This window comes from Neobacillus drentensis, assembly GCF_036962125.1.
In the GTDB taxonomy this organism is placed as follows: Bacteria; Bacillota; Bacilli; order Bacillales; family Cytobacillaceae; genus Neobacillus; species Neobacillus drentensis_B.
The window spans coordinates 419,101-534,443 of sequence record NZ_JBALOA010000005.1 but is presented as its reverse complement, the minus strand read 5'-3'; the positions used below and the strand labels follow the sequence as shown (position 1 = coordinate 534,443).

Genomic DNA, 115,343 nt, shown 5'->3' with positions numbered 1-115,343 from the left:
CAAGCGTACTTTGCACCTTGGTTTTACCATGATGTTTCTCAATAATCCACTTAGCAATCGACAATCCGAGCCCAGTACCTTCGGCGGCAGTCCTTGCTTTGTCACTTTGATAGAAACGATCAAAGATTTTTGGAATATCCATCTCTGGGATGCCAATTCCGGTGTCATCCACTTTAAGGAAAATAGAATTATGTGTTTGCCCGCAGGAAAGCAGAATCTCCCCGCCCTCATTCGTATATTTCAAGGCATTGTCTAAAAGAATGACAATTAATTGATGAATTCTAGCTTTATCGGCTAACATTTTAACAGGTTCGGATTCTTGTAATCGGAGCGTTTTTTCTTGATACATCGCAATTTCTTCGTATTGTTGAAGAATCTCTAGTAAAAGGTGATCTAGCTGGAAGACCTCTTTTTTCACTTCAATTTGATTGGAATCCGACCTTGCTAGTGTTAATAAGTTGGTCACTAATTTCGAAAGCCTTCTTGATTCATTTGATATGGTTGATATATCAAGAATTTTATCCTGAATCGTTGCTTTAGGTGCTCGAAAAAGCACCTCCGTCTTTGCTTGGATCACCGCTAATGGGGTCCTTAACTCATGGGAAGCATCGGATACAAACTCCGACTGTTTTTGCCAGGCGTTTTTAATCGGGACAAGTGCCTTTCCCGCTAAAAAGTAACCAGAGGCTACCGCGCAAAGGATACCGATTCCCATCCCCACCAGCATAATCAATAATAATCTTTCAAGTAATTCTTGCTCAGAGTTTACATTCCGAATGAATTGTACCGTTATTTTTCCTAATTCAGGATGATTGGCCTCGACGGCAATGTATCGAAAAGAAAAATCTTCTACATCGACATCTGTTAGAGTATTCATGGCTGTAGGGCGAATTCTCTTTTCATTATCCTGAAAGAGTTCAGCATCTCGGTTTTGTTCTGACAATAGCTGATCATTTTCATCCCAGATTAAGGTTAATATCCTCGGGTCTCTCCTTACAAATTTCGGAATCGGTCCCCCATTTCCCTCTCGCATATCACCTCGTCCATCCGGCTGCTGATCAAAATGATCCATCGATTCATACAATGATTGGTTAACATCTTTATAGAGTTGATGATTTGTGTAAAAATATATTACGCCACCAAGTATGCTTATCAGAACAATAACTACTAATGAATTAAGAAATGTCAATTTAATAAGGGTTTGTCGAAACATATGAGCTCCTATTCTTCGTTTAACATATAGCCGACGCCACGAATCGTTTTAATATCAGACTGGTAACCTGATGGTTCTAATTTTTTGCGGAGATGATGCATGAATACCTCCACAATCGCGATCGTTGTATCGGAATCAAAGCCCCAGACACGGTCATATATTTGTTCTTTTGTGAGGATTGCCCCTTTATTCTGAATGAGGTACTCTAATAGCTCATATTGCTTCGCTGTCAGTTTAATCTGGCTGCCATCGACTACAATGTCTCGTTCCTTCCCTAACAATTCAATCCCACGATACTGGATTGTTTGATTGGTTGTTAGGCTTCCGCTTCTCCTTAATAAGGCACGAATCCTTGCCTTTAACTCCGCTCCTTGAAATGGTTTGACTAAGTAATCATCCCCACCACTATCCAGGCCTTTGACACGGTCCTCGAGTGAATCTCTCGCAGTCAGAAAAAGAACAGGTATTTTTAAGCCTTCCTTACGAATCGTCTGCAGGACTTCAAATCCATCAATTTCAGGAATCATGACATCTAATACAATGACATCATGAATATTTTGCATCGCTAAAAATAAAGCATCCTCTCCGTTTGATGCTTGGTCCACTTCAAACTCATCTGATAACAGCTGAACAATCGATTCCAGTAGAGGAAGATTATCTTCGACAACTAATAAACGCATATCTATCTCTCCTAGGATGAAGGAATTAGTAATACCTGTAATTATATAAAGGAATCATAACATAAAGGTTATGATTCCTTTATATTGAATGTGCAAGAAGAGGTCAAGTTACCTCCATTAATTAACGCCTCTACCACTAAAGTTCCGGTTTATTCGGCCCGCATTACCCATTCCGCCAAAAATACTAACTTGATTATTTCCACTTGAGTTCGTTGATACACTTGCTTTTGCTAATTGAGGTAATTTAACTGTTTCTCCTGCTGTCACACCTTTAGTTATTTCTACGTAATCCTCATTCGCCAGGCCGGTTTGGACTGTTTTTTTCTCATTTCCGGACACCGTACCTCCAGCGATTTTTGAATTAATAACAACATACTTCTCCTGCTTTGAAGTGTATACCGCATCAAGTGGAACATAAAGTGCATCTTTCTTACTTTCCGTTAAAATTCGTGCTTCCGCACTCATCCCGACTTTCAGTTGATCAGGTTTATCAATATGAATGGTCACAGCGAACGTGGATACTCCGTTTGAAGAGGTCCCTTCATCAGAAATAGCGGCCACTTTGCCGGTAAATACTTGATCAGGAAACGCATTAATGGATAATTCTACCGGCTGCTTCTTTTTTATTTTTGCGATATCAAGTTCATCAATTTGCACCACAGTTTGTAATTTATTGTAATTTGTGACATGGGCAACAACCTGCCCATTCGTGACCCGCTCACCTGCTGAAACTGCTAAACTCGTAATAACCCCTGTAGCAGGTGATGTTACAGGATCACTTCCATCCGAAAAGGTAATTAATTCATCACCCTCCTTTACGCTTTCGCCAACCGCTGCGAGAACTTCGTCTATTTCGTTATTAGCAAACTTTGATTTAATATCATAGCTCGTTACCGCTTGAACGGTCCCTGAACCACTGATATTGATGTTTAATGTCCCCTTCTGAACAACCGCCGATCTTACCTGTGCGGATACAGTTTGTGTGCTTAATGGGGAAGGTATCCATTGATATCCGACAAAACCAACCACTAAGACGCTACCCGCAATTACAATCCATTTTTTCATCTTACTTACTCCTTTTTGCTTTCCTGAATTCCCCGCAGGATGCCAAAATTTCTAATCTAAATCTAGTATTATGTTTATTCCTTAACTTTTCCTTAAAAGTTCTTAAGTTTTGATGGGAATCCCCTATTTGAGCTAAATTTATTTCAATTGACACCAAATATTGTTTTATTATATAGTTTAACAGGTGAATAGTTAAACAGTTTAACTATATGAATAAAATGGAGTGATGAAACGATGGATAAAGACATCGTCCAGGAATTAATTGATCGTTATGTGTCCGTTTCTTTTCAAGTCCATAAAAAAGCAGAGTATTTAATTAAGGGCCAAATTGGTGATGACCTCACGAATGATCAGCATTACATATTACGATATATCCACGACAAGAAGGAGTGTACCTCAACCGAATTGGCCGATGCCTTTGAGGTTAATAAAAGTGCCATTACTGCGATTATTAATCGGATGGCAGAACGAGGACTCATTCAAAGAACTCGTGACGATAACGATCGCAGAGTGGTTTATCTAACTTTAACTGCAGAAGGTAACACTCTTTATGAAACTTGCCAAGAAAAAGTACAATTGTTAGTGGAGTCGATTATTACCCAATTTGACGAGGCAGAAATTACTGCTTTTATTACTACCTATGAAAAACTGGCCCAAATATTAGTCAATAAGAAAGCGGAAGAACTGGGGGAATAAACAGTGAGGGCAATTATTAAAGCAAAATGGGTTATTTTAGTTGCGTGGTTCCTCGTGATCAGCGCACTATTTATGGTAGCTCCTAATATGGAAGCATTGGTCCGAGAGAAAGGCCAAATTACTGTTCCAGAGGGATACTCTTCAACCATTGCTGAAAAAATACTTAAGGATGTACAATCAAATGAGAACAGCGGCAGTAATTTACAAACCGCGCTTGTTTTTCATAGCGAAAAAAAGTTAACAAAGACAGATTTAACAAGTGCCGAAAAGGCTGTTAATCAGCTTGAACAAAACAAGGAAAAACTCGGAATTTCCGAAATATTAACCCATTTTAATAACGCAGAGCTAAAAGATCAGCTCGTATCAAAGGATGGTAAAACCATACTTGTATCCGTTAAAGTCGATGTAAAAAAACGGGAAGCGAAAGAAATTTCAGATGCTTTGTATAAAGAAATTAATGATGTAAAACTAGACCATTACTATACAGGAAATTGGGTCATCAGTGATGACCTCGTCACCAATTCACAAGAAGGCTTGAAAAAAACGGAGGGGATTACGGTTGGGTTCATTCTCATTGTTCTCCTCCTCGTATTTCGTTCAGCCATCGCACCAATTATTCCATTGGTCACGGTGGGATTCAGTTATCTTACAGCTCAATCAATTGTATCGTTATTAGTCGATAAGGTAAATTTTCCACTCTCGACCTTTACGCAAATCTTCCTAGTCGCGGTCCTATTTGGGATTGGAACAGATTATTGTATTTTACTGCTTAGTCGTTTTAAAGAAGAAATGGCAAAAAATGAGAGTGTCACCGAAGCGATTGTCGAAACCTATCGCACCGCCGGAAAAACTGTTTTCTTTAGCGGCGTTGCTGTTATGATTGGGTTTGCTTCGATTGGTTTTTCAACCTTTAAGCTCTATCAATCAGCCGCGGCAGTTGCTGTTGGTGTCGCAATCCTTTTGATTGCCCTTGTCACAGTCGTTCCCTTCTTTATGGCTGTTCTTGGCAAAAAACTATTTTGGCCATCCAAGGGGAAACTTGAACACAGTGAAAGTAAATTTTGGGGATATGTTGGTAAATTCGCATTAGTCCGTCCACTAATTGCTTTTATTATTGTCGGAATTATTTCGGTTCCCTTCTTATTTACCTTTAAGGATCAATTATCGTTTAATTCACTGGAAGAAATCAGCGATGACTTCGCTTCAATTAAAGGTTTTAATATCATTTCTGAGTCATTTGGTCCCGGTGAATCGATGCCAACCCAAATTGTCATTAAAAACGATGATCAAATGAATACTTCCGAATATATTGCGATTACTGAAAAAGTAAGTCAAGAACTCGCCCGCGTCAACGATGTTGATACGGTTCGTTCGGTTACCAGACCAACTGGGAAAACACTTGACGATTTGTACCTGTCTAAACAGGTGGCAAGTCTTGGTGACGGACTGGGGAAAGGCAATGATGGTATTAAAAAAATTAGCAATGGCCTCGAAGAAGCAGGCTCCCAAATGGCTGCTAATCAGCCGAAAATGCAAGAAGCCACCGACGGAATTAGCCAGTTAATTACTGGAACTAATAAACTAAAAACAGGGATGGGAGACATTCAAGGCGGACTCTCACAAATTGAGAAGGGTCTTAAATCAGGTTCTGCTGGTTCTAGACAAATAAAAGAGGGCTTGACCCTAGTTAAGACAAAATCTGAAGAGGTACTCGCCGGAAGCAAACAATTGCTTGCAGGCTATCAAAAGGCTAATTCCGGTTTAGCTACACTTAATAAGCAATATGAAAAAATTGCAACTGGCTTGACCACATTAAACGGGACCCTAACCGCCACGAATCAGTATTTTGCTAATCTTGAAAAACAATACAGTGATATCGGTCAAAATCAAAACTTTCAAGCTATTAAAATGACGGTTCAAGGCTCGCAAACGGCAACAAAAGAGTTGGCCGGAGGAATGCAGCAATTAAATTCCGGTCTTAAGAGTGCCCAAGAAGGAATAAAGTTTGCCAATAGTAAATATGTAGAAATTATAGATGGCCAAAAAGCCCTGATTACCGGAATAGAAGGTCTTATCAAAGGGATTTCCGACCTTGAAACGGGGTTAGATAAGCTAGCTACAGGCCAAGGAAAAGTCATTGCCGGACTTCCCCAATTTACCGGTGGACTATCAGGAATAAATGACGGTCAAAAACAGCTTCTAACTGGCTTTCAAGATATGGGTAGTCAAATTACGCAGCTTTCAGATGGTTTAACCAAAAGTGCTGATGGGTTAAATCAAGTTTCAGATGGCCTGAATACTGCCCAAGATTACTTATCGGAAGTATCCAAGCAGAAGCAAAATGGATTTTATATTCCACAGGACGTCCTTGATAGTAAAGATTTTGAGCAAGCACTCGATGCGTATCTGTCAAAAGATAGAAAAGTTATGACACTAGATGTCATCTTTAGTAAAAATCCATATTCCAATGAGGCGATTGACCGTGTTCCTGAAATTAAGCAGGCCGTTAAACGCGTCATTAAGGACACCAAACTCGAGAATGCTCAGGTGGCAGTTGGCGGTGTGTCCAGTATGCATAACGACCTTGATTCAATTTCAAAAGCGGATTATTCAAGAACCGTTGTCTTAATGCTTATCGGAATTAGTATTATCTTGGTTATCCTTTTACGTTCGCTTATTATGCCACTTTATCTGATTGGCTCTTTAGTCTTAACTTATTATACTTCGATGGCCATTTCAGAAAAAATCTTTGTTAATATATTAGGATATTCCGGAATAAGTTGGGCGGTTCCCTTCTTCGCCTTTGTTATATTAGTAGCTTTAGGGATTGACTACAGTATTTTCTTAATGGACCGCTTCAACGAATATCGAAACATGCCCGTTGAAAAAGCAATTCTTTTATCCATGAAAAAAATGGGTACGGTTATCATTTCAGCAGCCATCATCTTAGGAGGTACCTTTGCGGCAATGATGCCTTCTGGAGTATTGTCCTTGCTTGAAATCGCTACGATTCTATTAATCGGATTGGCCTTGTACTCCCTGGTTGTCCTTCCATTGTTTGTACCTGTAATGGTCAAAACCTTCGGAGAAGCCAACTGGTGGCCTTTTATAAAAAATAAAGATACGATAAGTCATATCGACTAGTACAGTTACGCTGATCTTTTGGGTCAGCGTGTTTTTTTATGCAGATTGGTTTACTTCAAATGATTTTGAAACTTTTTCCCTTTCGATTCGTACATATATAGTTGTATAAGCCTAGAGGAATCTAGGTCTGTTTTGAAAATTTTCCCTTTCTTTAAAATATATTATAATGTACATAAGCAAAGAATCGATGAGGAGTGAAAAAATTGGGTGTTACACTTAGTAAAGGACAAAAAGTAGATTTAACCAAATCTCACCCCGGACTGCAAAACGTGGTTGTAGGGTTAGGCTGGAATATCAATCAGCAAGGCGCTAATTTTGATTTAGATGCTTCTGCTTTTTTATTAGGGGAAGCCGGAATAGTAAACAGTGATCAGGATTTTGTGTTTTACAATAATCCTTCAGGCGGAAATGGATCGATTATCTATAGCGGTGATAATCGTACTGGTGCAGGAGCACAAGATGATGAACAAATCAGAATTGATTTAACCCGGGTACCTTCTCACATTCACCGTGTGGCCTTTACCATCACCATCCATGACGCACAGGCAAAACGTCAAAATTTCGGACAAATTTCCGATTCTTACGTGCGGATTTTTAACGAAGAAACAAATGAGGAATTGTTGAAATTTAATCTTGGAAGAGATTTTACCGTAGAAACTGCAATTGTTGCGGCTGAATTGTATCGCCACAACGGTGAGTGGAAATTTAATGCGATTGCTAGTGGCTTCCAAGGAGGCTTGGCCGCACTTTGCAGGAACTTCGGGATAGCGGTTGATGACCCTCCGGCGGGAATGACAACACCACCACCGTCTCAGCCGTCAATTTATCAACAAAGTCAAAGTTTTAATCAGGGCTATCAGCAGAGTAATCCATACCAACAAAATCAGTCAAACCCTTTTAATAATCAGCATTCCAATCATCTTCAGCCTGAATCATCTTATCAACAGCCGCCTGCCTATGGATATCCAACACAATCTTATCCAGCAACAGCTAATTCGCACCAAGCCTATGGCGGAGATGATATCATTTGCCCGCGCTGCCATTCGTCGAATGTCAGGACAGGTAAAAAAGGATTCGGTCTTGGTAAAGCAGCAATCGGCGGATTAATCCTGGGTCCAGTTGGCTTACTTGGCGGTTTTATTGGGAAAAATCAGCTGAAATTTTCCTGCAATAGTTGTGGAAACAACTGGTCTCCTTCGCAAACCGATTATGCAGAGTGGGCAAACAATCAAAAAAGAAAAGCACAGGAACTGTTTAATCGTTATAAAAGTCAGGATGTACTTGAAGCCGTGGTTGCCGCCTGTGCTTTAGTGGCGATGGCAGACGGATACCTCGATGCATCTGAACGTCAGAAAATGATGGAGTTCGTCCATCAAAGTGAAGAATTACGAGTGTTTGATACAAATAAGGTAATTCAAAAGTTTAATCTGTTTGTTTCTAGAATAGAAAATGACCGGATGATGGGTCGTGCAGAAGCCTTCCGTGCCCTTGGAAAAATAAGAACCAAGCCCGAAATTGCTCGTCTTGTCGCACGTTATTGCATCGCAATCGGCTATGCAGATGGAAATTTCGATAACAATGAAAAACAAATGGTTAGTGATATTTGCCGCGAGCTTGGTCTTAATCCTGCAGAGTTTTTATCATAAGAACAAAAAGCCTCTTTTCCTTTATGGGAAAAGAGGCTTCCTTCATTTACTTCTTCCAAACTCGCTTATTTTCTACACGCTTTGTCAGGCCGATGGTATCCAATTTTTCTAAAAACGGAATCATATATTTTCGTGACAGTCCAAGGATATCCTTCGCATCTCCAACGTCAAATTCTGATCCAGTTTGGGTACGGAGTTTGTCGACAGCTTGCTTAAACACTTCCCCATGATAGGCAAATTGGTCATCTAACTGAACAAGAAGTTCCTCCTCTTCTAGAAAGCGTCGTAAGTCAGGAACCAGATTTTCAGGTATGCCGGCATCGGAAAAATAATCTTTTAAGTACCGAACCTTTAGTCCATCTTTTTTCAATTCATTAATTAGATTTTCTGACCGCTTTTCCCAGTTTTTAGGTACATGAGGGACAAAACTTGCCAATGAAACAAACTGCCCTCTTCTCTTAAAGATCTGATTGGCAATTCCATTCTCAACAACAAAATCCAATAATTGTTTAGGTACTCTTTTTTGCATGGTTTGCAAAAGTTCCGCTTTATTGATGCCTATTTTCATCGATTGAAGCAAATGAAAATCCTGTAATCGGTCAAAGATATCTTCCTCGATCGAATCAATTAACAATTGTAGTGTGTATTCTTTTCCATCAAATAAGACAAATTCTTCCTCCGCTAATTGCTCAGTCAAGGTCGCTTCATCTAATGAAGTCCGTTTGATTAATTCATTCAGCGGCAAGCACTTTGCTTCCATTAATGCAGCGGTAATCCGCTCCTTAGGTGACCCGACTTTTTTCTTTTCAAGGTCTTCAATCGTCTGATTGCCAAAGCGATATTTGTTACCGCGCGGGTCAATCACCCAGCCTCCGCCAATCGTTTCTTGTGGACTCGGACGACGGAGAATAAAACGGTCACCCCGTTTGGTCAGAATTTCTTCCTCAAGCCGGAGTTGACAAAGAATTTCCCCATTTTCCTCTTGGATTTCATTGCGATCAAAAAAGACAATTCGACCCATAACCTCTGCCGTTCCAATATGGAGCTTAATCGGCATCCGCTGTTTGACCATATGTTCAAGGTCTTCAACAACCCGAATAGCGACATCGAGCGTCTTTGTAACGAGGAAATGTTCAGATGAGACAAGCACATCTCCCCTTTCTACCTCTTCCTTCGAAACACCTGAAAGATTAATCGCCGTGCGTTGTCCTGCATAGGCCTTCACAGCAGGGGTATGATGGACCTGAATCTGCCGCGCTCGAACCTCCACCCCTTTAGGCATGATTTTTAGCGTTTGGCCCTCTTCAACCGTTCCTTCATAGACCGTTCCACGAACAACCGTACCTTGTCCCTTAACAGTGAAAACCTGGTCAATCGGGAGTCGAAAAGCACCTTTGGCATCACGCATTTCTTGTTCCTTTAACATCCTAATAATTAATTCTTTCATCTCATCGATGCCTTTTTTAGAAAGACTGTCTATTAAAACAAATGGTGCTTCCTCGAATACCGTACCAGAAAGTTCCTCTAAGATATCATCTTTAACCAATTCGATAAATTCTTCATCCACTCGATCAATTTTAGATATAGCTACTAAACCATTTTTCACTCCTAAAAACTTCAAGATATCTAAGTGCTCCCTCGTTTGCGGCATCACCCCTTCGTCTGCTGCAACAACGAGTACAACTAAATCAATTCCTGCGACACCTGCGATCATTTGCCTGATAAACCGTTCATGTCCTGGAACATCTATGACCGAAATTTGTATTTCATTATCTTCATATAATGGAGCGAACCCGAGCTCAATAGAAATTTGACGCTCCTTCTCTTCTTTTAAACGGTCCGTATCTACATTGGTTAAAGCTTTAGTTAGTGAAGTTTTCCCGTGATCGATGTGCCCTGCCATCCCAATTGTAAAATATCTTTTTTCCAAGGTTGCCACCTACTTTATCATTCTTCCCTTCTACTGTATCGATTCTGGCTCTATTGTTCAAGAGAAGATTTTACGACATCTTTTCAAGATATCTCCACATTCATGTCGCCCATTGGTTTCTTAAATATGCTATGTTACTAGGTAGAATATATAAACAACAAAGGAAGATTGCAAATGAAGAAATTGGTGTTGCCAATCATCGCAGGAATACTCTTGTTATCCGCCTGTCAAAACAGTGAACCAAAAAAAGTCCATGAAAGTAAAACTACAGCTGAAAAGCCCCAACAGACAGTTGAATCGAAGAAAGACAGCAATTTTCCATATCAGAATTTATTAGCTGAGAACAATAAATCCTACTCTGTACTCGTCATTGGGGAAAATGAAGACCAATCTCCGATTGAAGAGGACCAAACCATTATTAAAGATGTTACGAATATTTTAAGTTTGCCAAACATCGCTACGGTCGAAAAAGTTTATCCAAAACTGCCAATCGAAAATAAATCTGCTTATCTTCTTTTTGATAATAATGGAATGGTACATCAATCAACCAGTTTGAAGGAACTTAAACGGTATCTTGTGAAAAACCCTATTAACTAACAAAAACCAGAATTCATCTGGTTTTTTTCATTTCATCCGCATTATTTACAAGTAAGAAACGATACAACACCACTAATAAAGATTGAATAAAAAGATAGGCACAAACCGAATAGATGATGCTGTTACCATTTTTATAATGAAAAACCCCCATTTTATGGTTGACCCACTCGACGCCTATGGCTAAGGCAGTGAAACTTATAATAAAAAACACTAAGTAGCTGTCTTGGATTTGAAACTTTTTATAAAGAAAGAGAAAAAGGTAGGAAAATGGTGGATAAAGAAAATAAACGACAACATCCATTACTGTATAAGCAGGACCATCCATAATATCGTAATAGTCGAACGGCGGAGCTCCAACTGAGTTATCAAAGAGACCTGCTGTTGTCAGGCTGTATAAAAAAATGAGAATCGTCATTTGTTTTGAAAATACTTTTGGCAAAAGTAAATAAATACCCCATGAGAGAATCACCGCAAAAATCACAAAATAATCATTTAGTCCAAAATTATTTTCTACCAACTTCATTCGCGTTTTTCACCTCCGGAATTTTCAATCCCTGAAACCACTTAAAGGCAATCACTACCAAAGCCAAATAAAGAAGATAATAAATAATCGTAGACATGTGATTCCAATGCTTAAAAGTATATAAATCACTATAAACATTAATTTTATCAGTTCCAATAATAACTAGAAGATAGAGTAAAAAGAGTAATATTTGCTTTTTCCACGTGTTGTTAACAATGTGCAAGGTAAGATAGGATACAAAAACTGGTATAAAGGCACTTCGAAACAAGAGAAATGCTAAATATAATTTTGGAGTTGTTGCTGTTTTTATCCACTTAAATGTTTCAAATAATCCTAGATATGTGTGTGTGTTAATAAGGCAGGTCAGTAGGACAAGAAATAGAATTTCCTCCCTTGATCCCCTGGATTCTTTTCGATTAAAGGTAAGAAACCCTGTCATCATCCAGCTTAACGTGAAATAAAAGGTAACTATCATAAAATCTCCTCTTCTATTCTTAACCATTCTTACCAATTATCTTTACCCACATATTCATAAAATAGAAATAATTCGTTCATTAATTTATTATTTTAGATTTTTTTTGGAATCATGAGATATAAGAAGAAAATATTATGAGAGGACCGATGAAAGTAAAAGGTCAATTCATTTGGAGGTTTGATTTCTTAATCTAATAAACATTTAGTATGAACAGGCTCTATGGATGCGTATGGTTACCGTTTTTACTCAAAAACAACTGCTGCGGTAACCATTGAGTTCGTATGGTTACCGTTCTTCCAAAATACTCAATGCTGAGGTAACCATAGGAGTCTATGGTTACCTTATATGATAAAAAACTACTTTGTCGGTCACCATTACCTTTCTAAAATAACTTCCCGCTACGCTTGTGTAAAGGTCGTTGTCGCTGTTGTCATTATTTTTCCAACTTTCTTTTTTCAAAATTACTAATAAACAATCCAGGGGCAACCTCCATGTCGCCCATTAATTCATAGCCATTCTTCAAATATAAATTTTTAGCAGGGAGATTTTCTTTTCCAGTTGTCACTCTAAAAACAGTTACTCCCCGATGACTCTCCTCCACTTCAGTTAGTAACCTTTGCGCGATCCCTTTTCGGAAATGGTTCGGATGGACAACCATGCGGCAAATCGTTAACCCGCCCTCATCAATGGTAAAGGAAAGAGCGCCAGCTAGTTCACTGTCTCCAAAATAACCGATAAATGACTCCTCACATTCTCTTAATTCATTGATTGTTTCTACTAAAGGCGGGATTTCAAAAAAATTAATTAAATTTGCTTCAACGAGGTAAGAGGCCTTTTGGAGTGCAAACAGCTCCGCTACTATATTTTTATTTTGTAAATCAATCATTTTAATCAATGGATTACCTTCCTCTCTATATTTAATAATATGATATAACAACCCAATAATTTAAAATAGTCATAATGATAGAAAAATAAAAAACCCAAACCGTGATAAAACATTTTACAAATTATTTTCCATTTATAATATGATATACTTATACTTACTTTTCAGACAATTCAAGATATTTCTATTCTAGTGAGGTCTTAATTATAGAGGAGGATTAAATTGAACTATGAAGTGATTGTGGTTGGTGCTGGCCTAGCAGGTTTAGTAGCTACAGCAGAGCTTGCCGATGCGGGTAAGAAAGTACTCCTTTTAGACCAAGAACCTGAAGCCTCGCTAGGTGGCCAAGCATGGTGGTCGTTTGGCGGATTATTTCTTATCGATTCACCTGAACAAAGACGAATGGGGATAAAGGATTCGCGTGAGCTTGCCTGGCAGGACTGGCTCGGGTCAGCAGGGTTTGATCGTGAAGAAGATGAAGATTATTGGGGGAAAAAATGGGCTGAGGCTTATGTGGACTTTGCCGCAGGAGAAAAACGTCAGTGGCTAGCTGGGATGGGGGTTCGTTTTTTTCCAGTTGTCGGCTGGGCAGAGCGTGGCGGCTATACGGCTGAAGGCCATGGCAATTCAGTCCCCCGTTTCCACATTGTTTGGGGGACAGGTCCCGGTCTCGTTAAGCCATTTGAGGATCGAGTTCGAAAAGCGATGAAGATTGGACTGGTCGATTATCGTCCCCGCCATCGCGTAAATGAATTAATGAAGGAAAATGGTGCGATCGTTGGTGTTCGAGGGGATATCCTCGTTCCAAGTTCTGCTGCCCGCGGGGAAGCAAGCTCCCGAGAGGTCATTGGCGTGTTTGAGTTTCATTCATCAGCAGTTGCGGTAACTAGCGGGGGGATCGGCGGAAACCATGAGCTAATTAGAAAGAATTGGCCTGAACGGCTTGGAAAAGCCCCTCAATATATGATCTCTGGGGTACCAGAGCATGTGGACGGAAGAATGCTTGGGATTACGGAGAAAGTTGGCGGACGAATCGTCAATCGCGACCGAATGTGGCATTATACCGAAGGAATTAAAAACTGGGATCCCGTCTGGCCAAAGCATGGGATTCGAATCCTGCCTGGTCCCTCTTCCCTTTGGCTTGATGCCCAAGGACAGCGCTTTCCTGCGCCAAACTTTCCAGGGTTTGACACGTTAGGAACCCTTGAGGCTATTATGAAGTCAGGTTATGACTATTCATGGTTCATATTAACTCAAAAAATAATTGAAAAAGAATTTGCCTTATCCGGTTCCGAGCAAAATCCAGATTTAACAGAAAAGAGTATCAAAAAAGTGTTGGCTCGTGTCTTACCGGGCCCTACTGCACCGGTTAAAGCATTTATGGATAAAGGCGAGGATTTTGTGATTGCAAATACACTGCCAGAGTTGGTAGAAGGAATGAACAAACTATCCGGTAATAACCTGTTATCATTCAATAACATTGAACGGCTGATACTTGCAAGAGATCGGGAAATCGAAAATAAATTCACAAAGGATCTCCAAATTACAGCGATGCGTGGAGCCAGAAATTATCTGGGGGACAAACTAATTAGAGTGGCATCGCCCCATCGAATTCTTGATCCAAAAATGGGACCATTAGTCGCAGTTCGCTTAAACATTGTCAGCCGGAAAACACTGGGCGGACTACAGACTGATTTATCCGGAAGAGTCCTTGATATTTCAGGGAATCCCGTTCCAGGGCTATACGCAGCTGGAGAAGTATCAGGGTTTGGCGGCGGTGGAATCCATGGTTACCGCTCGTTGGAAGGAACCTTTGTCGGCGGCTGTTTGTTTACAGGAAGGCAAGCTGGACGCGCCATTGCTAAAGAATTATCATGAGTATGATGATGTTATTAAAGGAGGTGAGAATATGTCATCATTAGTGTTCATGGCGCTCTATCGCCCAAAACCAGGAAAAGAAGAGGAATTAAAAGAACTCCTTAAAATACATATCCCAACACTTCGCGAGCAAGAGTTAATTACTAGTCGAGAATTATTAACACTTCAAGCAGAGGATGGAACAATCATCGAGATCGCTGAGTGGAAGTCAACGGAGGCAATTGAAAAGGCACATCAATCTGATGCTGTCATGGCCGTTTGGGATAAGATTGGTTCGTTAGCCGAGTTAACAAGCCTTTCAACACTGGCCGAAGCTGGGCACCCTTTTCCCAATTTTAAACCTTTATAGAGTAAAATTTGAAAAAAACACAAACAGCAGTGTGATTTCAGGTTAATGAAATCCACTGCTGTTCGTCTTTCCGGATGATAAGCGGTCTTTTTTACCGTTCAAGGCTTTTTTCATCCCCCGGGGTCAAAAAGAGGCGCTCTTTCTTACCGTTCAACGCTTTTTTCATCCTTCAGGGTCAAAAAGAGGCCCTCTTTTTGACCGCCCAACGCTTTTTTCATCCTCCAGGGTCAAAAAGAGGCGCTCTTTCTTACCGTTCAACACTTTTTTCATCCTCCAGGGCAAAATAACCACACCCTATACCCCGCTTCTTTGCTATTTTAATGACTGCCAACCAATACCTTAATTCGTAAACACAAATTCCGTTCTGCTTCCCGTCTGGTCCGCCATGACTTCTAGTCTGACATCGATTCGTTCCTTCAGTTCCGGAACGTGAGAAATGATGCCAACTAAGCGGCCGCTGCTTTGGATATCCATTAAGGCTTCAATTGCTTGTTCAAGTGACTCAGGGTCTAGTGTACCAAAGCCTTCGTCGATAAACATCGTTTCCAGCGATACCCCACCGGCATAATTTTGAACGACATCCGCCAAACCCAGTGCAAGTGAGAGTGAGGCTTTAAAGCTTTCCCCGCCCGATAGTGTTTTTACATGCCGTTCCTGGCCCGTATATTGATCAAACACGAGTAATTCTAGGCCACTTTGAGCATTTCCTTTCGAGCGGTCTGTTTTTCGCAGCAATTGAAAACGACCCGAAGTCATTTTACGTAAGCGGCCATTTGCTTCTCGCAAAATATCATCGAGGAATGCCGCTAGTACATACCGTTCAAAGGTAATTCGGAAATTATTTTGTCCTTTAGCGATTTCATAAAGATGACCAATTAACTTATAGCGTTCTTCAAGTACCTTCATTTGTTCATTCAAGCTTTCCACGCGGCTGTAAATCTCTTCGTTGTCACGCTTTTTAACAAATAAATTCGTGTGTTGATGATTAAGCGATTCAATTTCGTTTGTTAATTTCTCTAACTCGAGCTTCATTCCCTCAACATCAGGTGTTTTCACGTCAATTAGAAGATCCGTTAGTTCTTTCAACCGATCCGAAACGGAGCGTAATTCTTCACGGTAACTGCGGATCTCTGTTTCTAGACTGCGGATTTCCGCTTCAGACCGTTTAGATTCGGCATAGGCTCCGTATTTTTCAAAGCCCTGCTCAGTTAATTTATTTACAAAGATTTCTTTTTCCAAGGCAAGTTCATGTTTTTTACTTTCATAATGCTTCTCGGCATCTACTAATCTTGCGGTTTCATTTGAATGTTTTTCTCTTACTTTCTGTAAGCGCTTCTGAGCATCTTCGAGTTGTTTAACTAATAATTCCTGCCGGTTTTTCGCAGCCAACAGCGCTTTTTCGTACTCTACTTCTGAACGTAGATTTTCAGGGATGTTGTTCATCATCCGCGATAGATTGGTCTTCTTTTCAGTGAATTGGACTGTTAATTCATTGATCAGCATGGAAACCTGCTGAATAGACTTTTGTAGGTTTACTTTTTCAATTTCTCTTCTCTCAATTTCACTTTTTACTTTATCCAGTATCTTAATCTGTTCTGTAAGCTTTTCTTGAGCATGAACAAGCTGGTTTTTAGCGGTAATGGCCTCACTTTTTGCAATAATTAATTGATCTGCAGTAAAATCACTACGGTACAAACGTATTTCTCTAATCATTTCTTCAACGGCTTCTTTTTGAGCTGCCACAAAGGACTGGCTTTGGTAAAAGGCTGCTTCATCTGTTGACTTTTCTTTTTCCCATTTAGACGCTTGAGCCTTGGCTGCCTTCATTTCATCTTCTGTCGGCAGACTAGCATCTTGCCCAACCGCTGGTGAGGGATGATGCTCTGAACCGCAAACAGGACAGGCTTCACCTGATTGTAGTTGTGCCGCTAATATCGCAGCCTGCCCATGCATCCATTTTTTCTCTAGTTGTTCCACTAAGACCCTCGCATCAGTAAATCGGGCAACCGTATTTTCATAACGGGCGGTGATCAATTTTAGATTTCCCTCTGCCTTTTGATGACGACCAAACAGCATTTCTAATCTTTCAAAGCGATCCAGCTCCGTTTTTAGTTTTTCAATTTTCCCTTCATTCTCGAGGTAGATAATCTTACCTTTTTCAATCCCGTCTTTTTTCGTTTTCCATTCACCTAACTGTGTTTCAAGTTGGCCAAGGAGTTGTTCAGACTGAACCTGCTTTTGCTTTGCTGCTTTTAATTCAGTATCCTTGCTTCTCGTTTCTTTTAATAAAGCAGAAAATGAATAAACATCGTCTCTCATATGAACTAATCGATTTAGTTCTTCGAGAGCTGCTTGACGTTCTCCCTCACGTTCCAGTTCCTGCTGAAGCCGTTGTTCATTTTCTTTTAAGAGTCCATCCAATTTGGCAATTTCCATTTGAATGGACTTCAAATTTCCTTCAAGCTGATCTAATTCTCGCTTTAACCGGTGACATAGTTCTTCCTGCTTTGCTAACAGAGCTGCTTTTTGGGCCCGATGTACCTGCTTTTCTTTCTCGATAAACACTTCTTCTTGCGAAACAAGTCTTGTTTTTTGTTGCTTCAATTCTTCTTTCGTTTGCAGTTGTTTTAAAATCGCCTCTGCTTCAAAAAGCTGCCCCTTCAGTTTGTCTTGTTCTCGATTCTTTTCTTTTAAATGGAGGGTAAGTTGGTTTAACACCTCACCCATACCTGAAATTTCTGCCTGTAAAAGCGGCATAATGATTGTGTCATTTACACTATCAGCTTCGATATATTCGCGGAGTTCTTCATTCGTTAGTGCCTGAATACGGCGAATCTGCTCATTTCGAGCTTGGACCTGGTCCTCAACAGATTTTTTCAGGTCTGTTGCTTCAACTTTCAGTCTATCTTCGACCATTTTGTATAATTGTGTATGGAACAACCGCTGTAATATCACTTCTTTATCCTTACTATCTGAAGTAAGCAGCTTGCGGAATTCCCCTTGCGGAATCATTAATATTTGCCGGAACTGATTCGCATCAATCAGCATAATTTCTTTAATCTTTTCTTCAACATCATTGATTTTAGAAGCGAGCAGCTTCTTTTCGCCATCTGACCATATATATAACTCTGCTTTTGCACCTATTTGTGTATAACCGTCACCTTTATCTTTCTTCTTTAGCTGCTGCGGTGAGCGAGTAATGGAATATGCTTTTTCACGAAGGGCAAAATCAAGTGATACCTCGGTTAATAACTCATCCTTGGCGAACTGGCTGCGAAGATCGGGACCATTACGATCCTCACCGCTCGCTTTTCCATAGATGGCATAGCTAATTGCATCAAAAATGGTCGTTTTTCCTGCCCCTGTTTTCCCCGAAATAACAAACATCGTGCGATTTCCTAGGGAGGTAAAGTCGATTTCTTCATATCCTGCATAAGGACCGAAAGCTTGCATCGTCAGTTTTAACGGTTTCATTTCAGTCTCTCCTCCCTTAGCACTTTTTCGATTACCTCTGTCATAGCCGCTTTTTTATCCAGAGAAAATTCTGAGGTCGTCATTTCTGTGTAAAATTGTTCAAACAACTCAATCTCTGACTTTTTCTCACTTCGAATCGACGTAAACGATTGTTTTTTCTTCAAATCAGTCAGATCTAATTTCCGTTCAAGATGAAGGACATTTGGGTACACCTGACGCAATTTATTGATTGGATCAATTAACGCTCCTTCATCAAGCAGAGTGATTTTTAAATAATCATGGACTGTCTCTTTTTCATAAAAATAAGGGTCAAGTAGTTCTTCTAAGTGCCCTTCCAGTTCACGCATATCATGTTTTGGTGCAAGCGAGCGATATCGATGCGTAAAATTCCCTTTATCGTCCATTTCTATGATGGAAATCGACTTTTTTTGCTTTGCTTCCGAGAAAGAATATTTTAACAGGGATCCTGAATATTTCACATTGTGGTGGTTAATGGCTTCCGGACTATGCAAATGACCAAGAGCGGTATATGAAAAGGGTTCGAACAATTCCGCCCCAACACACCCTGAGCCCCCTACAGATAAAATTCGTTCTGAATCAGACGTTTGCCCTCCTAGTACAAAGGCATGTCCCACCAAAACATTTGGCTCGTTAGGATTAAGCGTTTCTTCCATTTTACCAATCAATGCTTTCATTGCCTCTTGATGGGAATGGATGGAATCATCCCCGAGCAGCTGCCGGACGACGCCTGGCTCTGCATAAGGAACAAGATAAAAATTAACACCATTTATTCTGACGGGAGTAAAGCTTTGGGTTAATTTTCCTGATAGATAAAATTGACTGTGTTTATACCACGAACTCCCGAATGAAAGTCTTTCTGCACTATCATGGTTTCCTGCAATCGCTACAACGGGTGTTTTCAATTCAACATTGATTCTAAAAAGAATCTCATCGAGTAATTCCACGGCATCTGTCGGTGGTACCGAACGATCATATAAGTCGCCTGCAATGACAACAGCATCCGGCTTTTCCTCGGCTACTACGGTCACAAATTGCTCAAGTACTTCGCGCTGATTCTCTGTCATATAAATCCCATGGACAAGCTTGCCTAAATGCCAATCAGCTGTATGGATAAATTTCATTTGCTCACCCCAAATTATTATTCTGCGTTTTCCAATACTACTATTATAGCAAAATACTGTCAGAAATGAGCTTGGAAATGCTAGCTGTTTACTGGAACATCGGGTATTTTATCCCTTAGTCTATGAGTAACTATTAAAATACAAAAAACAGCCCGGAACAAAAGTCCGGGCTGTTATAATAGATTACAATATTATTTTTTAGTTACGTTAGCAGCTTGTGGTCCTCGAGCTCCCTCAACAACTTCGAAAGATACTTCTTGACCTTCTTCTAAAGTTTTGAAACCTTCTGTTTGGATAGCAGAGTAATGAACGAATACGTCGTTTCCATCTTCAGCTTCGATGAATCCAAAACCTTTTTCTGAGTTAAACCATTTTACTTTACCGTTTTTCATGAAAAAAAATCCTCCTATTGGCTTATACACGTAAGCCATGTGTAAATTCACCAAATTACAACGTGATAGCTTTACCTTCATTTCCTCATCCAAACATCGGTTAAAACTTTGAACAAGCTTGTAACATAAATCTAATCTCGTGCAACGGCTGACTAAATTTTAGCATTCTTTTTGCTTGACTGTCAATAAAGTCAGGGCAAGATAAACCTACAGAATTCTACATTTCCAGCTCATTTTCAAGTTATATTCGACTCATTTCGACATCAACTTCCGAGAGACAAACTCATGAGGATGAAAGCGTTTTTAATGACGCTATTTCGATGAACAAAGCTATTTTTTTAGGTTACTATTTTGCGAACTTGGAATAACCCTGATATTTCGGTCAATTTTTCCAACTCTGCACTTGATTCCTTTAATAATATCCTTAACTAGTAATTCCAAACCGATATAAGTTAACGATGGGAAATCTGCAAACAGCTTTTTAACCTCCCATTTCAATTCATTTTTCCCGCAAATACTATGTCGATTAATATTGTCGACTTCCTCCTTAATTTTTGCCATTTCAAGCTTTTGTTTTTCATTTGGGAGGAGCGCAATTTCATCTAGTCGCCTAAGGAATTCAACAGATTTTCCGATTTTGATTGCCACTTCATCATGAACATCCTTTGCGATGATCTCATTTCTATATTTAAATTCATTCAATTTTAGTGCAGAGTCATAGGTGGCCCTAACGATATCCTCCCTTGTCATGTGACTTGTTTCGTAACTAAGCATGTTTTTCCATGAAGGCTGTTTCATTGCCTCACGAAAATCCTCAAGACGATGGCAGAATTTTTTATATCCATATTTTTCGGGATGTTCAAACGCAGGACTGCCTGGATCAAGAAATGGGGACAGCGGCGCAACAAAATAGGAAATTTGTTGACTTTCCCCACATTCTTTGTGAATAATTTCACAAAAATCCACATTACGCATCGCACTGTCGTAGTCTTGATGAGGAATTCCTGTCATGAAGAATAAATCAATTTTTGCACAGCCGTGTTTTAAAGCATATTTGAGCATCTCGATGACCTTTGCATTCGTGCATGGGAGCTTACCATTATATCTTCGAATATCCTCATCAGCAGATTCAAGGGTTAGTTCGATACTATATTTAGGCATTGCTTTATTTAATCGTTTGAAAAAATCCTCATCTGCATAATTAAATAATTCAAAGACTATTTCGTTTTTTAAATTCATTTTTTCTAAACCGCTTAAGAATTCATCGACATATTCCTTACCGCCCTGTCTAATATCGTTTAATAAAAAAATCGGAGCACGTGTAAATCGTTGGATCAACCTAATATCTTCAAGCATTTTTTTTGGTGAACGCATCACCAGTTTTTTTCGATTACAATTTAATTCATAGGCATCCTTCGAACCGCCACAAATTAAACAATTGTACGTACACCCTTTAGAAGTTAAGATAGCTGTATTTGGGTACTGCAGCCACCCTTTGTAGGGCAATGGATCTAGGAGGTTAAAATACTTAAAGACGGAACGGATAATGTAACGATAGCCTGGCAGATTGAATTCATCCAGACTATCAGGAACATAGGTCATCTTGTTAAAATAATAGGAATTTCCTTTTTTCCAGGTAAGATTGGGAATATCATCAAAGACATCATTGTCTTTGTATTCTAATTTATTGAGGAGCATCAGGATTAACTTCTCGGTTGTGTCACCACGGACGACAAAATCAATACAAGGATATTCAATCAGTTCTTTATGAAAATAGGTACTCGACAGCCCCCCAAACAATACAGGCGTGTTTGGATGATGTTTTTTGATAATTTTAGCCAGTTCGACACTGCCGTGGGCATGGGGAAGCCAGTGAAGATCAATCCCGAAGGCTTTTGTCTTTATTTTTCTAATTTTCTTTTCAACGTCAAAATTTGGATTTAAGAGCATTCGATTGGCAATATTGATGATTTTTACTTTTAAGCCAAATCGCTCTAAATAATCACCAATGCTTGTTAAACCAATCGGGTACATTTCAAATACCGGAGAGGACGGAACAACATCACTGATTGGACCAGTAAACAGCATCTCTTTTCGAAAATCATAGACCGTCGGGGGATGCAGCAAGACCAAATCATACATATTTATTCACCTTCCTATTTTTTCTATTTAATAGATTCATATTAATATTAATCTATATTTCCAATTGTAAGCGGTTATAATTATTACAAATTACCGATAATTACCAAAAAATAACAATAACCCGTTTATTACTATCTTTATATAAAAAATAAAAAAACCGAAGAATTTAATTCTTCGGCATCGCTGGTTCTTCTTCATCTTCTTTAAATTTGTCTAAGATCGTGATTGTATCCACGAGATGATTGTTAAAAATTTGTCTTGCAACAGCCAACAATTCGATAATCATCGGGTCCTTTAATGTATAGATAACTTTATTACCCTCTTTTGTTCCAGAGACAATGTTCTTCGCTCTTAGGATCGTTAGCTGCTGTGAAACAGCCGAGCCTTCACTTCCAACAAGGGTTTGAAGTTCATTAACGTTCTTATCCCCTTCTGCTAAGAGTTCTAAAATGCGGATTCTCAATGGATGTGCTAGTGCTTTGAAAAATTCCGCCTTAAATTGTTGCATTTCAAGATTCAAATTGTCCACTCCCATGCTTTTTTAAACCGTAGCCGTAAGTTTTGCTCTGCTTCCTTCTACAGCCTCTGCAGTTGATAATTTTTTGCATTCCCTAAAGGCGTAATGCTTACAACCCAGGCACTTATTTTTGTTAATATGCTCAAGGGCATATTGGATGGCTTCACCTGTATGCTCAAAAAAATGTTGCTCGCCAATGATTTGGTATAGTCCAGTCTTTTTCAAGACATTTTCTGGCTGCGAATTTAAACCTGATATCATGATTATACCACTTTTCGAAAAATGTCGAACGATACTTGATAGAGTTGCTTCCCCTGTTGTATCCATTAATGGAACCTTACTCATTCTCAGCAATAATATTTTCGGCCGATAGTTGATCGTGCTCATAATCGTTTTCTCGAACATTTCGGCTGCTCCGAAAAATAACGGGCCTTCCACATTGAAAATACTAATTTGCGGGCAATCATTGGTATCAGAGACGATTCCTGACTCTACTTTCTCATGTTTATGTTTGCGGTTCGGCAATGCTTTTGCTGTTACCATCACGTCGCTCATCCTTTTTGCAAATAGTATGGCTGACATGACCAAGCCCACCTCAACAGCCATTGTCAAATTGACAAAAACCGTTAGTAAAAACGTGACCATTAACACCAGTGAATCGGTCGACTTTGTTTTTAAGATGTGAGAAAAAATTTTTCTTTCGCTCATATTCCATGCCACAACCATCAGGATTGGTGCCATACTTGCTAATGGGATATACGATGCATAAGGAGCAAAAAACAGCAGCACCAACAAAACTACAATTCCATGGATAATTCCAGAAAACGGTGAAATCGCACCATTTTTAATATTTGTGGCTGTACGTGCGATCGCACCTGTTGCAGGTATTCCTCCGAACAAGGGGGTAATCATATTGGCAATACCTTGCCCAATTAACTCTTTATTGCTATTATGCCTGCTATTGGTCATGCCATCTGCAACAACAGCTGATAACAATGATTCAATCCCGCCAAGCATCGCAATAATGAATGCCGGCTTAATCATCTTGACAATGATGTCTACATTCAAGTTAGGTATATGAAGTTCTGGAAGTGTACTCGGTATTTGTCCATAGGCTGTTCCAATCGTCGCAATATGGGTTGGGTAAAATAAGGTTGCGATGACAGAGGAAACAATTAAACCAATCAATGGACCCGGTACCTTAGGTGCAATTTTTGGTGTTAAGATGACGGTTCCTAAACAAATTCCCGCTGTTAACACACTAAAAATATTAAGGGTATCTAAATGTACAAATATTTCTTGGACGTTTCTAATAAACTCTTCATGTTTCTCTATTCCCACTAAACCTAGGAAACTAGCAACTTGCCCAGTAAAGATCGTTACTGCAATCCCCGTAGTGAATCCAATCGTCACGGGTCTAGGGATATATTTTATTAATGAACCAAGTTTTAATAAGCCCATCAATAGAAGAATAACCCCAGCGAGAAACCCAGCTATGAGGAGATTGCCATACCCATAGGACATGACAATCCCAAATAAAATTGGAATAAACGCTCCGGTTGGACCGCCGATTTGATACTTAGACCCGCCGCATAAGGAGATAAGAATCCCTGCAACCACAGTGGTATAGATTCCATACTCCGGCTTCACCCCTGAAGCAATAGCAAAGGCCATTCCGAGCGGAATCGCGATTACCCCGACAATCAATCCTGAGAGGAGATCCTTAGGAACACTCCTTAAGGAATAATTATGGAATCTTTTATCAATTAACATATAAACCCTTCTTATCTTCTTATTTTTGTATATCTGATTATTTGAATATATGGTAATTCATCTTACTTGGCAAGCATTTTGTTTTAAAAAAATTTATTCTTAGCTACTTGTTTGTTTTACGAGACCGTGTTACAATAGCTAAGCGATGAGCTGAGTTGTGTAAGTCGAGAAACATTCCTTATGGAACACACTATGTGGAGTGTGGTTTTTCGCCTCAATACGCGAAAGACGTCTGTGCAAACAGACGTCTTTTTTTATTGTATAAGAAATTATAAAATATTTAATTGTGAATATATTGTTATACTCTCTCTGAATCCAGCCCCCGCGCCTAACACTTTTTGTTCTTTTATTTTGTTAAAATTAGCACTTTTTTCCTAAGTTTTTTATAATAGATATAGAATTGCCATTATATAAGGGTGGAGGGAAAATATATGAATAACCATGAAATCGAATATAAAATTTATGGAGATGACATGCAATTTGTTGAGGTCGAACTTGACCCACAGGAAACGGTTGTTGCTGAAGCCGGAAGTTTCATGATGATGGAAGATGACATACATATGGAGACAATTTTTGGTGATGGAAGCGGTGCAAGTGCTGGAAGCGGCCTGATGGGAAAATTATTTAGTGCAGGGAAACGTGTTCTGACTGGTGAAAGCTTGTTTATGACAGCCTTCACAAATAACGGCATGGGCAAGAAGCATGTTTCATTTGCTTCTCCTTATCCAGGGAAAATCATTCCCATGGACTTAAGCCAACTTGGTGGAAAAATCATCTGCCAAAAAGATGCCTTCCTTGCCGCAGCAAAAGGAGTTCAGGTAGGGATTGAATTTCAACGAAAAATTGGTGCCGGCTTCTTCGGCGGAGAAGGATTTATCATGCAAAAGTTAGAAGGCGATGGTCTTGCTTTTGTCCATGCGGGCGGAACAATTACTAAAAAAGACCTCTTACCCGGCCAGACATTACGTGTCGATACTGGTTGTTTAGTGGCCATGACAAGTGGCGTAAATTACGATATTGAATTTGTTAAAGGGGTTAAAACAGCGTTGTTCGGTGGAGAAGGCTTGTTTTTTGCTACACTAAGAGGACCTGGTTCAGTATGGATTCAATCATTGCCATTTAGCCGTTTAGCGAGCCGTGTTTTTGCGGCAGCTCCTTCTCGCGGCGGAGCTAAGGATGAAGGAAGTATCGCTAGAGGAATTTTTGATATGTTTAATGGGGACTGATTGGAGGGCAGGATCATTTTGATCCTGCTTTATTCATCGCAAAAACCGAGCAACTGCTCGGTTTTCTTATGTCCGCCTATTAACTCACACCATTTTCCTTATTCCATATGCCTTGGTTTTTTCGAATCGTGACGATTTGTCCAACATGATAGGCATTATGAAGTGCCAGAGAAGATAATGTCGTAATCCATGAACTTTTAGATTCTGGATGATAGAGCTGGTCTAATTTTTCGTCTCCACATGCCTGAATTATTTCATACCACTCAACCATCACTGCATTAAAACGATCAACTGTCTCCAGCCATTCTGAATGGCCTGAACTCTTAAATGTAGTATCATTACCCCCTTCTAGTTTTGTGTTGGGAATTCCTTTAAAAAGGTTTAAGCAGTATTGATTCCAAAATACGAGGTGGTTTACAAGCTCCCAAATAGAATTTTCTAATTGTGACTTCTTCCACAATGCTTGTTCTGGCGTCACCCCTGCAACAGCACTTTCAAATGAAACAAACCAGCCATTTTTGTTATGGGTCAATAAAAATTGTTCTAAGATTACCTCTTTTCGACTCATCATCAACAACTCCTCCTTGCTTTAATACTAAGATATATTTAATAACTAAAGCATAATACCAGTTATTTCTGTATAAGCTTAAATTGATCTGAGGAATATGGAACACTATTTGAATCTATTTCTTTCTTCATTTTCTTTTTGATGGGCTGCATCCCATATAAATTCTCTTCTAATTCCTTCTTAATTACATTCACAATGACAATGACCACAAAGAAACCAAATACAGGAGTTAAGATCGACCACGGGGCGCGTAGAAATTCGCTAAAGTTTTGGCCAATCAAACCAGCCCATTCATTTGATAGAGAAGCAGGCTTTGGTGGTGGGTCATCATACCCCATTATCCCCGCCCTATTTCTTCCACCAAGAAACATCCCAAACAAACCAAGCTGCATGGTAATATGAAGTGTACTTATGAACTGCTGAACCGTAAATAATATCCCATAGGAACGAATATATGGCATCAATTGTTTTCTGACAATATGTAGTTTTCCTGCCCCCATTAATCTAGAACTTTGCACAAAAGAGGTTTTTAATAGTTCATCGATTACATCTGAAGTGAATATCGTTACCGAAGGGAATCCAATAAAAATAAGTATAAAAATTTGATAGGTTACTATAGAGGATATAGCCACATCATTAAAGTCACCCACAATTGGAATCATTAAAATAATCGCAATCAGAATTGATGGGATGTAACGAAAAGTAAGGAAAAAGTCTTTCACATAACTTTTTAAAAAGGGTGCCCATAACGAGAGAACTATCCCAAAAATCCCTCCAAGAACAACTCTTAACAGTGCTACTCCAAATGCAGAAATTAGAGTGAATTTCGCCCCATAAAGAAGGAGCCAGTGCATATCCTCACCATTTCGATTAGTCCCAAGTAAATGCTTTTCTGATGGTGGGAACGGTGCTCTTCCAATGATATCACCCTGATCATTTTTTATCAGCACCTGATGATTAAAGTCGCTTGGTCCATAATAGGGATACAATATACTTATAATTAAGAGAATTAAAAGTAAGGAGGATCCGACTATTGTTTTTTTGTAGTTTCTCATATACTAATAGCCTCCTTCCCTTTAACAAGCTTAGAAATAAGCCAACCTGCTGCCTCGATAATCACCAACGGAACGGATAGCATTAATAAACAAACAACTAGGGAAGCAAAATCCCCCCCCATAAAAATAATCTTTAAGAATTGCTGATTAAACCCATTAATATTAAACAAGACTTCGACGAGATAGATGTTTGACAACAATACCCATACAATCGTTCGAAGCTGCATGATTATAAGTGGAACAATATTTCTAATTACGTGGACTAGTAATGTTCTAATACGCCCCATTCCCTTAGCCCTCGCATAGAGAACATATTGCTGAACTTGTTCCTCATCAATCACTTTAATCAGAAACTGCAGCAATAAGAAAAGTGGCAGAAAAGATACAGTCACAATTGGGATAAAGTATGGTTTATGACCAAATAATCCATATATTTGTAAAAATTTTAAACCAGTAGATTTATAGAGGGATATCACAAAAAACTGAATTAAAAAGATGACAAGTAAATCAGGAACTGCTTCAAAAAAATTAATTCCGCTTTTGAAACGATTTCTTACTTTATTTGGTGAGAGAATAATTAATACAGCCATAACAATCGCAAGGAAAAGAATGAAGACAAGGCTGGCCACGAGAATCGTCATTGTATATTGATAACTCTCTGCAATCTCTAATTTCTTGAAAAATTCCAAGTAATGAATTTCCTTAAAGTCCATTAATGCTTGCAAATCCGCCTTCACATTGGTCCATAGTGTATTAACATTTAACACCAGATGATTTTTCCCAATCCCTAATAAGGAAGGGAGATTAAAAATAAATAGAAAGCCTGAGATTATTAATACGATTCTAATTAGAAAATTAAAAAAACCTTTCATCCTATCCCACCTGCTCATTTTGTACAAAAATTCAGTCCATTTCTTTTGTACCATTTAATTGGTATTTTGGCAATATTCTTAATAAGTATAAAAAACGATTCGGAGTACCGAATCGTCATTTTATTAATGAATGTCCAACTTCTTAAGTTCAGAGTAGGCTTGCTCTCGTTTAAGATTATATGCTTGCCATGGTTGTTCATCTGCAAGTGCTTCTTTTTTTCGATCCATTAGAATGATTTTTAAATCCGGTATATTCTGATCCCTTTCATAGAGGTCGATTAATCCCAACACCCCAGTAAAGGACAAGTTGTTGAGGTAATGAACATCAATTTTTCCGCTCAGTTCGTAACGGTGCAAATTTTCATTCACGACGATTTTATCGATATCTATCACCGTAATCGAAGTATAGTAGATTAACGAGGTAATAAAATAAAAATGAAACAATGACAGCTTCTCGATCCAAATTTTCACCAAAGTATACGTAAAAATGACGACCAGAAAAATCATGAACGAATGGACAAGTACTCTTGTAAAAGTAAATCCATAAGCATCTTCATACATGCTTAACCTCAGGAATGCAGAAGTCAGCATAACAAAGCTTACAAGAACAAGAATAGTAAGCAGCAATTGTGTTGTTCTTTGCATCAATTTTGTTGCTCGTTTTACAAAGGTTAAGACGATGACTGTAACCGATAAATTGATTAATGTGACAAAAAGGAGCTCAAAAAAACCTTTTCGCGCGTATTCAGCATAAGTGAAATCTGCTTGAAGGGTTCCACTAAAGAAATAGCGAAATTGGACCAGCGTAAACAATAGATACACGACATTAATCAGAACAAGCACGGTAATCATGATAATTCCGTCAATTGTAAACCTTTGCTCGTTCGTTTGTTGTTTGATGATAGTAGGATTTCTGCTAGAAAGGACTTGCATAAACCCAAAGAAAACAGCAGTCAGAATGAAAATAATAATACATCTTATGATTCGCTCACCAGTAATGACTTGAAACCATTGTGGAATGCCGCCAATTAATTGCTCAAACTGAGCGTCTGCTGATACCAGTAAGTTCAAGACAACGAACAGAATCGGCAAGGAAATCACAACTCCGAGGATAATCTTTTTCCATATTAAAAGTTTGTCTTCATTGACGCCTTGTTTTGCACTCTTTCCGATCAGGCCAACAAAACCAATCGTAAATTTTAGCGAGTGGATTAAGCGTGTGAAAATTAACGTAATAAACGCTGGCTTATTCCATTGAGAATTTTTTGGGCTTGTTATTAACACTAGATGAAAAACAACCAGCCCAGGGATTACCAAAATATTTAAGCCGTAAAAAAGAAAGTTATTATTTAGGAAATAGCATGCTGATAAGAGCCAAATACAACAAAGAATTAAGTACCCTAACCGTTGATGGGAAAATTGGTAGCGGCGGTACCGCCAAAAAAACACTGAGTAAAATGCAGCAATAAATAAGAAGTAGGATATCCCAATCTCACTGTGAAAGAATGCTTCTTCAGCTAAAATTCCTAGCAACAAACATAACGATAAAAGGATCCAGGCAGTACTACCTATTTTTGTTTCTATTTTTGTTTCCATCTTTATCCCTCTTTCATTGTAGATTTTCTATATATATAGTTTCACTAGGTATATATCCAAAAAAAATGCTTATACCGAAGCCTTTCTTCCCCATCGATAGCCAATCCAACTGACTGGATATAGGATGATAGTAAAAATGATACAAGCAATAATAAACGTTTTTGTTAATAATGGAGCAAACCAAGCATGCGGAATTATCTCAAAAACCGTTAGGACCATTAATGCTAAATTGGGAATAAGCGATAGTAAAAACGTTTTATTAAGAAGCCCTCTTCCATTATGGCCAAAGCCCTTTCCAATTTCATAGCCTAGCAAGGCCCAAAAAAACAGATACAAAAAAGCAATTAAGGTCGGAATTGCCGTTAAGTGATTCCATATCACTGCAAGCCATTCCCACTGATAAAGATTATGTGCCAGAGTTAGTAAACTGCCCCCTCCAAAAAATAAGATATTTAAAAGGATAAATAGCCATTTCATATTACTGGGTGTGACAGAAAACTCTTCTTTCCATAGCTGAACAATTTCCTCTGGACTACCAAGGCGGGATACAATTAGTTCAAAAACCGTATCCTCATCCTGACATTCCAACTCCATCAAAATTTCATCAATATGTGACCCATATTCACGGAGGATTTCCTCATCGTCTAACTGGTTTCCTAATCCTTTTGCCAACTCTGCAAGAAACCTATTCTTCGGCCGTTCCATGCTTCGATCTCCCTATCACTTTGTTCATCACTTTAACAAAGTCCTGCCATTCACGTGTTTTTTCACCTAATAATTCTTTTCCAGCCTTGGTAATTTTGTAATACTTGCGGGCGGGGCCCTTTTCCTGTTCCTGCCAATAACATTCAATGTATTCTTGCTTTTCAAGCTTGTGAAGCGCGGGATACAAGGTTCCTTCTTTCACACTCAAGCCATTATCACTGCGTTGTTCCAATTCTTTTACTAATTCATATCCATACATATCACGCTCGGTTAATAACTGAAGAAGGATTAAAGAGGTACTGCCTTTTACTAATTCACGGTTAAACATATTTTCACCTACCTAGATATTTTAGGCACATAGAAATTCTATACCATCCACATTAGATTGTAAATAGCTAAAAAAAATAGTGGCAATTTTTCATCGCCACTACCCTATCTTACCCTATTTTACCTGCCCGTTATTTCTCAATATCTTAATGTTTTGGTCACGCTCGCCACCATCAGATAATTCCTCTGAAAATTCATGTTTTGCTACTTTTCCAACTAATTCCCCATGTTTGATTGTCCTTCGGGGTACATTATTATTTGGAGCCGCTTGTTCATTCCATTTTCCCATTCAAATCACCTCGGTAGTAGTATTTGAATTATGGTGGAACTTATCCATACACAAAGACGCATGGAAAAAACCTTGCGTCTTCACAAAAATTAGATAACCATTTTTTTATTTTCATGCAGTTGTAATTCTTGTTCACTAGTACCGTCTGCTTCACGATTCTTTTTAATTCTAAAATGATAAATCAGGTAACAAATGGCCACGAACGGAGCTCCCAGATACAACGCTAAACGTTGTTCTGAATCAAATGCTAAACTGACTAAAACGATTACATTTAAGGTTAAAGCGATAATTGGCAGTACGGGGTAAAGCGGTGTTTTGAATTTGAGATCCTCCACTTTACCGCCTTCACGGATAAATTTTCTGCGGAAAGCAATTTGTGAAGCTGTAATCGAAATCCAACCAACCTGTGCACCTAATCCTGCAACGGAAAGCAGCCAAACAAAGACTGTTTCTTCGGCAAAGAATCCTGACAGTAAGGATAATAAAGCAATTCCGATTGTTAAAATAAGGGCGTTGATTGGAACGCCTTGTTTATTTACTTTTGCAAGTGCAGGTCGAGTCATCTTCTCTTTAGACATAGCATATATCATCCGTGTAGCAGCATAAAGTCCTGAGTTTGCAACGGATAGTAACGCGGTTAGAATAACAAAGTTCATAATGTCTGCAGCATATGGAATTCCTATGCTATCAAACACCACCACAAATGGGCTTTCCACTACTCCAGCTTGTTTCATTGGAATTAAACTGGCTAAAACGAAGATGGCTAAAACAAAGAAAAACAATGTACGCCAAACGGTTTGTTTGATTGATTTTGGAATTGTCTTTTCTGGTTCTTCACTTTCACCTGCAGCAATCCCAATTAATTCTGTCCCTTGAAACGAAAAATTAACCGCAATCATGGTAATGATTAAGGCTGTGAATCCATGAGGCAGTAATCCATGTGCTGTAAAATTCGAGAAAAATGGTGCAGGTTGTCCACCTTTTAAGTGAATCAGCCCAAACATTGCTGCACCGCCAAGGACGATAAAGGCAATAATTGCAAAGATTTTTATACTAGAAAACCAAAATTCTGTTTCGCCAAATGCTCTTGCTGAAAGTGCATTGAGTGAAAATAATACGACTGCAAAAATCGCACACCAAACCCAAATCGGCGAATCTGGAAACCATCTTTGCATGAGCTGTCCTGCTGATAATAACTCCAACGCCACAGTTACTGACCAGCCTAACCAATAGAGCCAGCCCAGCGCAAACCCTGTACCCGGTCCAATGAATTTTGTTGTATACGTTTGAAACGAGCCAGACACAGGCATGGCCACAGATAACTCACCAAGACACAGCATTGTTAAAAACATGATCAAACCGCCGACAATATAAGAAAGAATTGCACCAGTCGGCCCTGCTTGGCTTATCGTATAGCCTGAACCTAAGAAAAGACCTGATCCGATTACCCCACCTAACGAGATCATAAATAAATGTCTTGTCTTCATTGTTCTTTTTAATTCATGATTTGAACTGTTTTCCTGCAAATTCACTAAATTTCCCCCTTCTCCCATTAAAAAGAATACGCTTTCAAACTTTTACTCCCCAAAATAATAGGATAACTTTTCTACTACCGTCTGTTTAGTATAATCTTTTAAAAATTATATAAAAATAGGAAATTTTTACAACAGACAATAATTTCTAAATTATCTATATATTTTAAAATTATTAAATGCAAGTTTCATGCCAAGGTTAAAACGCATGATTGTGAATACTTTCCGAACAATTTCGCAAAATATCATTGCAGGTATTTTAATAATTTTGCACCTATCCTGCAAAAATATTTTTCCCACAAAAAGGGAGAGTATTTATCTACAAAATTAGTAAAATATAGGAAAAATTTAATATAAGCAAAGTATTTTTGCAATTTTAAACACTATATCCTCAAAACCTGCAAAACTATTTTGCATTATTACGTTTTTTTTGATTAAATAAGTGCATAAAGGATTAAACAAAGGGAATGAACCAGGATGGAGAAACTGAATACTTCAGTAAGTTATTTGCAATATGTAAATCGAATGTATAAACGCATCTTAGACGAAGTCGATGTAGGTGTCCATGCCGTCGATGAAACAGGGAAAACCATTATTTATAATAAAAAAATGATGCAAATGGAGTCAATGGATCTCCAAGATGTCATTGATAAAAACCTACTAGATGTATTTATGTTTAAGGATGACCAATCTAGTACACTTGTAAAAGCTTTGCAAGAAGGCAAAGTAACAAGAAATGTAAAACAAACGTATTTTAATAATAAGGGCCGTGAAATTACGACCATTAACAATACCATTCCAATTTTTCAAAACGAAACACTCCAAGGTGCGGTCGAGATTGCAAGTGATGTAACGAAGCTGGAGCGGCTGATAAAAGGCAATATGAACAAAGAATCTACTCGCTACACGTTTGATAAAATCATTGGGAGCAGTCCAGCTATTAAAGAAGTAATCGAAGCTGCTAAGCGAGCGACTCGGACCTCATCCTATGTTCTAATTGTTGGGGATACCGGTACAGGAAAAGAACTGTTTGCTCAAAGTATTCACAATGGGAGTGGTCGGCTATCTGGACCATTTATTTCCCAAAACTGTGCTGCATTACCTGATAATCTAATCGAAAGTCTCCTGTTCGGAACTAAGCGGGGGGCCTTTACAGGTGCGGTCGATACCCCTGGATTATTTGAACAAGCCAATGGCGGAACCCTGCTCCTTGATGAGATTAACTCATTAAATTTAAACCTACAGGCGAAATTACTGCGAGTGCTTCAAGAAAGAACGATTAGAAGAATCGGTGATACGAAGGATACCCCTGTTGATGTCCGTGTCATTGCCAATATGAATGAAGATCCCATCGATGCGATTGCCAATAATCGGATGCGTAAAGACTTATATTATCGACTTGGGGTTGTCACACTTTTTGTCCCTTCTCTTAAAGATCGCAAAGAAGATATTCCAATATTAGTCGAGCACTTTATACAAAAATACAATGATCTGTTTCAGATGAATGTAAAAGGGTTATCCGATGAGGTTAAACAATCCTTTTTTGAATATGACTGGTTAGGGAATGTTCGGGAACTTGAGCATATTATTGAGGCAGCTATGAACATTATGATGGATGAAGAATGGATCTCCTACGCTCATTTACCCTATCAATATCGAAGCAAAATGCAGATGAAAGAGAGAATGATCCCCCTTTCTACCGTTGACAGCTTTATTAAGGAAAATTCGGATGTAGCTATACCACTAAAATATCAAATGGAGTTATTTGAAAAATCCTATATTGACCATGTCTTAACCAAAAATGATTATAATATTTCCCGGACTGCGAATCTTCTTGGATTAAGCCGGCAAAGCTTGCAGTATCGGATGAAAAAATTGAACATTAATGGAAAATAAATTGACATAAAAAATAACGAAGGAGGAAAACTTTAAGCGGTTTCCTCATTCGTTATTTTTTATGTACTCAATCACCAAAATGAATGATTTTACATAAAATTATTATAGAAAAGTAAATTAGTTTGATAAATGGAATCTTTTTTTCAACAAATTCCCTTTAGGTAATAAAATAATACAAGCATAATAATTCCATTTTTTCTCCATACTAAGAAGAAAAAAAGATGAGGTGAAAAATATGGGACTACTCAATACTTTTAACCAATGGAAAGAAACAAAGTATCAGAATCATGTCTCTACGATGAAAGACCAGGGCAAATGTCCAGACTGTCATGGTCGTGGCTATACGGTTTACCCATACAATGAATTCGCTTACTTCAATTCGTTTGAATGTCCGGGATGTCAAGGAACAGGTCAATATACAGATTGGGAACAAATGCAATAAAGTGTGGAAACGTCCATTTAAGCGTTCTATTCCATATATAAAGATAAAAATCCCTTCATGATTAACGTTTATTTGGTCATGAAGGGATTCTTTTTGTGATACATTGTATCTTTTGTAGGGAAAATCAAGATTTTTTGTTAAATTCGTTTCTTAAGTTGACTTTGATAAGTTTTTGACGTCCTTACTTCAACCGTTAGCGACCCTCGATTAACAATCGCTTTTACTAGTAATGGTACACCTGTAGTATTTTTAAATCTAAAATCCTTACCTCCATAAGAAACAGTCGCATCTCTTCCTTTTGGCACATACCCCACCGTTAGAGAGTGGTGATTTTTTTCGATATATTGTACGGCTAGCTTATCAATGGCATTATACAAAGTAGAAGAAGTTTGGCAAATGCCCCCGCCATAACCCTCGACTAATTTCCCATAATTTATCTCTGGTGCTTTTTGATATCCGTGCGCAGCATCACTCGGTCCAACAGTTGTATTAAACGAGAAAGAATCATTTGTACCTAGGATAACATTATTAATTGCTTGAGCGGATAATTCGATATTTTTTGTTCTGCCCACAGCACCACTATTAAAATGAGTGGTATAGGAGGCGACGACGACATCATCTAACTGAGACACCTCTTCAGCCTGATATCCGCTTGCATTCACATATAAAGGTAATTCCACATCTCCGCCTTTTTCTGATACCAACATAATCTTTTCAGCTAGCTCTTCTTCTTCAAGAATTTGCTGCGGTGTCCCCTTGATAACATTACCATTATCATCCAGTTTATCAGGAATCATTCGCTTATCATACCCAGGTGCAGACTCGGTCCCGCGCGCCAATTCTCTAGTTATCTTTGCTATTTCGACTTTATAATTTTCAGGATTAGTTATGTATCCTAAATCTTTGGTATTAAAGGTTTTTATTGTTTCTTTCGTATTCGGATCAATTATATTTACGTATACAGGCCTTGCTTCTTCCCGTTTTCGTTCTTCCTCACGTTTCTTTGCTTCCGCCAGTTTCTTTTCTTCTTGTAATTTTTTCTCTTTTTCAAGTCTCTGCTGCTGCTCTGCTGCCTTTGCTTCTTTTTCTTTTGCGGATTGTTCCGTACATCCCGTTCCGATTAAACAAACTGCCACTAAAAGTGAAATTACCCAATTATGCTTAGCCATTTTCTCCTACTTTACTCCTTTTTAATAACCATATTCGCCCTTATATATTGTTAGACGTTTTCCAATGAATTTTGTTTCATACGACTCTCATATTCTATTCCATTTTTCATGTCAATCTCTTGCAAAAATATGGAAATTGTCTTTTAAACTAGGGAATAAGTTCAATGCCTAGATCATCTTATGCTTTTTTTTAAAGTGCGTAGCAACTAAGCCCATATCCTCATATGGTATAATTAAAGCAGAAATCAATGATATTTCAATACCACTTTAGTCCCCTCTTTGACTTCAACAACAAATAAACCTAAGTAAAATGAATGGTTCCTGCTCCCTGGCACATACGCAAATAAAGGGGGAAAATGCCATGACAGAAATTTTAATTCTTCTTTGTATTCTTTTATTTTCAGTATTTTTTGTTTTAGGAGTAATATCTCAGGTTCATCGGAAAAGTGGAAAGGGAATTTTTTATTCATTGACAGTCATCAGTTTGGTTGGCGTTGTTTTCTTTTTGTTTTTTCACGGCTGGAACCTAGGTGCTATTAGGAGTGGCGGAATAGTCGATTCTCCTAAAACAGAAACGCCGGCAAGTTCTGGACACAATCATGAAGTGGATCCAGGAAAAGAAAAACCAGCAGACGATGAACCCCCTCCTGCCGAAGGACCTGCTGAAGAAAAACCTGATGACCCAAAACCAACTTTACCTGAACCAATTAGCGTAGCTGATGATGCCATTGTTGAATATAAAGTTGTTAAAGGCGATACCCTATATTCCATTGCCATCCGAGCAGACCTGACTGTCGAAAAAATTAAGCGATGGAACCGTCTCACATCCGATGTCATTTATGTGGATCAAATATTAACACTTTATGGGAAAAATGTTGAGCCGCCGCCACCTGCAGACCCACCCAAGCAGGACCCGCCACCAGCAACAGCATCCTCTGTCATTATTTCAAATGGCAGTCTCCAGCAAAAAAAGATTGCACTGACCTTTGATGCCGGCAGCGACGCTGTGGGGATTGCGATTCTTGATGTGTTGAAAAAACATAATGTGAAAGCAACTTTCTTTCTAACCGGTAAATGGGTTGAGAAATATCCTAACCTTGCCAAAAGAATTGCCGAGGAAGGACATGAAATCGGTAACCACTCTTATTCTCATCCTGATGCTGTAAAAATTACAACTAATGCGTTTAAACAGGATATCATCAAAGCAGAGGAAGCAATCAAGGCTGTAACTGGGAAATCTCCACAGCCCTTTTTTCGCTTTCCATTCGGAGCGTACAATTCTACCACACTCAAAACAGTAGGCTCAGCCGGTTACCCTTATAGCATTCAGTGGTCACTTGATACGATTGACTGGAAGCAGCCTGCTACTGACGTCATCATCTCCCGAATTAAAAACGGAGCGAGCAATGGTGATATCATCCTCATGCATATCGGTGGAATAAATACACCTGAAGCTGTCGACAAAGTTATCCCATGGCTAAAGGACCAAGGCTACCAACTAGTTCCCTTAAGCATATTACTAAAATAAAAAAACATGGTGCCTGACACCCCAATACTGAAAAGTATTGGGTGTCAGGCACCACTTTATTTAATCTCTATCTAGAAGTGCGGCTCCAGATATTCCTGGTTTAGTCATTTCATAGATATTTAGAATAAGGTCTAATTCTTCTTCAGTTAGAACATCATACTTTAAGCATAGTTCACGAACCGATTTCCCTGTAACCGTTGCTTCTCTGGCGATTCTCGCTGCCACTTCATAGCCGAGGTGTGGGTTAACCGCTGTAATAATACCGACGCTTTTTTCAACATTCTCTTTTAAGCGCGCCTCATTTGCTTCAATACCTACTAAACAATGATCCGTAAACGATCGGAAGCCGTTATTCATAATACTAATGGATTGAAGTAGGTTAAATACCAAAACAGGTTCCATGACGTTCAATTCAAGTTGGCCTGCTTCTGAAGCAAGGCAAATGGTATGGTCATTACCAATCACTTGAAAAGCAATTTGATTAATTAACTCTGGCATTACAGGGTTAACTTTTCCCGGCATAATCGAAGAGCCTGGCTGACGGGCTGGCAGAGAAATCTCCCCAAGTCCTGCACGCGGACCTGATGCCATTAACCGAAGATCATTAGCGATTTTCGACATATTCATCATACATACTTTAAGGGCAGAAGATACCTCTGTATAGGCATCCGTATTTTGGGTAGCATCCACTAAGTGTTCAGCATTGACCAGTGGCAGTCCGGTAATGGCAGCGAGTTGGGTGACAACATCTTTAATATATTGAGGATCCGCATTTAAACCTGTTCCTACCGCCGTTGCTCCCATGTTTACTTCATATAAATGTTCACGAGAAAGGTTGATGCGTTTCATATCTCGTTCAAGCACACGGGAATATGCTTCAAATTCTTGTCCAAGTCGAATGGGAACGGCATCCTGTAGATGGGTACGCCCCATTTTGATCACTTTTTCAAATTGCTGTGCTTTGTCCAAAAATACCTTATGCATGTCCTTCATAGTGATAAGCAATTTTTCAAGCAACCTTAGGGTTGCGATATGGATCGCGGTTGGAAAGACATCATTTGTCGATTGCGACATATTCACATGTGTATTGGGACTTAAATGCATATATGCCCCCTTTTCATGTCCAAGCAATTCAAGGGCCCGGTTGGCAATCACTTCATTTGCATTCATATTCATGGATGTGCCCGCTCCACCTTGAATCGGGTCAACAATAAACTGATCGTTCCATTTCCCTGCAATAATTTCATCAGCCGCTTGGCTAATCACGTCTCCAAGTCCGCTATACAGCCGTTTCGTTTTCATGTTGGCAATCGCAGCTGCTTTTTTTACCATTGCAAGGGCGATAATTAATTCCTCATGAATTCGATAACCTGTAATTGGGAAATTTTCAACTGCCCTTAGAGTTTGAATACCATAATAAGCATCTGATGGTATCTCTTTTTTACCTAAGAAGTCTTGCTCGATTCTTTTTGTATCCATAATTAGCTGTTGCACCCCTTATTTAAACAGTCGATATAAAATTGTTGATTACAAAAAAATAATACCAGTTTAAATTCCCAATGTCTCTCTTTTTAAAGATAATACTCTGTTAAAATAATAATCCAACAAAATTTATCTGAAAATTTTCTATTTTAGACCTTATATAAACCACTCTTACATGTTATAATCTAACTAATTATTATTTCAATATTGTAAATTTTAAAATTGTTGATGAAAGGAAGGATGAATTGTAGCATGGTAACTACAGAAATCACATCCATACCACAACCCAAAACTTATGGACCGCTTGGTAATCTTCCACAACTAGACTTAAATCAACCCACACAATCCATCATGAAACTAGCCGATGAATATGGACCCATATTCAAACTGAAATTCCCATCTGGGACTGGGACCTTTATTTCCTCTGCTGAATTAGTAAAGGATGCCTCAGATGTAACCCGATTTGATAAACTTGTCAATGCCCCGTTACAGAAGGTACGTGCCTTTTCCGGAGATGGTCTTTTTACCAGTTGGACAAAAGAAGAGAATTGGCAAAAAGCTCATAACATTCTTCTCCCTAGCTTTAGCCAAAGTGCGATGAAGGGTTATCATTCGATGATGGTCGATATTGCTGTCCAACTTATCCAAAAATGGTCCCGCTTAAATTCAGATGAGTCAATTGATGTACCTGAAGATATGACTCGACTTACTTTAGATACGATTGGCTTATGTGGTTTCAATTATAGATTTAATAGTTTTTATCGAGAAAAATCCCATCCATTTATTACAAGTATGGCGTCTGCGCTTGACGAAGCAATGAATCAAAGCAACCGTCTTGGGATTCAAGATAAACTAATGGTTAAAACCAAACGTCAATTTAATCAAGACATACATACCATGGTATCCCTTGTCGATAGGATCATTGAAGAGCGAAAATTAAGTGATGAACATGAGGCAGAGGACTTGCTCTCCCGAATGCTTAATAGTGCTGATCCTGTAACTGGGGAAAGGCTCAGTGATGAAAATATCCGCTATCAAATCATTACCTTTTTAATTGCTGGGCACGAAACTACCAGCGGCTTACTATCATTTGCTTTATATTTTCTGATGAAACATCCAGAAAAGCTTGAAAAAGCTTATGCAGAAGTAGACCAAGTTCTTACGGAATCTATTCCAAGCTACCAACAAGTTCGGAATTTAAAATACATCCGGATGATATTAAATGAGTCGCTGCGACTATGGCCAACTGCACCGCTCTTTTCGCTTTTCGCAAAGGAAGATACTCTGCTTGCTGGAAAATATCCGCTCAAAAAAAGAGATGTTGTCAATGTCCTCCTTCCTAAATTGCACCGTGATAAAAATGCTTGGGGGGATGACGTGGAAGTATTTAGACCAGAGCGTTTTGAGGATCCTAAGAAAATCCCGCACGATGCATTCAAACCGTTTGGTAACGGGCAGCGTGCGTGTATTGGGCAGCAATTCGCTATGCACGAAGCAACCTTATTACTTGGGATGATCCTAAGACACTTCCACTTGATTGATCATACCAATTATCAATTGAAGGTAAAGGAAACATTGACCCTTAAACCAGATGGATTAACAATGCAGGTTCGTCCTCGCGAGACTTTTAATAGGGCATCTCTAGCGGGAAATGAGGTAAACACAGCGTTGGAAAAGGCGGCGGAAGTCACATTACAGCCGAGTCCATCGCTTATTGGTGCACATAATACACCATTCCTAGTATTATATGGCTCCAACATGGGAACCTCAGAGCGCATCGCTCGCGATTTGGCAGTAACAGCGCGTTTTAAGGGGTTCCGCAGCGAAGTTGCACCGTTAGATGAATTTGCAGGCGGACTGCCAACTGATGGTGCAGTCTTTATCATTACCTCCTCCTACAATGGGAATCCGCCAAAAAATGCCCGCAAATTCGTTAAATGGCTAAAAGAAAATGATGGTGAAACATTGAACGGGATTCGATTTGCTGTGTTTGGCTGTGGCGATACCAATTGGGCAAGCACCTACCAAGAGATTCTGTCGTTTATCGATGCGAGGCTTAGTGAACTTGGCGCAACACGGCTCTTTCAAAAAGGGCAAGGAGACGCGAGCAGCGAGTTTGAAAAACAGTACGAAGAATGGCATGACCAGATTTGGCCAATGCTAAATGAGGCTTTTGGGATAGAGAGAACCACTCCTAGCCATACAGAAAACAACACTTTGTCCGTTTATTTTGTTAATGAATTAAGCACGGGGCCTTTACCAGGAGACGTAATTACTCCTCAGGAGGTTAACAATATTAGTATCATCCCAAAAAACTCAGCAGAACTGGTAAAAAGGGTCATTAACCGATATGGTCTTGATAAAAATACTCAAGTTATCTTAAGTGGGAACCGGAAAGAAAATAAACATCTCCCGTTAGATTTCCCTGTTCGTGTTTGGGATTTATTGTGCTATAGTGTCGACTTGGGGGCAACCGCTAGCGATGAACAAATCCGCGAACTTGCCGAATATACCATCTGTCCTCCACACAAGCGGGAATTAGAGTCATTGCTTACTGAAGGAACGAATACGCTGCAGCGAGTTGAACAAGGAATTTCAATGCTGTATCTCATAGAGAAATACCCTGCCTGTGAACTTCCTTTTGAGAGATTTATAGAATTACTATCACCTTTGAAATCATGAAAAAAAGAGGTAATCCAGTAAATCGTTATGACAACTTTACGAATTACCTCTTTTTTCATTTACATTCTTATTTGAAAGACTGGTTAAATTTCTTTAATAGTTTCCCAAATATTTTGCATTCCTCTTCAGACCAATCCTCTACGAGTTCGGTGATTCTCTCTAGACGTGCTTGTTTATAATCAAACAATTCCTTTTTACCCAACTCCGTTATCTGGAGATAGTATGCCCTTCCATCCAAGGCATCAGGAATTCTGTACAAATAACCTTTATGTTCTAAAGCAGCTCCTTGTCTGCTAATTGTTGATATATCTAATTGAAATTCTTCGGCTAACACTTTGACCCCTACCGCCCCTTTCTCAACAATTCGCCGCAGGATGAGATATGCCGAACGGTCAAGGTTACCGATTCTTTTATTAATCGAATTGGAAGTGGTTCGGCGTATCAGAATAGCCAGCTCCAATTCGATCATCTCTAAGGATTGTTTATCCATTTCTTTCCTTCCTCACTGTCAAGCTAATTTTTCATAATATAATGATAACATACTCGATTCATCAATCGTAATCACTTTTAGAACATCATTGCAAAAGCACTATTGACGTAGTGAAAAACGGTTGTATAATACAATTATATACTTTCGCAATACAACTAATCCAAAATGTTGGAAGAAAACCTAGGGGGAAATTGAATGTCACCATCGCCAAAATCAACTATTGAAACTGCACTGCAGATTTCTGATGCAGTTCAAAAACAGTCTGGGTTACTAACTCAGCCAAAAGCCGTCTGGGCCGTTTTCTTTGCAAGTATTATTGCGTTCATGGGGTTAGGTTTAGTAGATCCTATTTTACCTGCGATTGCCGAACAGTTACACGCTTCACATAGTGAGGTCACCTTGCTATTCACTAGTTATAATGCCGTTATGGCAGTTGCAATGCTCATTACTGGGGTTATATCATCACGGCTCGGGATCAAATGGACATTACTAACTGGAATCGTGATCATTGCTATCTTTTCAGCACTTGGCGGATTTTCAAATGGTATTTGGACACTCGTTGGATTACGGGGTGGCTGGGGTCTTGGGAATGCGTTGTTTGTAGCAACAGCTCTTTCAGCCATCGTATCCCTCTCCAATAGTGGTACGGCCAAAGCTATTATCTTGTATGAAGCCGCCATCGGTCTAGGCATTTCCGTTGGTCCACTACTTGGAGGCTGGCTCGGTGCGATGTCATGGCGTGGTCCCTTTCTTGGCGTTGCGACATTAATGATTATTGCATTCATCGGTCTTCTCCTTTTAATGCCAAAATCAACAACTCCAAATGGGGTAAAAACAAGGACTTCATTATTGGATCCATTCCGCGCTTTAAAACACCGTTCACTTCTAGTCTTTGGTATAACTGCTACACTCTATAATTTTGGCTTCTTTACCCTGCTTGCCTATGCACCGTTTGTGATGGGATTGGATGAACACGGACTAGGCTTTGTATTTCTAGGGTGGGGAATTTTACTAGCAATTACCTCTGTTTTTATGGCACCAAAATTGACGGAAGCATTTGGTACTATAAAATCCATGTGTATGATGTTAATTTTATTTGCGGCACTTCTAGTCGTAATGGGGATATGGACATCGACCCAATGGGTAATCATTGCTGCCGTTATTTTAGCCGGTGCGTTATTAGGAAATAACAATACTCTCATTACCACTGCTGTTATGAATGCAGCCCCCGTTGAACGATCCACGGCCTCTGCCGCTTACAGTTTCCTCCGGTTTATTGGCGGGGCGATTGCCCCATTTACCGCAGGGAAGCTAGCAGAAATTTATAATCCAAGTGTACCATTTTTGGTCGGAGCTGGCTTTGTGGTTATCTCGGTCTTATTTATTTGGGTTAATAATAAACATGTGAAGCATGTAGATGGTATCAGCAGTAGTCACTAAATTTGCATCAGGATCTGTGTATTGCAGATCCTTTTTCATGCAAATTATTTTTTTATTTATTAGTGGATATCTTTTTTCTTAAAACGTCCCCCGCGGACTTCTGAAATGTCACCAATCGCTAAAAATGCTGACGGGTCAATATCCTGAACAATTGTGTTTAGCTTAGACTCTTCCAGCCTCGTAATAATACTAAAGATGACCTTCTTATCATCACCAGTGAAGGCACCTTGACCCTTTATGTAGGTTACACCCCTTCCCAGTCGAGCATTGATTGCATTTCCAATCTCCTCTGCTTCATCACTGATAATCCAAACAGATTTTGATTCTTCAAGGCCCGCTACAACAGTATCAATTGCCTTGGATGCAATCACATAGGCTAACAAGGAGTACATGGCACGGTCCCAACTAAACACAAAACCTGCGGCCCCTAATATGAAGATATTAATGAACATAATAATTTGTCCAACAGAAAATGGAACCTTTTTTGTGATTACTAGTGCCAATATTTCTGTTCCGTCCAACGCACCGCCATTTCGGATGACGACACCTACACCTATGCCGAGGATCATCCCTCCAAAAACGGTGGCGAGGAGGATATCATCTGTAAAAGCGGGAATGGGATGAAAAAATGAAGTAAAAATTGATAAAACGAGGATTCCATAAACGGTAGAAATCGCAAAGGTTTTTCCCATCTGCTTATAACCCAGATATACAAATGGCAGGTTTAAAATGAGGAGGAAAATTCCCAATTTCCACCCTGTGAGGTGCGCAAGCATGATTGAAATCCCTGTAATTCCTCCATCAATAACATGGTTTGGAACTAGAAATATTTCTAATCCTGTTGCCATCAGAATTGCTCCGATGGTAATGGCAATTGCTCGGAGAATTACATTTCTTAGTGGTAACTTTCGGTGTTGAACTTTTCCTTGAATGTGTTCTGTCACATCATCACATCTTTTCGTTAAAATTAAGTATTTATTATTTCAGATGAACATGAAATAAACTATATCTATAGTGTAATTATATCATTTTTGTTCAAAAAGATGAACTATAGTTCATCTTTTTTATTATTTCCTTTGATTAATCTTCCCATTTTTTCCAAAAAAATTGCTAAAATCCTATCGATTTTAGCAATTACATCATTCACCTTTCTATGGCCCGCTCTATGATGAGATCTTCAATGACACGATGCTTACTCAACTGACCCGTATGAATAATTTGCAGCCCTAACGCTTGTCTCTGATTGACCAATTGATCTACTTCCTTTAAAAGAAGACCGGAAAATAATAAATAAGGAATCACAATTATCTTTCCAGCTGTTTGTTTAGATATCGCCTCAAGGCCTTCCTGAAGCCTTGGTTCAGTTGCAGCTAAAAAACAAACAGCAACATGTTCGATTCCAAGTCGTTCGCTAATCCCCTTAGAAATCTCCGCAAAAGCAGCATGAATACTCTCGTCACTACTACCCCTGCCAACTACTAAAATCGAATCCTGTGGTGATAGATCAGCGACCGTTCCTCTTACCATTCCAGCTATCCCATCGAGTATCGATCCTTGAACACCAAAAGGATCCCTGATATTTACAGTAATATTCGGAAACCTCTTGCAAAGCGAAGACAGAGCATCAGGAATATCTTCTTTAATATGACCAGCAGCTAATAAAAATAAAGGAACGACGGTAATTTCCGTCGCTCCTCTTTCCACACAGCGCAGAAAGCCCTCTTCAATACTTGGACTGGTCAGCTCGAGAAAACTGATTTCCTGAATCTCCACATTGATTCGTTCCATCACTCTATGTATAAAGGATTGGGCTTCTTCAGCCCCCTCTTTCGATCGTGTACCATGACCAATGTAAAGAATTGATTTCATTTTCGCTGCTCCTTTTTGCTTATCTATGAAGGGTAACATTACCTATATTCTTTGTCATCTACGAACTTACCATGCTTAGAGGAACTTGTCCAACAAACATTGCATTTTAGTATGTCAGGCTTTTCACTTTGTCCAAATTAGATAATCTTCTTCTCTTTTAGGTAAGCAAAGACTTCTTGGACTGCTTCTTCTACTGTGAGTTGATCTGAGTGAAGTGTGATTTCAGGTTTTTCTGGTGCTTCATAAGGCGAGTCAATTCCAGTAAAATCCTTTATCTCGCCTCGGCGTGCTTTCGCATAAAGCTGCTTAGGGTCACGACGTTCACATTCCTCAATCGGACATTGCACAAATACCTCAATAAATTCACCGTCCTCAAATAATTCACGTACTTGTTCACGATCAGAGCGAAATGGTGAAATGAAAGCAGTAGTTACAACTTTACCACTGTCGACAAACAGTTTGGCAACTTCACCAATTCTTCTGATATTCTCAGTACGGTCATAATCAGAAAAACCAAGATCTTTATTTAACCCGTGACGAATATTGTCTCCATCGAGTACATATTCACTGATCCCTTGGCGGAATAATTCATAAGATACTGCATTGGCAATCGTCGATTTACCAGACCCTGAGAGTCCAGTAAACCAAAGAGCACAGCTTCCATGCCCATTTTTTTCGCGACGATTTTCTTTTAAAATAGTTGTTTCATGCCATGTAATATTCGTTGGTTTTGTCATGGATTTTTATTCCTCCTTACACGGATGCCGTTTCTTTCATTCCTTCAATCAGTACTTCTACAACCTCTTTACGGCTAAAGGTGGATGGCGGCAACACACCTGCGCGAAGCATTTCTCTTACTTTTGTTCCGGAGAGGATGACTCTGTCTTCCTTGCTATGCGGGCAAGTTTTATCTGAAGCCATCCCTTCACATTTCGTGCAATAGAAGCTATGCTCAAAGAATAAAGGCTTAATTCCAAGCTCTTCTTCAGAAAAATTACTAAAAATATGTTGTGCATCGTAGGTTCCATAATAGTTTCCAACACCAGCATGGTCACGGCCGACAATAAAATGAGTACAGCCAAAGTTCTTACGTGCTAGTGCATGGAATATGGCTTCTCTTGGCCCTGCATAACGCATAGCCGCTGGGTATACACCTAACTGGACACGTTCGCTAGGATAATAATTTTCTAATAAAACACGGTAGCTTTTTAGACGTACCTCTGCAGGAACATCATCTGATTTAGTTTCCCCAACTAGAGGGTTCACGAACAAGCCATCAACAGTTTCAAGGGCAGCTTTCTGAATATATTCATGTGCGCGGTGAATAGGATTCCTGGTTTGAAAGCCGACAACTGTCTTCCAGCCCTTTTCTTCAAAAATGGCACGCGTTTCCTTGGGCTCAAACCACACGTCGCCGAATACACCTTTTTCTGATTTCTTAACTAAGACGATTTCACCTGCCACATATACAGGTCCTCTTTCATAAAGGCGCTTCACACCTGGGTGAGCAAGTTCTTCGGTTTTATAAACTTCAAGAGCTTCTCTGTCTAAATCGGGTTCATACCATTCTGAAACCTTTATGACACCATAAACCTCATTGTTATAGGAGAGCTTGAATTCATCGCCAACAACAAGTGTTTCGGCCACTTGATACGAAACAGGGAGGGTTACTGGGATCGACCAAATCGTATTGTCTGCTAAACGCATATTGTTTACAACAGATTCATAATCCGCTTTGCCAAGGAAGCCTTTTAATGGACTAAATAGGCCAATTCCGATTAATTCAAGGTCACTTAAGGCAATCGCATCGATTTCCAGTACTTTTTCAACAGAAGTTAGATCGTAATTAGGGTTAAACGCTTGAATAAGTTCTCCCCCATGAGGTTTTGGTAAGTATGACATTTTTTATCAACCTTTCTTTACAAGTTTTAATTCACAACAAAAATGAAACAGTAATGATGATAAGCGTGGAATGACTACTTAATTAGAATGCAGCCCGCACTCCGTTTTTCCACTGCCACTCCACCGTCCTTCACGGGAATCACCATTAGTTCCGACCGCTTGGGTACAAGGGAAACAGCCAATACTCGGATAGTTCTGGTCATGCAATTGATTGTAAGGGAGGTCTCTTTCCCTGATGTAGTCCCAAACTTCTTCCCAAGTCCAGTGAATCAAAGGGCAAATTTTAATATTTTGAAATTTATTATCCTTATTCAAGAACTGAGTATCTTTTCTTGTCGGAGACTGCTCCCTGCGAAGACCCGATATCCAAGCATCCTTTGGGGTCAATGCCTCTCTTAAAGGAATAACCTTTCTAATTTGACAACATTGGTTTGGATCTCGTTTCCATAATGCTGAACCATATTCCGCCGCTTGTTGGTCTAAACTTAATTCAGGTGTTTTTCGTTCAATTTTCAATTCGGGAAAACGTGCTTCAATTTGGTCGATTACTTCATACGTTTCAGGAAAGTGAAGACCTGTATCTAAAAAAACAATGTGAGCATCTTTTTTTACTTGATAAATTAAATCAATTAATACAATTGCTTCTGCACCAAAACTAGAAGCATAGACAATTTTCTCTTCAGGATACTGATTATATGCCCATTCTAAAACGGAACGTGCACCTTTTGTCTTGTCTTGTATTGAAAAGGTATCCGATATTTGATTCCAATTTTCATATGTCACTGCTGCTTGCATTCCTATGGACCCCCTTTTATTTAAACGGCAGACTCACCCGATAAGGTAAAGTCAGCCTCTAGTTGTCTGTCAGCGAATTTTATTTGTTTGGAGACGAACCTTTTCGTTTTTCTCAATTTGCACTATTTTCCCATCTTGGATTACTAGAGTAATAGAACCATATTTTAAAGAATCCAGCATCCGTTCAATATGCCCCTGTAATTCTTTCCATTCCAAGGCTTCCAGTTGATTCGCCCCCTTTTAAAACCGCCAATCCATTTAGAAAAGGCAGTAAAATCTTATTTCCATTGATAATTACCATTAATCCTACCATACTCATAGGAATTGTCAAGATGATTAATTATAATATTTTAAAAACTTTATAAACAGAAAAAAAGGCTTAGAAATGGACAAGGCAGACAATGTGAATTTCTGCCTTGTTCATATTTCTAGCCTCTCAGTTGTTGGCCCTACGGAATAATCCTAGTTGTCCTGGCCTTTTCTGCTGTTTGTTCAATCCGTTTACTTAATGGTTTCTTTAAAGCTAAAGCAAGAAGTAAGCTCAAAACAATAATAACAATCAATGCGAGAATATCTTTAAATACCACCTCCACGATCATTCCACCCACTGTTTCACGGAGCATACTCACCGCATAGGTAAAAGGCATATAAGGGTTAATTTTTTGAAAAAAAGAAGATGTTAAACTTACTGGAAATGTAGCACCAGAACTTGAGATTTGCAGCACCAAGAAAATAATTGCTAATCCTTTTCCAATATTTCCAAAGACTGAACATAAACAATAAGTGATTGTGACAAACACGATACTAATAAAAATACTGAAAATGACAAACCATAATTTGTTTACAGCATATGAATGAATGATAAAAATATCACCAAGGGACACAATGGCCGCCTGAAAGATTCCTATGGTTAGAAACGTACTAAGCCTTCCTAAAAATAGCTGGTACCCCTTAAACCCAGGCTCGTGATTTTCAACATTCACTTTAAGTGAGGCAATTAATAGTGTAGCTCCAACCCAAAGTGCAAGCATGGTATAGAACGGTGTCATCGCAGAACCGTAGTTCGGAATAGGAAATAGCCTTTTTGTTTTTAATAAAATTGGATTGGAGAGAAAACTGCTTTCTTTTTGCGGATCATGCTTTAGAAATTGAATTAAATCGTACATATCTACACTGCTTTCAAACCTTCTAATAAGATTAGCTGCTCTTTTGACCTTCGCCTCAAAGGAAGGTAACTCATATCGAGCCATGTCCGCTGCCTTGTGAATCGCATTTACCACCACAGGCAGTCTTGTTCTAATCAATTCTGATCCGTTACGAATATCGTTCTCCAAAGATGGTAAGTCCGTTCGTACGAAGTCGGCCACACGATGTAGCTTTTGTTCATTGTTTGCAAAATCACCCTTAAAAAAATCAGCCGCTGAATTAATGCCCCTAGTAATCTTATCGACTTTGTCTTGAAGACCTATTTGTGCCTCATCAATATCATGATGAATGTTAACAAGCTGGTCGTAAAGTCGACTTAATTGCTCCTGATTTGCCGTGAGGCCACTTTGGTTCGTAGAAGCTTCCTTCATTTGGTCAATGGAAGTTTGAAGCTCGCTTTCAATTTCTGTTAACTTAGTTCCCATATCGATTAATAATTGCTTTGCTTGATTCAAACTTGTAATTTTCTCCTGCATGGCAATCACATGATCACCAGCATTTTTTATAGGTGGCAAGAGATCTTCAACTTTTAAAATACTGTTAGCTGCTTGTTGAATCTCTGGAATTCTCTGCTCCATTTCAATTATCTTTTGGCCCTTTGCTTGGATATCTGGCAACTTATTCTCTAGTTCAATCGCCATTTTTCCCATTTTCTCTATCTCAGGTAAAGCTCTTTCTAATTCAAAAATCTTCTTTTCCACATTATGTATTGATGGCAATGCTTGCTCCAACTCAATACCCGCTTTATAAAACCCTTTAAAAATGGCTTCGCTTACTGTTTTTATAAATACTTGGCTTATTTGGGCGGTGACACTAGAGGCTCCTGAACTTGCTATTTTAGGGGCTACCGCATTGATTTTTTCATTTACTGCGAACTCAATCGCTGGTTTTTCAGGATTTACCTCTAGGATACTTGCCAGTTTTTTTGAAAAATCCTTAGGAAAAATCAGATAGGCATAATACTTTCCCTCCTCCACACCATTAATCGCTTCGTTTCGATTTACAAAAACCCAACCAAGCTGATGATTCTTTTTAAGATTTTTTACCGTATCTTTCCCCACATTTATTTGTTTCCCACGAATTTGCGTTCCTTCATCCTCGTTACTCACAGCCACCCGTATCCCTGATGTATTGCCATATGGGTCCCACATTGACTTAATGTTCACCCAGGCATATGCCGAGGGCAGGACCATAAGTGCCAGAATTAACAACATAACAGTAGGTACATGAATGATATTTTTCCAATCAGTTTTATAAACGTACCAAACCTTACCTATCATAATCACCCCTATACAAACTTTCAGCATTCCTTATCTTTACACTTTTCGTCCATATTGATTCTGTTTAGCCAAGGAAAGGAAAATTTGAAAATAAAAAAACTGCCTGAGAAAATTTTCTCAAGCAGTTTTTTTATTTAGAGACTACATTCTTTTCATTATTATAGTTGTATTGTGAACGGTCCACCGCGGTGAAGTTTTCTGGTTTGTAGAACCGTAATAAATCGCCATTTACCACTTTATCTGAAAGCTTTAATTTATACTCCACGATTTTCTGATCCTTCTTCGCTTCAACATTTTTCTCTTCGTTTAATTTCATTCCCGTCTTGGAATCATAAAACTTACCATCAATCGATGTAATGGTTGAACTTAAAAAGTCTCCATTTCTGAAGGGCACTAAATCATCATGCTCTTTAGATAATAAGTCAGTTCCAAATTGGACATATTCTTTCGTGTCTGTGCCAAGCAAGTGCAGAAGTGTTGGAAGAAGATCGATCTGGCCGCCATATTCATGGTTCACTCCACCTTGCATCCCTGGTACACGAATAAATAATGGCACTCGCTGTAAACCAGTACTCTCAAAAGGTGTAATTTCTTTACCCATGACTTGCGCCATTGCTTTATTATGATTTTCGGAAATTCCATAATGGTCACCATACAAGACTATAACGGAACGATCATATAAACCTGATTTTTTCAGGTAGTCAAAGAATTGCTTTAAAGCTTCGTCCGCATATCGTGCGGTTTGAAAATAACCATCAACAGATTTATCACCCGTAGTTCCGGGTGCAATCGTTGCGTCTTCCTCATTAATTGGATATGGATAATGATTAGATACAGTAATAAACTTTGTATAGAATGGCTCTGGTAAAGACTCCAATAGTGGAATGGATTGTTCATAGAACGGCTTATCCATTAACCCATATTCGGCTAAATCTTTCGTATTGATATTATAGTAATTTGAATCAAAGAACTTGTTAAAGCCAAATGATTTATAAATTTCATTACGATTCCAAAAGCTCCCTGAATTACCGTGGAACACGGCTGATGTGTAGCCCTGCTGACCTAAAATGGCGGGAGCAGCTTCATAGGTGTTTAAACCTTTTGTTGTGTAAGCAGAACCTTGTGATAATCCATATAATGAATTTTCTAACATAAATTCAGCATCTGACGTTTTACCTTGTCCAGTTTGATGGAAGAAATTATCAAAGTAAAGCGTATTTTGATCTTTCGTTAATGAATTTAAAAATGGTGTAACCTCTTCCCCGTTCAATTTGTAATTAATAAGGAAGTTTTGCGTCGATTCTAGGTGTAAATAAATGACATTCATTCCTTTTCCAGCTCCAAAGTAAGCTGGATTTGGCTTTGCATAATTAGATTTTGTATAGTTAACGACCTCGGTAATATCATCACTGCTGGCCATAACTCTTTGTGCTGATGCTTTCGTACTCTGAACAGCATCATAAATCGTGTAATTGTACATGCCCAAATATTTAACAATATAGTTGCGGTCAAATCCTCTTGTTAATAATTGCGGACGGTCCGTTTCAGCTAAAGCTAAATTCGCACTTGAAATCGCAAGGGCCATAGAAAATAAAGCTGCTACTTTCCCACGACTCATATCATTAGCATCTATTTTCACAAAACGAAAAGCAAGTAAACCAATTAACACTATGACATCAATGAAGAATAAGAAATCGTATGGCTTCAATAACGAAGTTACACTGCCACTAACATCGCCAAAGTTTTGTGTCTGCGTTAAGGTTGGTAAGGTAATAAAATCACTAAAGAATCGGTAAAATAAGACATTTGCATATAAAAGAAATGATAAAAGAAAGTCTAATACAATTAGACCAATATACTTTTTTCTACCTTTTAAAAAGAAAGCAATTCCCAAGAAAAGTAAAGCAGATCCAAGCGGATTAATAAATAATAGAAACTTTTGAAGAGAATTTTCGATTCCTAAGTCAAATTGAGTTAATTGCACGATATATGTTTTTATCCATAAGAAAAAAACTGCTAAAAAGAAAAAGCCAACATATTTATTAAAAATACTTTGACCTATTTGTAATAAGTTATTCATAAAGCACCTACCTTGTAATCTATGATTATATAATTATTATTATTTAATGATAATGTTTAATACTGCTCCCAATAGTCTAACATCTATCTTAACAGTTAAATATGAACAATCCATGAATATTTAATGGTAAATCAATTTGGCTAACACAAGAACAATACTATACTCCGATTTTTAAAAATGTCAAGGATACAAAAAAAGAAGCTGATTCTCCTGTTAATATGATTTAACAAAGAATCAGCTTCTAGGGTTATTTTTCAATTAAAGTGTTTTGTCGACTAACTTTCCGCTTCATTTTCATGAGTGTTTCATACACAATCGGTACAATGACAAGGGTAAGCAGTGTTGAACTTGTTAGTCCACCGATGACAGTAACACCCAATCCCTTTGAAATAAGTCCACTTCCCTCCATACCGATGGCTAACGGGATAAGTGCCCCGATGGTCGCGATCGCTGTCATGAGAATTGGACGAAGGCGTGTCGCTGCTGCCTCGAGTAAAGCCTCACGTGTAGATAATCCATCATTTTCTTTATGAATTACTCGATCAATCAATACAATGGCATTTGTTACAACAATTCCGATTAACATCAAAGCACCGATCATTGCAGATACACTTAAGGTTTCACCAGAAATTAACAAACCTAAAAGTCCACCGATAATCGTAAATGGTAATGAAAATAAAATTGCTAGCGGGGCTAAGCCTCCACCGAAGGTAATGACAAGAACTAAATAAACGATGGCAATAGCAGCAAGCATGGCTAAGCCTAATTGTGTAAAGGATTCATTAATATCTTCCGAAACCCCGCCTATTGAAATATCAACATTCGATGGGAGCTTCAATTTATCTACTTTCTTCTGAACTGCCTTCGAAACCTTAGCCACATCTTTTGTGGTAATTTCCGCACTGACACTTGCATAAATACGACCTTCACGTCTTGTTATCCTATCAGAGGTTTTCCCCTCTTTTACATCGACAACATCCTTTATTGGGACTTCAATCCCCATTGGTGATTGGATTGTTTTATCCGTTAGGTCATGAATATTCTCATATTTATCTTTCTCAAGTTCTAAATAGACATTCATTTCTTTGCCGTTATTTTCAATGGTTGTCAATACTTGCCGCTGTCCATTACCCGCAAGTCCCATTCCAATTTGTGCAGCAGAAAGACCTAATTGACTTAATTTTTCCTGGTTAGCGACTAACGTGTATTCCTCATAGGTATCAGCTATACTCGTCTTCACATTTCGAAGTGAGTCATTTTTTTTGAAAATTTCTTCTATATTATTGACGACAGGTTCAATCACGTCCATATTTTCACCATATACATTAAATGACAATGCATTTGATGAACCCATACCAGAAAAATTCTGACTTGCCCATTCCCCTTTATCTTTTCGTTTGTTCAACTCTTTGATAACCTTTTCCGTTTCTTGCGAGAAGTTTTTAGTATCCTTCTTATATTCAACAAAGAACATCGCCGAATTACTTTGACCTGGATTCATTGGATTCTCCCCGCCGACGGAAAACTGAATCGTTTTAACGCCTGCTCTGTCCTCAAAAAATCCTTCTGCTTCGGTGGCAATCCGCTCCACTTCATCTAATGTTTGGCCAGGTGCTGGTTTATATGTGGCTACCACCATTTTTTGCTCATCACTTGGAAGGAAACTTACCCCAATGACCGGCACTAGGAATAAACTGCCCACTAATAATAGAATAGCTAACCCAAAAGTTATGATTTTATGGTTTAAAGACCAATTAAGAACCTTTTTATAGCCAGAAGCTAATTTACCGGGTTTATTCTCAACGTGGAGCTGTTTTGATGATACACCTTTTTTAAATAATGAATGGGCCATCATCGGAACAACCGTAATCGCAACTAATAATGATGCCAATAACGCAAATACGATCGTTAAGGCAAACGGTAAGAACATTTCTCCAACCGGGCCTTTAACTAACCCTAATGGAAGGAATACAGCTATCGTTACAACGGTGGAAGAAAAAATCGGCATAAACATTTCTCTCGTTGCAGCTACTATTAATTCCTTCCCGCTTAATGTTTCATTTTTTAAAGACATTCGTCTAAAAATATTTTCGATGACAACAATCGAATCATCTATAACTCGACCGATGGCGACAGTCATAGCTCCCAGGGTCATCATATTAAGTGTAATATTCATCTGTTTTAATAGTAATATCGCAATTAAAATCGATAATGGAATAGAGATAACCGAAATTATTGTTGTTCGGAAATTTCTTAAGAAAAGTAAGATGATAATCATTGCGAATATCGCACCGAATATTGCTTTATTCAACATAGTTGAAACGGATTCTTCGATCGGCTTCCCTTGGTCAAAAATAGTTGTAACCTTTAACCCATCCACGTGATCTTCAAAATCAGTTAACTTTTCCTTGACAGCGTTCACAACATCTACAGTATTCGCATCTTGTGCACTGGTAATTTGAACTCCAATAGACTCTTTCCCATTGGTCCTAGAGATTGATTCTGCTTTTCCAACTACCTTTATCGCGGCAATATCATTAAGTTCTATAGTAGGGATTGCTGTTGGTGCCTGGACTGATTGTTTTCCTTGACTAACTTGGCCACCGCTTATCCCTTGTTGTTGATTTTGTTGATTGGCGGGCATTCCTTGCTGGGCACTTCCTGCAGCTGGGATAACAGGAATTTTTATCGCTTTTAAATCGGCAATGGTGGAAATATTCCCATCAATAACAACAGACTTTTGTGTATCTTTGAATGTATACAATCCTAATGGAAAGGTAACATCGCTAGCTTTAATTAAATTCTTAACGGTTTCTTCGGTTAAGCCAAATTGCTTTAATTTAGCCTGATTAAATTTTAATTGGACCTCGTCCACTTGTTGACCGGAAATCTGAACGGCAGATACGCCTTCAATACCTTCAAGTTCTGGAACGATATCCTCTTCAGCTGTTTTAGTTAATTCTGCCAAGGATTGTTTAGTATTTGTCATACTTAAGGACATGACTGGGAAAGCAGAAAAACTCAAACGTGATACTTTTGGTTCCTGTACTCCGTCAGGAAGTTCAAGATTGCTCAATGCCTCCTTCACTTCATTTTGAGCTTTCTCCATATCTTTATCAAAATTGTACTCTATTTGGATCGATGAGGCATTTTGGAATGAAGAGGAACTAACCACCGAAACCCCATCCAAATTCTCGACACGCTTTTCAATTGGAATTGTCACTTTCTCCGCAACTTGTTCTGGTGTCGCACTTGGATAGACAGCCAATACTGTAACAAGTGGTGTACTTATATTTGGAATGGTTTCAAGTTTCATGTTCATTCCAGAATATAAACCAGCAATTGTAATAATAATGGTTAATAGCCATACCGCAAATTTGTTTTTCAATGAAAACTGAATAATTTTCTTCATATTCCGCTCCTTCTATACCTAGTTGACATTTTAGTCTGCTTCGAATAGGATTGACTATACGGTCACAATAAATTTAATCTTACTGACCATTCGGTCATAAGTCAAGACATATACATTTCTACATAGGAACATCTAGTAATGGAGGGTTTATATTGACAGAAAAGGAGCAAGTGATATTAAAATCAGCGATAAAGCTTTTTGCTCAAAAGGGTTTTTCATCGACTTCGATACAAGAAATTGCTACTGAAAGTAATATTTCCAAGGGAGCATTCTATTTACATTTTAAGTCAAAAGATGAATTACTACTCGCTATTTTGGAATATATATTTGAAACGATTGAATCAAGCAGGCTTGTCTTTGAAAATCAGGATTTATCCCCTCGAGAAAAATTCATTAAGCAGATTTCTTCATTTTGCAAAACCTTAATTGGTCACAAAGAATTTATGATCATGCTCTCCAAAGAACAAGCAATCCCAAGGAATGAAGAAATCAAGAAACTTCTCTTCAAAAAGCGTTTTGAATCACATTTATTATATCGAGAAGGATTAATTGCTATATATGGTCAAGAATTGGAGCCTTTTTCGATTGATTTAGCCTTAATTCTTGAAGGTTTGTTTCATTCATATGTGGGTTTATTAATGCTTGAACCTGCCGAGTTTGACATCGAAGAGCTTTCCCACTTTTTAATGAGAAGGTTGGACAGTATTGCAAAAGAGATTTCATGTGAAGCACCCTTCTTAACGGAGGAAAAAATCGGAAAAATAATTAAAAATTCCAAGCAATATTTTCAACCTGCAAATGTTCATAACACGGTACAAAATATGAGAAAAGAAATTAATCGAATGGATAATAGAGAAGCTCTAGAGATCACATTAGAGGTACTAGAGGAGGAAATTAACAAACAAAGCCCTCGACTGCCAGTAATAAAAGGGATGCTTTCAAACTTTAAAGGAGTGTCACCACTGGAAAAATACATTCAGGAGATTGGGTCATTTTATGGATTTGAAATATAATGGATAGGGTAATAATTTCCTTTCCTATAAAAATAATTGACTGACCGGCCAGTTATAATGTATATTTTATGACATGATAGATTTTACTAACATCTAGATAGGAGAAAAAATATGGTGATTGAAGAGAAACAAATTAACACAAAGTTAATTCTAACCGGGCTTATTATCGGGATGTTTTTCAGTGCATTAGAACAGACCATCGTTGGAACAGCCATGCCTACGATTATTTCCGAATTAAATGGTTTTACCATTTTCGCATGGGTTACAACAGCTTATATGATTACATCCACTACAGTCGTTCCGATTGTCGGAAAACTATCTGACTTATATGGGAGAAGGTTCCTCTATTTACTTGGGACTATTATCTTTATTATCGGCTCTGGTCTATGTGCCACTGCGACATCAATGGAACAATTAGTTATTTATAGAGGTCTTCAAGGGATCGGCGGCGGGATGATTATGCCCTTATCTCAAACTATTATCGGTGACATCTTCACAGCAGAACAACGTGCTAAGTGGCAAGGAATTTTTGGCGGCCTCTTCGGGCTAAGTTCTGTTATTGGTCCATTCTTAGGAGGATTAATTGTTGATAGCATAAGCTGGCACTGGATTTTCCTCATTAACGTTCCTTTTGGACTACTTTCCGCTATTTTAATTTTTATGGGATTAAAGCACGAAACTGTTGCGAGTAAAGGCAAAGTTAATATTGATTACCTTGGAATTATCACCTTAATTCCTGCGATTGTTTTACTATTGTTTGGATTGACGTTCGGTGGAGATAAATTTGAGTGGGCCTCAACTACCTCTTTTCTTATTTTCGGAGGGTCGATTTTATTGCTGATTCTTTTCGGGATTATCGAACGAAAAGCAGTTGAACCAATTTTAGACCTTTCGTTATTTAAAAATCGAATTTTTGCCACGATGAATGGATTAGGGTTTTTACTTGGATTGGGTATGTTTGGCGCTATCATGTTTGTCCCGATGTACATGCAAGGGATTCTTGGCGTTTCACCAACTCAGGCTGGTTCTACAATGACACCTATGATGATTGCAATGATTGCTGCAAGTGTAGTTGGCGGACAGCTGTTATTAAGATTTAGCTTCCGCACCGTCTTAACAACCGGGATGCTTCTTAGTTCTTTAGGATTCTATTTAATGAGTACAATGGGTATCGATTCCAACGAGTTCACAGCCTATGCCTATATGGTTGTTCTTGGCCTTGGGATGGGCTTAGTCATGCCAACCTTAATGATAGCCATACAAAATGAATTTCCTAAATCTCAGCTTGGAACAGTCACCTCAGCGTCCACCTTCTTTCGTTCAATAGGTGGAACAATTGGAATTACCATACTAAATTCAATTATGAACCATACACTTAAAAATGAAATGGCAATTGTTGCAAAGGATGCGAATGATCCAATTGCACACCAAGCATTAACAGCTCTTTCTGAAAAAACAGATTCATTATTTAGTTTGCTGATTAACCCAAGTCTTTTAAAAATGCCTGAGGAGATTCTAAAAAATGTGATTCATGCCATTCAAGTGGCTTGGTCAAATTCTTTTTCTACGGTCTTCTTGACAGGACTCATTTTCATTGCAGTTGGTGTCTTTGTGGCACTTGCTGTTGGTAACGGTCGGATTAAAAGAGACAGCGAACTAAAGGATGAAGTCAAACAAGAAGTAGCCTCACTTGGTAAGGGTGCAACCGAATCATAATAGTCCATTAAGAAGAGGGACTCAATCTGAATCCCTCTTTTTCTATGTGAAATATTCTATTTTTGCTTGTGGAAAAAGGGTGTTAATATACATGCCAAGCGTGTCCTTTATATCTTCTTGCTCTTCGTTTGTATAGACAAACTTGCCGATACCATAGCGTCCCCATTTCCATTTCCGTTTCGTCTCATCGAGTTCTAGTTTTGTCATCGGATAATTTTTTTGGATGACCCGTTTAGCTGGTTTTGTAAAACGATGTTGAATCATTTCAAAGGTTAAATCCTTTTTAGCTGCTTCCGGAAGCTTTGCCTCCAGCGTTTCTAACATTTCTTTATATCCATCTTTCCATCCATCGTGGAGATAAATGGGCGCAATGATAAATCCTAACGGAAATCCTGCCCCCGCCACCTTACTGGCAGCTTCGATTCGATCGGGAAGTCTGGATGTCCCTGGTTCAAAATTCTTAATTATATAATCATCATTGACACTAAATCGGAACCGCGTTTTTCCATTATGCTTCGCATCAAGCAAATGGTCGACATGAGCGAATTTAGTAACAAAACGAAGTTTTCCATATTCCGATTGTCCAAAAAATTCAATCGCTTTTTTTAAAGTATGGGTCAAATGGTCGACTCCAACGATATCTGAGGTACAAGAGGCTTCAAATCTTGTAGGCTCTGGTGCGCGTTCCTTCATGTAATTTTCGGCTGCCTCAAAAATATCTTCAAGGTTAACATAGGTACGAATATAAGGTTTACTGCCCATCGTCGTCTGTAGGTAGCAATAATGACAATGCCCCATACACCCTGTTACAAATGGGATTGCGTATTCGGCAGAAGGTTTGGATGTATCGAACTTCAATGTTTTCCTCACTCCGACCACGAGCGTTGATTTTGCAGTTCGGTATTTTTGAAAATCGTTATCCCCAGGTAAATTTCGAATTTGATTATGTGAAGTCGTTTCCCTAATTTCAATTCCCATATTTTCAAATTTAGCGACCAACTCTTTGCCAAGCGGGTATTCAAGGGCACTTGGTTCGACATACACGAGCTGGGGAACAAAGGGCTTAACCATAATACCCCTCCGTCTCTGGTGACCCAAATGCATCTTGATAGGCAAATTCTGCTTCTTCCGCAGATGAATAGACAGCCACATCCTCTGTTAAAGGATAATAGGTTTCATACACAAAAAGAGAAAGCTGATTTGGGTTCTCAGGATTTTGCACAACGGCCGCTTGTTGAACATTGGCTACATCTTGTGCGTGTGGATTTCGAATGATGATATAAACAACTTGTCCTGGTTGATAGGATTCCATTAATTTCACCTAACCTTTTCCAATCGAGGTTTTAATCGTCATTTGTATTATTCTCCTTTCAGAATTTTTACAAGTGATGAATTTTTTCCAATTCCAAAACACAACACAAAAGGAACAACCCATCGAAGTAAGAATAAATATAATGATTTGTGGGAAGTTAATTTTAAGTTTGTAAAATCTTATTGAGGGGATGCTGCCAATGGCAATTTTTGTCTACCAGACATTTGAGATTAAACAGGATAAATTTAAAGAAGGAATTGAAAATTTGAAAGAAATTAAGACGTTCCGAAATGAGAATTATGATCATAATGTTGAGATATTAACACCTGTTTCTGGTGAAGATCATACATACGCCCTTCTCACTAAATATGAAGGCTTAGCTGAAATGGAATTACAAAACAAGAAGATGTTTGAGGATGAAGAATATTTAAAGCTCATTGGAGACTTCTTTCTTCAAAATATTGTTCAAGGCAGTATGTATACGCAAATTTATCGCGCACTTACCGAGAAAAAAACAGATAAAAAACAAAATTAATCAGAAAAAACACGGCTGCGGATAGCCGTGTTTTTTGGGTCAAACTTCCACATTTTTATCTCTCAACATTCCCACTAGATAGCCAACAATTAAACCGGCCAAGGCTGGGATTATCCATCCAATACCTTCTGTGTAAAAAGGAAGAATTTCAAGTACCCCATTCCATTTACTTGCAAGGAACGTTTTATTAAGTGTATCAAGAATGCTAAAAAGAGCAACAAAGCTGACAACTGTAATATAAATATGCCGAGAGCTCTTAATAAAATCATCGATGAGGCCTAAAAAAATGACCACGATTGCGATTGGGTAGATCATGCCAAGAACCGGAACAGAAATTTTTAGGATTTGCGTTAGACCTAAGTTAGCTATCGCTGTACTAAGAACAGCTAATATGACAACCCATGTTTTATACTTAATTTTTGGAAGGGCATTTGCAAAAAATTGACTGCATGAAGTAACTAAACCAATCGAGACACAAAAACAAGCAATTGTAAAAACTACCCCTAAGATTAAGGTGCCGCTTTGCCCGAACAAATGAGTCATCACATTAGATAATATTTGTGCCCCATTTTCTGCTTTTCCTAAGGAGGCACTGGCAGCCCCTAAATAACCTAAAATAAGGTAAATTACCGTTAACAGCAATCCTGCACCTATTCCGGCATACATCATATATAATGACCGTTTTCTCTGCTCTAGTATTCCTTGAGATTTTAATGTATTGGCGATAACAATTCCAAATGCTAATGCAGCGAGTGCATCCATTGTTTGATAACCATCTAATACTCCTTGGAATACAGGATTCGAAACATAGCTTCCTCTCGATGCTTCGAACGATCCAATTGGGTCCATTAAGCTTTTTACAAAAATAATAGCGATAAGGGCCAAAAGAATCGGAGTCAATAATTTCCCAAAAAGGTCAATCAACTTCGATGGATACATGCATAACCAAGTTACTAATCCAAAAAAAACAATACTATAGACTAACAATGATACAGGGCTTCCTACGAAATTGCCTCCCAAAAAAGGAGCTAATCCCATTTCAAATGCAAGGCTGCCGGCACGTGGAATCGCCAAACCAGGTCCGATTGCGATATAGATGAAAAATGGAAAAATTAAAGCAAAAATAGGATGGACTCGTTGGTTAAGCTCATTAAAGCTGCCAGCCTTAGCCACCGCAATTACACCAAAAATCGGTAATCCCACTGCTGATACAATAAATCCAGCCAGTGCTGTCCAAAGATGATTCCCCGCAGCTTGCCCCAAAAATGGAGGAAAGATCAGGTTACCAGCCCCGAAAAACATGGAGAATAACATAAAACTAATAAAGACGATTTGTTTAGCAGAAAAATTCATTCATAAACTCCTTTTTCGAAAAAAATATTATTCCATAATAATAAACCAGAAATAGCCCTTAATGGAATATTTTTTTTATACTTCCAATAGCTGAATGTTAAAAGTCCTCTTCCAATTTCGAAAGAGGAGAACAATTACACTTTGTAAGCTTTAAAAATAATCGGAAAAATAAGGTGTCTCACGTTCAATTAGATTCTCTAATATAGCTACTGTTGGATCGTTACAGACAAGGCGACCAATCTTAGCCAAATAGGTTGGCCGTTTGTAACTGAAGAACATTGTCGTCAGTGTCTGAATAGAAACAACTACATCTGGCTGATTTTCACTAGGAATTAAGACTCCTTCACCAATGGCAGATACCCGAAGCGTAAAAACCCCTTGATTCCACTCTAAAATTGGATCTTCAATCTTAAGAGTAATGTGAATTTCTGTACCTGGTGCTCTGAAAGGAAAATGTCCGATAAACTGGGACACATCAACAATTCGTGCCATGAAATAGGGAGAAATGGTTTCTTTAATATCTCCATCCTCCAACCAGAAGGCTAAGGGGTCATTTGTATAAATATTTCCGACCACTTTCGTTACCATTGAAAAATGCGCACTAATAAAATTCCAAAGTCCCTTTCTTGCCTCTTCATTCATATATACCATTTCCTTTACGTGCAACACATCATGAGAAATCCAGTATAATAAATACCCTTGAGGTTGGTGAGAATGATCATAATAAACAGCAGCAGTTAATTCATCCACATCCCATCTCCAGAATTCTTCCCATGCTAAATTGTTTCGAATCATAGCTGCATGATGCCTAAGAGAAAAGAGTTGATAAACCGTTTTGACATCCGGATGTTCTGTATTTAACCGATCTACATAACCAGATACTATCTTAACCTTAGGCAATTGATAGTCTTTGATCTCAAAGGTCATCTTATCGGAAATAATCTCCCAGCCTTTTTTTCGATAAAAAGGTTGGGAATAAGGAAATAAATACGAAATGGATTGTTTTCTTTCTTTCATATCCGCAAGTGCCTGCCAGATCAATTTATTCATTAGGCCTAAATTGGCATACTCTGGATAAGTCCCTACCCCTGTCAAGCCGCCCATCTCAAATGTTTTTCCGTAAATATTTACTTGAAAAGGGTAAACAGCAATTTGCGATATTAGTTTTTCACCATCAAACCACCCTAGCACATCGGCCTGCTCCAAAACAGGTAGTTTAGCTAATGCGATTTCACGCTCTTCCCACCCCACTGTTTGTAGGTCTTTTTTGGTCACCTGGAACACATACCGCAGCAACTCATTAAACTGCCGCCAATGCTTTGGTTCCACTCTCTCCATTTTGAGCCTATCTAGTCGACTCATACAATTACCTCCAACCAATATCAATCTACCTGTATTTTACGTAAATTTAGGTAAACTTACACAAAATTCAGGCTCAAAAAAAAGCTGCTCATTTAATTGAGCAACTTCATGGTTTGCTAGTTATTTTAGTCCGAGGGCCTTTTTCGTTGCTGGACCGGCAATTCCATCTACTGTTAGTTTACGAGCCTTTTGAAATTTGCGGAGAGCAGTATCAGTGTTTACTCCAAAAACACCGTCTACACCATTCGTACTAAATCCAAGTGCAGTCAACTTACGCTGAAGTTCTTGAACAGCTGGACCGCGACTGCCTTTTTTAAGGATTTCTCCACTAGTGCTAACTGGAACAGAGGGTGCACTTGACCCGCCTTTTACTTTGTATCCATTGGCTGCTGCAATTGCAATGAAGGATTTTCCTGACGAGGTGATGATAACTGGTGTACCGGTCGGTACTTGACTATACAGCCACTCTACTTCATTATCATACATTCGAATACAGCCGCTGCTTACATACCCGCCAATAGAACTTGGGTTGGCATTGCCATGAATTGCATACGTAGTCCCCCATGTTCCACGTGCATTTAAACCGAGCCAGCGGTTCCCTAATGGATTACGAGGATCTCCGCCTGGAATATGCCCCTTATAGTAAGGCCTATTCTTAATTTTAACTACTATCTTGAACTTACCTTCTGGTGTATACGACTTTTTTCTCCCAGTGCCTACTTTAAACTGCTTTTTAAACACTCCATTTTCAAAATACGCAAGCCGGTTGGTCGTCTTGTTAATAATAATCAACTTCCCATTAGAAGCTGCGGACCCTGTCGGAACCCCAATAAAAAAACTAGACACCATAAAAAAGGCAAATACAAAAAAAACGAGCCACTTTTTGGGCAATCTGACCCCTCCCATACGACATAAATACTAATCCGTGTATCATATGTCGAAGGGACTTGTACACATTACAATTTTATGATAATTATTACAATTTAGGCTGAAAATGCTTAATTGAAGAATTTATAACGTGATAAAAAAAAGTTGACCAAAATAATAAAAAGAAGTATACTTCAAACGTAAGTTTATTTATCGAACAAAAGTTTATTTTTAAATTTCTACCTAAACAAATATCAAATCAGGTGCTGTAAAAGTTCCAGCAACACGGAGTGAATTAAAAACCTTTAGTTCGAAATAATAATACAGTTAGATAAGAATTAAATAATGTAATTTTATGGGGTGAGTTTGTGCCTGAAAAATTGAATGAGAAAGAACAATTAATTTTGGATTTAATCCGGAAAAACCCCTATGTATCCCAACAAGACCTTGCAGAAATTGTTGGACTATCTCGTCCAGCGATTGCAAATATTATTTCTGGTCTTATTAGGAAAGGAAATATTTTAGGCAGAGCCTATATACTAAATGAATCACAACAGGTTATTTGTATCGGCGGCGCTAATATCGACCGGAAATTTCACATCAAAGAAAAAGCCCAGTTAGGTACCTCCAATCCAATTTTCGCGACTCAGAATGCAGGCGGGGTTGCTAGGAATATCGCAGAAAACTTGGGGCGGCTTGGATTGGATGTTTCTCTGATTTCAGCATGCGGTACCGATAAAGATTGGTCATTTATTGAAGAAGCTTCTTCTCTTTACATGAACCTAGAAACGGTCACTCCCTTCCCTGAAAAATCAACGGGGTCTTACACAGCTGTATTAGATGATTCCGGAGACTTAATTATTGCCTTAGCCGATATGGAAGTGTATGAGGCAATTACACCTGAATTACTGCTTAAACATGATTTCATTCTAAGCCGAGCAAAATGCATCATGGTTGATTTAAACTGTCCCAAAGAAACCATTCAATTCTTATGCAACTTTGCCAAAAGCCATGACAAACCGATAGTCATTATACCTGTTTCATCACCAAAGATGAACCGATTACCCGCAGACCTCGATGGTGTCACTTGGCTAATTACGAACCGTGATGAATCTGAAACATACTTTCACATTGAAATTAATAATGAGGAAGATTGGAAAAAGGCAGTAGAAAAATGGCTTGCACTGGGGATTTCCAATGTAGTCGTAACGAATGGAAAAAAAGGCTCGATGATTGGTAATAAGGAGGAAGGAATTTTTCAAGTTCCTTCGATTGAAACGACTGAAATTGTGGATGTTACAGGAGCGGGAGATGCCTTCTCCTCTGCTGTCATTTACTCATGGTTAGAAGGTAAGTCCTTAAAGGATATTGCTAAAGCTGGAACTATAAATGCTTCTAAAACATTGCAATCAGCTTATACAGTCAGACCAGAATTATCTGCAGACCAACTACAAAAAGACATGGAGGAATTAACATGAAACAATATATTACATTTTCTGAAGAAGTACAAACCGCCAAGGAACAAGGGAAACCAATTGTTGCGTTAGAGTCCACGATTATCTCTCATGGTATGCCCTACCCACAAAATGTACAAACCGCTCGTGAGGTGGAACAAATTATCCGTGATAATGGAGCCGTTCCGGCAACGATTGCGATTGTCGATGGAAAAATTAAAATCGGATTATCCGATGAAGAATTAGAAATGTTTGGAAAAAGTAAGGATGTTGCCAAAGTATCAAGACGTGATTTAGCCTCTCTAATCGCGACCAAAAAACTAGGAGCAACAACAGTAGCAGCAACAATGATCTGTGCAGAGTTAGCAGGAATTAATATCTTCGTTACTGGTGGTATTGGCGGCGCTCACCGCGGAGCAGAGACTACCATGGATATATCTGCAGACCTAGAAGAACTAGCACAAACAAACGTGGCCGTCATTTGTGCGGGTGCCAAATCGATTTTAGATTTAGGATTAACGATGGAATATCTTGAAACAAAGGGTGTACCTGTGATTGGCTATAAGACCGATGTACTCCCTGCTTTCTTTACACGCACAAGTGAATTCACATTAAACTTACGTGCAGATGATGTGGATTCAATCGCCTCTACTTTAAAAGTAAAATGGGATTTGGGTCTTAAAGGCGGCGCTGTAATTGCGAATCCGATTCCTGAAGAACATGCCATGGACGAGCAATTTATTAATGGCATCATTGAATCTGCATTAAAAGAGGCAGACGAACGAAAAATTGCCGGTAAAGATGTAACACCTTTCATGCTTGGCAAGGTGAAAGAACTAACAGAGGGCAAAAGCCTCGTTGCAAACATTGCTTTAGTTAAAAACAATGCAGTTGTTGGAGCAAAAATAGCCGTTAGCTTTAATGAAATGAAATAAGAACTCTTGAACAAACAGCCCCTTCGATACTATGTCGGAGGGGCTTGTTCACTTAATAATAATTTAATAGATTAAAATTTAGAGCAAGAATACGATTAAAGAATTTCCTATACAATTATACAAGCTATTTTATAGCTTTGTTCGCAAACTCCAGAGTTCTGGGAAAAATTGTTGATCTAGTACTCTTTTTAAATAAGTCACTCCAGTCGACCCACCTGTCCCCTGCTTATGACCAATAATTCGTTCCACGGTGGTCATATGATTAAAGCGCCATAATTGCTGTTGATTGCCGATATCGACTAATTTCTCTGCCAACTCGTATAAATCCCAGTATTGATCCACATTTCGATAAACTTTTAGCCACGCTTCTTCAACACTAGCATTGTGTTCATAGTTTTTAGCCAAATCCCGATGGCGAACTTCACCATCAATGTGTAATCCACGTGCAACAAGAGCTTTGATCGCTGCATCATAAATACTTGGCTGCTGGAGGGCCGCTTGCATTTTTTCATACAGTTCCTTTTGATGCTGATAGACGGCTAACGTATGCACATTTTTATTACCTAAGGCAAATTCAATCAACCGGTTCTGATAGGATTGGAATCCTGACGATTGACCCAATTTATCCCTAAACTCTAAATACTCAGAGGGCGTCAAAGTTGAAAGTACGCTCCATGATTGAATTAATTGCTGCTGTATTCTCGAAACACGCGATAGAATTTTGAAAGATGGCTCTAAATTGTTATTTTGAATATACTCAACCGCTGCTGACAATTCATGAATGATTAATTTCATCCATAATTCACTTGCTTGATGAATAATGATAAATAACATTTCATCATGATGGTCGGATACCCTTAACTGACTTGATAGGACTTTATCTAACTGAAGATAATCTCCATAAGACATTGCTTTTTGAAAATTGGTTTGTATCGTTTTCTCAAGTCCGTCGTTTGCGTTATTTTCTTGTGAATTCATTGTAGTGCGTTCCCCCTCAGTCCATAGGTTAAGCTATGATTTCACGTTCATTCTTAAACTTTTCATACTGCTTTTCAGTCATGATTTTCTTAAGAACTTGGACAACTTCCCACACCTCAGAATAGGAGGTATAAAGCGCAACTGGTGCAAGTCGGATAATATTTGGCGCACGGAAATCGGGAATAATACCATTTTCTTTCAACGCCTTACAAATGCGCGCAGCTTCTTTGTGTTCTAAACTAACATGACCACCACGTCGGTAATCCTCCAAAGGGTTTCCAATCATAAATCCCAATCCTGTCGCTTCTTGTTCTAATAGGTCCATTAAAAATTTATTAATCTTTAATGACTTCGTGCGAATATTCTCAATGCCTGCTTCTGTAAAAATCTCCAATGCACCAAGTAATGGGGCAAGACTCAGCACATGTGGTGTCCCAATCTGATAGGCACCGGCTGAATCCGCGAGGGTTAAAGTGTGCTCCATATCGAATTGCTTCTCTTTTTTCGAGCCGAACCAGCCAGCCAAACCAGGGGCAGTGCCAAAATGTTTAGAATTCACATATAAACCACCTACAGTTCCTGGACCACCGTTTAAATGTTTATAATTACACCAATACGCAAAATCAACGCCCCATTCAGTAAACGAATGCGGAATCGCACCGATTGAATGACAACCGTCAAAACCAATGAGGATTCCTCTTTTGTTTGCTTCTGCTGTTAAACGCTTCATATCTAAAATTTGACCGCTTCGATAAAGGACAGTTGGCAAAATGATCAGCGCAATTTCATCGGTCATCGCTTCAATAATAGCTTCTTCCTCTAAAAAGCTACCATCCCGGCTTTTGACTCTTACAAGATGTGTATTTGAGTCCAAACCATGAATTCGAAGCTGACTTTGAAGCGCGTAAATATCTGATGGGAAAGTTAATTCATCAGCGAGAATTTTTGTCCTTTTCCCTTCCGGCTTATAAAATGTAGCTACTAACTGATGCAAATTAACGGTTGTAGAACCCGTTACAATCACTTCATTTGCTAAGCCTCCTACTAGTGGAGCCATCATCTCTCCTAATTTTTCTGATAGGAAAAACCACGGATGTTTCCCTTTTGTCCAGCCGTCAATCCCATGCTCCTTCCAATCATTTAAGGATTCTAAGAGTGTCCGCTCTGCTCTTTTCGAAAGAAGCCCCAATGAATTCCCATCCAAATAAATCGAATTCGGCTTAAGGTAAAACTCCTCGCGATATCGATTAAGGCTATCCTCTTTGTCCAGTAATTGTGCATTCTCTAAAGATAAAAGCATATCGATCCTCCCATCCACATTAAAATATACACTCGTTGAGTAGGCAGTCATTTATTTTCTACTGATTAAACCTCCCTAAAAACCCTCGACAACCTCAACGATCATTTCAATCTCAACAGCATTATTGTGTGGCAGCTGTGCCATCCCTACAGCTGACCTCGCATGCCTGCCATTTTCTCCAAGCACTTCAACTAACAAATCAGAGCATCCATTCATTACCTTCGGATGATCTTTAAAATCTGCAGAGCTATTAACCAAACCAAGGAGTTTAACAATCCTTTTCACTTTGCTAAGATCACCGAGTTCATTCTTAATTACTGCCAAGAGATTAAGACCACACTGCCTTGCTGCTTGATAACCCACTTCTATTGATATATCCTCACCAAGTTTCCCTCGGTATTCATCGGTACCTTGACCTGAAGTAAAAATAAGATTCCCTGTCCGTACACAACTAACGTAATTTCCAGATGAAGGGCGAAGGGGCGGTAGCTTTAATCCAAGTGCTACTAATCTTTCTTCGGGAGTCATCACGTTGTTTACCATCTTCTCATCTCATTTCTGAATAAATTAATAGATTACCTATACCACTAACAATCTACGTATAATACCAATAGCAGATAAAACTTGTTTGACTACATTTTCGATATCCATATCGGAAATCCTTTTTTGAATTCAAAATAAATAAAAGAAGCAGGATTCAATTGAATTCCTGCTTCTTCTCTATCACTATTGTCTTTAACCCAAATTTTTCATCTCTAAAATTAATACATGAGAATGTTCATTTGCTGTAATTTCAATGTCCTCTTCAACAATTTCCATCGCATCCCTGGTACTTAATACAAGGTTATTTACTGATGAGCTTCCTTCAATCTGGACCATATACGCCTGTCTTCCTTTAGATACTGAAAAGCTAATTTCCTTATCCTTATCGAGTTCTAAGGCGAACACATTCATATCCTGGTTTATTTTTATTGGAGCATCTCCGGTTTTGCTTGAAACCATATGGAGCCATTTATTAGTGCGGTCGTCCCAATTGAAGCGAAAGTCTCCATAACTAGGCACATAGCCTGTTTGATCTGGGAGGATCCAAATTTGTAAAAATCTTAAAGTCCTTTCACCGTTATTAAATTCACTATGATATACACCGGTTCCTGCGCTCATATATTGAACATGACCACGTGAAATCGTGCTTTTATTTCCCATACTATCTCCGTGAGTTAATTCTCCATCAACAACATAGGATATAATTTCCATATTCTTATGTGGATGAAGACCAAATCCTGTTCCCGCTTCCACCAAATCATCATTAATTACTCTTAACATCCCAAAGTTCATATTTTCTGGATTATAGTAGTCGGCAAAAGAGAAATGGAATATACTTTTTAGCCATCCTAAGTTACTTCTACCCATGTAATTGTTATCAAGTTTTTTTAGCATAATCTATTCTCTCCTTCTAGCTAAGATAAGTAAATATATATTCTTGGTAATATCTCAATTTATATTATCTTGAAACTGAGATAATAATACAACATATATTTATCTTTGTCAAAGAAAACACTAGAAATCCTAAGTGGTGACGAGTATCCCTTTTATGTAAAAAAAAGAAACTAACACATATTAGTTCCTAAATCTTATAATTTTTTTTTCTTTTTCAATTTCCCCTCAGCTCGTGTTACATTCTCTGTAACTCTATATTTGACAATCTTACTTATTAATTCATATGGAAGTGGTCTTCCTAAAGGAAACTGTACTGATCCTTTAGCACCTTTGTAATCCGACAATTCTTGTTTAAATGCCGCGATTCCACTAGAAGTTGGATAAAAACCAATATGGTTTTTATAGGCTGCAAAATGAACTAGGTTTCCATGTAGAGCAAATGTAGGCATTTGATAACTAATCTTTTCTACAGCTTCAGGTGCCGAATCTTTAATCACTGTTCTTAATTTATTAAGTGTTACCTGAACCTCAGCAGGAAATTGTCCAATATAGTCATCTATGGTTGAATAATTAATTTTGTTTGTTTCCATAATATATCCGCTCCATCATTTTTATATATTTTGTTCATATTGTCCAGCAAAAACACAATAGTGCCATTATTTTATGATGTGGTTTTGAAGTGGAACCAGCTTTAACTCCTTAACCCCTTCTAGGACAAGACGGGAAATCAATTCAGCTCCAGCTTGCTGAAAATGTACGTTATCTTGAATTCCATCTGGATAGTTCTTTTCCTTCCCGGCATCAAGCCACATGAAAACCTCCCTCGTCTCCTCTGGCCCAAGCTCTTGAAACAGTTGCTTGCTTTTAGCAGTTAGGTCTATAACAGGTACATGTTCTTCCAATCCAAGTTCCTTCATGGCAGCAGGATATTCACCATGTGAATCAAGCGCTGTTCCATCTTTAGAAAAACTTCGGCGTTCAACGGGGGTCACAAGGACCGGAAGGGCTTGTTTGGCACGAGCCCCATCTATATATTGTTTTAAATAGCTTTTGTAGGAACCATTAGGCTCCGTAAAACGGGTCGGATCCTTTTTTATTTCATCATTATGGCCAAATTGAATGAATAAATAATCCCCTTTGTCAATCTGTTTTAAGATGGAATCGAGTCTCCCTTCATCAATAAAACTTTTAGAACTCCTGCCAGATTTGGCCATATTTCTCACAACGATTCTATCATCAAAAAACCGATTAAACCCCTGACCCCAGCCTGCTCGAGGTGCGGATGAACTTAGGTAATCTGCAACAGTCGAATCCCCAGCCAGATACACCGTTATATGGTTTTTATGGGAGTGTTTATCATTCGCCTTATTTGCCATGCTGTTTCTAGCAATCAATCCGAAAACTAATAAGAACAAGATTGCAATTAATAGTTTACCGATCACCTTTTTCCGCATATAACTCCTCCTTCATGAGTTATAATTTACCATTTATACAAAAAATCGATAGAAATTATTTTATTTTGATACTATGTCTAAATCGATTATAATCCGTTTTAATGAAATGAAAAGCAGCAGCATTTCCGCCGTGATCGGGATGTGTTATCTTTAATAGTTTTTTATACCTTGTAATTACCTCTTTATCACTTGCTCTTTTTGAAAGTCCTAATTTTTGGCGATAATCATCTGTATGGGGCGGAGGAGTTTCAGTCTGGTCAACTTCGCTTTGTTTTCCTCTAAATAGTTCTTCCCTTAATTTAAGTAATTCACTATTCAAATAAATATTCTCTTTTAGTAACTTCTTTGTTTCCTTTTGTAATTCACTTTTCCCTTTTTCTAGGTTAACAATCTCCTTATTTAATCTTTCTCTTTGTTGAATTAAAGAAGCTATTGATGTCTGTATCTTCGGTGATTCCTTCTTCCCTTAACAATTCAAATGCTCGATCTGTGTTCAAAATCTTCCCTTCATTCCCTCTTTTTTTCATTATTTTATATGAGGATATCTAGAATGTGAATGGATATAAAAGACTATAACTGTCCTGAAACTAAAATGGAGTTACCCTCCAGATAGGTAACTCCTAAATAAAACAATACGACAAACTATTAATGATCACGGTTTACAATATAATTTAATAAATGCTTGAGAAAAGAGATATTACGAGGAACATCCTCCAATGCTTCCATGGCAAGACAGTAATGTTCCCACATTTTTTTTCTAGCCCCATCAGGTCCTAGTACTGATACAAACGTAGAGTTGTTGTTTTCTGCGTCTTTGCCAATGGGCTTTCCGAGTAAGACTGTATCTCCTTCAACATCAAGGAGATCATCCTTTATCTGAAAGGCAATCCCGGCATGATGGGCGAACTTTTTCAATGCCTCCATTTCTGACTCCTTTGCTTGAGCGAGGATAGCGGGCATGATCAACGATGCTTCAAACGCTATACCGGTTTTATAAAAACACAACGTATTCAATTGTTCCAGTGTCAATTGTTTCCCTTTGGAATCTAAATCCATCGCCTGTCCTGTACACATTAAGGCTGTCATTTGAGCGGAATAATGGATCACGGTAAGCACTGTTTTTGAATCGAAATAATTAAGGGACGCTTGTTCCTCGATCGCCTTCTGGGTCAGAAAGAGACCGGTTAATTCCGCTATGGAAACATTAAATACCTGATGCAGGGTTGGACGGCCTCTTCGGACCGAGGAATTATCTTGAGACGGTAAATCGTCAAAAATTAACGATGCAGTATGCATATATTCCAATGATTTTAGAAGTGGCACGATTGCCGACTTATCTAGTCCATATTCGTTAACGCCCATGACCCACGTCATGATTGGCCGCAATCGCTTCCCATCCCCTTCGAGACTGTAATTTGCTGCATCAATGATTGGCTCAACATTCTTGATTTTAGGGATTTTTAGGAGATGATTAATCTCTTTGCGAATCGTTTCCACCGTGTCTTTAAATACTTCTCTCTCTTGTCGTTCATTTTTCAGATTTGTTATCATTTGGTCCCTGAGAAGTTTATCAAAGAAATCAACATCATCTGCTTTACGCACCAAATTTTGAATGACACGATTAAATTTCGGAATACCAAAAGCAAATAGTTTCATAATTTCGTTGTATCTTTCAGTTCCCATGCGTCTTTTGAATCGTTTAAGACCATTTATTGCCCGATCAAGGATCACCTCACAAGCCTTACTATCTGAGTGATATACCTCATGGATCAAATTGGAAATGACTGTCCAGTATAATTCAAAGGGATTAATAAGATTGTCGCGCTTATCATGATATTTCAGATAATATGTATAGGGGGTTACCCTGCCTTCTTTCAAGTCTTCATCCATATCTGCAAAGTCGTCAGCCAGCTGGTTATAAATTCCATAAAAAAATGTCCGTTCTTCAAAACCTTCATCCTCAGGAGCACTAATAACAGAGCGAACAATCAATCGGGAGGAAGAAGACTTTAATATGACAGGGATGTATAGCTCTTCATTTGTGTAATTGGGTTCGGAGAGAGTCTTTAAACGATCTACTTCTTGTGAATTAAAAAATACATAAGCCTGCTCGAAAAATTTTTGTTCTGTTTCAGGACGTAAATGTGACTTAATATATTCAAAAGCATCCCGGAGTTCAGCATGTATATAACGGATGAGGTTCACGTTCTTTCCAGACCATTCACCCAATTCTGGGACAGTTCCAGTGATAAGGGTAGACCGTATCAAATCAGAATATTTCTTTTCTTCTTCTATAGATAAGATTTTTGCATCGAGAAGATCATCTATGAATGGATAGGTTAGCCCGTAAGCATATCCAAGCCTAATCGCAGCATCTAGTTTCTGGGTGCGTTCTTCAAGCGAGATTTCATCACCCATCTCTTCAACCTCATGCATAATGACCCCTGCAATAATTTTAATTAGCTTCCGCTGTGCATTTTCTGCATCCATCCCATTAGGAATATTGGAGGATACAGTTTTAAGTTTTTCTAACAACCAAATCATCGTCAATTCGATGCCTTCCTTTTGGGCCATTCGGTACAACTCAGCCAAGCTAAACCTCTCAATTTTGATCCCTCGATTAGTTTGGGTAGAATTAGTGAGGTTATTTTTTAAATTTTCAACGACACGTCGGACTCTTTTCTGTGTCTCAGGTGCGTCAAGGGATTTCCCAAGATCGCGCATGAAAATATAAGAGATGCTTCGATCCAGGTAATTTTCTAGTTTACCAGTATAATTGAGCCATTGGATGTAGTTGTGATAGGCTCGAGTATCAGGTTTTCCCTTTCGACCCGATAAAAAGGATAGTATTGAATGACGATGGATATGGTTCTGCTTCCACGATTGGAAATCTTTGGTCAAAATTGGTATAAAAGACCTTTGCGTAACCTGTTCATAAAGCGATTGGAAATAATGAGCAGCATTCTGCTCAGCCAGCTGGTAGCTTGCATCGGCATTTTTAATTAACTCCTCATTCATACTACACATTACCTCTTCTTAAGGTTGTCTAATATATCTTTGCAATATATTACAAACCGAGATTAATATTTTATTTCATGAAAATATCTTACTAATATAATTCCGTTTAATCTTGGTAATCCCTTCATTATTCTATTCATTAAAAAAAATAAAAAGTACCTCATCGATAGAGGTACTTTTAGCAATCTGAATTATTTTAATGTCGTAGCAACTGTACTTTCAGGGGACGTTACCTTATCATAAAAATCTACGAATTGGTCACGGTCCGCACTATCACGGTATGCCATGGCTACACGTGGATGTTCATTCAGTACACCTGAGATCATGTAAGGAATGATATAGCCCCATTCCCACTTTTCACGCATTTCAAGCATATGTTCTTCAATCACTCGAAGAAGTGGCTTTAGCTCATAGCTTGTTTTTTGAATATAGCTAACGAGAAGTTCTGTGTTACAGTTACCTGCTGCACGCCCCATACCATACACCGAAGAATCTAGAAAAACAACCCCATTTTTGAGCGCCGTCAATGTATTAGCGAAGGCTAATTGCATATTGTTATGAGTATGAATGCCAAGCTGTTTGTTCGGGAGCATCGCTTGGAACTTTTTCACTTGGTGCTCAATATCTGTTGGATCTAAGCTTCCAAAGGAGTCAACGATATAGACAACATCTACTGGGCTTTCCTTCACCAAATCAAACGCTTTAATCAACTGCTGTTCAGGTACACTTGATAACGCCATAATGTTTAGGGACGTTTCATAACCCAAATCATGAAACATTTGGACGAGTTCTAATCCTTTATCCACTTCACGAATATAACAAGCCACTCGAATCATATCTAAAGCACTTTGTTCACGTGGTAAGATATCATTGGGATCTACCCGGCCAATATCTACTAAAGCCGATAGCTTGGTGGACCTTTTCACAGGAATAATCTCTTTTAGAAAGTTATCATCCAGAAATCTCCATGGATTGGGTTCAGTCGCTTTAAGAAGCTTTGGAGAATTTTTATAACCAATCTCCATGTATTCAACACCTGCATCACATAGACCCTCATACAAGTCCTGAACAAATTTTACACTGAAATCCCAATTGTTAACTAATCCTCCATCACGAATCGTACAGTCAATAATGTTGCTACGTTGTCCCATGAATACTTCCCCCTGTTTATTACGCTTTTATATTTTATAAATCACTTTCACGCTTTTAAGCGCTAAAATTTCTTATTGTGTTTATATCATGCTTGAGGTGAAGGTGTCAACTCATTTTTCCGAAAATTCATTTTATCGACGATCTGAAGATATGTTCTATATTCATTTTAAATCTAATAATTCAACTACGTCTCAAATGTATATATTAATCATTATTACTCAATTCCTCTGTTTTTACAAACAATTCATAATTTACCGCAAAATCCGCAAAATATTTCTATTACCGCGAAACTACGTCAAAAAGTCACCTATAAGTTTTATAGGTGACTTAGAGTAAAGCGATGACTACTCTATTACATTAAGATCATGTTATTAGGCAACTTGACTGATGTCAAAATTTCTAGCTCTGTTAATCTTCGATAAGTATAAGATGAACCGTGTAATAGGTTATTATCTAGGTATGCTGGGTGACACATCACTTCAACTGTCATACTTTCATTAAAACGCTCATTCAACTTTGAAAAATAATCCGGGTTAACACCTTCACCATAGAAATCGAACAATGATACATCCGAGAAAGAGTTCACGCCATCAATCAAATTGAATCCATTTCTCCTTACCGGCAGTCTGAATTTTCTAGATAAATTCTTTACAACAGGATTAAGTTCTTTCAATGTATGAATATGGTGATGGCTATCAAGATGGGTGGGTTTGAGTCCAGCGTTGATAAATCGTTCGATCTGAGCAGTCCACTCTCTTTCCAGCTCTACTAATGAAATAACTTTTGGATCAAATGTAGACAAGGTTCTAAAATGGCCATTATTATCAACTAATGATGGGACATGATCTACTAATGGTTTTCCACATGTTAAAACAAGATGGATTCCTACCCGCAATTTTGGATATTTTTTAGCCAATTGTATGGCATGTTCGGTACCTGCCATTGTCATCATCATCGTGGTTGAATTAACAATCCCATACAAAAAACTGTCGATTATTCCGTGGTTTACTCCATGGCTAAACCCAAAGTCATCGGCATTAACGATTAATTTAATCATGATTTAATCACCTTTTTATCAGACAAGGAGGTTGTCAATTTTCTCGAAGAAATAATGCATTAGTTACTATCAAGTCAATTTATTCTATAATATAGCTCAACCATTTCTGCAGCCAAATCCTTCACTGTCATCGCGTTCATTAAATGATCTTGTGCATGAACCATTAACAAAGAGACTGCAGTTGTTTCACCTTTTATCTCTTCTTGAATGAGAGATGTCTGAATATGGTGGGCTTCATTTAATGCGGTTTCTGCTTCCTTTAATTTTTCTCTTGCTCCTTCAAAGTCACCTTGCTTTGCTGCGACCATCGCTTCCATCGCAGCGCTTCGGCCATTGCCTCCATGAAGAATAATTTGAAAGATTACTTGCTCTAAATTTTCCATTCTATTTTCCTCACTTACTATTAATTAAAGAACAAGGGTAAATATTCCTTATGTGCTTCGAGCATTTCGTCTAATATGATTTTTGCTACGCGATCACTTGGTACAAAAGGATTTATGGTCATGGCCAGTAACGCTGTTGCATAATCACCGCTAATAGCAGCTTCAATTGCTACCCTTTCAAAGGATTTCACTTGTTGTACAAGTCCTCGAACTTGGATAGGTAAATCACCCACAGCGATAGGTTTCGGTCCATCCTTTGTAATGATACAACTGAGTTCTACAGCAGAATCAAATGGTAGACTTGAGATTGCCCCCTTATTTATCGTATTAACTGCCTGGATGTCGCATTTGTCAGTATACATCGAGTGAATGAGCCTGACCGCCGCCTCACTATAATAGGCCCCACCCCTCTTCTCTAATTGAGGAGGTTTAATGTCCAAATGAGGGTCTTTATATAACTCAAACAGCTCTTCTTCTAGCTTTTTAACAACCTCAGCACGAGTTCCGCCTTCTTGATAATTTTTTAATTCTTTTTCAAGCATGTCTCCCGATTTGTAATAGTAATTATGATATGGGCATGGAAAAACATCTAACGCCCGTAAGAAATCAGGTTCCCAACCCATGGCATGAATGTTTTGCATTGTGATGCTTTTCTCTGGATCATTAATTAGGGAAATCACTTGATCCTTCACGGATACACCATCGACATAAATGTTTAATCCATACACCATGTGGTTTAATCCTGCAAAATCAATTCTTACTCTGCTATGGTCTACATCTAATAGTTTTGCAATGCCCATTTCCATTCCGATTGGCACATTACACAATCCTACCACTCTATCAATATTACTGTAACGAAGAACAGCCTCTGTGACCATCCCGGCAGGATTAGTAAAATTTATAAGCCAGGCATTGGGGCAAACCTCTTCCATTTCCCGGCAAATATCAAGAATGACTGGAATGGTTCTAAGAGCTTTAAATAAACCTCCAGGTCCATTGGTTTCCTGACCAAGTACACCGTGTTTCAATGGAATACTCTCATCTTTCTTACGGGCTTCTAGTAAACCTACGCGAAATTGAGTGGTTACGAAATCCGCAGCCTTTAGCGCTTCTTTTCGGTCTAATGTCAAAAATATTTTAATCGGAACTCCCGCTTTTTCTACCATTCTTTTGGCAAGATTACCGACAATTTCAAGCTTTTCCTTACCTTCTTCTACATCCACCAACCATAATTCACGGACTGGCAGTTCGTTATGATATTTAATAAATCCCTCAATAAGTTCGGGAGTATAGCTTGATCCCCCACCTATTGTAACGATTTTTAAACCCTTTTTCATTTTTAAACACCTCTGGTTGATCATTATTTAATGGTTGCAAACTTTAGAGTCAACACTCATTTACATATTTAAAGTATTGGTAGCTTGGGATGATGTTTTATCCTTGTCTCTTCTTGCTTCTATTCGTCCTTGAGCGATAACAAAAGGAAGATAAATAGCGACAGAAATGATTAAATTCACTAATGCTAAAATAGCACCTGAAACATGCCCGCCAGTTGCCAGTAATCCTCCTACAATCGCAGGTGTCACCCAAGGGATATCTGCAACAACCGGATGAACTAGACCTAAACTTATTGATGTGTAGGCAACGATCGTCATGATAATTGGTCCTAGTATAAACGGAATGAACCAAATGGGATTTAATACAATGGGCAATCCAAAAAGGATAGGTTCATTGATTTGAAATACCCCCGGCGGAGTACCTAACGCAATTAATTGCTTATTCCGTTTGCGACCGGCGATAAACATCGCTATCAATAAACCTAATGTTGCACCAGAGCCTCCAAGATAAACAAAAGCATCCAAGAAAGATCCTGAAAGAACGTGGTATTTCCCTAAATCCTGTACACCTTGTGCATACATATTTACATTTTCTTGTCCCAGCTTGGTCATTAATGGAGTTGTAATTCCCCCGAGTATGTTTGGACCGTGAAGACCGAGAATCCAAAATCCATGCACCAAAAATACAATCAAAATCGCAAACAGCATCGAATCTACTGCACCGGTAAGAGGTGAAACGAGTACCTTATTGATCCAATCGTTCAAATATGCGCCATCACTAATAAATTTGCGTAAAATTAGTCCGAACAATCCGATGGCAAAAATGGTTGCCATTCCTGGAAGGAGCTTTGCAAATGAACGGGATACCGCTGGCGGAACACCATCCGGCAATTTAATGACTAAAAATTTAATTTTAGCTAAACGAACAAAAATTTCTGTCGCGACAATCGCAACTATAATCCCCGTAAATAGGGCTGTAGCATTGAAATAATTCCAGCCAATAAACCCCCACGCGCCACCGGTAACCGCCTCTCCTCCCTCTGGTGTTATTGATACATTGGCAACTTGGGGAATCAGAACAAAGAATGCGGCGCCAGCTACAAGCATTGCTTCAAAACCATCGTCACCGTAAGACCTTGCCAATTTATTCGCAATCCCGAAAACCGCAAATATGGTCATAAAAGCTAGGGTCCCCCACCAAATATCTCCTCCTAATGTTGTCCACGTCTCTCCGAACAGGGAAATCATAAATTTTTCATAATATTTACCAATGCCTGGTACCTTTCCAAGATTATTCAAAAGAACTGCTAACGAACCAATCATGGTAATCGCGATCATTCCCACTAAGGCGTCACGGATGGCTAGGAGATGCCTGTTGTTACCAAGCTTATTTGCGAACGGCATAATAAATCGATCAATAAAATTCATCATGTAATCTACTCCCCTTTAATTAGATTAATCGCTTGCTTCAAAACCTCTTCTCCATTACAAAGCCCATAATGCTGCGGGTTAATTGCCTCTACCGGAATACCCATTTTTTCTCCGGCCTTTTTAAGTTGAGGAAGCATGTAACGGACTTGTGGACCAAGGAGCAGCACGTCTGCCTTGTTGATCTGCTCATTTATTTCAGTAGTACCTACTGCCCAAATTTCACAATCAATCCCAAGAGATTTGGCACTTCCCTCCATTTTAGAAACCAATAGACTCGTAGACATACCTGCGGAACAACATAATAAAATCTTCATCCATATCCTCCTTTTGAAAGCGATTACATTTCTTGTTTCTATTGTAATTACAATTCAGAATATTTTCAATACAATTTTTATTTATTTGTTATCAATCCTTAAATTTGTTATTACAAATTTAAGGATTGTATTTTTTACAGTACATTTAGGAGCTTTTTTTTGATACTCTATAAGTATGGAGGGGGGAAGCCCATTATGATAGAAGAAGCGAAAGATGGAAGTGCTCTACACCTAAAGGTAAAGGATGCAATCATACAATTGATTAATGATGGTGAATATAAACCGGATTCCCAGTTGCCCACGGAGGCTGAATTTTGCGAGAAATATGGAGTAAGCAGGACAACCGTACGAACTGCCTTACAGCAACTAACAATGGAAGGTTATGTCTATCGTAAACGGGGAAGTGGAACCTTTGTGTCCACAAACAAAGTAAAACAAATATTAACCACGACAGTGGACCACTTTTCGAGTCAAATTTCCATGCAGGGAAAGAAACCCTCAATTAAAGTCCTGCAATTAGAAGTGATCCCTGCCGATGAGTATCTTAGTGAGCAATTAAAGATTCAAGAAGGAGAACCGGTTAATGCACTCGAAAGGGTCCGTTTTGTTAATGAAGAACCAATCCAGTTTGAAACAGCTTATTTACCTTGGTATAAAACCCCGGCTTTAAATAAACATGGTTGTGAAAATTCATTATATAAGCTTTTGGAAACTCAATTTGGTTTAAAAATAAACAAGACTGTTGAAGCCCTCGAATTGTTTATTGCCGATCAGGAGGCCGCTGACAAACTTCATATCAGTATCGGTGACCCTTGCTTTGCGCTTGATACGTTTGCCTACCTTCTTGATGGCTCAATCATTGAATATTCAAAAACAATCTATCGTGGTGATAGGGCTCATTTTGTCATTGAAAGAAATTACTAGATATTCCCTGTTATTTCCATAAAAATAAGAACAAGGAAGCTCATAAATATTCAATAACACCAAAAAGCGGAAAAGCCCCATATCGATAAAGGGTTTCTCCGCTTTTAGATATTAATAAACAAAAATCAAGTCTTGTAATATGAAACACTAGAACAAAAATATCTTTATGTGGATGCCTATCATATGTTTTCTTACTTAGGTTATCCGGGGTAGGAGAATAATAAATTCTGTCCCCATCCCCTTTGCACTGTTCACTTGTATTTTACCTTTGAAAGAACGGACAATTTGATAACTTACCATCATTCCTAATCCTGTCCCACTTTCTTTTAAAGAATAAAACGGAGATCCTAGCCTAGCAATTTGTTCTTTTGTCATACCGATTCCTTGGTCCTTTATGCTAATCTTTATATTTCCATCATCAGTTGGAGTACATCTAATCCAAACCATTCCACCATTAGGCATAGACTCTACAGCATTTTTCAAAATATTAATCAATGACTGGTTTAATTTTTGAGGATTAGCATAAATCCAACAGTCTTCATAAAAATCAGTAGTAATCGCAACATTATGCTTCAGGGAGTAGCCTTGAATAATGTTTACTACACGCTGCAACTGATTTCCAACATTAATTCTTTCAAGATGATTGACAGTAGGTTTTCCAAAAGTTAAGAAATCATTGATAATTTCATTGGCGCGATCAAGCTCCTCAATGGATAATTGGATATATTCCTTCTTTTTACTAGGCAAATCCGGCTCATTTAGAAGTTGCAGAAAGCCACGCGTCACTTGCATTGGATTTCTAATTTCATGAGCGAAAACACTTGTTAACTCACTAATTACTCGTAATTTCTCCGAGTTTTCCATTTCTAATCGCAATTGGTGAATCACCCTGATTGACTCAGTTAAGAAAGTAAAGAACAAAGTAACTACCACCGCGAAGATAAGATGAACGATCTGAACCTTCAGATAATCTAAAGAAAACCCTCTTAGTATACCAAAAATAGTAAGGCCAATAAGACAGTAGTAAAAGGCTAGACCCACTGCAATTTTAACCCTTTTATCTATTTTCGAACTTACAAACGTTTTCTGAAAAAACAAGATCACAGGCAGTGAGAATAATAAGACAAATACAGTATTATAAAATCCTAGGTTAATCCCAAAATAAAGTCGATAAAGGATGATAAGAGCTGATAGGAAGAAACCGGGCCAAACTCCCCCGTAAAGGGTCCCTAATAAGAGAGGAATTATTCTTAACTCTATACGAGCATTTTGACCGAAATCCACTGGAAAGGACATGCAAAATAATATGGATATTCCCCACAAAATTGACATGATTACATTTCTATTTTTACTACTCTTTACCCACTCCGTAATAAAGGTATAGTAAATAAATATGGGTATTACCATAAGCGTTAGTTGCAGCAAAAAATCCTTGATTATACTCATCATTGTTACCTTTCATATCTATTAATAATCTGAATCCTGAAATATAAGGTAGAGAATTAAATTCGTAATCAATCAATATTATACTTTAAAGGGTGAATAATTTGTGACTTTTGTTTTTTCTTTAAAATGTAAATATAGATATTTGCAAGCAGTAATTTAGATATTTAGTTCACTTTATTAAGATAGTTTACTATATTCCTATAATCCAAGATTAAGATGATAAGAGAGTTTTCATTCATTCCAAATAAAAAGAGGCACAAATCAAAAGTGATTTGTAACCTCTGTGTGATAGTTTTTATGTGACAATAAGAAATAACTAGTCAAATCTTTTTGAGCGAAGAGGCTTCGTATTATTCCCCTTACTAAATGACTCACTGATACTTTTTAAGGTGTATAGTCTGGACGTTAACAGAAATAATTCATCATAGCTATTTTTTACGTATTCCTCAATAATCTTGAGCCCTTCTTTAAATTGATCCACTAAATAATACGTATACTTCTCATCCCAATCAAACTTATTAATTCTAATCAATTCATCTGCAAGGATCTGAAATTTATACTCTTCAATTAGTAGTTTTATTTGATACAACTTATCCGGAGTAAACCTGTTGCTGTTTTTATTAACATGACTTTTTTGAACATATGTTATAAACCCGTTGATATTTTCAGCAAGCAAATTAGCCTTTTGCATCTCAAACTTCATAACACACACTCCTCACTATCTAAAAAACATCATTATGAAGAGTGTATGTTTTGAGCCGTTAGTCTGACACCCTTTTTCTTTTTAAATGAATAAAAAATGAATAAAAGAATGAACCAAACTGGAGTTAATAATAAAGCGGCACGAGTTGCTTCGGCATATAACATAATAATTAGAATAAATGCAAATAAAGTTAGGACGACATAATTGATAAACGGTGCAAACGGTGCTTTAAAAATTGATTTTTCATGTAAATCAGGACGTGATTTCCGGTAGCGCAAATGACAAATTAATATGATGCTCCAAACCCAGATAAAACAAATTGCACTGATCGTGGTTACGATTCCAAAGGCTTGTTCTGGAATTAGTTTACTTAAAAGAGCACCAGCTGAAAGAACAAGGGTGGAAATAAATAATGCGTTACTTGGTACATGGTTTTTATTTAATTGGGCAAATTTAGCAGGTCCCTGTTTGTTACCACTTAAATTAAACAAGATTCGGCTGGTTGAAAATAATCCACTGTTACATGCTGATGCCGCTGATGTTAGAACAACAAAATTGATAATTCCTGCAGCAATTGGAATACCTACTAAGCTAAATGTCTTAACAAATGGACTATTAGCTGCATTCAGTTCTGTCCAAGGATTGATGCATAAAAGAATGAAAAGGGCTCCCACATAGAAAAATAAAATTCGCAGCGGGATCTTATTAATGGCAGATGGAATATTTTTTCGTGGATTGGATGTTTCCGCTGCGGAGACACCAACTAATTCAACACCCACAAATGCAAAGACAACCATTTGAAAAGATAAAAAGAAACCTGATATTCCATTTGGAAAAAGACCACCGTGTCCCCAAAGATTTTTGACTGTAACCGTCCCTGAATCGGTTTGAAATCCAATAACCAATAAGATGATCCCTATTACGATTAATGCTAGAATGGTAATGACTTTGATGATTGCAAACCAAAACTCTAACTCCCCAAATAGCTTTACGGTTAGTAAATTTAACCCCAATAATAGAATTAAACAGATTAAAGCAGGTATCCATTGAGGGATATCGAACCAATATTGCACATATACCCCGATAGCAATAATATCAGCCATGGCAGTCATGATCCAACAAAACCAATAGGTCCATCCTGTCACAAAACCTGCCCAAGGTCCAATATACTCTTCTGCAAAATCCGTGAAAGATTTATACCTCGCATTCGATAAAAGAAGTTCCCCGAGTGCCCTCATCACAAAAAAACAAGCAATACCAACGATTAAATAAGCAAAAATGATAGATGGTCCTGCTAACTGGATCGCTCTTCCTGAACCAAGGAATAAACCTGTCCCAATCGTACCGCCAATCGCAATCAGTTGTACGTGCCGATTTTTTAAATCTCGTTTTAATTCTTGTTGTGCCATTTTCATTTCCTCCTTATTTTTGTCAAGTTTGAGTTGTGAAGTGATGAACAGAAGGTTAAATACCATAAAAAAAGAGACTGGATCAGCTCCAATCTCACGGTCATAAGAATAACAAATAATATTTATTACTCAATTATTAGAATAACAAATAAAATACGTACTCTTCTGTCCTTTTGCCTGAGATTGTGAACCCTTCGGCGCCGCAGATTTCCTGCGGTCTCTCCAGAAGCTGCTCCTGCTATAGTTTGACCCATAGCAATCATAGCTCGCTTATTATTAAATTTTATCTTGAAGAACCAAAGGGTTAAATCTCCCACTTATGAATGTTATTTACCAATCATTTAAATTCACAAACTACATTATTGTTAAATAATTTCTAATTTTAGTAGTATTCAATCACTTTGTCAACAAATAATATTCAAAATCTAAATCTTGAAGAAAACAAAGACCCACTACAAACGTAATGGGTCCATTTTTCGCCTTAATCCCCAAGGACTAAAAAATATTGAATATGATTGGCTGAGATAGGAGTAATCGCCATAATACGATAACCGATACTTAATAATTGTGACAACGTTTCTGCACAATTTTGACGTGGAGGCTCAAATGGAGCATGGTAACTTTTATAAAGATTGATGAATTGGTTATTGTTTGTACAGTGTAGCAAGATGACATGTCTACCGGTCCATGCTTGACCAATCATTGGTTGTGGTTGACCTTGAATTTCCCTTTTACTTCTCAAAATAAACACCCTCATGTATTGATACAATAGAGTATGGAAAAAACCTAGTCCAATGTTCTTAAAAATTAGGAGGCTGTAATGATTTTATAATTTCAATCCAAATACCAAATATAAGCAAAAAGGAGTGATTTTTTTGTACCACTCCTCACTTTTTATGGAAGATCAGTTTCTTATTCTTTAAGTCGAGGTTTAGCAGGATTACAATTTGGTGGGTCAAGTTTTGCAGATTCTGCTAACTTCATAAGATAATAACATTCTTCACGGTACATATGATCCGCCATTAATGGTGCGAAGGTTCCTAATGCTTGCTTACTTAGACGAAGCTCCTCGATTTCCTGTAAAAAGTTTTGAAATAACTTAATTTCTAATTGACTGTCTAAATTCATTTTATCCAAAGCAGGGAAAGAAGCTAAATTGGTTCTTAAATACCCTGCAAGTTCAACAGCTTTTAAATAAAAATTTTCAAATTTTTTTCTAAATGCAACACTTTTCTCTCTCAATTTCTTTTCAACACCATCTAAATTGGTGGAAATTCCCTCTGCATGCCCCGCTGCATCTAATAACCACAAAAGGTGATGGTGGAGCTCATGGTAAACAGGTGGGACTTGCCCAGCCTTTAAGTGTTCTAAAATCCTTAAATACTCCTCTAACTCATTTACCATATGATTTATGAAAGTGGGTGAAAGGTGAATTTTTATTTTTCCAATCAGATGTTTTCTTAATAAATCCAATTTAAATTCTCGTAATTTAATAACTTCGGATTGAGCTTCGCTTGTTAATGGCCCCAATTCTGCGGATTTCGCACGCTCCAACAGTGTGTCAAATACTCGAATAAAAGTTAGGGCCTTTTCAATTTCCTCTTTTTGAACGGGGGCTAACGACTCGTATATAAACCTTGAATGATCACCTAATATTTGTAGCCAAAAAAGGTGTTCTAATCTAGCTTTTTCCTCAAAGATATCAATCATGTTTATTCCTCCCACATAATTATCCACACACTATTTTGATGTTATTCTTCAATCCCGTTGCTTATGAACAAAGCAGAAAATTTTTTATTATAAGTCAGATAAAAACTCTTTATGTCCATATTTCAAAAGGAATCCTACAGATGATACATTTTCCAGGTTCTAATACCAAAGGTATACGTATCATCTTCCGGGACAAGCATATGATGTAGTAACTACCTTTTTGCTGGAAGGGATGTTCTTTTTTGACCTATTATAAATCGAAGTTCACAGCCTCGGTGTATGCAACCATATCGATCAGTTTTTGGGGAATTTCCTTTGTATCGACGAAGGCTGTGTTAGGAAAATTAGATCCATATTCGTTACTCGTTGTGCGATTTGGTATTGGATCCTTATTTTTGCTGTTGCTATTACTCATGCAGCGTAAGCGGCTACTCGTCTCCATTAAATATATCCCCCATTTAATGATCCTCGGCATCCTTGGGGTATTTGTTCATCAGATACTTCAAGCGACAGCTTTGCTGACGATTAACGCTTCATCTGCTGGTTGGCTCATTTCATTTTCCCCCATCTTTACGGTCATCCTTTCCATTCTCTTTTTACATGAAAAGTTGAGTCTTTCAAAGGCATTGGGAATGGTGCTCGCGATAACGGGTGTATTAATCGTAACAACGACAAGAATGGGACAATCCTTTCAGTTTTCCATTAATATAGGATTCCTTCTTATGATGTTGAGCACGTTGAATTGGGCGGTTTATTCAGTGCTCTTAAAAAGCTTAAAGATTCCATATTCTCCACTCTTAATCACGTTTTATATGAGTTTAATAGGTTTGATTCTAACCACACCTTTAATTATTAGAAATAAAGGCTGGGTCTCACTTTCCCTTCTGAACTATTCCGAGTGGGCCCATTTGTTGTTTCTTGGGGTTTTTGTTTCGGGAATTGCTTATTGGTACTGGGGAAAGGCACTTGAGGTGTTAGAGGCTTCGAAGGTTTCAATGTTTCTATACATGGAGCCGGTCGCAACGTTGATAACTGCGGTTTTACTCCTAGATGAAAAAGTTTTTCTCATAAGTGTTGCTGGGGGAATCATAATTATAATTGGAGTGATTATTGTTAACGGTCAGCTTATGCCTATGATGGTCAACCTCATCAAGAAGAAACGACGGTAGGAGGACAGTTTTATGACTTTGACAATGAAGCTACAGAATATTTTAGGTGCTTTAAAAAGTCCATCTAAAACCGAGTTGAAAGCCGCGCTATTAAAACTGGGTCTCACATTAGATGACCTTGCACTCTTACCAGAACCATCCCCTGGAAAACCGTACAACCGGAAGCTTCTCTTTAAAAACGAAGAAGTTGAACTACTTGTCATGAATTGGTCCCAATTGGAGTGCGCTCCGCATGATCATGGAAATTCCCACGGCTGGATACAAGTCGTGTCTGGCACTTCCATTAACTCGGTTTATGAGATAAAAGGTGACGGACTGCCTAATGAATTGTTTCATGAAATCCATCGTAAAGGAAAATATTTTTATGCTCCGAAAAAGGGCATCCATAAAATGAAGGCTTTCAAGAATACCGATATGGTTACTCTCCATCTGTATTCCCCTCCCATTACTGGCATGATGGTCTACGATCTGCAAAAATGTGCAGCATGTGTGGTATCAGATGATTGTGGTGCATGGTGGCCTAATGAACAATATCAGAAATTGAAAGAGATTCGATTTAGGGCGGAAGATAATACTGAAAATGAATATCCCAATATATAACATTTCCTCTAAAAAATGAGAAAGGCAACTACCTTTTGAGGGACAATCTCTCCTCAGTGTAGTTGCCTTTTCTATTAAAATAATTAGAGTTCAGTTAGCTGAAAAACGAAACAACGTTTCTAATTGATGGACCACTTCATTCTTATCCGCTTCTATAACCTCTAGAAACTGTGGTTTATTGAACAATTCATTTATTTGCTCAGGGAATGACTGCTTAATTTCACAGCGTTCGATGGACTCATTAAATTTTGCTGGGTGAGCGGTTGCAAGTGTGACACAAACCTCATGAGAATCATTACATTGTTCATAGGCAGCGACTCCACAAGCAGTATGTGGATCTAACAAATAATTGGTATCTTCGTAGTACTTGCTGATGGTTTGCAGGCATTCCTCCCCAACCACTCCATGAGCAGCAAAATCCTTTTTCACTTGGAGAAGATGTTCCGTGTTCACGACAATTTTCCCCTCTGATTTGAAATTCTCCATTAATTCTGACACTGCCTTTGAATCTTCTTTGAGTAGGTAGTACAAATACCGTTCAAAATTACTGGCCACTTGAATATCCATCGACGGGCTGTAGGTGCTTTGGAATTCACCTGGCTTATAGATACCATCCCGGATAAAACCTTCCAAAATATTATTCTCATTAGTTGCAACGATTAGTTTACCAACAGGAAGTCCCATTTTCTTTGCAAGATAGCCAGCAAAGATATCTCCGAAATTCCCAGTTGGCACACTGAAGTTAACATTTTTTCCTTCGTTCTCTTTTGCAACTTGGAAATAAGCGTAGAAATAATAAACGGTTTGCGCCAAAATACGAACAAAGTTAATGGAATTTATCGCACGCAGATGATATTTGTTTTTTAGCTCTACATCTGCAAACAATTCCTTAATGATTCTTTGACCATCATCAAACGTCCCTTTTATAGCTAAATTCAGTACACTTTGGTCATCAATAGTCGTCATTTGTAATTCCTGGACCTTACTTACTTTGCCATGCGGATGCAAAATACAAATGCGAATTCCTTCTTTTCCTCTCACACCCTCTATCGCGGATGCGCCGGTATCACCTGATGTTGCCCCGAGAATATGAATCGTTTCCCCTGTTTTCTTGGAAACATAGGAATATAAATTCCCTAAGAATTGCAGAGCAATGTCTTTAAAAGCAAAGGTCGGACCATGGAATAGTTCGAGGACAAACATGTTATCCTTTACCTTTTTTACAGGTGTGACCTCTGGGTGGCGGAATGTTGAATAGCTTTTCTCGATTAATTCCTTTAACTCATTTTCTGGTATTTCACCTTCAACAAAATAAGAAAAGATTTCGAAAGCTAATTCTTGATAAGTTAGCTTTGACAATGCTTCTAACTTTTCCGCTGGAATTTGCGGAATCTTTTCAGGGACTAATAATCCCCCATCGTTTGCCAATCCCATTAAAACTGTTTCAATAAAACCAATGTTATTTACCTTACCGCGTGTACTAACAAAGTTCATGGCCGCCTCCAAGTTTATTAATAATTTTACTATCGTTATTGTAAAGAAAAGTTGCTTTTAAAACAGAAGATTCTAAGTGAATTAAAAATATATAAATTTTATTTTAACACAATTGAGCGAATAGTCTAGAAATTGTCGTTTTAGAGTGTAGATTTTTTTGATTTACATGATTCGATAGAAGATTTACTCATAATTACTCTACAAATAGGGGGAACCATCGTATTTCAGAAGAAAGTGACGATGAAAACTCATCATACAAATAAAGGAAAGAGGCGGACAATATGGAATTCTATACCTACAGGAAAATAATCTTGTAACAAACCAGAAAGGTTGTGAGTTTGTGAGACTTTCAGATCTTCATCCTAAAAGAAACTTTAGCTACATCTTCGTTCAATTTCCAGGAATGAAAATGAATGTCCCAATGCTTTCGAGCGGTGAGGGAAAGGCGGTGAAAGAAGATGTTGCCTTGTGTGTCCAATTAAACAGCAAAAAAAAGGTACATCAACTCTATTTTGTCCGCACACAAAGTATTAAACCGTTTGACTTTACAGATGAAGGAATTGGTGCGAAGGCCTTTTATCGAGTGGTAAAACAAAAGGAAGACTCTCAAAACTCACATATGAATGAATCCGTAGATTTCGTCACAATTATTACTGATGAAGTTGAGATTGTTCAAAGGAAAACAGATTATGGCTACGACTTCATTTTGTTGTTAAATAAACGTGAAGTTGGAACAGTCGCTTCAATGAAAACAGAAGTTGCTCAAACCGAGACTGGAACCTTGCAAATGATCAATGAATCGAAGGAGCGTGTTACGACTAAAACGGTTACGAAAAAAAGTAGCGTTGTCCTTAGGGAGAGAGCCAACAAGGAGATTTTCTCAGGAGGCCATGTCTTTCAGGATATCGTAGTTATCAAATCAATCCGAATCCTGTTTGAGGGCGTGAAAAGAAAAGTTACAGTCTTTTCTCCTGCCGCATTAGATTTTATCGGTCCAGGTGATCAGAACCAAACCATTTTTATGAGCGGGAGGTGTTAAGGAAGACATATCACTTTGAAAAAAACTTCATACTAGTAAAATCGAATCATAAGGATTAAATAGATAATCCTTTTCGATAGAATAAACTTTGAGAAAGGAAAAATATTTTATTATAAAGAGATTAAACGAATCCATTCATATAGGGACTTAACCAATGAGTTAAGTCCTTTTTACTTTGTATACATATTCTGACTTTTGATGTCTGGAAACATATTTATTATCCGTAATCCAGAATCGCCATAAATAGTCCCTCGCTTCACCCGACTTATCTATTCCAATCCTTTTCCCAACAGATATGCTTTCTGGACTGAAACCTGTGGCAAGATATAGTGGAGGATCTGTCAGCGGGTGTCCATAATCCTCGATGGTAATACCCAATGCTTTTGTCAGTTTTCCCGGACCGTTTGTCAAGCTTGGCAAGTCTTCAATGCCTCTTTTGTTTTTCATGTATTCAATACCAAACCGAGGTTCTAGAGCTCGAATTAAAACGGCTTCAGGATTTTCTTCCCCGCCGCTAACAACATTGAAAAGGCAGTGCGTATGCATTAAATATGTATAGGTAAGTCCAGAACGTTGGAACATGATTTCTGTTCTTGCTGTTCTCCTATTATTATAGCTATGTGCAGCCATATCTCCCGGACCAATGTATGCCTCTGTTTCAACAATATATCCTGCAGCCACCCCCTCACTAGTTTCCTTAACGAGGAGACATCCGAGCAAAGCCTTAGCTAAGTCAAGTGTCGGCTGTTCGTAAAATTTTTGGGGTAAGGGAATGATATCTTCAGGTAATTCTCCCATGTTGAGCCTCCTTTAGAGTTAAATTTCTCCTTTACAAAAATATATAATATTACTATAACCAATTAGCAGCATGTTGTATTGTGAATACGTTATTCTGACCATACTAGATATTTGAGGTAAGTGGGAAGCAGACAAAATGCCTAAAAAAAGTCCATGTTACCTTAAGGAAACAGCTGATATCAGGAAGGTAAAATTTTCTTACTGGAGGAATCTCGATGACCAAAGAAGAGGTTGTTGAACTGTTAATATTAATCGAATCAGTTTATTCCAACTGCATATGCAAGGACGAGACGGTTCAGCAATGGTTCCAATTATGTTCTGCAATGGATTATGAAAAGGTAATGGCGAAGCTGAAAAGCCACATTAGAAAATATCCTTATCCTCCTTCTATTGATAAAATTGCAGTATTTTCATTTGAAAAAAATGGTCTTCCAGCAGCGTTACAGGGCAGGATGGAGGAAAAACAGGAGAGAATGAACTGCGAACGAAACAATAATAAACGAATTCCAGTATCTGACTGGCTTGTCGAATATTCAACAAGAAAATCGATTTGAAGCGGATTGCATTTCGCATGAATATGGTCTTTTCTTCGTTCTCAATCGATGTTTCTGGTACAAAAAAATCCCACCTCCTAAACAGAAAGTGAGATTTTTTCTTTAGATTCTCTATTACATCATACCTAAGTTGCTTCAGCCCCTTGATAAATCCGAAATGCTGGAACAATCGTATCTGAAACAATTTCTTTTCCTTTTTCACGAATGAAGTCTAATTTATAATAAGCATCAAATCTTTGGCTGATTTCCGTTTTCACTAATTCAGGCGGAGTAACAACGATGAATTGGAACTTCAGTTTCTCAGCGACTGCGAAGATCGGGTCAAGGACATGTGCAGATGCCGCTTGGCCGAATGGATTATCACAGACTAAAGGAACCCAGCTTTGATCGGTTTCACTTTTAACGGATAATAACATCATCATCATCACCATTCGGGCTGATAATTTCTGTCCGCCGCTGCCATCTGATTTCGTCTTAGACCCCTGATTAATCGTCTGCCAGGTTGAATAATGTTCTTTTTGCGGTTTCCCATACATAAAGGCATTATCTGTTCGCATATTATAGACGAGCAGCTCAGGGTATCGATTTCGGAGTGAGACAAATAAAATTTGCTCATCACTGATGAGTTGTTTTATTTCTTCATCTAATAATCGATTAGTATCATCAATCATATCAAATTGTTTGGTGATTTTGTTAATCGCAGTTACAAAGTGTTGCTTTAGCAGTGGTTCGATATCTTCGGCCTTTTTAGGTAAGATATCTTCTTTGAGCTGGACGAGCGGGAAGGATCCCCGTTCATTTTTTAGTTTCATTTTCGAAACCATGGAACGAATGGCCTCTGCAATGCTCATCACCTTCATGCTGGCACGGCTGGCCCAGAAGTTTTGAGCCTTTTCTGCCCTTTCTTTGTCGCGTTCTAATTGTTCCAATCCACTTTGTGAGAAACGTTTCATATTTTTAACGATGGTCTGGATATGCATATAATGCCTTGTATCCAAATGGTCTAGTGTCGTTAACACTTCATTTTTAAAACGAATCTCCCAATCTTTACCTTCAATCGTGAGCTTTACATTCCTTAACGACTGGTCAATTTTCGCATGTTTTTCTTGGCCCTCTTCCTGAATCGCTTGATGTTCTTCACACCAGGATAGGATGCATGCTTTTCCTTGACTCTTAATTCTTTCGAGATCATCATTCGTAAATACTGCAGCTTCCTCTTTTAAGATAACGGAAAGTGTTAATAAATCGCCTTCATAACCCGTAATTTTGGTGTCCGTTTCTTTTTGGCGTTTCTCAGCCTGTTTTACTTCTTCTTTGGCTAATTTCGTTTGGTCTTTAATTTCTACTTCCTTTACTTCTAAGTCAAGGTCTTCCCACTGTTCAGGCTGTTTTTCATGTTTCTCGACTTTCTTTCCTGACTTATCACGCTGTTCAACCGCATGCTTTAAGGACGTTTCCGCTACTGTTACAGCCGTTCCTTGTTCCCGTTCTTCTTTTTCTGCTGTCTTCGCTTCCTTCTGAGCAGTTTGCAGCATCGTTTCTAATATACTTAGAGGTTCATCTGGTTCTGCTGCTTCATTCCAGTCCTGATCATGGGTTGTGAGTTTTCTCTCTAATTTCTTTTGCTGCTTTTGTTCGGTTTCTCTTTTTGCTTGAAGAACAAGTAATTCTCTAGCCTGCTCTTCTTTTGACTTTTGAAGCTGTTTTAACTCTTTCGTACTGCCATTTATCTCTTGTAGTAAATGCATTGAAAGATGTGGGACCTCTTCACATAGATCTGATTTTTCATCAGCAGGAAAAGCTGCTTCTTCTATAAAGAACCGGATTTCCTTTATATTTTGCTCAGTAGTAAGCTTCCATTCCACATACGTTTGATTCCACTGGTTTTGCAGGTCAACGGTATTCTGATGCTCCGTCCCTATTTCTTGCTGCTGAACTCCTAAGGCTTCCTTTAGCTTTTCTTTCTCTAATTTTACCCGTTTATTTTCATGGTGAAGAGTTTTTTCTTGATCAAACTCCTTTAATCTTTCTACATTTCTTGTAAGTCTCTCGATCTTACCTTTTGTCTTTTCTAGTTGTTCTTTTAATCCTAGCTGTAATTCTTTTTCTTTTTCTTCTTGTGTTTTAATTTCCTGCAATTGTGTCTTTTTAGAAAGTAAAGCGTTCTGTTCCTGATTAAGAGCTTTTTCGATATCACTAGAAAGCTCACTTGATAAAAACCGGTCCATTTCTTTTAAAATACGACGCAAGGAGATTTCTGTCTTTTCAATTTCAAGAAGAGTATCTTTCTTTTCGTCTATTTGTTTTGTAATCGTTATTTTCCAGCTGGTGAATTGATTTTTATCACTTAATAGTTCTTTCTCGGTTCCGTTAATAATTACAAAGGTTGGCTGCTGATTTTCACTGTTCATTTCCTCACGCATGAAAATAGGTACAGGACTTTTAAACATCCTACCTGTAAGAACCTGCTGATTAATTTTTTGCCATTGCTGCCCGCTTACGACCAACCCGTATGGGAGGAGCGGATATGTCATAAGTGTATGAGCCATTTCTGCTGGACTTAATGATTGGAGAAATTGGGTTCCATAAAATACATCAATCCCAGTCTTCTCATCGATCCATTCCTTTAATTCCTTCACGTCTTTATTTGCAATCCAGAAGGGCTCATCGTTTAAGGAGTGGTCGAGTTGTGTTTCCCAAAGTTCCTTTTTTATTTGTTCAGCTTGTTGGCGGTTATTGTCAAGTATTTCTTCTAGTTGTAACGCATACTTCGATAAGAGAGAGTGAGTAAAAGGTGCCGTGACATCTTCTAGTAAACCAAGAAGCTTATCTAACAGTTTTGCCTCTTTTTGCTTTTGCTCTTCATTTGCTTGGTTTAAGTCTTCACATTTTTCCTCTGAAAACTGAATCGATTGGACAAGCGTCCCATGTGAAGTGGCAAGTTGATTTTGCTTTTCGCTAGATTCTTGATCCTTTGCTTGCAACTCGACTAATCCAGCCTGTTTATCTTCAATTTGTTTCAAAAGACTTTCGATCAAGCCCTTTAAGTCATAGGTTAAGCGATCGCCAAATTCTTGGATAAGTGCTGCTTCCTTCGACTCAAACGTATGCATTTGTGTATAAAGAAAATCAATCTCCGTACTAAGTTGAGCCATTTCTTTTGTCTTTTGTTTATCCTGCTGCAACAGCCCTGATGCTTTTTTATGTAAGAACTTTTGATAACCCACATACTGTTTAACACCGTCTTGAATCAGTAGATAGGATTGCTCCCATTGCTTTCTAGCTTCTTGTTTAATTTCTTCCATTCGTTGATTCACTTGCTCTAAGCCACTATTTTGTTCCAATGTCGCGATCTGCTGTGAAAGAGAGCGAATAGTTTGTTCGTTTTCACTCCACTCTTTTAATAACAGCTGAAAGTCCAGTTGTGCTTTTCGTTCCTGTTTCTCATTAACGATTGCCTGTAAGGAAGTATGTTTCTCCTTTTCTTCCACTAATTTCTTATCCCAATTCATGACCTCTCTGTGAGCTTTCGCAAACTCTAAATTATCTTTTTGAAAGCGTAAATCCGCCTGTCTAACAGCTAATTTTTCCAAATTTTTCTCTAATTCTTGCAGCGTTTCCTCTTCCGATTGCTTCAAGTGTTCTAGGGCACCAAGCAGCTGTCTACCGGTTTGTATACTTGCATATACAATTTCTTTATGTTCTACTCCTTTTACCAGGTGCTCTTCAAATGGAACAATATCTTCTAAAAACTCTTTATGGGCTTGCTCTCTTTTCAAGAGAACAGGCAGGTCCTTCGCAATACTAGCCTGGCTCTTAAAAATCTCCACAAGGTCATTCTTTTGATGTTCGGTTCGATGCAACACTTGACTTACGGTAGGAATGATTCGTTTTTGGAAGAGAGAATGATCATCCTCAGCCCCCTCAAAATATTTTCCAACGCCGCCTTCATCCTTGTTAATGTCCTTCATAATATCCCAGTCTTTACGATTAATTCCGTATGTATCAAGGATACGATAGTGCTTCTTCGGATCTCTGTAAACGTCATATCCATTCCATTTTAGATAGTCCTTCAAGCTCTCCGTTTCAGCAACCTCACCATCTTCATATAGGGGAATATGCTCTAGCGAGGCCTCTTCTTTCCGTTCAAACTCTCTTGTATAAAAGGTGTAAATAGGGAGGATCTTTGCTTCCTGTTCCAATGGTTTTCCTTCATGTCCACCTTCTTCATTCATCGAGATCCGCTGCTCAGCTGAGAACATTCCGCCCGTTACCAAATGCCGACTGTCCGCCCCATCTAATTCCCACTGTATAAGAACATGAAAGGTATAGGGAATAAATTGCTCTTTATTGTTAAAGAAAAACTGCTGATAATAACGGTTATTTTGTTTGCCCCACGAAGTTCCAGGTTTGAGTATTTGGAAAATCGTCTGGAGAAATACACCTTTCCCACCCCCATTCATCATGGCAATGAGCCCATTTGTTGAAGTCTCATTATTATGGAAATTAAACGTGGTGTCTTTATATTGCTTTTGCATGCCATCATACTTGAGGCCGACAATTCTAATTCGATGGATTTTCGGCATGCATATCCTCCTCCGTAGTCATTAATTTTTTAAACACTTCATACCGATCATAATCGTGATACAAGTATTCAATTCGCTCAAAAAGCTCATTTCTAGGAATAACCTTAGCTATTTCGTCCCGATCAAGAATGACAATTAGCCCCTCCGTCTCTAATAAGCGCATAGCGCTGGCAATTAAACCAATTCGGGTCCGTCGATTGCCTTTTTTACTTCCATAATCATCTGTGTCAACCTCCATGTATTTCCATGTGGTAACAACTTCCTTCATATCAATCCGTTCTTCTTCTCCGAAGGTCGGTTCAACTTTAAGAAGGCTCTCCCATTTCAGCATTAAGTCATTGACTTGGCGCTCTAATGCATAGTAACTAATCCCTTCCCGCTTTGTGCGGATTTTTGCAGCCTGGTTTCGATCTATGGCGGCTAAAAAAGACATAATAACAACGCTAATCAAATGAAAGTGTTTTTTTGTTTCAATTTGCCGATGCTTTTCTTTCATATGGGTAAAATTCGTAGCAAACACAGAACCGGTTGGCTGAACAACTAAGTGGATTCGTTTAGGCGATTCAATGATATATGTACCTGATTCATCTGCTAATAAAAGAACAGTCTGTCTCACTTCCGGCTCAAAATACGTCTGAAAGTATTCGCTATTTTCATCGATGACTTTATCTTTTAATAGAGTAAAATATATAGCTGATGCTCTTTTAATCGTTTCTGCATTCATCTCTTCTCCTCCTGAACACATATTTTAAACGGGGTAATTTTCATTTGATACCATAGATGCGGCTCCGCGCGATGGTCAAACATGGTATAAATCTTTAAGCCTTCGAAGACTTGAAATTGCGGATATTCCTTCATTAACTTATAAAGAAGAATTTCCCTCTCATCGGTTAAGGATTCTTCCTTTCGATGCAGCACTTGAACCTTCAACGGTTTTTTATCGAACATCATCCACAATTCAATCGTTTCAGACTCTTCAAACCATAAATCCTGTACTTCGAGTGGCAACTCAACCAAATCTGCTAACGAGAACTCTCCGTTAGTTTGTAAAAATTGAAAAACATAACTCCATGCTTTTATAACGGAGTTCCAGTTCGTCACGCGCAAACGAGAAATACTTTCTTCAGCCTCTTCTTCGATTATGAGTTCTGTTAGTTGTATTTCATCAAATTCTTGTTCTCCCCAAATCCAATCGAGCGGCAGAATAAATTCATTTTTCGGTGAAAATAACGGAGAAAGGACACCTTCGATCGTCTCGAAATTCTTGACCCCTTCCTTCATGAACCAGTTTTCATAAAAATGCTCTCGAAAGGAAACGAGACTGTTTTCCCAAAACAAGGAAGGGTTTTCCGCCTTTAATTTCATCTCATAGGAAATATTTTGGATGACAAGCTTCGCAAATCGATCATGTAATTGTCTTGTGTGGCCAATTTTTTCTTGCAGAAGAATCAATTCTTTCTGCATAAAATCATCTTCTTCATTCCTGCGTTTGGTCTTTTCTATCATACTTGTAATAGTACGGAAGTGATTTTTTTCTTCTTCAAATTGCTTTTCAATTTCAATCCGATTGTCGGCCCTTTGCCATTCCTCTTCCACTAATAAGATTTTGGGATTGTTGATCATTTCTTTTTGAAAGGTGAATTCATTTGCCATTAAGCGGTTTACTCGTGAAATGAGGTGATCGAGGTTTCTTGTGGCTTTGCGAAAATTACCGTTTTTAATCAACTGCATACTATAGAGTTGTTCTATCGTAATGGAGAATTCCTCTGCCATTTCCCTGCTCATAAAAATCATTTCCTGTGAGACATCCGTGAGTTTATAAACAATGGATCCGCCTATTTCTAAGTTCGTATATAATTCATCCATGGTGACATATCGGTAGGTCTGCGTTTCCCATGATTGTCTAATTTCATCATAATATAGGGCTTCAAAAGGTTTACTGTACTCTTCCTTCCCCTGATATAAAAGCCCACTTGTAATTCGTTCAATTTGCTTATCGTCTGCTAAGAGCTTCATTTGCTTAATGGAATCTTCCACTATATATTTGATATCGGATTTACGCCTGTGATCATCATCATTTAATTCTCGATAAAAGATGGTGAGGAGCACTTGCATGAGAATGGTTTGGATATGAGGTTTCAGTTCACCTACTTCCATTCCCCTGCCAAGTTCAAACAATGGATTTAATCGTTGCATCCGCTGGGCAAATCCTTCCCATGATTCGTTCACATCCATCGCCTCCATGTTTCGATTGTTAACACTTCTTGTGCAATCCGCTTATTTTCCTGCCATAAATGTTGTAATTGCGCTTGCTCGTCTTCCGTAAACCATTGAAAGAATAAATCCCGGTATTTAAGGTTCTGTGTTTGACCTTGTTTCTGGTCATTTTTTTGTTTTAGACATTCGAGCATCTTTCGGTAAATCTTTAAGGCAGGCTGAATACAGCAATCTGGATATTTTTCAATAAGCCGAGTGAGGATTCCGTAACCTGCAGCATCAAGGTCACCTGCATAATAGAAAAGATAGGATTTGGGTGGAAACATTCTGAAGAAAAAGGAGAAGCTCCGTTCAATTTTCGTTCCTTCACCATAAATAATCAGTTCCGGTTCATAGTCGAGTTGATTTGCTTCCAATAACTTAATGGAAGTATGAAAGAAAGATAGATTCTCGACAATTAACACTCTCTGAATATCTTTCATTTCTTTTCCTTGTTTTATCCAAAAAACAAATGGCTCGCCATAGTTCACCATTTTAAGTTGGTCTTCTCGGATGCCAATTCTAGCTAAAAATCCTTTTCCATCCGGAAAGCTATCACTGTCGAGTAAGAATTTTTCATGTCCAAAAAGCTCCAGACTTCTCTCTTCGACTGACACGATCTCCCGTTCCTGACTGGACTTTAGAAAGGTATAGACATTCTGAATTCGATTCCACTCATCTTCCGTTTGCCATTCAGGATGCCGTTCATAAAAGGAAAAATCAAACTGATCCCCTAATTTCATCATTTCAAGACGATCCCATTGGTTTTCCTGAACTTTTATATTTACCCAATAATATAATGATAGAGAAGGTGTTCTTCCATTGAATTGATTATTTAGGATTGGTATTAGTTGTCCTTCTGCTTTCAATGTATCAATGGCACAATAAAACAACGAATATCCATCCATTTCAAAATAATCATCCAAAAGCTTCCGCAACTGAAGTTCTAAATCGTTAATATTTATTTTCTTTTTTTGTTTAGGGTGTTGAATATCAGCTATAAAACCTCTCACCCTTGTTTCAATGATGTCGATGGTATTCACCTACTTAAATCTTCTTAGTTTCATAGGGTTAGACTATTACTATCCCATTTAGACATCCTTTAATTATAAACTAGTTGAGTAAATGGTGGTAAAAGAAATTTTCTAATATAATGATTGAGCCTTTTCATAATAATAAAAAAAGCATGAACATTGTATGTTCATGCCAACGGTTGTTCAGAAACAATTATTTTTTTATGCCTAACCCACCATACTTCACGCTGAACATCCTGTTCAATAATTGATCCTTCATTCAACAGGTTAGGCATGAATTTCCTGACCATACACGGCTAGGGCTGCTTCACCAATGGCTTCGGCTAATGTTGGGTGTGGGTGGATTGTATGGGCAATATCCATGGCTGTTGCATTCAGTACACAAGCAAGTCCTGCCTCCGTAATCATATCCGTTACATGGGGACCTACCATATGCGCTCCTAAAAGCATATTCGTTCCTTCTTCAACAACCAATTTGACAAATCCGTCTGATTCACCAAAAACCAATGCCTTTCCAATCGCTCGGAATGAGAATTTGCCAACTTTCACTAGATATCCCTTTCCCTTTGCCGCTTCTTCTGTCAGTCCGACACTCGCTACTTCTGGGCTGCAATATGTACATCTTGCAATAAGGTTTGAATCAAGCACTTTTGGAGTTGTACCTGCCATATGTTCAACAGCAATGATTCCTTCATGTGAGGCAGCATGGGCAAGCTGCAAGCCACCAATAACATCACCAATTGCGTAAATGTTCGATTCATTTGTTTGGTAGAACTCATTGGTTTTAATAAAAATGGAATTGAGTTCAACGGCCGTTTTTTCAAGGCCAAATCCTTCTGTGTTTGGAGATCGCCCTACGGATACTAAAAGTTTGTCTGCAGAAAAAGGTGTTTCTTTACCTTTATGTTCCGCCCTAATGGAAACACACTCACCTTTTTCAAGCGTTTCTGGAAGCACTTTTGCTCCAGTAACGATTTTTACTCCTTTTTTCTTCATTAACCGCTGGACTTCCTTTGAAATATCTTTATCCTCTGTAGGTAAAATGCGATCTGCGTATTCAATTACGGTAACTTGGACGCCGAAGTCCGAAAGCATCGATGCCCATTCAATTCCAATTACACCGCCGCCAATAATAATGATAGAACCCGGAAGTTTCTCCATTTTTAGCGCTTCATCCGAAGTCATCACATACTTCTTATCCACTTCTAGGCCAGGAAGTGTTCTTGGCCGGGAGCCGGTGGCAATTAAAATATTTTTGGAGTTTAAGGTGACTTCCCCTTCACCATTATTCAATTCGACTAACACATCTTTTGTCTGTGTAATAATTCCCTTTCCATCATAAACATCAATCTTTCCTTTTTTCATCAAATGTTGGACACCTTTATATAGTCGATCCGTAATTTCTTCTTTCCGGGCTTGTACTTTTGAAAAATTAAGACCAACTACAGGGGCAATTACACCATACTTATCTGCATGCTTTGTTTGAGCGAATACTTCTGCACTTCTTAATAGGGCCTTACTCGGAATACAACCAGCATGAAGGCAAGTTCCACCGATTTTTCCTTTTTCAATTACAGCCGCTTTTAAACCTAATTGAGAAGCACGAATGGCGGCCACGTATCCACCTGTTCCCCCACCAATAATAACGACATCATATTCTTTTGTCATGTTCGGTTTCTCCTTTTCATATATATTTACTGGAAAACTTGGTAGTAAACTGCTGAAACTTTCCTTTATAGTTTTTAGGCTACTCTATACAATTAATCGATTTGAATAGCACATGCACTTGTGGAAAGCTATCCCCAACTACAAAACTTGTTCTACTCCTTTTTAATCGTCTCAAAAATGGTTTGATCATTTTGTTGTAAACTCATGTAAACTCCTCCTTGAAATATCGTTCAAGCTCCCCTTTATGCTTCAGACTGGAAAATTTGATCTCCTAATCTTCTTTTTTGCACGCAAAAAGGACAGAAGAAGGGGAAGCATGAAGCTTCATTTCCCTTCTCTGTCCTTTTACCTGAGAGTTTAGTTCTGTTACGAACATTCCCCTTTGGTGGCATAACTATTACGCGCTCTCCAGAGTTGCGTCCCGCTGTGGTTCCATCTACCTGAGAGATTAATTCCAAGGGTTTTTTTGGAACTTGCTCCTTCGGTGGCGTGTAAAAATTGCACTCTCCCACAACCGTCATCCGCTCTATTTTTTTATTATTTTCAGATTAATTGTTATAGGAATCCAAGTCAAGCTTTTTTGAAAGCGGTAACAAAAATGAGAAATTAGACATTTCTGAGTTACCTCTTAATTTTCTGCTTTCTTCTTTTCCTGACAGACTTGATCTACATAGTTTGCCTTCAAATTCCCCATCTTGTATATAGCAATTAGTAAAATAAACCAAACAGAAGTTACAAACAAGGCAACGCGAGTATCTTCTGCCGTTCAGTCGGTGTCATTTACCCGACCCAACTCAAACTTCTTCCAACCGAAGCCTTGTTTTATGATTTTCTGCATGAAACTTATGAAAGATTAAATGAGTTTAGAAAGTAAAAAAAGCAAGGAATCTACTGGACCCTTGCTTCCTTCTTATTCTCTTGTTGCCCCTGCCAAGGAATTTCATTTTAACACAATTTCTACTAATTTACACACAGGGTGATATAAATTGGCGTTTTGTTCGCTCTATTCTATGATCCCTTATATGCTTTCTGTAATTCCACCAAATTAAATTTTTTCATTTTAAGAAATGCTTTCGTAACGCGATCACGTTGCTCAGGCGTACTCTTACTCATCATCTCGTCCATTTCACTTGGCACAATCTGCCAGGATACACCAAACTGATCTTTTAGCCAACCGCATTGCTCGGCTTCCGGAACCGCAGAGAGTTTTTCCCAGTAGTAATCAAGCTCTTCTTGTGTGTCGCAATACACCATAAATGAGATTGCTTCGTTAAAACTGAATCTATGCTCATGCGTACTATCCATAGCGGTAAACCATTGATTTTCAAGCTTGAAATCTGAAAACATGATTAATCCTTCATTGTCTGGTTCCATCCCTTTCGGGTAGCGGACGAGAAGTCCCTGTTCCCCGTTCTTAAATACTGAAAGATAAAAACGAATTGCCTCTTCGGCATTACCGCATTGTTCCCCGATAAACAACAATGATGGCACAATTGCAGGGCGCTCCTCACCTTCTGGATTTGTTAAGATTAACTGCCATGACAAACCAAACTTGTCCTGAATCCAACCAAACCTCTCACTGAACGGATACTTATCAAGTGGCATTAACACTGTGCCACCATCGGACAATTTGTTCCATACCTCAATTAATTTTTCACCCGCTTCTTTTTCACGCGAAGGGTCGAAATTTACAGTAAAAGATACCGACGGGTTCATTTTGAAAAAGGGCCCTGCGCTTATGGCCATGAATTTCTGTCCCCACAATTCATAAGAGACGATTTCGGAGTCACCGGATGGAGTATTACGGATTGTGGTTACATTCGTGATTTTTGAGTCTGGAAATATGGAAGCGTAAAACTCAGCTGCTTCTTTTGCCTCCTTGTCATACCATAAATGTGGAACAATTTTATGATTAGAATTTGACAAAGTCTTTCCTCCTTAATTTACTGAATATTTTTTTACTGTATGTACGGACCATTTCTAGAGTAGCCAAAATTTTGATTATGTATATCAATTTAGCTAAATCACCCCTTGCAGGGCAAGGGGTGATTTAGTTTATGATACAAAAAATTCTTCAATAATGGATATTTGCTCCCCGGTATTTAGGGCTGGAGCATGACCTATTTTCGGGATAGTGACCAATTCACAATTCGGCTTTTCCCTCATTTTCTCAGCTACTTCGATCGGCAATACATCGGAGATTTCACCGCGCATAAGTAATACTCTGGCCTGAATAGCGTTCCAATAGTTCCAAAGATTTAAATCTTCAAGATGCTGGAATTGTAGTGCAATGTTTGGGTCATAATCCGGGCCGACCCCGCCTCCATCTTTTCTCCTACAGGAATACTGGGTAAAGTCAATCCATTCCTGTTCATTTGAAAGACCGAATGTAGCATAAATGGTTTGATAATAGGTTATTAATTCGCTAACGGTTTTAAATTGCGGGGGAGCTGCCACATAGCTGATAATCCGCTTAATCCCTTCAATATTTTGAGGCGAATTTTCAAGCGCACCTGCCCCAATGTCATTTAGAACTAAATAGGTGATGCGCTTTTGCCACTCTGCGGTACCAGCAATTCTCATGCCGATAGCTCCCCCCATGGAAGTCCCTATCCAGCGAACTTGTTCAATTTCCAACCGATCCAAAAGACCAATGGCAAGGCTGCTGTATACCTCAAAGCAATAATCCTTTTCAGGGAAAGAACTCCACTGGCTCCATCCGCGCCCAATCGTATCAGGGCAAATAACATGATAGTCTTTTTCCAAACAGCTTGATATTTTGTCAAAATCCCTTCCATTCCGGGTTAAGCCGTGCCAGCAAACAATGGTTGGATTGGTTGGATTTCCCCATTCAGAAAAATGCACTTCCATACCATGAATCGTTTCAAATCTAGATTTAGGAGAAAACATATACGATACCTCCTATTTTTCTTAAAATTCTTCATCCACCTATATATTCATTTCTTAGTGGAGATATTCCTTCAATGGTTTCTAGGGGATAATTCCCACTAAACCAACGCTAGGGCAAGAAGGTATTAATAATTTATATCTAAAAAAATCCCCTATCTTCCTTGATTTGGAATAGACAGGGGATTTTCACCAAGTATTCTTTTTCTTTTTAGACATAAAATACCTCTCTTTCTTTTTCGTTTAAACTCTCTCTAATTGCTTCTTCCCACCACTGCTGGCCAACTGGAAGCTGATTTTTCAAAAGATTTAACCGCTCATTCACCAGCTTTGCCTTGATTAACGCTTCTTCCTCTTCCGCCATTCCACAACAAATTTCATAAATATCATCAAAGTGAGCGAGTGACATTCCTTGCACCTTCTTTCATAGTTTTAAGGAATTAATTGATTCGGAGCCCCCCTTCTTTACAGTAATTATATGACGGTTATCGCTATTGGATCTTCCTGAAATTTGTCAATATTTCGAATTATAAAAGTAAATATTTTAACAAAAGCAACAGAGATATCTGCCCTATTTCGCGTTATCATTTGCTAACTTACCATCGGAATTTTGAATGAGTCTGATGTTTTTGCCTTTATACAGTAATCAAGTTTTCTTGCTAAAAAATAGAGCAATGTTAGTTCACTGCTCTTTGTTCACAGGAGTAAAGATACAAATTATATAAAAGGTTTAGGCCTTTAGCACATTGTGGTGCAAGAGGCCCAAACCTTTATTGAACTTAAATCTATTTTAGATAACGATAGCAAATCTCTAAGTAACTCGAATTTTACCAACTCTTCTATTTCGATTTCGATCAATATTCAGTGTTCTTTGTGATTTCGTAGTTACTGGCAATGATATGAGACCAGCCTTAAACAAAGTATATCCGATAAATGTAGCAAAGATCGAACTTCCGATTAGAAACAAGATGAACCTTCTGCCAACATTGCGTAACATGTTTTCACCTCTTTAACCTCTTATTGATGATAACTATGATGAATGCATCTTTTTTATGTCGTCTTAATCAACTATGCCATAAGAAAAACAGGGTTTAAAATTAGTCGGAACCCTTGATATCATTAGGTTTATTCTGCAATAACCACACAGATGATTTTGTAATATAGTTCGCACCTATAGGAATTGATACTCCAATATAAAGCAAAAAAAGGTATAATCCCTCTGTATAATGAGGAATTATACCTTTTTCATATTTTAGCCTCATATAAGAACTTTGTTTTAGTTAAAACTTTTTTTCAATTCGTCTAATGTCAATTTACCTGTTTTTTCAATTGGCTTATTGGATGTTGGAAAGTATGGATTGATGGACATGAAGTTCTTTTCGATATAATTGAAGTCAATAATGTCAACGACTCCATCTTTATTAAGATCTTCTTTCAATCTATCCCCTGTAACTCCAGCATTGTTTGCAACAAGCTTTGCGTCATAAATATCGATTACATTATCTCCGTTGACATCTCCAGCAGCTGCCGTATCCGTATAGACAGTATAGAAATTGCCTTGGACCTTTCCATCAATTGTCCTGCTTAAAGTTAATTTTTTACTATATAGAAAATGACTAGGAATATCAACAATTAATGTATATTCCTCCTTCGTGGCAGGAATATCCATTATTGTCATATAACCATTTTCTGAAATATCAGCAGAGTACTTTTTACCTTTTTTATCCATCAGATAAGCTTTTGTCCCAATCTTTGAATAATCTAAATCATAGTTGTCTAAATTAACTGCTTCACCATGATAGTAACCTTCTACCCATGAGTGCCGGGAAATGAATTTAAACTTTTCAGCAAATGTTGGTAAAGAAGACTTACTACCAGAGCTTGTTTGATATGAAGATTCTTGATAATAGAATGTACTTTCTACCATGTAATTATGGTCATCTACTACTTTTAATGTGATATCCAATAAATCAATATCATCATTTATTGAAACAGGTACCTTTGTCTTTTTGTCTGAAATATCTACAGTAAATGCTGAAATATTAGACCACGTGCTTTCTGTAATTTGTGGCTTTGCGACATTAATAGTCCAATTATTTTTCTTAGCAAGATCCTCTAACTGTTTTGATGGATTAACGTCTTCAACTTTATAGAAATTAGGGACATCGATTGTTACAGAAGCACTTGTTAAATCTTTAGCGTTTTGTACTGTAAATGTATTTACAAACTCCGTTCCGAGACTAACAGCTTTTGTATTTGGTTTTATTGTGGAATATTTATCACCTTTATTTATAAAAGTAAATTCTGGGAAAATCGGATTTCCTGCTGTAGCGTAATCATAGGTATAGATTCTTACATTTGTTGGATAGTTTGCATATTCTTCAGGTAAGACACCAAATTTAAATTCACCATTTGCATTTGGGAAAAATTCAGCTGTTGGCCAAAAAGAATCTTGATAAGCGTACGCTGTATTTGCCTCTTGAGTGATGTCATGTCCTCTACTTTTTAGGTAGTCAATTGTATCATCATACAATTTCCCATGCACCCAATAGGCTGTATAATCTTTTCCATCATAATTTTCAGTTGTTAAATCTGAACTAGTGAGCTCTTTGATTCCTGTTTTCTTATCAAAATCCAGGGTTGGAGCGGTATTATCGATCACCATGTCATTATTGATTTTATAGGTTTTACCATCTACCCCTGTACCAATATAAGAAACAATGTATTTACCTTCTTTAAGTGGTTCATATTCAAGTGATAAAGGTTTATTCGGATCACCGGTAAAATATTTTACCTCACCAGAAAACCCGAAAAATATTAAGTATTCCGTATCAACTGCAGCATTTTCTAAATTAAATGTACCATAGAACCCAATTGGTTTCCCATTTAGATCGCTAACCACTACATCAATCGTTTTCATATGACTATTTAACTTGAAACTGACTGGTGTAAACGGCTCAATATACGGATGAAAGTTACTTAGGTCATTTGTAATTGCATGTTTATAAAATTCTACTTTTTCGAATCCAGGTTTAGAATAACGAACATGGAAAGGAATTTGATATTCTGCCGTTTTCGACTCATTTTCAATATAAATGTATCCCTCATAAATACCAAATTCTGCATCGGCTGGAATTGATATTTCTGCATTAATATTTTTACTCTCATTTCCATTCACTTCAACCGTCGATGGTAATTGAAGCGTCACTCCACTCTTTGCAGGATCCTTTGAAACACCATCGATTGTTAAAAATTCAACTCTAGTATGATATGTTTCTAGTTCACTACTTAAATTTTTTAAAGAAATCGACGTTGTTCTATTCTGAGTCTCACTTGACTGTGCAATACTACCAAAAGGTAGAGATCCTGAAATGTCATCGATTTCTATATTTAATCCGTCTTCATCTAAGGAAGTCGTCTTATTTTGCACTTCAACTAACGTTGTATTGTGGACTGCCTCATAAGCATCTACACGTCCTGCACCAACTTCATTCACATTGTACGTACGACCTTTTAATGGATCAGCCGTATTCATTAGCGCTGCCTTTACATCTGCAACTGTATAATCTGGATGGGATTGTAATAATAATGCGGCAACTCCAGCAACATGTGGTGTTGCCATGGAGGTTCCACTTAAACTAGCATAACCACTCGAATAATCGACACCCTCTTCTGGACTATTAATATATTCTGGAACAGTAGAGAAGGTTGAGACTCCAGGTGCTACTACATCTGGCTTAATATCAAAGTTATTATTTACTGGTCCACGTGAACTAAAATCTGCTAACACGTCCCCTGTAGACATATTTGACTCTAAGTCTGTTAATATAAGTTTAGCTGTAGGATCTGCTTTTAATTTTTCTGAAAGTTTAACTCCGTCAGTTTGTAACATTTTAAATGTTGGAATATAACCATAATTTTCACCTAAGTAAAATGGAATATCTCCATCCTCATTATTGTATATCAACACAGCTATAGCACCTTTTTCGTGAGCACGTCGAATTTTTTCATCAATGGAGATCGTGCCACGAGAAATTAATGCCACTTTCCCATTAACGTTTTTGCCAGTAAAATCGTCTTCTGTACCAATTCCTACTTCAACAACTTCAAACTCTTTGTCCATTACTTTCAAATAATCCTTACCGAAGCCATATCCCATTAAAGTATTTTGAACATATATATCACCTAAACTTGATTTTACAGTCGGGATATCAGTCGGCACATCACTAGCCCCAACAGTGATTGCTAGTGGAGAAGCACCTGGTGAACCTAACGTACTAGGACTTGGCCCCGCATTTCCTCCGGCTATAACTGGTATGACCCCTTTTAATGCGGCATTGTTGATGGCAACTGATGTAGCGTCTAAGGAATGATTATTACCATTACCTAGTGATAGATTAATAACGTCCATTCCATCTTCGACCGCTCTTTCTATACCCGCGATGACGAATGAATCATATCCTGATCCATATTCTCCTAATACTCGATATGCGTACAAGTCAACATCCGGGGCTACACCTGTCATTGCATATTCAACATCATTTTTCGGGTTAGAAGCGATGGTCCCAGCAACATGAGTCCCATGTTCTGTATAGTATGAATTACCATCTATCGTTTCAGGCTGACCAGATGCAAGCCAATTCGCTCTTGTTGTTTCCATTGGATCAGAGTCATTATCGACTAAATCATATCCGCCTTTATAAACATCTTTTAAATCAGGGTGATTATAGTCAATCCCTGTATCAAGTACTCCAACTTTTATTCCTTGACCTTTTAAACCCTCATTATGTAAACGATCAACTCCGATATGAGGAAGCGCTGGTGGAATTAACTTTCCATTTGTTTGTTCTTGAGTTGTTGTCGATTCATTTATTGGTAAACTAACAACATTGTTTTTCCAAATCCTTTTAACTACACCCGTCTGAAGCAAGGTATTAATTTCGCTTGTAGGAATCGTCATAGCCATTCCATTAAATACATTCTGGTAAGTTTGTTTTATTTGATATTTAATTGACTTTTCTTTTTTATTTTGGTTTAACTCCTCCTTCTTCTTAAAAATTTCAGTTAATCGTTGTTTAAAATATTCTTGCTCCCCTTTGATCTTTTCTGCTTTATTTTTAGATGTTCCTTTTAATTTTGCTTGCTGGATATTTCCGATCGGATCTGTTTTGAACTCAACAATGACATTTGCGGTTTTACCTTTGAGTGTCAACAAACTTGGATCAATGATGAATCCTTCTTGTGGGGTTAATCGTTTGATAGACTGCCGCTGTTCTTCAGTCAGCCCTTTTAAGATCGATTCTGCGGAATTTGATATTGCATAGGTTTTTGGTTGAGGCATTAAATAAGATGTTAGAAGGCTTGATGCGATTACACCTGATACCATAACATTTAGAAATTGTTTCTTTCGCAGTTTCATAAATTAATGCTCCTTCTATTTTTAATTTCAGCTGCAAATATGACCCTTTTACTTTTAAAAAATAACAATCTGGCAGGTTTTCCCTCATAAAATGGTTACTTATTCCTACGAGCAGCACATTCCTCCCTAATGTTAGATAGTGTAAAATAAGAGTATGAATAATCAGATTACTCTATTAATTCCTATTGTACTTGAGCTTTTATAGTCGGTAAATTGGGGGAATTGTTCTACGAGTTGTCCCAATTTGACGATATGATTCGAAGAAGACCTTGTAGAAAATTGTAAAACTTTGAAGAATTGACGATTATTTATAAAAGTAGGTTACTATACGATGACAATTTTTATTTTATATAGTAAAAATCATTTTTGTACTTGGGGGAATCCTGGTTTTCCTATACTCAAAAACTATCAAAAGATAATTTTTCTAAAAGGAGAATTTAAATATGTATGAAGGGAAAATCATTAAGTATTATCGGGAAAAATACCAAATGACTCAAGAGCAATTAGGAAAAGGGATTTGTTCTGGTACACATATTAGTAAAATTGAACGTTTACATACCGAATATGCACCTGAAATTGTCACTCTTCTTTCCGAGCGACTAGGAATTAATATCGAAACTGAAATAATAAAACTTAATAATATTAAAAAGCGTTTACATTATTGGCATGATGTTATTGTCATGCAATTAATGGAGGAAATGGAACTTATTTATAACGAACTTGAGCAAGAAGAATTAATTCAAATCTCTGATTATATTAATTTTTATAATTTACTTCGGGTAAGGTATTTTCTAATGCATAATTTGACCGAAGAAGCATTGGATATCATTGTAGAAATCCAAAAGAAGGATCATAAATTAACATCCTACGAAGTTAATTTGTTTAAACATGTTTTAGGCGTATATTATTTAGCAAAACATGAAAATCTGAAAGCAATTAAAGCTTTAAAAACAATTAATGAGGCAGATTACACTAACAAGGAATATACCTATCATTTAGCAGTCGCGTATCATTCCATTGATTCACCCGTTATGGCTTATTTTTTCGCAGATAAATCGAGGCAATTTTTTAAAGAAATTAATAACTATCTTCGAGTGATCGATGCAGAAATGCTGATGGCGATTCAAGTAAAGGATGATGGAGATTTTAAGGAGACCATTCAGAGGTTTGAAAGCTTAATCAAGAGCTGTGACCTTTGTCATTCACCAGCTCGAAAAGCAAAGGTATTACATAACTTAGCTTTTGAATACTATAGAAGAAAAAATTATGAACTAGCCAATAAATTTTATAAAGAGTCTATGAGTCTTAAAGATAATGAATCAAGCCCATATTTACTTTCTTTAGAAGGGTATATAAACAGTGCATTTTATGGTGGTTTACTTCCAAAGGATGAATTATTACAACTGGCTATGGAAGGACTAGAAACAGCTCTAAAGAAAAATGAACAATTATATATAAACTTATTTACCTTACTGTGTTATTTAATTCAAGATAAAAAACAGGAATACCATCAATACTTATCCGAACAATCATTACCTTTGTTTGAAAAATTTGGTTTTGTTTATTTAATTAAACGTTCAAAAAAAGAAATGTTTAATTATTATTTTGAACAGAAAAAAAATCGGAAAGCATTAAAAATAGCCAATGTATTGATAAATCATTAAATGGAAAAGGCATGCCGTTTTTAAGGCATGCCTTTTAGCTTTTTAAAACTAGGAGTTCACTAATAATAAAAAAGAGAGATACATAAAAATCATGAACACCAACAGAGAAAATAAACTAGAAACAAAGATAATGGATTGGTTTGACGGTGTGAAAATGCCCTCTGCAATTTCCTTTCTTTTCCTGGTGTATTGTATTGTCGACAACACACTAGTAATAACACCTATAACACAAGCAAAGATTCCGAGAATGATGACCAGGATATTAATATAGGGATTGGAACTGATTTTAGTTGTAAAGTGTAAGGAAGTTGTTAAGAAACCTACTCCTGTTATCGATATAGCCGTACGTATCCATGCAAGATATGTTCTTTCATTAGCTAAATGCTGCTGTGCATACTTTACACTTTCTCCTGGTGATTCCTCTATTTTATATAAAGCTTTCATTTATTTAATAAATCCCCTTCATATACTTTATTAATTCCATTATCCCAAGTTACCTATGATCGAGCCGATAACCACTTATCCCAAATTTCAGCGAACACCCCAGTCAAGACTAATGAAACATGTCCGCCTTCGTACACTTCATACGTTTTATCTATACTGGAAACAAGGTTCATCACCGGAAGACTTTGCTTCTCTAATATAAGTGTGTCACGTGAACAGGAGAAGACAAAAAGCGGGCAGTTTATATTCTTTAAATCCACCTTTCTACCTCCAATCACCAATTCTCCTTTTAAGAGTTTGTTGTTTTTAATGAGATCATTAAACAGTTGTTTGAATGCAGCACCTGAAAACGAAGCAGAGTCCTTCGTCCATTTATCCATTCGGCGCCACTTTTCTACATATTTCTCCTCATGTGCACGGGTGACTAGATTGATTTTAGAACTTGCATAACCTGGTGATACCATCCTAAACACCAAATACATAATTTCTGATGGTATGGTCCCATGTGCATCGGCAAAACGGTCAACACTTAGCTGCCCTTTTTGTAGTCCTTCCAGGATTTTATTAGGAAGAACGCCTACACTAAAATCAATTGGAACGGCTGCAAGTGATAAATTCTTAATTGGCAGATCGGTGATGGAAGCCAGAATGGCTGCAATCGTTCCACCCAGGCAATAACCTGCAAGGGATATTTCCTTTGCACCTGAATGTCTTAACGCTCGTTTTAGGGCCTTCTCCAAATAATCAATGATATAATGATCAAGTGTGATATCAGAATCCTCTAGCCCAGGGGACCCCCAGTCCAATAGGTAGACATCATAGCCGCGCTCTGTAAGCCCGCCTACAACGCTGCTTCCTTCACCGATGTCAAGAATGTACACCTTATTTAATAGAGAGTAGACGAGAAATACCGGGACAGTATGTCTTTTTTCCTTGGCAGGATGATACCATAGAGTTGCTTTATTTTTCTTCCAGACAGCCTGTCTTGGTGTAGGTACAATATCTGGCTTTGGCTCTGTCATAATTTTATAAAGCTGATTCCACCGTTTCGCTTCGTTTTCTAAACTTAAGATTGGAAAAAGATTTGTTGTAATTGCTTTCATTTTTATCACTGCTCTCTACAATGTTATATATTTATACCTGTGACGACTAAATCTTTATTTTGCTTCTTTTCCGGAGTTTTTTTCTGTTTTTCCCGCTCGATTCCGGTGAGACCTCTTTCTATTTCTTTCCGTAATTCATGAAGATCTCCATTCATTTTTTGAGTTTCCGCTAACTCTTGGGACATCTTTTGAAATTCATTCTTCATTTGCATGACAATATTTATTACTTCTTCGAACATTCTTACATTTTCTTTAGAAATAGAGCTTATACTGTCTTGTAATTTCCATATTTGTTCTTCTAAACTATCCATTTTTTCTTCTGTCTGTATTGAGAGCTTTGCGGCGTTAGCGACATCTTTCTTTGTCGGGATATTCATTAAAGAAGCAAATAGCTCTTGGTTCTTTCTTAGTCCTTCTAGGTAAAATGAATAAGTATTGATTCCGAAACTTGCTGTGCGAACAAATTCTTTGGTGTCCGCTAAGTTATATAATAGTTCAGTTAATTGTTTATCCCACATTTCACTCAATTGGGTGAATCCAGAAAATGGATCAAAGATTTTTTCATTTGACATGCTAATACTCTCCTTAAATTAAGACTTTATAGGTTCTTTGGTTTTTTCCATATATTTATTTAACGGGAAGATAATCTCTTTGAATGGTGTTGTAAACAGTTTGACAAATTCTTTTTGAGATCCATAGAGCTGATTTCCAGCTTGTTTCACTGTATTGATATATTGCAATCTTCCTTTTTTCATATAGTGTTCCATCATTTCTACATATTTCTCAATTGCAAGGCTGTTAACCATAGTTTTATATGGAGTACTTAAGGGAGACAATACTGTCTTTTTAATCTGATCCATTTGCGCATTCATTTCCTCATAAGACCAAATAGGAAAGAAATGCTGCAAGGTGGTTGTTGACATTAAAAATTCATCTTGTGCAGTCTTTTCCCATTCAGTAAATTCCTTTGTAAATTGCTCTGCTATCGCTTTTATATTTCCCTGATTCCGTTTTACACTTTCAGAGAATTGTCTGTAGAAGACTTCATCGCGATGATCAGCACACTTCGCCCATTCATTTAATTTATGAAATGCTAGTTTCCAGAGCAGGTCTAGGCTAGAAAGCGATTCTTCATTTTCGCCCTCGACCGTGATTTCTTCGTCCTGTATATCCTTTATCAATGTTTCTTCTAGGTTACTTTTTTTTGCAGCCATATTATCTCTCCTATTAAAAATATATTTAAGTTAGATGTTTACTATCTTTTTTTCATTCTCAGTAGATACAGGTTGTTTTGGTTTTCCGGAAAGGAACATGAGTATAGCTGTAATCACCATAGCAACCGAGATTCCATAAATGGATGCGCTAAACCCAGCTGCTGGATTTGTACCTGAAGCTTGAATGAGCTTTCCAAAAATAATCGGGGCAAAAATACCTGAGGATGTCATGATTCCATAATAGGTACCTGTCATAACACCTCTCCGCTCTGGAAGTAAACTAATCATTACTGTAGGATTAAGGTTTCCTGTAGTAACTACTAACGTATACACTAAAGAAAGGATAAGTATGATTGATCCCTTCCCATTAACAAAAGGATATATCGCGTAAAAAATGCCTGCTAGAATCAGACTACTGGCAGAAAAAAGAAT

97 protein-coding genes, 2 pseudogenes and 2 riboswitches (2 of these 101 only partly in view) are annotated in these 115,343 nt (G+C 38.1%); of the genes and pseudogenes, 23 read left to right on the top strand and 76 right to left on the bottom strand.

Translation table 11 applies throughout. From position 1 onward, the window contains the following. The 3 genes from V7121_RS06890 to V7121_RS06880 form a co-directional block, all read right to left on the bottom strand. A protein-coding gene (locus V7121_RS06890; protein WP_335546132.1) for a sensor histidine kinase crosses the window boundary here: on the bottom strand, nucleotides 1–1,213 show its 5' portion. 50 nt of this gene lie to the left of the window's left edge; 1,213 of the gene's 1,263 nt are visible here — the first part of the coding sequence; its start codon is at nucleotides 1,211–1,213; its stop codon lies off the left edge, out of view. Between the two features lie 8 nt (nucleotides 1,214–1,221). After that, on the bottom strand, nucleotides 1,222–1,893 hold the full coding sequence (locus tag V7121_RS06885; protein WP_335546130.1) for a response regulator transcription factor: 672 nt from the start codon (nucleotides 1,891–1,893) through the stop codon (nucleotides 1,222–1,224). Nucleotides 1,894–2,010: 117 nt separating this feature from the next. After that, the gene (locus V7121_RS06880; protein WP_335546128.1) at nucleotides 2,011–2,958 is read right to left on the bottom strand and encodes an efflux RND transporter periplasmic adaptor subunit; all 948 of its coding nucleotides are present in this window, start codon (nucleotides 2,956–2,958) and stop codon (nucleotides 2,011–2,013) included. Nucleotides 2,959–3,192: 234 nt separating this feature from the next. On the opposite strand from V7121_RS06880, the gene V7121_RS06875 reads away from it, so the two are divergent. The 3 genes from V7121_RS06875 to V7121_RS06865 all read left to right on the top strand — a co-directional run bounded on the left by V7121_RS06875 (nucleotide 3,193) and on the right by V7121_RS06865 (nucleotide 8,444). Then, on the top strand, nucleotides 3,193–3,654 hold the full coding sequence (locus V7121_RS06875; RefSeq protein ID WP_335546127.1) for a MarR family winged helix-turn-helix transcriptional regulator: 462 nt from the start codon (nucleotides 3,193–3,195) through the stop codon (nucleotides 3,652–3,654). Nucleotides 3,655–3,657: 3 nt separating this feature from the next. Then, nucleotides 3,658–6,798, top strand: coding sequence for an MMPL family transporter (locus V7121_RS06870; RefSeq protein WP_335546125.1), 3,141 nt, complete (start codon nucleotides 3,658–3,660; stop codon nucleotides 6,796–6,798). Nucleotides 6,799–7,001: 203 nt separating this feature from the next. Further along, a complete protein-coding gene (locus tag V7121_RS06865) occupies nucleotides 7,002–8,444 on the top strand; it encodes a TerD family protein (RefSeq protein WP_335546123.1) in 1,443 nt (480 codons plus the stop codon). Nucleotides 8,445–8,490: 46 nt separating this feature from the next. On the opposite strand, the gene selB is transcribed toward V7121_RS06865, so the two are convergent. Then, complete coding sequence (gene selB, locus V7121_RS06860; RefSeq protein ID WP_335546120.1) at nucleotides 8,491–10,374, bottom strand: selenocysteine-specific translation elongation factor; 1,884 nt, start codon at nucleotides 10,372–10,374, stop codon at nucleotides 8,491–8,493. 174 nt (nucleotides 10,375–10,548) lie between these two features. On the opposite strand from selB, the gene V7121_RS06855 reads away from it, so the two are divergent. Further along, nucleotides 10,549–10,971, top strand: a complete 423-nt coding sequence (locus V7121_RS06855; protein ID WP_335546118.1) for a hypothetical protein — start codon at nucleotides 10,549–10,551, stop codon at nucleotides 10,969–10,971. 13 nt (nucleotides 10,972–10,984) lie between these two features. Here V7121_RS06855 and V7121_RS06850 read toward each other — a convergent pair whose 3' ends face one another. The 3 genes from V7121_RS06850 to V7121_RS06840 form a co-directional block, all read right to left on the bottom strand. After that, nucleotides 10,985–11,494: a hypothetical protein gene (locus V7121_RS06850; protein WP_335495070.1), complete on the bottom strand. Its 510-nt coding sequence runs from the start codon at nucleotides 11,492–11,494 to the stop codon at nucleotides 10,985–10,987. Further along, nucleotides 11,475–11,969 carry a hypothetical protein gene (locus tag V7121_RS06845; protein WP_335495071.1) on the bottom strand — a complete coding sequence of 165 codons (495 nt, stop codon included), beginning with the start codon at nucleotides 11,967–11,969 and terminating at the stop codon, nucleotides 11,475–11,477. Before V7121_RS06845 ends, V7121_RS06850 begins: the two co-directional genes overlap by 20 nt. Nucleotides 11,970–12,402: 433 nt before the next feature. Further along, on the bottom strand, nucleotides 12,403–12,855 hold the full coding sequence (locus V7121_RS06840; RefSeq protein ID WP_335546164.1) for a GNAT family N-acetyltransferase: 453 nt from the start codon (nucleotides 12,853–12,855) through the stop codon (nucleotides 12,403–12,405). A gap of 219 nt (nucleotides 12,856–13,074) precedes the next feature. On the opposite strand from V7121_RS06840, the gene V7121_RS06835 reads away from it, so the two are divergent. Both V7121_RS06835 and V7121_RS06830 read left to right on the top strand, forming a co-directional pair. Beyond that, the gene (locus V7121_RS06835; RefSeq protein ID WP_335546117.1) at nucleotides 13,075–14,730 is read left to right on the top strand and encodes an FAD-binding dehydrogenase; all 1,656 of its coding nucleotides are present in this window, start codon (nucleotides 13,075–13,077) and stop codon (nucleotides 14,728–14,730) included. 31 nt (nucleotides 14,731–14,761) lie between these two features. Continuing rightward, nucleotides 14,762–15,079 carry an antibiotic biosynthesis monooxygenase gene (locus V7121_RS06830; protein ID WP_335495077.1) on the top strand — a complete coding sequence of 106 codons (318 nt, stop codon included), beginning with the start codon at nucleotides 14,762–14,764 and terminating at the stop codon, nucleotides 15,077–15,079. 339 nt (nucleotides 15,080–15,418) lie between these two features. On the opposite strand, the gene V7121_RS06825 is transcribed toward V7121_RS06830, so the two are convergent. The 6 genes from V7121_RS06825 to V7121_RS06800 all read right to left on the bottom strand — a co-directional run bounded on the left by V7121_RS06825 (nucleotide 15,419) and on the right by V7121_RS06800 (nucleotide 24,519). Then, nucleotides 15,419–18,553 carry an SMC family ATPase gene (locus V7121_RS06825; protein WP_335546115.1) on the bottom strand — a complete coding sequence of 1,045 codons (3,135 nt, stop codon included), beginning with the start codon at nucleotides 18,551–18,553 and terminating at the stop codon, nucleotides 15,419–15,421. Beyond that, a complete protein-coding gene (locus tag V7121_RS06820) occupies nucleotides 18,550–19,695 on the bottom strand; it encodes an exonuclease SbcCD subunit D (protein ID WP_335546113.1) in 1,146 nt (381 codons plus the stop codon). Before V7121_RS06820 ends, V7121_RS06825 begins: the two co-directional genes overlap by 4 nt. Nucleotides 19,696–19,886: 191 nt before the next feature. Further along, entirely contained in the window at nucleotides 19,887–20,087 is a 201-nt protein-coding gene (locus tag V7121_RS06815; RefSeq protein WP_007083969.1) for a cold-shock protein, read from the bottom strand. 330 nt (nucleotides 20,088–20,417) lie between these two features. Beyond that, nucleotides 20,418–22,229 (bottom strand): TIGR04190 family B12-binding domain/radical SAM domain protein, encoded by a 1,812-nt coding sequence (locus V7121_RS06810; protein WP_335495082.1) that lies wholly within the window; start codon nucleotides 22,227–22,229, stop codon nucleotides 20,418–20,420. Nucleotides 22,230–22,395: 166 nt separating this feature from the next. Continuing rightward, complete coding sequence (locus V7121_RS06805; RefSeq protein WP_335495084.1) at nucleotides 22,396–22,749, bottom strand: ArsR/SmtB family transcription factor; 354 nt, start codon at nucleotides 22,747–22,749, stop codon at nucleotides 22,396–22,398. A gap of 21 nt (nucleotides 22,750–22,770) precedes the next feature. Further along, nucleotides 22,771–24,519, bottom strand: a complete 1,749-nt coding sequence (locus V7121_RS06800) for a SulP family inorganic anion transporter (RefSeq protein ID WP_335495085.1) — start codon at nucleotides 24,517–24,519, stop codon at nucleotides 22,771–22,773. Nucleotides 24,520–24,950: 431 nt separating this feature from the next. Between V7121_RS06800 and V7121_RS06795 the strand changes: the two genes are divergently transcribed. Then, on the top strand, nucleotides 24,951–25,745 hold the full coding sequence (locus V7121_RS06795; protein WP_335495086.1) for a TIGR00266 family protein: 795 nt from the start codon (nucleotides 24,951–24,953) through the stop codon (nucleotides 25,743–25,745). A 79-nt stretch (nucleotides 25,746–25,824) separates the two neighbouring features. Here V7121_RS06795 and V7121_RS06790 read toward each other — a convergent pair whose 3' ends face one another. The 8 genes from V7121_RS06790 to V7121_RS06755 all read right to left on the bottom strand — a co-directional run bounded on the left by V7121_RS06790 (nucleotide 25,825) and on the right by V7121_RS06755 (nucleotide 32,710). Then, a complete protein-coding gene (locus V7121_RS06790) occupies nucleotides 25,825–26,316 on the bottom strand; it encodes a DinB family protein (RefSeq protein ID WP_335495087.1) in 492 nt (163 codons plus the stop codon). A 59-nt stretch (nucleotides 26,317–26,375) separates the two neighbouring features. After that, entirely contained in the window at nucleotides 26,376–27,368 is a 993-nt protein-coding gene (locus tag V7121_RS06785; RefSeq protein WP_335495089.1) for an ABC transporter permease subunit, read from the bottom strand. Next, nucleotides 27,365–28,240 carry an ABC transporter permease subunit gene (locus tag V7121_RS06780; protein ID WP_335495091.1) on the bottom strand — a complete coding sequence of 292 codons (876 nt, stop codon included), beginning with the start codon at nucleotides 28,238–28,240 and terminating at the stop codon, nucleotides 27,365–27,367. The genes V7121_RS06785 and V7121_RS06780 overlap by 4 nt, the downstream gene beginning before the upstream one ends. Before the next feature lie 123 nt (nucleotides 28,241–28,363). Beyond that, nucleotides 28,364–29,836 carry a DUF4153 domain-containing protein gene (locus tag V7121_RS06775; RefSeq protein ID WP_335495093.1) on the bottom strand — a complete coding sequence of 491 codons (1,473 nt, stop codon included), beginning with the start codon at nucleotides 29,834–29,836 and terminating at the stop codon, nucleotides 28,364–28,366. 69 nt (nucleotides 29,837–29,905) lie between these two features. Then, complete coding sequence (locus tag V7121_RS06770) at nucleotides 29,906–30,541, bottom strand: HAAS signaling domain-containing protein (RefSeq protein WP_335495095.1); 636 nt, start codon at nucleotides 30,539–30,541, stop codon at nucleotides 29,906–29,908. Next, nucleotides 30,522–30,869, bottom strand: coding sequence for a PadR family transcriptional regulator (locus V7121_RS06765; RefSeq protein WP_335495096.1), 348 nt, complete (start codon nucleotides 30,867–30,869; stop codon nucleotides 30,522–30,524). The genes V7121_RS06770 and V7121_RS06765 overlap by 20 nt, the downstream gene beginning before the upstream one ends. 114 nt (nucleotides 30,870–30,983) lie before the next feature. After that, entirely contained in the window at nucleotides 30,984–31,157 is a 174-nt protein-coding gene (locus V7121_RS06760; RefSeq protein WP_335495098.1) for a hypothetical protein, read from the bottom strand. A gap of 89 nt (nucleotides 31,158–31,246) precedes the next feature. Next, the gene (locus tag V7121_RS06755) at nucleotides 31,247–32,710 is read right to left on the bottom strand and encodes an amino acid permease (protein ID WP_335546111.1); all 1,464 of its coding nucleotides are present in this window, start codon (nucleotides 32,708–32,710) and stop codon (nucleotides 31,247–31,249) included. A 456-nt stretch (nucleotides 32,711–33,166) separates the two neighbouring features. On the opposite strand from V7121_RS06755, the gene V7121_RS06750 reads away from it, so the two are divergent. Together V7121_RS06750 and V7121_RS06745 are read left to right on the top strand one after the other, a co-directional pair. After that, the gene (locus tag V7121_RS06750; protein ID WP_335546109.1) at nucleotides 33,167–34,585 is read left to right on the top strand and encodes a sigma-54 interaction domain-containing protein; all 1,419 of its coding nucleotides are present in this window, start codon (nucleotides 33,167–33,169) and stop codon (nucleotides 34,583–34,585) included. Nucleotides 34,586–34,820: 235 nt separating this feature from the next. After that, nucleotides 34,821–35,027 carry a methionine aminopeptidase gene (locus tag V7121_RS06745; RefSeq protein ID WP_335495100.1) on the top strand — a complete coding sequence of 69 codons (207 nt, stop codon included), beginning with the start codon at nucleotides 34,821–34,823 and terminating at the stop codon, nucleotides 35,025–35,027. A 137-nt stretch (nucleotides 35,028–35,164) separates the two neighbouring features. Here the strand turns inward: V7121_RS06745 and V7121_RS06740 are convergent, their stop codons facing one another. Then, entirely contained in the window at nucleotides 35,165–36,196 is a 1,032-nt protein-coding gene (locus tag V7121_RS06740; protein WP_335495101.1) for a VanW family protein, read from the bottom strand. 361 nt (nucleotides 36,197–36,557) lie between these two features. Between V7121_RS06740 and V7121_RS06735 the strand changes: the two genes are divergently transcribed. Then, nucleotides 36,558–37,724: a polysaccharide deacetylase family protein gene (locus V7121_RS06735; RefSeq protein ID WP_335546107.1), complete on the top strand. Its 1,167-nt coding sequence runs from the start codon at nucleotides 36,558–36,560 to the stop codon at nucleotides 37,722–37,724. Between the two features lie 60 nt (nucleotides 37,725–37,784). On the opposite strand, the gene aspA is transcribed toward V7121_RS06735, so the two are convergent. Next, nucleotides 37,785–39,203: an aspartate ammonia-lyase gene (gene aspA, locus V7121_RS06730; protein ID WP_335495105.1), complete on the bottom strand. Its 1,419-nt coding sequence runs from the start codon at nucleotides 39,201–39,203 to the stop codon at nucleotides 37,785–37,787. 255 nt (nucleotides 39,204–39,458) lie between these two features. On the opposite strand from aspA, the gene V7121_RS06725 reads away from it, so the two are divergent. Further along, on the top strand, nucleotides 39,459–41,888 hold the full coding sequence (locus tag V7121_RS06725; RefSeq protein WP_335546105.1) for a cytochrome P450: 2,430 nt from the start codon (nucleotides 39,459–39,461) through the stop codon (nucleotides 41,886–41,888). A 67-nt stretch (nucleotides 41,889–41,955) separates the two neighbouring features. On the opposite strand, the gene V7121_RS06720 is transcribed toward V7121_RS06725, so the two are convergent. Further along, the gene (locus V7121_RS06720) at nucleotides 41,956–42,378 is read right to left on the bottom strand and encodes a MarR family winged helix-turn-helix transcriptional regulator (RefSeq protein ID WP_335495108.1); all 423 of its coding nucleotides are present in this window, start codon (nucleotides 42,376–42,378) and stop codon (nucleotides 41,956–41,958) included. Between the two features lie 195 nt (nucleotides 42,379–42,573). Between V7121_RS06720 and V7121_RS06715 the strand changes: the two genes are divergently transcribed. Next, nucleotides 42,574–43,818: an MFS transporter gene (locus V7121_RS06715; RefSeq protein ID WP_335495109.1), complete on the top strand. Its 1,245-nt coding sequence runs from the start codon at nucleotides 42,574–42,576 to the stop codon at nucleotides 43,816–43,818. 59 nt (nucleotides 43,819–43,877) lie between these two features. Here V7121_RS06715 and V7121_RS06710 read toward each other — a convergent pair whose 3' ends face one another. The 9 genes from V7121_RS06710 to V7121_RS06670 all read right to left on the bottom strand — a co-directional run bounded on the left by V7121_RS06710 (nucleotide 43,878) and on the right by V7121_RS06670 (nucleotide 56,362). After that, complete coding sequence (locus tag V7121_RS06710; protein ID WP_335546104.1) at nucleotides 43,878–44,762, bottom strand: YitT family protein; 885 nt, start codon at nucleotides 44,760–44,762, stop codon at nucleotides 43,878–43,880. Between the two features lie 199 nt (nucleotides 44,763–44,961). Beyond that, entirely contained in the window at nucleotides 44,962–45,687 is a 726-nt protein-coding gene (locus tag V7121_RS06705) for a sirohydrochlorin chelatase (protein WP_335495111.1), read from the bottom strand. Nucleotides 45,688–45,824: 137 nt separating this feature from the next. Continuing rightward, nucleotides 45,825–46,424, bottom strand: coding sequence for an adenylyl-sulfate kinase (gene cysC / locus V7121_RS06700; RefSeq protein ID WP_335495113.1), 600 nt, complete (start codon nucleotides 46,422–46,424; stop codon nucleotides 45,825–45,827). A 16-nt stretch (nucleotides 46,425–46,440) separates the two neighbouring features. Further along, nucleotides 46,441–47,589 carry a sulfate adenylyltransferase gene (gene sat, locus V7121_RS06695; protein ID WP_335495115.1) on the bottom strand — a complete coding sequence of 383 codons (1,149 nt, stop codon included), beginning with the start codon at nucleotides 47,587–47,589 and terminating at the stop codon, nucleotides 46,441–46,443. A gap of 78 nt (nucleotides 47,590–47,667) precedes the next feature. Next, on the bottom strand, nucleotides 47,668–48,384 hold the full coding sequence (locus V7121_RS06690) for a phosphoadenylyl-sulfate reductase (RefSeq protein WP_335546102.1): 717 nt from the start codon (nucleotides 48,382–48,384) through the stop codon (nucleotides 47,668–47,670). Nucleotides 48,385–48,453: 69 nt separating this feature from the next. After that, complete coding sequence (locus V7121_RS06685; protein WP_420490551.1) at nucleotides 48,454–48,564, bottom strand: YezD family protein; 111 nt, start codon at nucleotides 48,562–48,564, stop codon at nucleotides 48,454–48,456. A gap of 269 nt (nucleotides 48,565–48,833) precedes the next feature. Continuing rightward, complete coding sequence (locus tag V7121_RS06680) at nucleotides 48,834–50,870, bottom strand: YhgE/Pip domain-containing protein (RefSeq protein WP_335546100.1); 2,037 nt, start codon at nucleotides 50,868–50,870, stop codon at nucleotides 48,834–48,836. 130 nt (nucleotides 50,871–51,000) lie between these two features. Then, complete coding sequence (locus tag V7121_RS06675) at nucleotides 51,001–52,950, bottom strand: LTA synthase family protein (RefSeq protein ID WP_335546098.1); 1,950 nt, start codon at nucleotides 52,948–52,950, stop codon at nucleotides 51,001–51,003. Nucleotides 52,951–53,197: 247 nt separating this feature from the next. Continuing rightward, nucleotides 53,198–56,362, bottom strand: coding sequence for an efflux RND transporter permease subunit (locus V7121_RS06670; protein WP_335546096.1), 3,165 nt, complete (start codon nucleotides 56,360–56,362; stop codon nucleotides 53,198–53,200). A 152-nt stretch (nucleotides 56,363–56,514) separates the two neighbouring features. Here V7121_RS06670 and V7121_RS06665 point away from each other — a divergent pair, with 152 nt between their 5' ends. Together V7121_RS06665 and V7121_RS06660 are read left to right on the top strand one after the other, a co-directional pair. Then, entirely contained in the window at nucleotides 56,515–57,375 is an 861-nt protein-coding gene (locus V7121_RS06665) for a TetR/AcrR family transcriptional regulator (RefSeq protein WP_335495123.1), read from the top strand. 111 nt (nucleotides 57,376–57,486) lie between these two features. Next, the gene (locus V7121_RS06660; protein ID WP_335495124.1) at nucleotides 57,487–59,091 is read left to right on the top strand and encodes an MDR family MFS transporter; all 1,605 of its coding nucleotides are present in this window, start codon (nucleotides 57,487–57,489) and stop codon (nucleotides 59,089–59,091) included. A gap of 42 nt (nucleotides 59,092–59,133) precedes the next feature. On the opposite strand, the gene splB is transcribed toward V7121_RS06660, so the two are convergent. Together splB and V7121_RS06650 are read right to left on the bottom strand one after the other, a co-directional pair. Further along, a complete protein-coding gene (gene splB / locus V7121_RS06655) occupies nucleotides 59,134–60,162 on the bottom strand; it encodes a spore photoproduct lyase (RefSeq protein ID WP_335546095.1) in 1,029 nt (342 codons plus the stop codon). Then, nucleotides 60,155–60,403 carry a transcriptional regulator SplA domain-containing protein gene (locus V7121_RS06650; protein WP_335495128.1) on the bottom strand — a complete coding sequence of 83 codons (249 nt, stop codon included), beginning with the start codon at nucleotides 60,401–60,403 and terminating at the stop codon, nucleotides 60,155–60,157. The genes splB and V7121_RS06650 overlap by 8 nt, the downstream gene beginning before the upstream one ends. A gap of 199 nt (nucleotides 60,404–60,602) precedes the next feature. Here V7121_RS06650 and V7121_RS06645 point away from each other — a divergent pair, with 199 nt between their 5' ends. Next, a complete protein-coding gene (locus tag V7121_RS06645; RefSeq protein ID WP_335495130.1) occupies nucleotides 60,603–60,938 on the top strand; it encodes a hypothetical protein in 336 nt (111 codons plus the stop codon). Nucleotides 60,939–60,977: 39 nt separating this feature from the next. Here the strand turns inward: V7121_RS06645 and brnQ are convergent, their stop codons facing one another. From brnQ to V7121_RS06630, 3 genes are all read right to left on the bottom strand, one after another. Beyond that, nucleotides 60,978–62,291 carry a branched-chain amino acid transport system II carrier protein gene (gene brnQ / locus V7121_RS06640; RefSeq protein WP_335495132.1) on the bottom strand — a complete coding sequence of 438 codons (1,314 nt, stop codon included), beginning with the start codon at nucleotides 62,289–62,291 and terminating at the stop codon, nucleotides 60,978–60,980. Nucleotides 62,292–62,441: 150 nt separating this feature from the next. Continuing rightward, nucleotides 62,442–63,653: a GNAT family N-acetyltransferase gene (locus V7121_RS06635; protein ID WP_335546092.1), complete on the bottom strand. Its 1,212-nt coding sequence runs from the start codon at nucleotides 63,651–63,653 to the stop codon at nucleotides 62,442–62,444. A gap of 120 nt (nucleotides 63,654–63,773) precedes the next feature. Further along, nucleotides 63,774–64,544 carry a L,D-transpeptidase family protein gene (locus V7121_RS06630; protein WP_335546090.1) on the bottom strand — a complete coding sequence of 257 codons (771 nt, stop codon included), beginning with the start codon at nucleotides 64,542–64,544 and terminating at the stop codon, nucleotides 63,774–63,776. 344 nt (nucleotides 64,545–64,888) lie between these two features. On the opposite strand from V7121_RS06630, the gene V7121_RS06625 reads away from it, so the two are divergent. Next, complete coding sequence (locus V7121_RS06625; protein WP_335495135.1) at nucleotides 64,889–65,998, top strand: carbohydrate kinase; 1,110 nt, start codon at nucleotides 64,889–64,891, stop codon at nucleotides 65,996–65,998. Continuing rightward, complete coding sequence (locus V7121_RS06620) at nucleotides 65,995–66,909, top strand: pseudouridine-5'-phosphate glycosidase (protein WP_335495136.1); 915 nt, start codon at nucleotides 65,995–65,997, stop codon at nucleotides 66,907–66,909. Before V7121_RS06625 ends, V7121_RS06620 begins: the two co-directional genes overlap by 4 nt. A 129-nt stretch (nucleotides 66,910–67,038) precedes the next feature. On the opposite strand, the gene kynA is transcribed toward V7121_RS06620, so the two are convergent. From kynA to V7121_RS06550, 14 genes are all read right to left on the bottom strand, one after another. Continuing rightward, a complete protein-coding gene (gene kynA, locus V7121_RS06615) occupies nucleotides 67,039–67,887 on the bottom strand; it encodes a tryptophan 2,3-dioxygenase (protein ID WP_335495137.1) in 849 nt (282 codons plus the stop codon). A 28-nt stretch (nucleotides 67,888–67,915) separates the two neighbouring features. Beyond that, entirely contained in the window at nucleotides 67,916–69,187 is a 1,272-nt protein-coding gene (gene kynU, locus V7121_RS06610) for a kynureninase (protein ID WP_335546088.1), read from the bottom strand. Between the two features lie 75 nt (nucleotides 69,188–69,262). Next, on the bottom strand, nucleotides 69,263–69,730 hold the full coding sequence (locus V7121_RS06605; RefSeq protein WP_335495140.1) for a RidA family protein: 468 nt from the start codon (nucleotides 69,728–69,730) through the stop codon (nucleotides 69,263–69,265). A 192-nt stretch (nucleotides 69,731–69,922) separates the two neighbouring features. After that, nucleotides 69,923–70,624, bottom strand: coding sequence for a pirin family protein (locus V7121_RS06600; RefSeq protein ID WP_335495142.1), 702 nt, complete (start codon nucleotides 70,622–70,624; stop codon nucleotides 69,923–69,925). Between the two features lie 194 nt (nucleotides 70,625–70,818). Then, nucleotides 70,819–71,214, bottom strand: a complete 396-nt coding sequence (locus V7121_RS06595) for an iron chaperone (RefSeq protein WP_335546086.1) — start codon at nucleotides 71,212–71,214, stop codon at nucleotides 70,819–70,821. Nucleotides 71,215–71,280: 66 nt separating this feature from the next. Beyond that, nucleotides 71,281–72,078: a rhamnogalacturonan acetylesterase gene (locus V7121_RS06590; RefSeq protein ID WP_335503096.1), complete on the bottom strand. Its 798-nt coding sequence runs from the start codon at nucleotides 72,076–72,078 to the stop codon at nucleotides 71,281–71,283. A 55-nt stretch (nucleotides 72,079–72,133) separates the two neighbouring features. Continuing rightward, nucleotides 72,134–72,397, bottom strand: a complete 264-nt coding sequence (locus V7121_RS06585) for a hypothetical protein (RefSeq protein ID WP_335546084.1) — start codon at nucleotides 72,395–72,397, stop codon at nucleotides 72,134–72,136. A gap of 326 nt (nucleotides 72,398–72,723) precedes the next feature. After that, on the bottom strand, nucleotides 72,724–75,105 hold the full coding sequence (locus V7121_RS06580) for a polyprenyl synthetase family protein (protein WP_335546082.1): 2,382 nt from the start codon (nucleotides 75,103–75,105) through the stop codon (nucleotides 72,724–72,726). 182 nt (nucleotides 75,106–75,287) lie between these two features. Then, nucleotides 75,288–76,247, bottom strand: a complete 960-nt coding sequence (locus V7121_RS06575) for an aldolase catalytic domain-containing protein (protein WP_335503088.1) — start codon at nucleotides 76,245–76,247, stop codon at nucleotides 75,288–75,290. 353 nt (nucleotides 76,248–76,600) lie between these two features. After that, complete coding sequence (chbG, locus tag V7121_RS06570; protein ID WP_335498657.1) at nucleotides 76,601–77,305, bottom strand: chitin disaccharide deacetylase; 705 nt, start codon at nucleotides 77,303–77,305, stop codon at nucleotides 76,601–76,603. A gap of 74 nt (nucleotides 77,306–77,379) precedes the next feature. Continuing rightward, the gene (locus tag V7121_RS06565) at nucleotides 77,380–77,688 is read right to left on the bottom strand and encodes a PTS lactose/cellobiose transporter subunit IIA (protein ID WP_335498658.1); all 309 of its coding nucleotides are present in this window, start codon (nucleotides 77,686–77,688) and stop codon (nucleotides 77,380–77,382) included. A gap of 20 nt (nucleotides 77,689–77,708) precedes the next feature. Further along, complete coding sequence (locus V7121_RS06560; protein ID WP_335546080.1) at nucleotides 77,709–79,025, bottom strand: 6-phospho-beta-glucosidase; 1,317 nt, start codon at nucleotides 79,023–79,025, stop codon at nucleotides 77,709–77,711. A 60-nt stretch (nucleotides 79,026–79,085) separates the two neighbouring features. Then, a complete protein-coding gene (locus V7121_RS06555; protein WP_335498662.1) occupies nucleotides 79,086–80,456 on the bottom strand; it encodes a PTS sugar transporter subunit IIC in 1,371 nt (456 codons plus the stop codon). Between the two features lie 5 nt (nucleotides 80,457–80,461). Then, nucleotides 80,462–80,770 (bottom strand): PTS sugar transporter subunit IIB, encoded by a 309-nt coding sequence (locus tag V7121_RS06550; RefSeq protein ID WP_335498664.1) that lies wholly within the window; start codon nucleotides 80,768–80,770, stop codon nucleotides 80,462–80,464. Nucleotides 80,771–80,965: 195 nt separating this feature from the next. Between V7121_RS06550 and V7121_RS06545 the strand changes: the two genes are divergently transcribed. After that, nucleotides 80,966–81,694 carry a GntR family transcriptional regulator gene (locus V7121_RS06545; RefSeq protein WP_335498667.1) on the top strand — a complete coding sequence of 243 codons (729 nt, stop codon included), beginning with the start codon at nucleotides 80,966–80,968 and terminating at the stop codon, nucleotides 81,692–81,694. A 195-nt stretch (nucleotides 81,695–81,889) separates the two neighbouring features. Here the strand turns inward: V7121_RS06545 and V7121_RS06540 are convergent, their stop codons facing one another. The 6 genes and pseudogenes from V7121_RS06540 to V7121_RS06520 all read right to left on the bottom strand — a co-directional run bounded on the left by V7121_RS06540 (nucleotide 81,890) and on the right by V7121_RS06520 (nucleotide 86,962). Further along, nucleotides 81,890–82,570, bottom strand: a complete 681-nt coding sequence (locus tag V7121_RS06540) for a HAMP domain-containing sensor histidine kinase (RefSeq protein ID WP_335546078.1) — start codon at nucleotides 82,568–82,570, stop codon at nucleotides 81,890–81,892. 291 nt (nucleotides 82,571–82,861) lie between these two features. Continuing rightward, a pseudogene (locus tag V7121_RS24910) lies at nucleotides 82,862–83,101 on the bottom strand (LytS/YhcK type 5TM receptor domain-containing protein); the annotation flags it as partial. 355 nt (nucleotides 83,102–83,456) lie between these two features. Then, nucleotides 83,457–83,843, bottom strand: a complete 387-nt coding sequence (locus V7121_RS06535) for a hypothetical protein (protein ID WP_335495147.1) — start codon at nucleotides 83,841–83,843, stop codon at nucleotides 83,457–83,459. Nucleotides 83,844–83,875: 32 nt separating this feature from the next. Next, a complete protein-coding gene (locus tag V7121_RS06530; RefSeq protein WP_335546076.1) occupies nucleotides 83,876–85,252 on the bottom strand; it encodes an amino acid permease in 1,377 nt (458 codons plus the stop codon). A gap of 155 nt (nucleotides 85,253–85,407) precedes the next feature. After that, nucleotides 85,408–85,488, bottom strand: a riboswitch (glycine riboswitch). A 245-nt stretch (nucleotides 85,489–85,733) separates the two neighbouring features. Then, on the bottom strand, nucleotides 85,734–85,994 hold the full coding sequence (locus tag V7121_RS06525; RefSeq protein ID WP_335546074.1) for a hypothetical protein: 261 nt from the start codon (nucleotides 85,992–85,994) through the stop codon (nucleotides 85,734–85,736). A 170-nt stretch (nucleotides 85,995–86,164) separates the two neighbouring features. Then, the gene (locus tag V7121_RS06520) at nucleotides 86,165–86,962 is read right to left on the bottom strand and encodes a DUF2935 domain-containing protein (protein WP_335495150.1); all 798 of its coding nucleotides are present in this window, start codon (nucleotides 86,960–86,962) and stop codon (nucleotides 86,165–86,167) included. 242 nt (nucleotides 86,963–87,204) lie between these two features. Here V7121_RS06520 and V7121_RS06515 point away from each other — a divergent pair, with 242 nt between their 5' ends. Both V7121_RS06515 and V7121_RS06510 read left to right on the top strand, forming a co-directional pair. After that, nucleotides 87,205–88,131, top strand: a complete 927-nt coding sequence (locus V7121_RS06515; RefSeq protein WP_335546072.1) for a DMT family transporter — start codon at nucleotides 87,205–87,207, stop codon at nucleotides 88,129–88,131. 12 nt (nucleotides 88,132–88,143) lie between these two features. Next, a complete protein-coding gene (locus tag V7121_RS06510) occupies nucleotides 88,144–88,731 on the top strand; it encodes a cysteine dioxygenase (protein WP_335546070.1) in 588 nt (195 codons plus the stop codon). A gap of 90 nt (nucleotides 88,732–88,821) precedes the next feature. Here the strand turns inward: V7121_RS06510 and thrC are convergent, their stop codons facing one another. Then, nucleotides 88,822–90,225 (bottom strand): threonine synthase, encoded by a 1,404-nt coding sequence (thrC, locus tag V7121_RS06505; RefSeq protein ID WP_335546068.1) that lies wholly within the window; start codon nucleotides 90,223–90,225, stop codon nucleotides 88,822–88,824. 340 nt (nucleotides 90,226–90,565) lie between these two features. Here thrC and V7121_RS06500 point away from each other — a divergent pair, with 340 nt between their 5' ends. Further along, on the top strand, nucleotides 90,566–91,264 hold the full coding sequence (locus V7121_RS06500; protein ID WP_335495158.1) for a hypothetical protein: 699 nt from the start codon (nucleotides 90,566–90,568) through the stop codon (nucleotides 91,262–91,264). 159 nt (nucleotides 91,265–91,423) lie between these two features. Here V7121_RS06500 and V7121_RS06495 read toward each other — a convergent pair whose 3' ends face one another. After that, on the bottom strand, nucleotides 91,424–92,062 hold the full coding sequence (locus V7121_RS06495) for a DNA-3-methyladenine glycosylase (protein ID WP_335495160.1): 639 nt from the start codon (nucleotides 92,060–92,062) through the stop codon (nucleotides 91,424–91,426). A gap of 215 nt (nucleotides 92,063–92,277) precedes the next feature. Between V7121_RS06495 and V7121_RS06490 the strand changes: the two genes are divergently transcribed. Beyond that, the gene (locus V7121_RS06490) at nucleotides 92,278–92,616 is read left to right on the top strand and encodes a hypothetical protein (RefSeq protein ID WP_335495162.1); all 339 of its coding nucleotides are present in this window, start codon (nucleotides 92,278–92,280) and stop codon (nucleotides 92,614–92,616) included. Between the two features lie 125 nt (nucleotides 92,617–92,741). Here the strand turns inward: V7121_RS06490 and V7121_RS06485 are convergent, their stop codons facing one another. From V7121_RS06485 to V7121_RS06440, 11 genes and pseudogenes are all read right to left on the bottom strand, one after another. Continuing rightward, on the bottom strand, nucleotides 92,742–97,202 hold the full coding sequence (locus V7121_RS06485) for a hypothetical protein (RefSeq protein WP_335495163.1): 4,461 nt from the start codon (nucleotides 97,200–97,202) through the stop codon (nucleotides 92,742–92,744). Next, nucleotides 97,180–97,926, bottom strand: coding sequence for a DUF6063 family protein (locus V7121_RS06480; RefSeq protein ID WP_335546066.1), 747 nt, complete (start codon nucleotides 97,924–97,926; stop codon nucleotides 97,180–97,182). Before V7121_RS06480 ends, V7121_RS06485 begins: the two co-directional genes overlap by 23 nt. Then, on the bottom strand, nucleotides 97,923–99,437 hold the full coding sequence (locus V7121_RS06475) for a hypothetical protein (RefSeq protein WP_335495522.1): 1,515 nt from the start codon (nucleotides 99,435–99,437) through the stop codon (nucleotides 97,923–97,925). Before V7121_RS06475 ends, V7121_RS06480 begins: the two co-directional genes overlap by 4 nt. Then, on the bottom strand, nucleotides 99,428–100,501 hold the full coding sequence (locus tag V7121_RS06470) for a Wadjet anti-phage system protein JetD domain-containing protein (RefSeq protein WP_335495167.1): 1,074 nt from the start codon (nucleotides 100,499–100,501) through the stop codon (nucleotides 99,428–99,430). The genes V7121_RS06475 and V7121_RS06470 overlap by 10 nt, the downstream gene beginning before the upstream one ends. Before the next feature lie 258 nt (nucleotides 100,502–100,759). Next, nucleotides 100,760–102,160, bottom strand: coding sequence for a dihydrolipoyl dehydrogenase (gene lpdA, locus V7121_RS06465; protein WP_335546064.1), 1,401 nt, complete (start codon nucleotides 102,158–102,160; stop codon nucleotides 100,760–100,762). A gap of 327 nt (nucleotides 102,161–102,487) precedes the next feature. Then, nucleotides 102,488–102,582, bottom strand: a riboswitch (glycine riboswitch). Between the two features lie 206 nt (nucleotides 102,583–102,788). Then, nucleotides 102,789–102,923: pseudogene (locus V7121_RS24905) on the bottom strand (hypothetical protein); the annotation flags it as partial. 245 nt (nucleotides 102,924–103,168) lie between these two features. After that, entirely contained in the window at nucleotides 103,169–104,086 is a 918-nt protein-coding gene (locus V7121_RS06460) for a VOC family protein (protein ID WP_335546062.1), read from the bottom strand. Nucleotides 104,087–104,215: 129 nt separating this feature from the next. Continuing rightward, a complete protein-coding gene (locus tag V7121_RS06455) occupies nucleotides 104,216–105,070 on the bottom strand; it encodes an alpha/beta fold hydrolase (protein ID WP_335546060.1) in 855 nt (284 codons plus the stop codon). A 208-nt stretch (nucleotides 105,071–105,278) separates the two neighbouring features. Continuing rightward, nucleotides 105,279–105,476, bottom strand: a complete 198-nt coding sequence (locus tag V7121_RS06450) for a hypothetical protein (RefSeq protein ID WP_335495173.1) — start codon at nucleotides 105,474–105,476, stop codon at nucleotides 105,279–105,281. A gap of 402 nt (nucleotides 105,477–105,878) precedes the next feature. Beyond that, nucleotides 105,879–106,064 carry a hypothetical protein gene (locus tag V7121_RS06445; protein WP_335495174.1) on the bottom strand — a complete coding sequence of 62 codons (186 nt, stop codon included), beginning with the start codon at nucleotides 106,062–106,064 and terminating at the stop codon, nucleotides 105,879–105,881. Nucleotides 106,065–106,343: 279 nt separating this feature from the next. Next, nucleotides 106,344–110,486 (bottom strand): S8 family serine peptidase, encoded by a 4,143-nt coding sequence (locus tag V7121_RS06440; RefSeq protein WP_335546058.1) that lies wholly within the window; start codon nucleotides 110,484–110,486, stop codon nucleotides 106,344–106,346. A gap of 443 nt (nucleotides 110,487–110,929) precedes the next feature. On the opposite strand from V7121_RS06440, the gene V7121_RS06435 reads away from it, so the two are divergent. Beyond that, nucleotides 110,930–112,150, top strand: a complete 1,221-nt coding sequence (locus tag V7121_RS06435; RefSeq protein WP_335495177.1) for a helix-turn-helix domain-containing protein — start codon at nucleotides 110,930–110,932, stop codon at nucleotides 112,148–112,150. A gap of 48 nt (nucleotides 112,151–112,198) precedes the next feature. Here the strand turns inward: V7121_RS06435 and V7121_RS06430 are convergent, their stop codons facing one another. The 5 genes in view from V7121_RS06430 to V7121_RS06410 are tightly spaced (at most 53 nt apart) and all read right to left on the bottom strand, a layout consistent with a single transcriptional unit that may run on beyond the window. After that, entirely contained in the window at nucleotides 112,199–112,594 is a 396-nt protein-coding gene (locus V7121_RS06430; RefSeq protein ID WP_335495178.1) for a YidH family protein, read from the bottom strand. A 53-nt stretch (nucleotides 112,595–112,647) separates the two neighbouring features. Beyond that, nucleotides 112,648–113,697 (bottom strand): alpha/beta fold hydrolase, encoded by a 1,050-nt coding sequence (locus V7121_RS06425; protein WP_335495180.1) that lies wholly within the window; start codon nucleotides 113,695–113,697, stop codon nucleotides 112,648–112,650. 23 nt (nucleotides 113,698–113,720) lie between these two features. Next, nucleotides 113,721–114,269: a polyhydroxyalkanoate biosynthesis repressor PhaR gene (locus tag V7121_RS06420; protein WP_335495182.1), complete on the bottom strand. Its 549-nt coding sequence runs from the start codon at nucleotides 114,267–114,269 to the stop codon at nucleotides 113,721–113,723. 18 nt (nucleotides 114,270–114,287) lie between these two features. Then, complete coding sequence (locus V7121_RS06415; protein WP_335546057.1) at nucleotides 114,288–114,911, bottom strand: hypothetical protein; 624 nt, start codon at nucleotides 114,909–114,911, stop codon at nucleotides 114,288–114,290. 30 nt (nucleotides 114,912–114,941) lie between these two features. Continuing rightward, nucleotides 114,942–115,343, bottom strand: partial view of an MFS transporter gene (locus tag V7121_RS06410; RefSeq protein ID WP_335495185.1) — the final stretch only. 870 nt of this gene lie beyond the right edge of the window; 402 of the gene's 1,272 nt are visible here — the last part of the coding sequence; the start codon falls outside the window, past its right edge — the gene reads right to left on this strand; the stop codon is at nucleotides 114,942–114,944.

What these genes read in the sequence shown, in the direction of transcription:
- V7121_RS06885 (WP_335546130.1), bottom strand. Translation starts at nt 1,893, where the DNA reads ATGCGTTTATTAGTTGTCGAAGATAATCTTCCTCTACTGGAATCGATT.
- V7121_RS06880 (WP_335546128.1), bottom strand. Translation starts at nt 2,958, where the DNA reads ATGAAAAAATGGATTGTAATTGCGGGTAGCGTCTTAGTGGTTGGTTTT.
- V7121_RS06875 (WP_335546127.1), top strand. Translation starts at nt 3,193, where the DNA reads ATGGATAAAGACATCGTCCAGGAATTAATTGATCGTTATGTGTCCGTT.
- V7121_RS06855 (WP_335546118.1), top strand. Translation starts at nt 10,549, where the DNA reads ATGAAGAAATTGGTGTTGCCAATCATCGCAGGAATACTCTTGTTATCC.
- V7121_RS06850 (WP_335495070.1), bottom strand. Translation starts at nt 11,494, where the DNA reads ATGAAGTTGGTAGAAAATAATTTTGGACTAAATGATTATTTTGTGATT.
- V7121_RS06845 (WP_335495071.1), bottom strand. Translation starts at nt 11,969, where the DNA reads ATGATAGTTACCTTTTATTTCACGTTAAGCTGGATGATGACAGGGTTT.
- V7121_RS06840 (WP_335546164.1), bottom strand. Translation starts at nt 12,855, where the DNA reads ATGATTGATTTACAAAATAAAAATATAGTAGCGGAGCTGTTTGCACTC.
- V7121_RS06830 (WP_335495077.1), top strand. Translation starts at nt 14,762, where the DNA reads ATGTCATCATTAGTGTTCATGGCGCTCTATCGCCCAAAACCAGGAAAA.
- V7121_RS06825 (WP_335546115.1), bottom strand. Translation starts at nt 18,553, where the DNA reads ATGAAACCGTTAAAACTGACGATGCAAGCTTTCGGTCCTTATGCAGGA.
- V7121_RS06820 (WP_335546113.1), bottom strand. Translation starts at nt 19,695, where the DNA reads ATGAAATTTATCCATACAGCTGATTGGCATTTAGGCAAGCTTGTCCAT.
- V7121_RS06815 (WP_007083969.1), bottom strand. Translation starts at nt 20,087, where the DNA reads ATGAAAAACGGTAAAGTAAAATGGTTTAACTCAGAAAAAGGTTTTGGA.
- V7121_RS06810 (WP_335495082.1), bottom strand. Translation starts at nt 22,229, where the DNA reads ATGTATGATTTGGTCTTGCTGCATCCCCCGACGGTCTATGATTTTCGA.
- V7121_RS06800 (WP_335495085.1), bottom strand. Translation starts at nt 24,519, where the DNA reads ATGTTAATTGATAAAAGATTCCATAATTATTCCTTAAGGAGTGTTCCT.
- V7121_RS06795 (WP_335495086.1), top strand. Translation starts at nt 24,951, where the DNA reads ATGAATAACCATGAAATCGAATATAAAATTTATGGAGATGACATGCAA.
- V7121_RS06790 (WP_335495087.1), bottom strand. Translation starts at nt 26,316, where the DNA reads ATGATGAGTCGAAAAGAGGTAATCTTAGAACAATTTTTATTGACCCAT.
- V7121_RS06785 (WP_335495089.1), bottom strand. Translation starts at nt 27,368, where the DNA reads ATGAGAAACTACAAAAAAACAATAGTCGGATCCTCCTTACTTTTAATT.
- V7121_RS06780 (WP_335495091.1), bottom strand. Translation starts at nt 28,240, where the DNA reads ATGAAAGGTTTTTTTAATTTTCTAATTAGAATCGTATTAATAATCTCA.
- V7121_RS06775 (WP_335495093.1), bottom strand. Translation starts at nt 29,836, where the DNA reads ATGGAAACAAAAATAGAAACAAAAATAGGTAGTACTGCCTGGATCCTT.
- V7121_RS06770 (WP_335495095.1), bottom strand. Translation starts at nt 30,541, where the DNA reads ATGGAACGGCCGAAGAATAGGTTTCTTGCAGAGTTGGCAAAAGGATTA.
- V7121_RS06765 (WP_335495096.1), bottom strand. Translation starts at nt 30,869, where the DNA reads ATGTTTAACCGTGAATTAGTAAAAGGCAGTACCTCTTTAATCCTTCTT.
- V7121_RS06760 (WP_335495098.1), bottom strand. Translation starts at nt 31,157, where the DNA reads ATGGGAAAATGGAATGAACAAGCGGCTCCAAATAATAATGTACCCCGA.
- V7121_RS06755 (WP_335546111.1), bottom strand. Translation starts at nt 32,710, where the DNA reads ATGGGAGAAGGGGGAAATTTAGTGAATTTGCAGGAAAACAGTTCAAAT.
- V7121_RS06750 (WP_335546109.1), top strand. Translation starts at nt 33,167, where the DNA reads ATGGAGAAACTGAATACTTCAGTAAGTTATTTGCAATATGTAAATCGA.
- V7121_RS06745 (WP_335495100.1), top strand. Translation starts at nt 34,821, where the DNA reads ATGGGACTACTCAATACTTTTAACCAATGGAAAGAAACAAAGTATCAG.
- V7121_RS06740 (WP_335495101.1), bottom strand. Translation starts at nt 36,196, where the DNA reads ATGGCTAAGCATAATTGGGTAATTTCACTTTTAGTGGCAGTTTGTTTA.
- V7121_RS06735 (WP_335546107.1), top strand. Translation starts at nt 36,558, where the DNA reads ATGACAGAAATTTTAATTCTTCTTTGTATTCTTTTATTTTCAGTATTT.
- aspA (WP_335495105.1), bottom strand. Translation starts at nt 39,203, where the DNA reads ATGGATACAAAAAGAATCGAGCAAGACTTCTTAGGTAAAAAAGAGATA.
- V7121_RS06725 (WP_335546105.1), top strand. Translation starts at nt 39,459, where the DNA reads ATGGTAACTACAGAAATCACATCCATACCACAACCCAAAACTTATGGA.
- V7121_RS06720 (WP_335495108.1), bottom strand. Translation starts at nt 42,378, where the DNA reads ATGGATAAACAATCCTTAGAGATGATCGAATTGGAGCTGGCTATTCTG.
- V7121_RS06715 (WP_335495109.1), top strand. Translation starts at nt 42,574, where the DNA reads ATGTCACCATCGCCAAAATCAACTATTGAAACTGCACTGCAGATTTCT.
- V7121_RS06705 (WP_335495111.1), bottom strand. Translation starts at nt 45,687, where the DNA reads ATGAAATCAATTCTTTACATTGGTCATGGTACACGATCGAAAGAGGGG.
- cysC (WP_335495113.1), bottom strand. Translation starts at nt 46,424, where the DNA reads ATGACAAAACCAACGAATATTACATGGCATGAAACAACTATTTTAAAA.
- sat (WP_335495115.1), bottom strand. Translation starts at nt 47,589, where the DNA reads ATGTCATACTTACCAAAACCTCATGGGGGAGAACTTATTCAAGCGTTT.
- V7121_RS06690 (WP_335546102.1), bottom strand. Translation starts at nt 48,384, where the DNA reads ATGCAAGCAGCAGTGACATATGAAAATTGGAATCAAATATCGGATACC.
- V7121_RS06685 (WP_420490551.1), bottom strand. Translation starts at nt 48,564, where the DNA reads ATGCTGGATTCTTTAAAATATGGTTCTATTACTCTAGTAATCCAAGAT.
- V7121_RS06680 (WP_335546100.1), bottom strand. Translation starts at nt 50,870, where the DNA reads ATGATAGGTAAGGTTTGGTACGTTTATAAAACTGATTGGAAAAATATC.
- V7121_RS06675 (WP_335546098.1), bottom strand. Translation starts at nt 52,950, where the DNA reads ATGAATAACTTATTACAAATAGGTCAAAGTATTTTTAATAAATATGTT.
- V7121_RS06670 (WP_335546096.1), bottom strand. Translation starts at nt 56,362, where the DNA reads ATGAAGAAAATTATTCAGTTTTCATTGAAAAACAAATTTGCGGTATGG.
- V7121_RS06660 (WP_335495124.1), top strand. Translation starts at nt 57,487, where the DNA reads ATGGTGATTGAAGAGAAACAAATTAACACAAAGTTAATTCTAACCGGG.
- splB (WP_335546095.1), bottom strand. Translation starts at nt 60,162, where the DNA reads ATGGTTAAGCCCTTTGTTCCCCAGCTCGTGTATGTCGAACCAAGTGCC.
- V7121_RS06650 (WP_335495128.1), bottom strand. Translation starts at nt 60,403, where the DNA reads ATGGAATCCTATCAACCAGGACAAGTTGTTTATATCATCATTCGAAAT.
- V7121_RS06645 (WP_335495130.1), top strand. Translation starts at nt 60,603, where the DNA reads ATGGCAATTTTTGTCTACCAGACATTTGAGATTAAACAGGATAAATTT.
- brnQ (WP_335495132.1), bottom strand. Translation starts at nt 62,291, where the DNA reads ATGAATTTTTCTGCTAAACAAATCGTCTTTATTAGTTTTATGTTATTC.
- V7121_RS06635 (WP_335546092.1), bottom strand. Translation starts at nt 63,653, where the DNA reads ATGAGTCGACTAGATAGGCTCAAAATGGAGAGAGTGGAACCAAAGCAT.
- V7121_RS06620 (WP_335495136.1), top strand. Translation starts at nt 65,995, where the DNA reads ATGAAACAATATATTACATTTTCTGAAGAAGTACAAACCGCCAAGGAA.
- kynA (WP_335495137.1), bottom strand. Translation starts at nt 67,887, where the DNA reads ATGAATTCACAAGAAAATAACGCAAACGACGGACTTGAGAAAACGATA.
- kynU (WP_335546088.1), bottom strand. Translation starts at nt 69,187, where the DNA reads ATGCTTTTATCTTTAGAGAATGCACAATTACTGGACAAAGAGGATAGC.
- V7121_RS06605 (WP_335495140.1), bottom strand. Translation starts at nt 69,730, where the DNA reads ATGGTAAACAACGTGATGACTCCCGAAGAAAGATTAGTAGCACTTGGA.
- V7121_RS06600 (WP_335495142.1), bottom strand. Translation starts at nt 70,624, where the DNA reads ATGCTAAAAAAACTTGATAACAATTACATGGGTAGAAGTAACTTAGGA.
- V7121_RS06595 (WP_335546086.1), bottom strand. Translation starts at nt 71,214, where the DNA reads ATGGAAACAAACAAAATTAATTATTCAACCATAGATGACTATATTGGA.
- V7121_RS06590 (WP_335503096.1), bottom strand. Translation starts at nt 72,078, where the DNA reads ATGCGGAAAAAGGTGATCGGTAAACTATTAATTGCAATCTTGTTCTTA.
- V7121_RS06580 (WP_335546082.1), bottom strand. Translation starts at nt 75,105, where the DNA reads ATGTGTAGTATGAATGAGGAGTTAATTAAAAATGCCGATGCAAGCTAC.
- V7121_RS06575 (WP_335503088.1), bottom strand. Translation starts at nt 76,247, where the DNA reads ATGGGACAACGTAGCAACATTATTGACTGTACGATTCGTGATGGAGGA.
- chbG (WP_335498657.1), bottom strand. Translation starts at nt 77,305, where the DNA reads ATGATTAAATTAATCGTTAATGCCGATGACTTTGGGTTTAGCCATGGA.
- V7121_RS06565 (WP_335498658.1), bottom strand. Translation starts at nt 77,688, where the DNA reads ATGGAAAATTTAGAGCAAGTAATCTTTCAAATTATTCTTCATGGAGGC.
- V7121_RS06560 (WP_335546080.1), bottom strand. Translation starts at nt 79,025, where the DNA reads ATGAAAAAGGGTTTAAAAATCGTTACAATAGGTGGGGGATCAAGCTAT.
- V7121_RS06555 (WP_335498662.1), bottom strand. Translation starts at nt 80,456, where the DNA reads ATGATGAATTTTATTGATCGATTTATTATGCCGTTCGCAAATAAGCTT.
- V7121_RS06550 (WP_335498664.1), bottom strand. Translation starts at nt 80,770, where the DNA reads ATGAAGATTTTATTATGTTGTTCCGCAGGTATGTCTACGAGTCTATTG.
- V7121_RS06545 (WP_335498667.1), top strand. Translation starts at nt 80,966, where the DNA reads ATGATAGAAGAAGCGAAAGATGGAAGTGCTCTACACCTAAAGGTAAAG.
- V7121_RS06535 (WP_335495147.1), bottom strand. Translation starts at nt 83,843, where the DNA reads ATGAAGTTTGAGATGCAAAAGGCTAATTTGCTTGCTGAAAATATCAAC.
- V7121_RS06530 (WP_335546076.1), bottom strand. Translation starts at nt 85,252, where the DNA reads ATGGCACAACAAGAATTAAAACGAGATTTAAAAAATCGGCACGTACAA.
- V7121_RS06520 (WP_335495150.1), bottom strand. Translation starts at nt 86,962, where the DNA reads ATGATTGATATCTTTGAGGAAAAAGCTAGATTAGAACACCTTTTTTGG.
- V7121_RS06510 (WP_335546070.1), top strand. Translation starts at nt 88,144, where the DNA reads ATGACTTTGACAATGAAGCTACAGAATATTTTAGGTGCTTTAAAAAGT.
- thrC (WP_335546068.1), bottom strand. Translation starts at nt 90,225, where the DNA reads ATGAACTTTGTTAGTACACGCGGTAAGGTAAATAACATTGGTTTTATT.
- V7121_RS06495 (WP_335495160.1), bottom strand. Translation starts at nt 92,062, where the DNA reads ATGGGAGAATTACCTGAAGATATCATTCCCTTACCCCAAAAATTTTAC.
- V7121_RS06490 (WP_335495162.1), top strand. Translation starts at nt 92,278, where the DNA reads ATGACCAAAGAAGAGGTTGTTGAACTGTTAATATTAATCGAATCAGTT.
- V7121_RS06485 (WP_335495163.1), bottom strand. Translation starts at nt 97,202, where the DNA reads ATGCCGAAAATCCATCGAATTAGAATTGTCGGCCTCAAGTATGATGGC.
- V7121_RS06480 (WP_335546066.1), bottom strand. Translation starts at nt 97,926, where the DNA reads ATGAATGCAGAAACGATTAAAAGAGCATCAGCTATATATTTTACTCTA.
- V7121_RS06475 (WP_335495522.1), bottom strand. Translation starts at nt 99,437, where the DNA reads ATGGATGTGAACGAATCATGGGAAGGATTTGCCCAGCGGATGCAACGA.
- lpdA (WP_335546064.1), bottom strand. Translation starts at nt 102,160, where the DNA reads ATGACAAAAGAATATGATGTCGTTATTATTGGTGGGGGAACAGGTGGA.
- V7121_RS06455 (WP_335546060.1), bottom strand. Translation starts at nt 105,070, where the DNA reads ATGTTTTCTCCTAAATCTAGATTTGAAACGATTCATGGTATGGAAGTG.
- V7121_RS06450 (WP_335495173.1), bottom strand. Translation starts at nt 105,476, where the DNA reads ATGTCACTCGCTCACTTTGATGATATTTATGAAATTTGTTGTGGAATG.
- V7121_RS06445 (WP_335495174.1), bottom strand. Translation starts at nt 106,064, where the DNA reads ATGTTACGCAATGTTGGCAGAAGGTTCATCTTGTTTCTAATCGGAAGT.
- V7121_RS06440 (WP_335546058.1), bottom strand. Translation starts at nt 110,486, where the DNA reads ATGAAACTGCGAAAGAAACAATTTCTAAATGTTATGGTATCAGGTGTA.
- V7121_RS06435 (WP_335495177.1), top strand. Translation starts at nt 110,930, where the DNA reads ATGTATGAAGGGAAAATCATTAAGTATTATCGGGAAAAATACCAAATG.
- V7121_RS06430 (WP_335495178.1), bottom strand. Translation starts at nt 112,594, where the DNA reads ATGAAAGCTTTATATAAAATAGAGGAATCACCAGGAGAAAGTGTAAAG.
- V7121_RS06425 (WP_335495180.1), bottom strand. Translation starts at nt 113,697, where the DNA reads ATGAAAGCAATTACAACAAATCTTTTTCCAATCTTAAGTTTAGAAAAC.
- V7121_RS06420 (WP_335495182.1), bottom strand. Translation starts at nt 114,269, where the DNA reads ATGTCAAATGAAAAAATCTTTGATCCATTTTCTGGATTCACCCAATTG.
- V7121_RS06415 (WP_335546057.1), bottom strand. Translation starts at nt 114,911, where the DNA reads ATGGCTGCAAAAAAAAGTAACCTAGAAGAAACATTGATAAAGGATATA.